We start from the raw sequence: 88875 nt of genomic DNA on the forward strand, positions 1-88875 counted from the left end.
CTCCTCATGGCCCTTGCCGGTGGGGCAGATAACCGAGACCAGCGCGCCTGCGGCAGCCAGCGTGCGCGCCTCCATCCAGACGCGGCGGTCGAAGGGCACGGGCAGGTTTTCCACCACGATCAGAACCTTCAGCCCTTTCAGCGGCTGGCTCTGGCGCAGCTCGTCGAACGAGATCGGCTGAACGGCGGACACAGGGCTAGTCATATTCATAGGTTCTTATCACCTCTGCATCGCCAAGGTTCAGCTCGTTCACGATCCGGTTCGATCCGACCACCAAATTCCATGGCCCGGCCTCGGCCGTGGCGCGATCCACCAACAGGCGGCCCACATTGGGCAGGTGGGTAAAGGCATAACCCAGGTTCTGCCCCCGCAGATCGGCAGGCTTGATGGCCGGATCATAGACCGACAGCTGATACCCAGCCTGCAGCAGCCGCCGGGCAATATCGACATTGGGGCTTTCGCGCAGATCATCGGTTCCGGCCTTGAAGGCCAGCCCCGCCATCAGCACCCGACCGCCTTCGGGCAGCCGCGCCATGATGTCCTGCGCCTGATAGGTTTTATGCGCCTGATTGGTCTGCAACAGGCTGTCAATCAGATGGGTATGGGCCCCCACCTCACCCGCAATATGCTGCAATGCACGCACATCCTTGGGCAGGCACGAGCCCCCGAACGCGCCGCCCGGACGGGTGTAATAAGCCGAGATGTTCAGCTTGGTGTCCGAGACGAAAATCTCGTGCATGGTTTTGGCCGACACGCCCATGCTGTGGCAGATACGGCCGATCTCATTGGCGAAGGCCACCTTGGTGGCATGCCAGGTGTTGTCGACGAATTTGGTGATCTCGGCCTCTTCAAAAGCGGTGTAGAACACCGGCGCGTCCAGACCCTCGTGCATTTCGTCCATTACCGCCGAGCGATTGCCATCGGCTGTACCAACAACGATCTTGGGCGGGTTGAAGAAATCATCCACCGCCGACGCCTCGCGCAGAAATTCGGGGTTATAGACGATCTCGACCGCCTGCGCCGTTCGCTCGCCCAGATAGCTTTGGAAGATCGGCTCGATCAGCTGCCGCACGGTGCCCGGCCGGAAGGTTGACCGATACGCCACCGTCAGAGGCCGCGCCCGATCCGGCGATACGGTTTCGGCAATCTGACGCGTCACCTCGGCCACAAAGCTCATGTTATGCGAGCCATCGGTGGAACTGGGCGTGCCCACACAGACAATGGCCAGATCGACATCCCCGAGATCCGGCATCTCGACCACGGCCCGGATCAGATTTTTCCCAAGCGCCTCGGTCAGCAACCCGGCCACTTTCGGTTCCTTGATCGGGGGCTGGCCTGCGTTGATTTCGGACACCTTGTCGGCATTCACATCAATGCCGATCACCTCGTGCCCTTCACGGGTCAGACAGCACGCTGCCGTGAACCCCACATACCCCAAACCAAAAATCGCAATCTTCATACTGTCATACCGTCTTGAAAACAGGCGCCGGGTCCAGAAAACACCGGGCTCTTCTACTTGTTACCCTTGCGCAGTCAGAATCCAATCTGAGACACTGAGGCGAAACTTCATTTTGCTATGTAATATTCTGTGCCGACTCGCCGCGACGGTACTGATTGAAACATGGTGTACCTCTCTGAAACTGGAAAAACATGCGATTTCAACACAAAAATATACTTACAGGTTTGACTAGCAGCCAGCCGACCAAATTCCTAGAACAGCAAGTGCGGGTTTTTTGAAGTGACACCGAGGGTAGTCAGATTAGAAACATTGGTGCGTTGATAAGGTTTTTGTTCCGAGTATGGAAAGGCAATGTTTTTGAAGCCTCCAGTTAAAACAGGCGTGAATATCGCCCCAGGCACACCCGATCACAGCGCGACCCTTACCAGGGGGGCCGCAACATTATTTGCATCGGGCGTTTTCAGCCAGTTTCTAGGCGTTTTGACATTGGTTGTGACAGCCCGTCTTCTGACGCCAACGGATTTCGGGATCATTGCCTATTTCATAATCGCGGCCGCGTTTCTGGAAATCGTCCAGCGGGCCGTTTCCATGATTCTGATCCGCCAGCCCGAAATCACTGACGATCACCTGAACACCGTGTTCACGATGCAGGTGCTGTTGGGCATCTTTTCGGCACTCCTGATCTGGGCCAGCGCCCCTCTGATGACATTCTTCGGGCTTGCGGAACTGACATCGCTGATCCCCGCGCTTTGCTTCATTGCCATCGCAAGTTCCATCAAAAGCACACGCTTCCCACTTTTGGAAAGAGATCTCCGGTTCGGTTTCATCGCAGGCGAAGAAACGACCAGCCGAATTGCATACACATTGATGGCCATCAGCCTCACATGGATTTGGCGTGATTATTGGGCCATCGTGGTCGCCAGCGTCATCACTCAGGTCATCAGGGTCATCTGGAGCTTTTCCGTTGCCCCGATGCGACCCAGGTTAACGCTCCGATGCTGGCATGACTGCATTGATGTGTCATCATGGTCACTGGGGGCCCAGATCACCCAGTTTCTGATCAACAACATGCCCCAGATTGTCATCGGCAGCATGCTGGGTCTGGCCGATGCAGGGATTTTCAGGGTCGGCTATCGCCTTGTGATCCTGTTCACCAGCCAGATCATCGGCCCGTTGGAACGAGTGGTTTACCCAAGCCTTGCCAATGCCTCCCGGACCCAGGGCTCCAGCCGGGAAGCCTTCGAACGGGCCAACGCCATCCTTCTGGGGATCATCGTTCCAGCCAGCGTCGGCATGGCCCTGGTTGCCAATCACCTGATCATTGTCGTGGCCGGTTATCAGTGGCTGGCCGCCGCACAGGTCATCTGGGTGCTTGCCCCTTTGAAGGCGATCGAGACACTGCAGGCCAATGTCCGGTCTGCAAGCTATGTCGAAGGTTCTACAAAGCGCCTGTTTCTCCGCAACACGATCCTGCTGATCGCCACAACTGCACTGATGGTGCTGGGATCAAACTATGGCTTTATCGGTGCGATCCTCGGAGCCGGAGCCGGCAGCCTGTTTGCGATCGGTCTGGCGCTGATCATGGCCAAGGATTTCGGAACTGGCGGATTTCTGGCGCCGATCCTGATAGCCTGGCGTACATTTGCGTCAACCTTTGCCATGTTGCTTGCCGTTCTATTTGTCAGCAGCGCCTATGGCAGTGGCGACGCAGTGGGATGGGCTTACGAGACAGCGAAAGACCTGCCGCTGCTGCGTATCCGGTTCTCGGTCAAAGTTCTGGTCGGCGTTTTTGTCTATGTCGGCACGCATCTGCTGCTCTGGCGCCTTGCCGGGAAGCCGAAAGGGTTCGAGAGCCTAGCGCTGGAGCTTGCCGCAAAACTCAAACGCAAGCTGTCCAGGGCGGCGTGATGGCCCCGGTTACGCTGGCCTCACTCTGCATAAACCGCCCGCCTGATCAGGCCACAAGTTCACTTTTGAGCCGCACTATTATGTGATCAATATGCGCAGCCGAAAGGTACTGGTGCACCGGCAAAGATACGGCATTGTCTTTCAGGGCCATCGCCTCGGCCTGCCCTGACCAGTCGAGATTGCGGTTGAAGCCCGCCCACCAGGCGGTGGCACCAATCCCGCTTTTTTGCAGCGCCCGTACGACCCGGTCACGCCCCGCGACCATGATCGGCATATTCAGCGGACAGGCATCGACCGGAAGCTCCGGAACAAGCATGCGTATCTCGGGCAACTCGTTGAAAACATCCCGGTACCGCTGCCAGTTCGACCGCCGGATCGCAATAGTTTCTGCTACGGAATAGGCCCGCAATGGACGGGATGTGAAGACGCTCATCTGTGCGCCGCGCAGCGCCGGGTCGAAATAATAGTGCCCCGGAATGTCTTCCGGTTGATCCCCGTCACTGTGGGGCGGCGGTTCTTGTCGGCCGCGTGTCTTCTGAAGCATGGCCTGCATACGAGACGGCCCCAATACGGTTGCCAAACCAGCGCGCAAAAGTGTTTTGACCACGGCCTTGCCCGGAGCAGGCCGCGGAAACAGATGCTTGGCGCTCAGATCCGGCGCATTGATGACCATGGCCCCACCACCCAGAACAGGCACAAACTTGTAGAAGCAGAAAACCGATACGTCTCCGGTGCGGCCTTCTGCCGGTGAAGCACCGCTGAGAAGGCTCAATGCACAATCTTCGATCATCCGCAGCCCATGCTGATCACACAAGGCCCGCAGATCCGCCAGGCCTGGCTGCAGCACACCAAAATAGTGGATCACATATATCGCCTTCGTCCGCCCGGTAATAAGCGCCGCAATCCGTGCAGGATCGGCGCGCAGGTTTTCCGAAACCGGATACAACCGAACCGAAAGACCTGCATCAATCAGCGGATCGACCTCGGAACCGCAATTATAGGCAGGGGCCAGAACTTCATCCCCGGGCTGCAACCCCAAAAGATCACAAGATGCCCGGATCGCCACGCGGGTATTGTAACTCCAGAACACCGACCGATCCTGAAACAGAGCCTTGTACCCGCCAGCCGAATCCCGGCGGAACAGGTCGGACAACCGCATGACAGGATCACCGCAATACAGCGCATTCCCACGGTCAGTCATTCGATGTCAAACCCAGAGAGCAAAATTTGCCCGCACCCGATCTTGATACAGTTTCGTCTTTCAAGGATTCACACCGTCAAAATATTACCTTAATATACTGATCTAAATAATTTGACTTTTATAGCTACTTTTCGACAACAACGGTCCCCGTACGGTCACGTTTAAAGTGTTCACAGAATGTGGCAGTGGTTAAAGATTTGGAATGTAAGTGGTTAACGAGAGCAAAGCATCATGGTTTCATCGCCGTCCGGCACGAGTACCGAATACGCTGTATCTATCATTATCGTGAACTGGAACACCCGGGAGATTCTTCGGGATTGCCTGGCGTCCATTGCGCATGAGACCCGGCTGCCGCACGAAATCATTGTTGTCGACAACGCCTCCAGCGACGGCTCACCTGAAATGGTGGCCAAGGAATTTCCCCAGGTCCGGTTGATCGCAAATACCGAAAATCTGGGCTTTGCCGCCGCCAACAATCAGGGGCTCGAGATTGCCGCAGGCGCCAAGCTGCTGCTGCTCAATCCCGATACGATCATCCTGGATCGCGCGATCGATGTCATGAGCAACTGGCTCGACGCGCACCCGGATGTCGGATGCGTCGGCTGCCAGATCTTTGAGGACCCTGAAACCATCCAGCTAACCTGCTTTGCCGATCCCGGACCCCTTAGCCTGGCGGTGATCGAATTTGGGCTGAAGCGGCTGTTTACCTGGCCCGAATATGGGGGCTGGGACCGGACAACACAGCGCGACGTGGATGTCGTCTCGGGGATGTTCATGCTGGTACCACGCCCGGTCTTCGAAAAAGTGGGCCTGCTGGATGATGCGTTCTTTATTTATTCGGAAGAAGCTGACTGGTGCCGGCGTATCCGCAATATTGGCAAACGCTGTGTCTTCGCTCCCGAGGCGCGGATTTTGCATCTTGACGGCGGCTCGAAAAGCACCGCGCAGATCAAGTCGCGCATGTATGTGCAAAAGCAGAAAAGCAAGACGATCTACGCCAGAAAGCATTATGGCCGCAGTGGTGAGCTGATAACGCGCACAATCTTCCTCAGCAGCGCAATGTTGCGCGGGATTGCCTTTGGCCTGATCGGGCTTTTGCGGGCCACACCTGATCGCAAGGCCCGGCTGCGCCTGTCCGGAGCGGCAATCCGATATCATCTCTTCGGTCAGGAACCAACGGCATGAGAGATGCCATTTCCAGCAATGCGGATGTTGATCTTGAGTGCATCGAAGCGCCTGCACACAAGCTGAGCACACAAGCCAGCTGGGACAGTTTTGTCTCGGCATCCGGTGCCGAGATATATTTCCTGTCTGACTGGCAATCTGCCTGGTGGGATCATTATGGCAAAACGTTTACCGCCAGCCGGCATCCCGTCAGCTGTATTCTGCGGGACGGTTCAGAGATCGTTGGCGTGCTGCCTTTTTGCGTTGAAACCCTGTGGGCCGGTCCCGTTCCGGTGCGCGTCGCCCGGCTGGCGGGCGTGGATCCTAATTTTGCGGTCATGGAACTGCCCATTGCCGCCGGTTACGAAAACACAGCTCTCAGGGCTGTCATCGAACACCTGACCGGCAATTTGAAATGCAGCGTCGTAAGCCTGTCGCCCTTTTCAGAACGTGCGGGGCAATTGGAAAACCTGCGGGCCCTGAAAGGGTATGGCATATCCATTTTGCGTGATATCAGCACCCGCGGACATACGCTTATGACCCTACCTGATAGCTTTGATGCGTTTATGGCCTCGCTTTCGAAAAGCCGTCGCCGCGAGGTCCGGCGGGACATCAAACGCCTGACACCGGCGGATGAGACCTTGCGCACTGTCAGTTCCACGCCCGAAACCGTCGATACAATGATGGATCGGTTCATCGCATTGCATACGCGACAATGGGAAGCCGCCGGGAAGGGAGGGCATTTTTCTGACTGGCCGGTTGCAGCAGCGTTCTATCGCGCCCTGATGCAGCGCCTGAGCCCGAAAGGCCATGCGGCAATCGATGAACAGTGGCTGGATGAAACGCTGCTGTCCAGCCAGTTGCGTTACACCCTGAACGGCAAGGTGCTTTGGTGGCTCAATGCACGGGAAGTCGATCCTGAATTTGCAAAGACTGGACTGGGCCGCGTCGGTCTGGTCACGCGTGTTGAAGAGCTGATCAATCAGGGTGCGCACCTGATTGAGGCTGGTGCCGGAGAATATGAATATAAACTGAGCTACGGTGGAGATCTGGTGCCGCTTTATAATATCGTTCTGGCACCTGACCGTGCTTCCGCGCGATTACGAGCCCGCGCTCTGCTTTTATGGGCGGATGCACTGCATTTCTTTTACTACCGTGTCTGGTTCCTGAAAGTCCGCCCACGACTGGGAATCCGGCCAAACAGCCTCTGGAGCAGTTGGATACGGATGCAATTATGAACACGACCTTCTCGTTTCAGACAGTCACTGCGGAAGAATGGCCCCGGATCAGTGCCGGTTTTCATGATCTGACATACGAACAGACCCTGACTTATGCGCAGGCAGCGGCACAACGGATCGGTGCAACGGCTGAGTTCATCACCCTGTCGGATCAAGCAGATCAATTGACCGCTGCCGCCTGCCTACGCGTAAAACGCGTGCCTGGCCTGAGGCGCGGCATCGCCTGGATCGCTGCTGGCCCCATGATGTATCACCGCGAACTGCCAGAAATCGACCAGAACCGGCTGGATGCCACATTTGCGTCATTGCGTGCATATGCTCAGGAAACTGGCCATATCCTTCGGTTGCGGTTTCCTGCCTTGCCCTTTTACGACGTACAAACAGTGGATCAATCTGCTGCCGCAGTGGGTTTTCATCCCACCGATCGCTCTCCATCTTATCGGACAGTCATCATCGATTGCGATCAGGACGAAGAAACGTTGCTTAAGGCGCAGCACGGCAAATGGCGCAATCATCTGCGCAAAGCGTTGAAAAGCGATCTGTCACTGGAAAGCGCCCCAATCTCCGAGGCCTCGGGCAGATTTCACAAACTCTACCGTCAGGTGCAGGCAGCCAAAGGGTTTGAGAAACCCAATATCCCCCCGGAATTCTACTACTCGCTTCAGAGCGGTGATTTTTCTCATGAAGCTCTGTTTGCCCAAAAAGATGGTGCCGACATAGCTGGCATGATAATCGGCCGGGCAGGGAATTTCGCGGTCTATCTGTTTGGCGCGACGACAGATGTGGGGCGCCGCTGCAATGCCGGCCATTACCTGATGTGGGAATCCATTTTGAGGCATCGGGGGCGGGGCATAAAATGGTATGATTTGGACGGTATCGACCCTGACATCAACCCAACCGTCACAGAGTTCAAACAACGGACCGGCGGAACGGACTTGCTGGCTGCCGGACCTTACGAATATCGGCCTGCCGGGTTGGGTTCCGCCTTGATAGGCACCGCCGAAACGCTTCATTCCCGTTTGAAAAAAGCACGCCAATGACCACTGGAACGAGCATAATTTTCCACGGCATCGGCACACAGGAGCGTGCCCTGGAGCTGGACGAGGCCCCTTACTGGCTATCCGTCAGTCAATTTGAATATGCGCTTGACCGGATCGCCCAGGCCCCCGATCCAGGCCATTTCACGATCACCTTCGACGATGGCAATCTGTCGGATTACAGCATTGCCCTGCCCGCCCTTGCGGCCCGTAACCTCCGGGCGCGTTTTTTCGTACTCACCGATCGGATCGGACAGGCGGGTTCGCTGGATGTTGAGCATCTTCATACCCTGCGTGACGCTGGCATGACGATTGGCAGTCACGGCCTTGCTCACACGGCGTGGCCCACCCTGGAGGATGCGGCACTTGTTGAAGAGCTGAGCGCCTCACGCGCAGAGCTTGAAAAAATCTGCGGACACCCGGTGACAGAGGCGGGCATCCCCTTCGGGCGCTATGATGTAAGGGTCCTCCGGGCCTTGCGCGATGCGGGGTACACCGCTGCTTGGTCAAGCGATGGTGGCAAATGGCATACAAACAGTTTTCTGCGACCGCGAACCTCGTTGCGTGGTGACATGTCCATACACGAGATAGATGCCACTTTATCCGGTCAAATGTCCCCCCTGAGCCGTTTGCGGCGGGCTCTTGGAATGTCTCGGCGGCGCTGGATGAAGACTGGCTGAACCGGATCTGGCGCTTCGTCTTACTGTTAGCTCACCCGGGGCAATCTGCGGAAACCGCGTATAGCGCATTTTCCTGCCGTCGACTAGTGACTGTACCCTGTCGCCGTCCTGACTTTCCTGATCATCCGTATCAAGAAACCAGATCCCCGCTCCCAAAAGAAACATGAAAAAACAGAAGGTGGAGTCCCACAGATGCACCGTGATGGCGGAAATGCACAAACCCAACAGCGCAATCAGATACCCAAGACGGGCGTCTGCGAGGGCTCCGCTCAGATTCCTGTTGCCGACTTGTAAAAAGATAACCAACACCGCGCCCAGAAGCAGGAACAAGCCGGGAAATCCGTGCCGCAATGCTATCACCAGCCAGAAATTGTCCACCGTGGTCAACATGGCCATCCAGTGGGGTCGCGTATAGTCATTCAACCCGATTCCAAACAGTGGGTTCTGCAGAACATCGTCGGAGGCGAAAGTGAAAATATTGATCCGCGTAAATGCGGTGCCCGGAGTCAAAGTGAAGTGTGTTGCGAAGATCTGAAACATAGTCCGATTGGAACTGACTTCGCCGACGAAGTACAAAAAGGAGAAGATATAGAGAAGAATTTTCCACCTATTCTTCAGGAACCAAAATATCCTGTTCCACGCCATCAGCATCATCTGAAGAATGACATTCATGAAAGCACCCGACGACAGGGAACAGAAGACGGTGCCCCCAACGATGGAAACGAGACCAACCCTTTTGTTAAAGGGTTTATTCCATCCCAACACATACCAGGTAAGTGCAAAAGCCGGTGCACAGAACACTCCGAACAAAATCGGGTGCGGCATCGTTGTCTGAGCGCGCAGCAATCCCAGTCTCGGCGGAAAATACCACTTTTGATAAACACTCATCACCTTCCCAAACAGATTGAGGAGCGGCATCTTACCCGTGACAGCTTCATAAGCGGCGAACGGTAAAAGAACCATAATCAGGATGAAGAGGCATTTCACAAAGAACCGGAACGCATCCAGATTTCGAATATAGGTTCGGGCGATGAAATAGGGGGTCAGGGTTTCAATCATGAACATCCCAATGAACTGCCACAATTCCTGAATGCCGTGATTGACGGCCAAAGTCAGGCTGGCCCAGAAAGCAAAGCCTATTACTAAGAAATCGACCGCCCTTATTTTACCTGCTTTGCCGCTCAGCCATCCAAAAACTGCGGGGAACATATAGAGGAGGAGGATCACGCGATAGCCATTGAGTTTCAGTCCGCCGAGGAAGAAATAAAATGGCATCGCAAAAGATATGACGAGCAGCATCAGGACAAGCGGTTTTGCCATCTGCTCTCTCGTTTTGGCTGATGACACAGCGATCATTCGAATTTCCTGCCCTTAACTCAAGTAACTCTTCAAAAACCAAAAAACCTGGTGACTTTCATGACCACGCCCTTGCCATTAAACACGCCAGCGGAAATCATCCATGTCAGTTTTCATCGAGTGGGATAGTTCTTTGCCAGCGTCGATCCGGCATTCAGGCGATCCATGAGGCTGCCGGGACGCACGCCAAACTCATTGTACCCCCTTTTCCGCCCCAACGCATGGTAGATGAACTGCTGATCATAATACCCTTCCTGAGACGGGTTTTGATCCTGAATCATGGCATTGTTAAGAAGCACCCAATCTCGCTGGTTTTCATACCCCACGATATTTGCCGCTGCGTTCTGTTCGATGACAACGGATGTGGAGTCCGGTGAGATATTGATCACCGGCACAGAATGGCCACCGGGCACATTGATCAGAGAGTTTTTTCTAACCGAAATGTTGTCGGAACCGTAGATAGAAATGCCGTGGACATGGCCGTTATAAATCATGTTGTTTTCAATCAGCACGTTCCGATGCCGCACCTCGGGGTCTCCGATGTCCTTTCCGTCTCCGCCCGCCCAAATCGTCTGTGCAAAGTCGCCCGCACCCACATCGAAAACATTGTCCCGGATCGTGATATTGGCGCTCCCGCTGTTATTGGCCCGTTGAATCTGGATCATGTCGCGGTGATCGCCGACACCGTCGGCCCCGCCGAAGTTATGGATGTGGTTATTCTGAACCAGAATGTCATCGACATTGTCGAACACCAGCCCGTCCGAGCGAATTGAATGCACGTCACTGCCGGTAATCTTTATGCCGTCCGTATTAATGGCGATGACTGCCTTCCACCAAGTAAGGAACTCGGAGTTTGAAATATCGACATTGGCTGCGCGGAATACCAGCAGGCCCGTTCCATATCCGGCTCCATCTTCTGGTGTTCCAGTGCGACTGGCGACATCTCCGCTGAACACTGAGTTGGAGATGGTGATATTCCGGCTATTGCGGACAACAAAGTTAGCGAGGTGATACGGATCTGTGCTTTTGAATGTATAGTCGAACCTGATGCCATCCAGATGGACATTCTCGGCCCCGTCAAGAATGGCGACACTGAAACATGCGAGGTTGGCAGGATCAGCCGATCTGATCACCACCGGCGACGGGTAAGCCTTGCCCAGTTTCAGAGTACCATAGTTTCCGGGTGCAAGCAGATAGACCTCACCGCCACGGGCATTCTGTAAAGCACTTGCCAGCGCGGCTGCGTCGGAAATGGCCTGACCTTGGGCCTGGGCCGTGAATCTGGGTTTGAATTGCTGCCTGTCGCAAGGGCTCTTTGCATGCAAGGCAGGGCTAACGAACAGCAGGATCGTACCTGCCAGCGCAAGAATACGTGATCTGGACATGACGTACCTTTCTGATCTGCGACCGCTCGAAAGCTTAGTCGACCCCCCGCATACTGTCTATTGTGGTGCCCCTCGGATCGCATGACATTTCCGAGCCACCCATCGGTGCTTTTCCGGGGTGGTCCCAATTAAATCTGCAAGTTGTCGTAGCGGCACCGGGCAATTCATTGCCGACACCTACCAGAGATACGCAAGGACGCGCCGGAATAGTGGCAATTATGTGTTCATTGTTGATTAAAGGGAATCAATTACTCAAACAGGCGTCAACCGCCAAGGGAAGTGGAACAATTCCCGGTATTGAGTATCGAGTTCACTCGGAAATGAGCGCACGGGGGCAGGATTGTCCCGATACAGGCAACAGTTTCCAAACATAGCCACATTTCGGCCACTCTGCCGCCTTCGGGCGGCTGTTCCATCCGTCCTGGGTGTGCGGGATCTCGTGCGCTGCCACTCACAGCGCCTATGAAACAGAAGGTGAAATATGTCGACGACAATTACGGTAACCTCTGCGGCAGAGCTGAACCAGGCCTTGTCACAGGCGACAGGTGGGGAAACAATATTGCTTGCGGCAGGCGACTACGGCAAGCTCAGCCTGAACGGTACGCAATTTTCTTCAAATGTAACAATCAAATCCGCTGATCCAAATGCGATCGCAAGCTTCTCTGAAGCGCATCTCAATGGAGCATCGAATGTAACATTCGACACGATCAAATTCGATTACACGTACAGTGCTGGGGACTATCACTTCCAGAACAAATTCAGCGTCACTAACAGCTCGAATATCACATTTCAGAACTCAAACTTTGACGGTGATTTTGCCAGCGGAACCGGAACATCTGCGGATGGCACTGGATATGGTACAGGCCTGATGATCTCCGGATCCAGCAATGTCAATGTCGTCAACACAGAGTTCTCAAAATGGTGGAAGGGCGCCATCTCTCTTAACTCTGACGGGGTGAATTTTTCGGGCAATGACATTCATTCGATCCGTTCGGATGGGCTGGTGTTCGACAATGTCGACAACATCCTAGTCGAGAATAACTACATTCACGATTTTGGTGGCGCGGCAGGCGCGGGCGATCACCGTGACATGATCCAGATCCAGCGCGCAAACGGTAGCGGTAGTGACAACATCACCATCCGCAATAACGTTTTTGATATGGGGCAAGGAGACTACACCCAGACCATCTGGTTTGGCGGCGACGGCAAGGATCTCAGCGACCCGAATGTCATTCATCACAACGTCCTAATCGAAGGAAACCTTATTTACAACGGTCACCTGCACGGCATTTCGGTTTACGGCGTCGACGGAATTACCATCACCAAGAACTCGGTTCTGCACGTAGATGAGAAAACACAAACGGGCGGCATCGAGATCCCACTCATCTTTGTCTCGAACGGCTCCAGTAATGTCACGATCACCCAAAACATCACATCGCAGATTCTGGGGCATAATAGCCAGTCGGATTGGACTGTAACTGATAATGTCTTGATCAAGCCCACGGAATACGACCAGCACTTTACCTATCAGGCCACGGCGCAGACGGATGGGTACAATCAATATATCGTCATACCGGGAAGCCAGGCAGATTTGTTGGGTGCAGGTTCTGACCTCGCAAACAGCATTTCTGGCACTTACTTCGATTGGCTGAATGGTAACGGATATTCCGGGACCAACACCGGAGCGAGCCAACCCAATATCGGGTTAACCCCACCACCTGATACCGGAGGCGATCAAACCGATACCGGGACGAACCAGCCCGAGGCAGGAGGCGACCTAACCGATACCGGAGAAACTCAAACCGAGACAGAGACGAGTATCCCTGCCGCCGAGCAGCCTCAAACCGGGGCTGAAACCGAAGTCGGAGACCCCATTAACATTGTCGAACCTCAAGGAGAGTTGGTTGTCGACATAAGCAATCAGGACAACCCGGGTGACACCGCACAATCGCCTGCTTCAGAGACCGAGGATACAAGCACTGATCGGTTTGTGTGGAAAAACTCGGGTTTCGGCCCAAAAATGTTCAAAAAGGGAAATCAGGCTGCAAAAATCGATGACGATGACGGCGGGTCCGACAGCAGTTTCATTCAGATGTTTTTGAACCGTGCTGATACCTCACATGAGACTGGAACGGCTTCCGATTCTGAGGGCAGCGGTTTTATTGCCGACAGCACCGACTCTCTGACAACCGGGGGTGATGTGGAATTCTTCGACTCTTGGGCTTCGAATCTATACGCGGATTTGTTTGCCTAATGGCGACAGCCGCCCCCGACTAGAATAACTGTTAATCAAAGCATGGGCGGACCTCTAATTTGAGGCCCGCCCATGCCTTTTTCAGGCCAGCACACTGCAGGACATGCAAAAAGGGTTTGGATAGCACTTGGGAGTTTTTCGCCCCGTATTGTGGCACGCCTTTCAAGACAGGGAGACCCGCAACCAGAATGCAGCAGCTTGGCATTTTATTGTGAAAGAGTATTTATCTCGACACATGATCCTGCATCGGCATCATATATGACAGACAGACGGGCCATGACCTTGCTTACGAGTGAACTTTATTCAATTACAGGACCACGAAATGAAACCTGAGAAAATGCCGGTGACCGCAGCAAGCTATCAAGCTTACCTGAACAGCCCGTACAAAAGCAGCAAGCATTCGACTTACTTCGATGTGTATGACAAGCTTTTCTCTCCCTACATCGGCAAGCCAATTACCTTCGTCGAAATCGGGGTTCTCAGTGGCGGCTCTTTGTTCATGTGGCGCGAGTTCTTCGGGCCGCAGGCCCGCATCATTGGTGTTGAACTGAACCCCGGCGCAAAACGCTGGGAGCAGGAAGGTTTTGAAATTTTCATTGGCAGCCAGAGCGACCCGGCCTTTCTGGAGAAACTTGCAAAGGAGGTTGGTGAAATCGACATCGTCTTGGACGATGGTGGTCATACCTATGAACAACAGATCATAACAACCGAGTGTCTGCTGCCGCATATCCGCGATGGAGGCATGCTGGTCGTGGAAGACACGCATACATCCTACATGGAGGGCTTTGGCCCCAAGCGCCGTTCCTTCGTAAAATACGCCATGAGCATGGTAGATCGTGTAAACCGGCGCTTTTCCAAACTCCTCACAGATGCTGCGGAAAAGCGGGTTTGGTGCATCCGTTTCTATGAATCCTTTGTTGTATTCGATGTGAACCTCAAGGCGACCTCTGTCGTGTCCGTACCAACCGACAACGGCGGGGAAGACCTGAACGCAAAAGACTTCCGCCACGCGGACAATCAGGCCTATGAAAACTTCCTGAAAGCGTCCAAAAGCCTGTCGGCCCTCAAGGTCATCCCCGGTACACGATCCTTGGCCAAGCTGGCCCGACATGCGATATCGCTGCCATCGAACCTGAAGCATGCCCGGAAACTGAAAGAATTTTTCTGAATTTTGACCGCCTTTCCGGCTGAGCGCGTCGCTGATTTGGGATCAGCAACGCTCCAGATCCGTCAAGTCGGGGCGCCGAAGATGCTGCGTTTTGCCACCGGCAAAATAACCCGCTGCAATAGTCAGGAGAACGCCCGCTTCATCCCTTTGGTGATGGGCTTTTCCACCAGTGAAAAAACCAGGCATCCCGCGGCGACGCTGCTGGCCAGACACAAGATGGACAGAACGTCACCATTCACAGGTCTAAGGACAATCGAAGACACTTTATAAAAAGCGGGAATGGTGAGTATCTGGACAAGGTAGATGCTGTAGGATGCATCCCCGAGATAAACAAAAAAACGATTTGAAATCTGCGTCGCAAACAGCAGCCCAAAAACGATAAAGAACGACGGTACACCCCAGATAATGACACGGTTTGTTGGGTCGACCTCAAGTTCACTCGACAGAGAGGCGCATAAAAGAAGCATCCCGAAAACAAATATCAAGACCCCTGTCTTTTCCCTGATTTCAAACCCTTTGTTGTAAAAATACGCGACAGCCATCCCAAACAAGAACTCAAGCGATATAAAATCACCGGACGCCAAGGATACCCCGGCTAGAACCAGGCTGACAACCAGGAAAACATGGATCCACGACCTCAAGAAGAGAGACAGTCCAAAAACAAAATAAAAGAGCATTTCCCATTCCAGGGTCCACCCAACATACACAATCGGCGGCTCACCGAGCACCAGAAGCGAAGAAAATAGGAGCGATGACAATATGATGGTTCCTGAAAGCTCCATGGACCTGAAGATTCCGGGAACAGCGTAATAAACCGCCACAACAAAAAGTGTGATCAGCCAATAAATTGGCACGATCCTTAGAATTCTCGATTTCAAGAACGCGCCTGTGTGCCGCTTTTTCTGCATTTGAGTGTGCAGCATGACAAAGCCGGATATCACGAAAAAAATATCGACCCCATTTGCACCCCACCCGGCCAGGAAGGATAAATAATCGGTGCTTTGTCCATATGTTGATGCCGTCTTGATGACATGGAGGAAAACCACATTTATGGCAGCAAAGGCTCGTAAGGCTTGAATATTATTGATCATCTGTTTCGAGTTTATTATCCGGATAAAATTCTGATCGAACTGGCACGTCACGGATTGAAATGCTGTGACTGCCTCGTCCCTCAGCATTCACTGATTCAAGAGTTATCTGTCCTCCAAGCGACAAATCGATGGTGGCGCATCCTGTCGCCAATGAACGGCCCCATTTCGGCGGTGGACCCCCTGTCCGATGGGCAAGAACCCCGCTGAAAGAATGCCGCGTTCCGACGACAAATTACTGTCACTGCAGTCAATATAAATACGCGTGGTCCCCTCTTCTGCCAGCGTGCGGCACACGTGCTTCAGAATTTCCACATAGTACCCCCGCCCCCGCATATCAGGAACGGTAAAGCAGTGAGAGACCAGAGCACAGTGCTCGGTCATCGGGAAGAAATATACGTTCACGTTTTGCCCGGAGCGGGTTTGCGCAATGGTTGCCGGAACCCCGTCGGAAAACCCGATCCAGACAGACATGCCTTCGTCTAGGTTTCCTTGGACATCCCAGTGGATCTTGTCCTGATTGCGTTTCAGAAAGTCTCTGCTTTGGTCATCAAAATCGGACCAGCTGCGAAAACACTGTACGGTCAATGTGTTTGACATGCCGTCGATCTTCCGGGCTTTGTCGCCACTCATGGCGAAGAGCAGCCTATGCTGTCCGACCACACGGTCCCTAAAAAGCATCCACATTGTCTTGAATCCACCAACAATCCCCACCCGGCGAAAGGATCGCAAGACAAGATTGAGTCGGTGGAAAGATGCCATCAAACGCCCCTGCCTGGTTTTTTCACCTGGACAGCAACAGCACTGGGCTTTCGTTCAATTTCAAGAAGTACGGGCCGCATCCTCTGCAATCTTCCAGAGTAACCAGCGACTAAGAACATACGTTCCACTAACTGCGAACAGGTTGATAAAAGTTCGTTTTCCGGCACTCTGGCAGCTAGGTGCACGGGCGCTCCAAGAGCGTGGGTTCTTTTGAAACTTGGGGTCTTCGAAGCAACTTCTGGACCCTGCATGGAAATACCAAAATTTCCGCGCTTTATCCGCAGGCAAAGTGCTTCCACCCAATCTCGTATTTTGAACGCCACGCATCACCTTTTCATTCTAGCACGAACCTTCCTCAATCAGTGTGGGATGTATAGTACTCTGTATCATCAGTTTGATGAATAGTCGGTCATTTTTTGTATCTCTTCGGAGGCGCGTGTCTAGCAGATCTCATGGCGGCCGCTGGAAATGTCACTATCATCGATGCACGCTGTAAGGTACTTAGTCACGATGAGGAGACACTGGGAATTGAAAATTTGCACGCCCATGCGAAACTTTTTTGAGCCCGGGCAAAAATCATGATCACCTGTGTCCTAACGCACGGGAAAAGGTACGCGTTATGACGCTGTTAAACATGGGCACACCCGCATTTCCGTCTCGAGGAAAGAGACCGGACCAAGGTGCTCCAACTTTGAGTGTCGTTGTTCCTATGTTCAATGAACAAGATGTTCTGCCGGTTTTGTTCAAGCGTTTAGAACAGTCCCTCGACCATCTTGGAGAAAGTTATGAGATCATCTGCGTGAACGACGGCAGCACAGATGCAACTGCCAGACTTCTGGCCGCCGCGCATGAACGCGACGACCGTATCAAGGTGCTGAACTTTTCTCGCAATTTCGGCAAGGAAATAGCCTTGACGGCAGGGTTGGATGCAGCAGCAGGTGAAGCTGTTGTTCCGATTGACGCGGATTTACAGGATCCGCCGGAACTGATCGAAAAATTTCTTGAAAAGTGGCGTGAAGGGTTCGATGTCGTCTATGCTATCCGGCGTCACCGCGACAGCGATACCGCGATGAAACGCTGGTCGGCACTGAAATTCTACCAGGTCATCAACCGGCTTTCAGGCGTACCGATACCCGCCAATACCGGAGATTTTCGCCTTATGGACAGGCGGGTGGTTCAGGCTGTAGGGCAGCTGCGCGAGCACAACCGCTTTATGAAGGGCCTTTTTGCCTGGGTCGGGTTTCGGCACACTGAAGTGGCATATGACCGCCCCGAACGTGCCGCGGGACAAACCAAGTTCAACTACTGGCGCCTTTGGAACTTTGCGCTGGATGGTATTACCGGTTTCAGCACGGTACCGCTCAGGATTGCAGGCTATGTCGGAATGCTGACTGCGTTGGCTGCGATCATCTACGGTACTTTCCTGATCTCGCGCACCCTTATTTACGGGGTGGATGTGCCTGGCTATGCCTCATTGATGGTTGCTGTGCTGCTGATCGGTGGCCTGCAGCTTGTCGTGCTGGGTGTGATCGGGGAGTATCTGGGACGGCTTTATGCAGAGGCTCAGAAACGCCCGCTTTATATTGTCGAAAGTAGCCTGGGATTAGGGGATCAGACTCACTTCCCCACCGATAGGCGACCCGATTAATCTGCAAACCGCATAGGTTCATCAAGCGCGGTCATATCCCCCAAGCCGGACCACCAGAAAGTTACCTCGGGATGGTCAATTCCCGGCATCGGGTTCGAAAAGCTCGGCGCTGGCTCGCAATCTTTTGATTTTGAGGGCCCGTTTATAATTATTCAGGACCTCACGTCGCACATCGGCAACGTTGGATTGCCCAACATCGGGCCATGTAATCAGCCAGACTCGAGCATCGGGGTTACGGCGCAGGGCCTCTCCATAATCCTGAACAATGAATTGCCCATCATTGATATAATAGAACAGTGGCGTATCAACCCAATCGCGGTCCCGCAGGAAAACAAGATCACTGCCCGTCATTTCTAGTCGCATGGCCTTCGCAATACCCTGATAGTCGTTAGGAGAGCCCGGCTTACCAGCAGCGTAGGGAATACTGGCTGCAAACACCAACACACACAGGCTGATCAACGCCAGCCTGAAACGGTGATCCTTGAACAGCCAGACTGCACCCGCCGCGCACAGGATCAGCAGATAAGGCACGAAAAGAAGAAAAGCCCTGGGGGCAAGGATAGAAACTTTGTAGGATATTGCGAACAAGATCAGCGGAGAGCCAACCGCGATCAGCAACAAAAGCAGTGTCCGTTCCTGAGGAAAATACAGTGTGTTCGAGGGCAATCTGGGCACAATAACTCCCCATATATTGCCCAGAACGGGGATGAGCAGCGCCAGAAAGGGTAAAACAGACATCGCCATCAGCGCTTCGGTTCTGCGATGGGCGATTGAACCCAGCCAAAGCATAAAACAGGCCGAACAGACCGCCGCCGACACCAAAACCCATATCGAGATTTTTTGCTGTGGCCCCATCACTGGCGCTTCGCGTTTTGGAGCTTTCAGGCTTGCCACTAAGAGCAACAAGCCGAATCCCAGAACCACCCATGACCAGACCGGTTCGGTCTGCAACGGCGGAGCTGCAAAATCATCTTTTGCAAACAGAAACCCAAAAGAAAAATATTCGAACAGAAAGTCAGGCGAAGGATCAGGAGCCGCACCTTTACGCGCACGATACACCGCATGGGTCAAAGCCGGGGCAGACAAGATAAAGGCAAACGCCTGCACTTGTAGCAACCGGGGGGCCTGCCTCAGACCGATCCGATGTCGGAGTCGCGAACCGTCCGCTCTTGGTAGAGGCAGGACCAGAGCTACCCAGAACACTTGGATCATGATCAGGGGCCAGAATAGCTCAACCGTCAGAACTCCCGCAATAACCGAGATTACATAAGAAATCTCGAGGCCCGGGCGCGGCTTGCGCGTTCTGACAAGACACAGCAAAAGCCACGTTGCCAGCAATGACAGGAAGGCTCCGGCGACGTACATGCGGGCCGTCTGGCTCCAGAACACATGAAAACCATGAAGTGCCAACAGTAATGCAGCCAGACATCCCACAGTCGACCCGAAGATGTTGCGGGCAATCAGAAAAATCAGTGGGATCGAACCTAAGGCAAACAATACGCCGGGAAACCGCAAGGCAAAATGTGACGTTCCAAAAACCTTAGTCCAGCCTAGCATGGATACATACCAGCCCATTGGATGCGGTTCATCATGGAAATGCCACCAGATAGTTTCGGCAAGGTTATGGCGCGGTGGCGGCTCGGAAATACCGGAAACCAAATCTATACCGGGGACATAGATTTCCGGATGGGACATACTGCGTAGCTCAATCCCCCAAAGTCGCAGTATCAGCGTCAGCAAAACTGCAACCAGCAACCCGAGAAAGACAGCACCTGTCCGATACTCTCGCATGCCGGGAAAAACCGAACCTTTTTCTGACATCTTCATAAACAATCCAACTTCTGGCGCGCTACGATGCCACAGAACCAATCAACTTGAGCTAAATTCCCCCTCCAGACCGCTCTGCCGAGGTATATTTGCGCCAACATGAAACATAATTGCATATACTTGGAAATTGTTTCGTTAAACTGCGAGCATCTACAGAATTAGTTCCTGCTAACCCAAAAATTGATATGAGTGAAAAGAAATGAGAACTTTGTCGTATTATCGACATAAGTAGAGTGGGTTCTGCAAAACTCCGCAAAGCGTTCGGGGCATAGTTGGATGGTCAGGTTTTCTTTTGGCGTTTTGACGGGGGTGGCGGGTGTCATATTGGGACTGCTTTTACCAGCCAGCCTTTTTACCCAAGTGCTGCGCGGCACAGATACCGTAACTGATCCAGCCTTTGCTCAGGGGATTTGGCTATTCAAGGCCGGGCTCATCATCATAGGAATATATCTTCTGTTATTGCGGTTTCTGCCGATTGGTCGCCCACTGTCCCCACAACGCTGTGAGATTTCCCCCGCCAGTTCAACTCAGACACTGATCTTTGGCCTTCTGTTGGTGTGCGCTACCGCTTTGCGGCTTTATCGGCTTGATACTGGCATCTGGTATGATGAAATTCTGACATCCGTAAATTACATGCCCCTCACAATCGGGCAGATCGTCAGCACCTATCACGATGCAAACAACCATGTCCTGTTTTCGGTGCTGGCCCGCCTGTCCTTGTCGGTCTTCGGTGACGGTGTCTGGGTCTTGAGATTGCCTGCGGTCGGTTTTGGCATTGCTGGCATTGCCGCTATTTACTTTTTTGCCCGCCGTGTCGGCCCGACTCGCGAGGCTCTGTTTGCGGCAGCACTGCTGGCGTTTTCCTATCACCACATCTGGTTCAGCCAGAATGCGCGTGGTTACACCGCATTGCTGTTCTTTGCCCTGCTTTCCAGCACTTGGTTTCTGGACGCCATGCGTCAGGGATGCCCCCGCAAATGGGGGCTGTATTGCCTTGCCGTGGTACTGGGAGCATATGCGCACCCAACCATGGGGCTGATGGCGCTTGCGCATTTTGCAATCTGGGGCACCGCCTGGTTCCAGCAAAACGAGCAATATAAGCGCTATCGCTGGAACGGGTTGTTTTGTGGTTTCATCCCGGTGGGTCTGTTTACGTTTCTGGTCTATGCTCTGGTCTTGCCCAGTATGGTCGGCGGGGCGCTATTGAATTCTGGACTGAAGGGCGAAGACAACGAGTGGACCAACCCTTTTTGGGCGTTGGCGGAACTGTTCAGCAGTCTGCAGATCGGGTTGGCCAGTGCTGGTGTTGTGATAGCCGCCGGCCTTGTCTTTACGATTGGTGCCATCAGCTTTGCCCGAACGCGACCGGCCGTTGTGGCGTTGTTTCTGATCCCGGTTGGAGTCGGGTTCATGGTGATGACCAGCATCGGGTATACTCTGTTTCCACGGTTTTTCTTTTTTGCCTTTGGGTTTGCAATCCTCATTGTGATCCGCGGGGCCTTTGTGACCGGCCAGTTGGCGGCGCACGCGGCGCAATTACCCACCCCGGCCATGAAATGGCTGCCAGCACTGTTGTGCTCGGTTATCTTGGCCGTATCTCTCTTGTCCCTCCGGCACGTGTATCTGCCAAAACAGGACTTCGGTAGCGCCATCGATCTGATTGAAGGCGACCGGCAGCCCCAGGACACGGTTCTTGCTGTCGGGATCGCAGGATTTCCGTTCAATGCATACTATGACAAGGGATGGGATGTCATCGAAACGACCGATGATCTGGATCGCCTGGCCTCGCAGTCAGGCAGAACCTGGTTGGTCTATACGATGCCGGTGCACGCCCGGACCACATATCCGAGAATACTGGAGAGGGTCAAAAAGGAATACGCTACCGTTGCGCGGTTCCGGGGTTCGCTGGGCGGGGGAGACGTGGTGGTCAACCTAGCAGATCCGACTAAGGCCCATGCCACAGAAAAGAGTGCAAGTACTGTAAAGGATAACGATTGAGATGTGCGGAATATGCGGAATCCTGCAGGTCGACCCGGCGGCTGATCACCCCGAAAAAGAATTGATCACGGCAATGGCAGCAACGTTGGCCCATCGTGGACCCAATGATGATGGCGTCTGGCTGGACGAGGACGTTGCGCTGGGTTTTCGGCGTCTTTCGGTGATTGACCTATCTTATGCCGGTCATCAGCCAATGACAAACGAGGACGGCACTGTGGTGATTGTCTTCAATGGTGAAATCTACAACTTTCAGGAACTGAAAGAGAAATACCGCCTTGAAGAGCGCAGCCATGTCTTCAAGTCTCGCACGGATACCGAGGTTCTGATCCATCTTTACGAGGAAATTGGACTCGACATGATTCCGGAACTCAATGGGATGTTTGCATTTGCGATCTGGGATACGCGCAGTAAATCATTGCACCTGGCACGCGACCGCTATGGGATTAAACCCTTCTTCTACCAGAAAGATAATCACCATTTTCGCTTTGGCTCTGAGATCAAGGCGATCATCGCCGATGACCGGGTTGTGCGGAAACCATCGATGCAGGCCCTACATGATTTCCTAACCTTCAACTACATTCCAGGAACCCAGACAGCCTTTGACGGTATTTCCGAAATACCGCCGGGGCATCACATGACTGTCACCTGCGACGGCGCAGTAACGACGCAGCGGTATTGGGATCTGAACTTCCACGTTGATCCCGGCATAACCGAAGAAGTGGCGATTCAAAGGTCTTATGACCTGATGGATAAAGCTTTGCAGCGGCGCCTGGTTGCAGATGTGCCGATTGGCGTGTTCCTGTCAGGGGGGCTGGATTCCAGTACACTGGTCGCACTCATGCACAAACATGTGGATGAACCGATCCACACCTATTCCGTCGGGTTCGAAGATCAGAGTTTCAATGAGCTGCCCTATGCCCGAATTGTGGCCGAAAAGTTTAACACCAAACACCGAGAGGTGACGGTCACGGCCGATATGGTGCGGGACATGTTGCCAAGGTACCTGAGCTTCATCGACGAACCATATGGGGACGGGTCTGCAATACCGACGTATTTCATCAGCGAACTGGCCAAGGATGAAGTGGTTGTCGTTCTATCGGGTGAAGGCGGCGACGAGGTCTTCGCCGGCTATGATACACACGCAGCCTACAACATGTACAAACAAGCCCGGAAGGTGCCCGGTTTCATTCGGAACGGCGTGATGAAGCCTCTGGTGAACTGTCTGCCCGTGTCGGACAAGAAACTCAGCTTTGAATTCAAGGCCAAGCGTTTTTTAGGCGGGTTGGATCTGCCGCCGGAAGAAGCACACCTGTGGTGGCGGATTGTCTTGGGAGAAGCTGAAAAACTAGACCTTTACGCAGATGGTTTGGCGGGCACCGAATCTTTGCAGCCTTCGGTGCGACATTTCCAGGCGGCTTACGAACACTGTGGTGCGGAAGAGATCCTGTCACGATTGATGTATATCGATTCAACCATTTTCCTGCCCGACGACCTGATGATCAAAAATGATCGGATGACCATGGCGCATTCTCTTGAGGCCCGGGTGCCCTTTACCGATCCGGAACTGACCGGTTTTATGGCTACAGTCCCTTCACATCTGAAAATGAAGAACCGGCGCAAGAAGCATCTTATGCGGCTGGCAATGGAGAACGATCTACCCGACAGCATTCTCAACAAAAAGAAAGTTGGGCTTGAAATGCCCTATTCCCGCTGGCTCAAGACCGAGCTCAAGGATCTAATGATGCGCTATCTCGGACCCGAGAATATTCGGCGCACAGGCTTGTTTCGGGTTCAGGCATTGCAGACGCTGATCGATGACCATCTAACCGGAAAACGGGATAATGGCCGCCCGCTCTGGGGTCTCTTGAACTACATGATGTGGTACGAGCTTTACATCGACACCTAGCCCGGTTTGCGAAACACCCAGAGCGTCGAAACCACATAGCTGACGACAAAAGACACTCCGATCGCAATCAGCAGGATGAACCAGAAAGGTAAAGCCGTCACATATCCCAGAACCGCCACTACAGTGAGGCGGGCCAGCAAAGATGACAAAACCGCAATCAGATACTTACCATATCCCCGGAGCGAGATTGTGCCTTCGTCGGTGTGCTCGTAGCTGAAGATATTATGCCCGCAGTAATTGACAAATGAGCCCAGCACAAAGCCGCATATCGAGGCAAAAATATAGGGGGCCGCAAAACCCAACACGAGCAGCAGCGCCAACAGATAATCCGCAGCCGTACCCAGAACACTGATGCTGAGGAACCTGAAGAACAAGCCTTTATCTTTGAGCTCTGAAATCATGGTTTTGAATCTTCAAAATGGTCATTGGCTGGACATAACAGGTCAAAATGGTTTCCATTTAAATAAACTATCAAGAGCAAAGTTAATCCGATGGAAATCTGAGAGCGGTGTATTGCTCAAATCTCCCTCGTTGAGTTCTTAGGGCGTATGACAGGATAAGGTGGTTGTGTTACAAAATAAAATCTTAACTCACTATCTGGCTTTAAACAGAGCCTAGGCGGGACCTTTGTGCTTACAAACGAAACACTCATCCCCTCAGAGCCGGTATGTCTCATAAATCCAAGCGACCCATGCTTTGAAAGCGTTCGATACCAGTCCGACAACCATAGACGCTTCTTGTACGATATATTGGTGCGATAAACCGACCTCGACCTGTATCGTCCTGTTTGCAAACCGGATAATCCGCTCCACATCGTCACGGAGGTGCAAGCAACTAGGGCGCGCGGGCAGTTTTGAACCTTTGTACCGAGGCACTAAAATGCTAACGTTCATGACGATTGCAGGGCTATTGCCCCGCTGCCGTGTATTCATATGAGTTGAAGGTTGGGATGATCATCACCATGCGTATTTTAGTTCTTTTATCCGGGTTCTTTATCATGCCCACGGTCGCAATGGCTTATATCGGACCTGGTGCCGGGTTAGGCGCAATCGGCACACTTATCGCACTTATTGGCGCTGTGCTGCTCGCGATTGTCGGATTCGTATGGTACCCGATCAAGCGCATGATACGACGGCGGAAACCTGTAGACGGGGCATCCGACAATGACCCGAAATCAAACACGTGATCATAGCTGTCGGATTGACCGCCGTAGCTGCCTTTGTGCTAGCCCTAACCGTGTTGCGCCTCATACCGACAGCAATGTCAGCAATTGGTATTGCTTCTGGTGCCGCTGCGGCTATGCGCGACCCTAACCTGAACGAAGAAGCACGCGAAACAGCGGTGCAACGCGCATCGCTGCGCCTATTCGGTTGTTTCGGACAAATACTCTGGCGCTTTCTGACAATCCTCGCCATCAGCGCGGCCCCAATCCTGACGGCGAATGCCTTAGGGCTTGCCGAGACTGAAGCCGTCACCGCCTGGCTTTTGCGATGGGATGTGATCATCATCCTGTCTGTTTCTCTGATCGTGCTTTGGTATTTGAAGGGGCGAGTGTGGGCTTCGAGGTAAGATACAGCCGGTCCGAACGGATATTTCACCGGTTGGCTTTTACGAGCCCGTCGGTCCAAATGGTCGCAGCTGATATCGAAGACAGCACGCTGATCCGGCATTTTGAGGGCGCCAATGATCGCAACCCTGTGCTTATTACATCGCTGGCCCGTGCCGGAACAACACTGGTACTGGAGCTTCTGTCCCAACATCCGGACCTGGCCTCTCACACCTATCGCGACATGCCGTTTATTCTGGCGCCGATTTTCTGGGACCGGTTCTTTGGGCGCTTCCGTCGGGACGGAGAAACCCGCGAACGCGCTCATGGCGATGGGGTGCAAATTGGGTTCGACAGCCCCGAAAGCTTTGAAGAAGTGTTCTGGAAGGCACATTGGCCCGATCATTATCGACGTGCACAGCGTATTCCGCTTTGGCAACCACATCATCACGATACGGAAGCGACAGCATTTTTTCGCAAACACATGCAAAAGATTGTGTCCCTCAGACGCCCCGGGAACAGCGCCACGGCACGCTATATCTCAAAGAATAACGCCAACATCGCACGTATCGACCTTTTGACAGAGATGATGCCCGATGCTCATATTCTGGTTGTCTTGCGTCATCCGCTGGAACACGTGGCCTCGCTTTTGCGTCAACATCGAAATTTCGCCGTGCAACAGGCCGCAGATTCGTTTGTCACGCGGTATATGGCGGATATCGGCCATTTCGAGTTTGGAGAACTGCACCGCCCATTCGGATTTTCCGGGCTGTCAGAGCACACAACACCAGACACACACGATTATTGGCTGGCCTATTGGATCGCCGCATTTCGACATGTCGAAGAACGGTGCGAACACGTTCAGATACTACCCTATGAGGCGCTTTGTTCTGATCCCGAACCGGTCCTGCGACAACTGTGTCTGACGCTGGATCTGGATCCGGATGGATTATCCGGAACGACCGAGATGATCCGCCCACTGACACGCAAAACCGATCCCGGGCAGTTTTCACCGGCACTGGTCGCGGAGGCCGAGGCGATCTATGCCTCGCTTGCCACGCGCTCCGGCTACCCGCAGGCGTGTAGTGATCAGGAACAGACCCAGACGGACCGGTTGACATAATCTAGCGGATAGCGCCGTGCCTCTTCTACGAGCGCAGCCGAGCGGGTTCCGGCCACAAACACCATAGACCAGACAAGCTCTCCATCTGGGGTGATTTCGAAAACACGGCCAGACATGCTTTCGGTCACAAGGATATTCCCATTAGGCAAAGTCTGGTGCGTGCCCATTATGAAGCTGAAAAACAACTGATCCTCTGTCTTCGGATAAATCGTCTCGGTCAGACCGGTTGCAGGATCAAACCGAAGAATACGTGCCCCGGCGAAATCGCGCCCAGGCACCATGGCACCACCGCCATTATCAAAAACCGTGATGGTCCCGTCAGGCGCGATGTCCGGATCATGCTGCTGCACCCATGGACCGTGCTGCATCCAGATAATCTTGCCACTGGCTTTGTTAAGCACAGCCAGCGCGTTGAGATTACGCATGGACAGTAGTAAGTCGCCGGCTTCCGAGCCAGGAATTCGCACACTCAGTGCAGGGGTGACAACTTCGATATCATTGAGGTGTACGGGATCTAGATCTTCCGGATTAAGCCCGTAGATGATGTCAAACTCCTGGTGCTCGGCCAACCAGTCGATTGCCGGTTCAAGGATCGGGATATCTTCGATAACGCGGCCCTCCGGATCAATCCGCAGGGCTGAATCGGCATAATAATTGTCGGAATTCAGGATCGCCTCGACTGAGGCACCCGGAAGCATGTATTCCGAAGTCAGTGTTGAAGGATCGCGCTTACTTGGAATCCAGTAGCTTCCATCCGGGTTTTCTGTGATCGAGTGGTGGGTCATCTGGTCAACGGTCCAAATAACATCACCACAAGGGCCAAGACGGACAGTGCCACGCTCTGCGAAGTTGACAAGGACAGAGCCGTCTTTCTCCAGAGAAATCCCTTGCGTGTGATATCCTCCCGATCCATGGGGGATTGCGCTGGCAGGCACGATATGGGTCGGATCAGGCCAGATGGTGTGAAAATCAAGCGGCCACTCACGCAGAAGCGTACCATCCGCGTCGTAAACCCGCGCCTGTATGCCTTCGTCGAACATGCCCTGAACGATCGTAAGCCCGGCCCAACTGCGTTCAGTGTCATGCTTTACCAGGCCAACACCTTCATACCGGCGCGGCATCCACCGGGGGTCACGATACCACGGACCCCGGATCAGTTCTTCTGCCGTATCCTTAACCTCGCGGATTAAAGCTGTCGGTGGCAGGTTCAGAACTGCGACCGAAACGCCCGTCAGAAAAGCGAGTATCGCACCGCTTGCCAGAAAAATGACAAGCCCAAATGCATTCCTGCTCTCCATTACGACATACTCCCGTTAATTGACTGTATCGAATATTTCCCTCAGAGGGCGTGCATCCTCAATGTCATGTTCGATCATCCATGCCGTTTCGGACGCTGACAACTTATGCTCGATCCGCAAAGTCGAGAGCGGCAGGTCAGCCGTCTCGGCAAACCGATAGCAAAGGCCGTTCATCTCGGTAGCTTTAGCTTGCCAGTAAAACTGACTCGATCTTATCCATCGCCCGGCTTCATCCAGTTGGGCTGCAACTATCTGACCAGTACCGGGATCAATGTCGGCGCAGGTCTGGCCGATCAGAACGGCCATCCTATCCGAATAACAAATCGCACCGCGCGCATCCTCCCTCAGTGGAAAACAGATGGATTGAGCTGGCAAAGGTTTCAAATCTTCGAAACAGACAAACAATGTATCCTCGACCAAAAAAACCGATCCCTCTGCCGGAAATCCCATGCATGCCCGCGGTGGGGTCAACACCGACCCGGCGTAGTCAGTCGCACCATAGCGAACCTGAAAAATGGAGTTCATATCCACACCACGATGAAACGTACTTTGGGTTTGAAAATCGCCGAATTTCAAAGACGGGGACCAGGGCTCACCGACGGATCGGATCGGTGTAGATCTGACATCGAATTCATCCAGTGTCCGGGCCCGTTCTACGATAGCGTCCGCCAATTCAATGTCCCGCTCCGCCGTTTGGTTAAACAGGGGCCAGATATGTGATGAGGCAACAGCCTGACTTACGCCAAAAACCAAACACAAACCCATCACTCCAGCCTGCACCAGACGTGATACAGGCATCCCATCTATCGCTTGCGCGATAACCGTGGCCGAAGCCAAAACAGTGCCCGCGAAGATGAACCCGACAAACCCGATGCTACGCCCGATCAAATAAGGTTCCGGATAGAGAAACCAGATCAGAACCGGCAAGATGAAGAGCGCACCTAGCCCTCCGACTAACACGCGCAATCCCCCTATCCAACCACCAGCAGCAAGCCTGCTGGCGGCAAACACGGATATCGCCGCCGCACCCATAACCAAGATGCAGGCGGCAACTATGCTCAACAAAAACAGGTGCCTATAAAAAGACGGCACCCCAAGGAGTCCACCGCTATGTATCAACCTCTCAATCCAGTAGAGGGCCGACAGCTTATCGGCAAGTACAGCAGTATCCACACCACCCGAGAAACGGAAATCTGCCTTGAGATCCAGAGCGTAAATCGTGGCGTCACGTTGCAGCTGATACAGGATCAAAGCGGCACCTGAGACGACCAGTACCCTCAACAAAAAAAACAGGCATTTCCGGTGATCAAACCGATCAACCCGGATCAGAACCAGGGCCGGGATAAGAAACCCCAACAAAACATAGCTTTGATAAAAACCAATGGATATGGCCAGCAGTTCGGCGGCTACGGCCATTCGCAGAAACAGTCCAGACCACGACCGTCCACCCGGGGGCTCAACCAATACCATGGCCCCAACGGATGCGAGAAGACCAAGACAAAACCACGGTGCCAGCGTTTGATAGTGCAAAAGCTCGGTCAGATAGATATGCGAAGACCCGGCCAGAAAAACTGCAAGGATAGAAGCTACGACCATGGCTGACCCCGTCATCGCAACAGCCTCACGTGCAATCAGAACGGCAGCCCCAAATAAAGCCGCAAAAATAATGAAAATCAGGGTGGCAATCGACGCACCCTGTTCAAAAAGAACCTCGTGAGCCCAATGCGTCGCCCAGCGACCGTGAACTTCAGCGAACACACGCTCAAGACCAGCTGCAAACCGCCATTCATCCGGATTGAAGCCAGATCTTGCGATGCCGATCCCGGCAGTAGACAGAAAAAAAAGGGCTGCAATGATCGCTGACACAAACAGAAGCCGTGCCGGTATCCTGACTTTGGTCATAAAGAAGTCCAATTAGGAACCACACAAACCAATGTCACCCTACAACACCTTTCTTCGAACTCCGACTTTGTTATTAGTGAATCTCCTGTCTTTTGTCATCCGACGCTCTGAAGACGAGCAATAAGGGAAGAAACTGTTTCCGAAACGCACACCATTGCACTGAAATTATTTTTTTATCCAATATCTGAGGTCAAAAACCTTAATCGTCGCGCGGACCGGAAAGAGTTATTGTAACGATGATCAAAGTACAAAAATCGGATACGGAAGAACGGATGGAACAGGCCATCGTCAGCTTGTCAATCGTAGTGCCCTGCTTCAACGAAGAAGCGGTTTTGCCGGAACTCATTCGCCGGGTCAGCGCCGTCGCCGAAACATGCGTTGGATCATCCTGGGAACTCATCCTGGTCGATGACGGGTCCACCGACTGCACACGGGACATGATTACAGAGCTTGCAGAAACCAGGCTCAATATCCGTGCAATTATCCTGTCTCGAAACCACGGGCATCAGAAAGCGCTTTCAGCCGGGCTGACGTATGTACGCGGTGCAAATATTCTGGTGTTGGATGCGGACCTACAAGATCCCCCCGAGCTTTTGCCCGAGATGCTGAAGCTGATGCAGAACGGAGCTGATGTCGTTTATGGGCAACGTCGGCAGCGGGCAGGTGAAACGGTAGCCAAGCGGATAACCGCAGCTGCGTTTTATCGCCTTCTGGATCAACTGACCGATGTCAACATTCCGCTCGATACCGGTGATTTCCGCCTAATGTCCCGCACTGTAGTCGATTACCTGAATACTATGCCGGAAGAAGATCGTTTTATTCGCGGCATGGTCAGCTGGCTAGGGTTTCGGCAAGTAGCGTTGTCGTATGACCGGGCAGAACGCTTTGCCGGGGAAACCAAGTACCCGTTTAAAAAGATGCTACGCTTGGCTGTTGATGCCATCACCGGGTTTTCCATTGTTCCACTACGCCTGGCGACATGGCTGGCACTTTTGACCACCGTACTAGGGCTCGCATTGATCGTCTGGGTTCTATTCCAATGGTTTACCGGGGATGTCGTCTCAGGCTGGTCCTCGGTGATGGTGGTGGTGCTGATGGTGAGCTCGGTTCAGCTTCTGACGATTGGTATTCTTGGCGAGTATATTGGCAGGCTCTATCTGCAAAGCAAACGACGCCCTCACTTTGTGGTGGAACGTGTCGTTTCAGGTCTGGACGAGCACTCGTGAAACCCTTTGATCTAAGAAGTATCCTGTCCTTCGGGGTTGTTGGTTTCCTCGCGACGGTCACTCATGCTCTCGTTGCGATTGCATTGATTGAAACCTGCGACCTGCATCCATTCTCAGCCAACGCATTTGGCTTTGGAGCTGGGTTTATAGTGTCATATTTCGGTCATCACCGATTCAGCTTTCAATCCAAGGCTGGTCACAGGCAGGCTATGCCACGGTTCCTGGCGGTTGCGAGCTTTGGCCTGTTTCTCAACCAGGTGATCGTCTACTTCATGGTCAATCTAGCTGGGCTGGACTATTTTCTTGTGCTTAGCGTGATTATCGTATCCGTTCCGGTGATTACTTATCTGACATCCCGCCGGTGGGCTTTTGCCAAGTAGCTTCAAGGATGTGAAGGTGTTGTCTAATCGCGCGCGGCGCGCTGTCCAAAGGCCACACAAGAGGCCAACCTTCCACAATGCAGAAGCAGCCAACCCTGCCCACACCCGCCGCGCAAGCGACGAGAAAATAAGCACTCGGGGCAGAACGAAAACGGGGCAGGTCCGGTTCCAAAGACAATTTGACAAAATACGGATTTCGAAAATCACCGGGGTTTCGTCTTGGAGAGTATGACAGGATAAGGTGGCTGTGTTACAAATCACAAGTACAACTAAATATTGATTTCGAGTTGAGCGAGAGCAAACCCTCTGACACCACCGTTTTTTTGTACGTTTGCCCGTTGATGCGCTGGAGTGTTTGGAAGCGGCGATGCAATCGCTCAATGCAAAACTGCAATCAGATCATTTAGCAGCGTCGGGACCTAAAGGCAATGATCATTGCAACGCGTCGGAATCAGGAGCCGGAGGTGGCCATTCGTCATCAACTGGCTCACGGTGCCAGATCCGTTTTGATTAGGATCACCAGTCGTCACGATCAGCGCGAAAAACGATCACAGGGTCTGTCGGCACACACGGGACTGCGACAAAACTAAGCTGAAAGCGTAACTGATAGACTTGTTGAAAATGAATAAATTGACCCAATAACGCAGTTTCTCATCCAATCCAAAGTTGTTTCGAAAAACTGGAGCCAAAGCGCTCTGTCGCGAGCTTTTGGCGATTACAATCTCCCCTTCCCGTCTTAATTACGCGCATAATTGTAGCTTTTCGCTCACTACTTTTGATACATCGTAAATTCCTCTTCACACCCGATAAGTATCCCTTATCATGATTGATTGATTTCGCCGGAAAATGCGCACAGAATGTGCCTCATCTTGCGCCTTATCTTCCCACCGCCGCTCCCGCCCTCTCCGCTGAAGATCAGGAGGCGCTCACCGATCTTTATGTGCGCGGCACGCCAGCCAATACGCTGCGCGCGTATGAGCGCGACCTGCTCTACATCACCGCGTGGAAGGCTGCGCGCTTTGGCACGACTCTGGACTGGCCCGAAAGCGAAGCCACCGCACTGGCCTTTATCCTCGATCATGCGCGCGACCTGACGGGCGCGCCTGTGGACGATCGCGCCCGCCAGACGGTCGAGATGTTGATCGCGCAGGGGTTGCGCAAGTCGCTGGCCTGCCCGGCCCCCTCAACGCTGGACCGGCGCATCGCCTCCTGGCTGGCCTTTCACCGGATGAAGAACCTCACCAGCCCGTTTGATACCCCGCAGGTCAAGCAGGCCCGCGCCAAGGCGCGCCGCGCCGCCGCCCGGCCCCCGGCCCCGAAATCCGCCCATCCCATCACCCGGGACGTGCTGGAGCAGCTGCTGGCCACCTGCCGCGGCAGCCGCCGGGATTGCCGCGACCGGGCGCTCCTGATGCTGGGTTGGGCCTCGGGCGGGCGGCGAAGGTCCGAGATCACCGGGTTGATGCGGGAAGATGTGTCCTTGAAAGAGTTCGAGACCAAGGGCCTAGTGTGGATCTCACTGCTGGAAACCAAGACCACCCAAAAGGGGGAAACACCGCGGCTGGTGCTCAAGACCCGCGCGGCACAGGCGCTGGTGCATTGGATCGAGGTGGGCCAGATCGGGGATGGGCCGCTCTTCCGCCCCATCTCCAAGGTGGATCGGGTGCTCAAGCGCCGGCTCAGCCCGGATGCGATCTACCAGATTGTTCGGCACCGGTTGAAACTGGCGGGACTGCCCGAAGGCTTCGCCTCGCCTCACGGGCTGCGCTCGGGGTTTCTGACGCAAGCCGCGCTGGACGGTGCCCCGATCCAGGCCGCCATGCGCCTGTCCCTGCACCGCTCCATGGCACAGGCGCAGAAATACTACGATGACGTCGATATCGCCGAAAACCCGGCCGCAGACCTGTTGGGGTGAAAGAAAGAGCGGTTTCGCGCGCGAAACATCAGGTACTGCGTGCGTGTAGCCAGGTTTTCAGTTCCATAAGAAATTCTTCAGACATCCCTTGGCCGGACAGGGTGACTTGTGAACCGTTTCGACTCTGTTTCAAGTGAATGTCACCGAATGTCTCTTTCGAGGCCGTCTCGGGAGCGGGCGATTTTGCATCCCTTGATGACAGGCTGTTTGCCGCGCGGGTCAGAGCCGATATCTCAGTTTCCGATGTCTCGGGCGCGACCCCTTGCAAGGCTTTGGCGATCAAAGCAGCCGCTTTCGACTCCTCCTTCAAAACCTTCGCAATCGACAATCCCAACCGCTCAGGGATGGCCGAGGCAAACCGTAGATGATCGTCCAGCGCGTGATAGATCGCGATGAAGGACCCGATCTTGGATCGTTTGGCCCGGCTGGCTGAGGCAAACAGCCCGCGCAGGGCGGCGGCTTCGTCCGGGTAAACCCCCTGCTCTGCCGCGCGTGCCACGATCCGGGCGCGCTCATAATAGCTCAGCCCGACGCGGATCTCATTTTCCTCGACCATGGCCACGTAAGCGTCAGATGCACTCTGTGGTTGCCTGAGAAAGGCACGCACGGTTTCAAAGCGGGCCTCGCCCATGTCCTGCGCCAAGGCCCGCAGCGCTGTCATCCGACGCCAGCCAGAGATCAGCCCATAACGCCCTTCCGGCAGCTCCACGACCTCAATCGGGGTTTGCTGACCGCGCGCTTTCAGGCTTTCCTTCAACGCCTCCATATCCGCGTCATCAGCCGCCAGCCGGTCGCGCACCAGATAGGTTTCCTCGATTGAATCCAGCGGCAGGTCCTGCACCAACCGCCCCTCGGCACGGGCCGCACGCAATTCTCCGGACAGCTCCTCCAGTGCCGCCTGAGCCGCCGTGGCTCCGGCCACCTGTGCAACCGGAGGCGCAGCGCGGGGCGTATCCGCAGGGAACATGGGGTTCAACCCGGGGGCAGGGCGGGTGTCTTCCAGATAATCCGGCCGGGCAGGGGTCAACCGTTTGCGTTTTGCCATCACTTTCTCCTTTTCCAGCGCGGATCAGACCCTGTTTCGGGCGCCACTGATGTGTTTCGCGCGCGAAACATGATCACCTTAGCGCCAATTCCGGTGTTCCCGCCGCTTCGGCCTGCTGGGCCAGTTCCTCACCTCGCCAGACGCCAATCAGCAGCTTCTTGAACGAGGCATAGGTGGCATCGAAGGTTTCCCGCCCGCGCACATAGGTCTCGCGGTTGAAGTCACGGTAATCGGCCTCGTAGATACCGTTGACCTGTTCCCCGGCCTGCCCGATCAGCGCCGTGTAGCCCTGCCAATGCGGTGACAGGGTGCGGCCCAGATAGGCTTGCATCAGCCCGGCCAGCTCGGCCTGCTGGCTGCCGTCATAGCGGGTGATGATTGTGCGCACTGCGTCCCACTGAAAGGCCATCTCGGGGCGTCCCAACGCGCGGGCCGCCATGTTCTCACCATCTTCGATGGACTGAAACGTGGAATGCAGCATGTCAAAGAAGCGCCCGGTGGAGTCGAACTCCAGGAATGACGCCCCCATGGGCACCAGAAGGATATCCGAGGCGGCCAGCCCATTGATCGTCAGATAGCCAAGGGCAGGGGGGGTATCGATGAAGATGATGTCATACTCGTCCAGCACCCCATCTTCGTCCAGCGTGTCGGTCAGCGCATCCCACAGCTTCCAGCTGCGGCCCTGCATCCGCCAGACCGGGATCTGGAACTCGGCCCAATACAGGTTCAGCTGCGCGCCAATCAGGTCGATATTCGGCCAATGCGTGGTCTGGATCAGATCGCTGCTGCGGACCTTCAGCGCTTCGGACAGGGTGTCGTCGATCGGATGCGGTGCCTCACCCCGATCAAGCCGCCCCTGATTGTCACGGCGCAGATGGGTGGCGTAGTGGCGGGCGAGTAAGGGGAACACCGTCTGCCATTCATCGGTTACCTTACCGCCAAAGATCGACGTCATCGAACCCTGACTGTCCAGATCAATGACCAGCACCTTGTAACCATCCAGGGCGGCAGACATGGCGAGATGCGCGCAGGTTGAGGTCTTGCCAACACCGCCCTTGAAATTGGCGACCGAAACGATCTTGGCAGGTAGCCCATTGGGCCGGTAAGGGCGGTACTCCTTGGCTTTGGACCCCTCCGAGGCAAAATGTGCCCGCAGCCGCAGAACCTCATCCAGCGTAAACCACTTGGCCCCACCCTCGGTTTCGGATTGCCCCTGCGGCAAGTCCGGGTTGCCCTTCAGCACGCGCCGAAAATGGGCGGGTGCGACAGGGATCAGATATTTGGTGATTTCCCAGGTTGAAAACAGGCGCAGCTTCTTCTGACCGTTTTCCTCCAGCCCCCGGTTTGCCAGATCACTGCGCCCCCGTGCACAGGCATCCGCGATTTGTGAAAACTCACCCGTGCCGGTTGGATTTCCAAGTTCAGCATAAGCCAGATCCGGATCAATATTGAAATAAGGGGGAAGCCCCTCGGAGGTTGCTGCTCGCATTGAAAGCCTGCCCATGTGCTATGTTTTGATCAATATACCACAAAAGGAAGCATGTGGAAGCATTATGAGCACAAAACCGGATTTTCTAAGTAAAATTAAGGGGTAGAAAGCCTTCGGGACGCTGCTTTTGAGCGTATAGCAAAAAAATGTTCAGTTAGAATCCTGTTATTTAATTAGTTACAGGTGAACTTGAGTTCTATTAAGTATAAGAAAAAAAAGAGGTTTTTGTATTTTTTGTGGATCATACTGAATCTGATCCCACGATATGGTGACTCTGATCCCACGTTGGAGTGACTCTGATCCCACGTTTCGGCGGCTTTACGCTTCCTGTGGATAACTCTACGGTAGGCGTCAATAAAACCACGAACAAAGATTCGGGCAGGACATATGGGCAGGGCAGTATGAGCGGGTCAGGGGCGTTGTTGCCCGACCGGCACCCAACGGGTGATTTTTTTGTATGCGATATCTTCGATGCGCTGCCCAAGACAGATATGGGCTCGATGGAGCATCCGATGTTTTCGCTCTCGACCCGGCCGGATCGCCGGATCCTCAATTACGAGCATAACGGGGTCGAGATCACGGTGACGCCCTCGGTGCGGGGACTGGCGACGATCCACGACAAGGACATCCTGATCTTTTGCATCAGCCAGCTGATGGCAGCGATCAATGCGGGCCGGACGGTCAGCCGGGTGTTGCATCTGAAGGCGCATGATCTGCTGGTGGCCACCAATCGCGAAACCAGCGGCGATGGCTACAAGCGTCTGCGCGAAGCGTTTGAGCGGCTGGCAGGCACCCGGATCACCACCAACATTGTCACCGGCGAGAAGGAAACCACCACCGGGTTCGGCCTGATCGAAAGCTGGGAAATCGTCCGCCACACCCGGGCGGGCCGGATGGTCAGCGTCAGTGTGAAACTGTCGGACTGGCTGTTTCGCGCGGTTCTGGCGAAATCCGTGCTGACCCTCAGCCGCGACTACTTCCGCCTGCGCAAACCGCTCGAGCGGCGCATCTATGAGCTGGCGCGCAAACATTGCGGGCGTCAACCCGAGTGGCGGATCTCGGTCGAGGTGCTGTTGAAGAAGTCCGGCTCGGCCTCGCCCCGGCGGGTGTTCCGCAAAATGATCCGCGACATGATCGCAGCCGATCACCTGCCCGATTATGAGATGATCGAAGAGCCCGGCGACCTGATCCGCTTTTCGCGCCGTGGCCAGGTGGTCGAGGGACCGGACAAACCGATCCTGCCGTCACAGGCGCTGGAGGAAGCCAGGGCAATGGCACCGGGCCGCGATGTCTATGCGCTGGAGGCGGATTGGCTGGCCTATTGGGCTGCATCGGGTCGCCCGCAAATCAGAAACCCGCAACGGGCGTTTTTGGGCTATGTGGCCAAGAGGGTCGCCGGGCGGGATTAGCGCTTAGCTGGAATAGGCGGGGTTTTGTTTCTGCACGCGTGTCTTCACGGCTTTGACAGCACCGATGACGATGAGAGCGGCGATGATGAACAGCCAGCCGAAGAGGACATAGCTGCCCAGGGCCATAAGGATGGACGCACCGGAGAACAAAGCAATCCCGGCGGCGCACAGGCCGACAAGAATGGCTATTCCGATAACTCCGATCATGTTCTCCAAGTCCTCCGGCTATGGTCTTGGTCCGGCCAGCCCTCAAGTGGTTGCAGTTCAGCCATTGGGCAGATGCCCATAATGATTTCGCGGTGAAATCATGGCAAAACTTTGAACTACAGAGGGTTAAAATTTGGTTATTTTTACCGGGAGGAGCTTTGCTCCACTACTCGTGCCACACCGCTTTATAATTTATTGAGACATGGGAATGTCTGAGAGGATAGTTTCTCAAAACTTTTGCGACAGCAATATGGAACGCCCGCACCCCCTGAAAATGTGCAAAGGTTCGCCTATGGCACCGCTCTGTCAATCCGCGGTTGCTTGGATGGAATGCCAGATGAGCGTGCGTTTCGGTCACCGAATGTCAGGGGGCTGAGGGGGTCACATCTTGACCAGACGCCCATCCGTCACCCTGATTGCCATTTTATCGAAAACATTGCGCGTATCAAAAACCAGCGCCGCTTCGCGCGCGACCAGACCGTAATCCGGGGCGCTGTGATCGGTGATCACGGCCGCCGCCGCATAGCGTTTCAGGTTGTCCGCCGTCAGCGGCTGGGAGGTTCGGCCCGCAAGCTGCGGGTATTCGCCACCTTCGGGCAGGCGCGGGAAATAGGGGTCGTGATAGTCCACTTCGGCCCCCAGCTTCTCCAGCTCGTCCAGCAGCACCAGCGCCGGGCTGCGGCGGGTGTCTTCGACATCGCGCTTATAGGCGATGCCCATCAGCAGGATGCGCTGTCCGGTCAGGGGTTGCCCGGTCTCGGCGATGGCCGAGCCGTTACGCGCCGCCAGTTCGGCCGCCATCCGTGCCGCCAGCATGGATGGCACGGCGTCGTTGCTGGAGCGGGCCAGATTGATGATCGGCGTATCAGATCCTGCATCCGCGGCACGCCAGGCCAGATAGGCCGGAGACACCGGGATGCAGGCCCCACCAATTCCGGGACCGGGATAGAAGGGCATGAAGCCAAACGGCTTGGTCGCCGCGGCCTCAATCACTTCCCAAACATCCACGTCCATTGCTTCAAGCGCGGTCTTCAACTCGTTGACCAGCGCAATATTGACGGTGCGAAAGCTGTTTTCGACCAGCTTCACCGCTTCGGCTGTGGCGGCCGAGCTGACCGGAACGGCGCTGGTGACGATGGCGCGGTAGAAATCCTCGACCAGTTGCCGCGACAGCGGATCGTCGGCACCCACCACCTTCGGGATGCTGTGCGTGTCGAACTTGTCATTGCCGGGGTCTTCGCGCTCGGGCGAAAACGCCAGGAAGAAATCACTACCCGCGCGCAGACCGCCCGCCTCAAGGATCGGCTGAACCAGTGTGGTAGTGGCGCCGGGCCAGACGCTGCTTTCCAGCACCACCATCTGACCAGGGCGCAGATGCTGCGCGATGGTCTGCGCTGCGGCGGCGACAAAGCGCATGTCCGGGTCTTGTGCATCGGTCAGCGGTGTCGGCACGCAGATCAGGATGATATCGGCCTCGGCCAGTGCCGCGGCGTCCTGCGTTGCGCGGAACCTGCCGCTGTCTACCGCTTGTGCGATCCGGTCTGACGCCAGATACGATATGACCTGATCGCCCTGATTGATCCGTGCCACCCGGTCAGGGTTGAGATCAACGCCGGTGGTATCGAACCCCTCATCATAGGCAGTCAGCGCCAGCGGCAGCCCGACATATCCCAGCCCAACCACAGCAACCCGCGCATCGCGCGCCGCGATAAGCTGCTTGAGGGACTGTTGGTGCGAGGTTTCGTAGTTCATAATCTATCCTGATCGTACAAAGTCACACTGAATTAAAATTAGCTTAGCAGATTGGAAACCTTCTCTCTTCATCGGATAGGACAGATCGGGAACGAAGCCAACCAATTTGTCGTTCCCGGCAAAGACCCGGAATGGGTGTTTCCAAAAACAAGGCAGTCTTGAATCAGCGCACCGATTGTTTCCGCATGTGCTCGATCCATTCGTCGAAGGAAACACGGGGTGCATAGCCGATCTGATCCTGTGCATGTCGGGTTGAAACCTCTGGCTGACCGGCAAAAAGCCTGCGCCCTGCCATGTCAGGCATCACGGGCCAGGGTTTCGCCAGCCGGGCCTGAACGGATCGTGCCCAGTCCGCGGCGGCCTCGACCCGGCGGCGCCCGACAAGGCGGCGCAGATGCGCGCTGAGTTGCCCCGCCAGAGAGGGGCCTGCGGGCGCATTGCCATTGGGCGGCGGGGGCGGGTTTGCAGCCGGATCAATCCGAACCTCTCCGCATCCGGCAAGGCGGGCATAGCCTTCGAAAAACGTCTTCCATCCCAGCGTGTCCGGGCCGCTGATCAGGTATCGCTCGACCCCGGTCTGGGGCGATGAGGCCGCGCGCAGGGCGGCCTGTACCACGTCATCGACATGCACGGCCGGACACTGCCCAGGTGGGTCGGGCAGGATGATGCCACCCCTGCGCATCATGGCCAGTGGCGCATTGGTCCAGAGCGCGCTGCCGGGTCCGTAGACGATGGTTGGCTGCAAGATGGCGGCGTCGCATTTCCCCTGTAGCAGTCTCTGTTCCATCACGATTTTGGCGCCGCGATAGCTTTGCGCATCTTCCGGTGTGATCGGGTTATGTTCGGCGATTGGCCCGTTGGGCCAGCTGTCATAGACCACAGCAGAGCTCAGATGCACGATGCGTTTGCAGGACCCGTCTTCGGCGGCTGTAATGAGCGCGTCAAAAGCCGCAAGGTTTTCCGCGCCGGAGGCCCTAAAATCATAGGCCAGATGAAACAGAACCGCCCCGCCACCCAACGCCTGCGTCAGGGTTGGGCCGGGGAGCAGCGGGCAAACCAGTGTCTTTACTCCGGCCTGTTCCAGTGCGGCAGCCCCATGGCGCGTGCGCAGCAATGCGGTCACGTTACATCCCAGCTTCAGCAGGGCATCAATCAGGCGCTGGCCGATAAAGCCGGTTGCGCCGGTCACGATCACGCGCTGGCCTGCAAGGCCGTAGCCGGGGCGGGGGTCCATGTGGTTTTCGATCATCTTCGCAGGTTCAACATTCCTGATGCGTTGTGCAACAATTCAGCCCGTTTTCCGAAACTGTGCAGGTCCGGCCTGTCAGCGCACCATAGCGCTATCTACCATTTGGTGGCCACAGATCCCTATGCTAAGCCTGTGGCATTAGAGTGGATTCTGTTGGTACGAGGGTTTTTCATGCAAATATTGATCACAGGCGGGGCCGGTTTTATCGGATCACATCTGGCCGAGCGTCTGATTGGCAATGGGCATGAGGTGACGGTGCTGGATGACTTGTCCACCGGATCGCTGCAAAACCTGTCTTCTGTTCAGGATCATTCCGCCTTTCACTTTGTCGAAGGCAGCGTATTGGATACCGGTCTGGTCGAAGAACTGGTCGGGGCTGCAGACGCGGTGTTTCATCTGGCTGCCGCTGTCGGGGTGAAGCTGATCATGGACCAGCCCAGCCAGTCGATTGCAACCAATGTCGACGGTACGCAGAATGTGTTGCGGGCTGCCCTGCGCCACAAACCTCTGGTCTTCATCGCCTCCAGTTCCGAGGTTTACGGGAAGGCGTCGAAATTCCCGTTCAACGAGGATGACGATCTGACGATCGGTGCGACCAGCGTTCTGCGCTGGTCCTATGCCTGCGCCAAGACATTGGATGAGTTCATGGCGCTGTCCTATGCGCGCGAGGTTGATCTGCCGGTGGTCGTGCTGCGATTTTTCAACACGACCGGCCCGCGCCAGACCGGGCGTTATGGCATGGTTGTTCCGAACTTCATCGAAGCGGCTCTGGCGGGTCAGCCAATTCAGGTTCATGGCACCGGCGAGCAATCGCGCTGTTTCAGCCATGTGGCCGATGTGATCGAGGCGCTTATGCGTCTGCTCGATGTCCCCGAAGCCCGGGGTCAGGTTTTTAACATTGGAGGTGAGCAGGAAGTGACGATCCGGGGGCTGGCCGAAAAGGTAATTGCCGCCACGGGATCCGCGTCCGAAATTCGCCTGGTGCCCTATGAAGAGGTCTATCCGGAAGGGTTCGAAGATATGGCCCGCCGCCTGCCGGATGTCTCGAAGCTGCGGCGGTTTACCGGTTTCAGCCCGGCACGGACGCTGGATGATATCATCGCCGACATCATGGCCGAGAAACGCGCCAAAGTCTACGCATGAAGAGCCGATCACGATGACACCGGGACAAAGAGTTGAAAAGTTGGTGCGCGACACCGCGACTGTGTTGCTGCCGGAACGGCTGCGCAAATGGATCCGCAAACAGCAAAGGTTGCACAAGCTGCAATCGACCCCCGTGGGGGCGGTGGATTTTGGCGGGTTGCGGCGGCTGTCGCCAATCAGTGCCGTTTTCGGGCAGGATCGCGACCTGCTCACCATTGAACGCTATTACATGGAAGAGTTTCTGCAAAACCACAGCGACGACATTCGTGGCCGGGTCCTGGAATTCGGTGATCCGGCCTATACGAAGAAATTTGGCGGTGACCGGGTCATGCAGGCGGATGTGCTGAGCTATGTAGAAGGTAACCCTCAGGCGACCATCGTGGCAGATATCACCGACGCGCCGCATATTCCTGACAACAGCTTTGACTGCATCATCATCACGCAGACCTTGCAGATGATTTTTGAGGTCGACAAGGCGATTGCCACGCTGGAGCGTATTCTGAAACCGGGCGGCGTGGTGCTGTGTACATCGCATGGTATGACCCGGGTGGCGCGCCGTGAAGGTGTGGATGACTGGGGTGAATACTGGCATTTCACCAGCCAATCCAAGCGCCGCCTGTTCCGGGCGGTCTTCCCGGTAGAGAATGTCGAGGTGTCGACCGTTGGTAACGTCTTTACCTGCATCTGCAACCTGCACGGCCTTGGGGCCGGGGAAATCGCCCCTGAAGAACTGTCCACCCATGATCCCAACTATGAAATGCTGGTTCTGGTCCGGGCAGTAAAGGCGAAGTGAGCGATCTTGTCATAGGGTCCGGGCCCGCCGGGGTTTCCGTCGCCCGGGCCTTGCTGGCGCGAGGGCGAAACGTCACGATGCTGGATGCCGGGGTGGAACCAGGGCCCGGGGTCACGGATCGGGTGCAGCAGATGTCCCGAACACGCGCCGAAGACTGGAGCGCCGAAGCACGCGCAGCCTGGATGGAGCCTCAGTTTCAGGCCCCGGAGGGGGAGGTGTGGCGCTATGGATCCGGTTATGCACTGGCCTCACCGGCCCGCACACTGGCTGACGGGGCGGATTGGTTTGCCTTGCGTGCTTCGCGGGCGGCGGGCGGGCTGTCCAATGTCTGGGGAGCTGCAGTCTTGCCATATCGGCAGGCGGATATCGATGATTGGCCCATAACTGCCGACGACCTTGCCCCACATTACAAAGCGGTTACGGAAGTAATGCCTGTGTCCGGGCAGAAGGACAGGTTGCAGCATCTCTTTCCCGCCTGTGACATGACAGGCCGAACACCCATTCCACCAACCGCGCAAGCCGAGATGCTGCTGGCCCGTTCTGAGCGTCAGGCGAAGGTATTGCAGGGGGTGGGGATGCATGTTGGACTGGCGCGTCAGGCAGTTGGCCCGGGATGCCAGACCTGTGGACTGTGCCTGCACGGATGCCCGTGGTCACTGATCTGGTCCGCGGGACAGACCCGCACGGCGTTGCAGACAGAGCCAGGGTTTACCTACCGTGCGGATCACGTGGTGCGGCAGATACGCGAGGAAGGCGACGAGGTTGTCGTTACCCTGGCAGATGGTAGCAACGTCCGTGGAAGCCGGGTGTTTCTGGCTGCCGGAGTGCTTGAGAGCGCCCGGATTCTGCTGACCTCACCCGGATTTCAGAGCAAGGAACTGACCCTGAAGGACAGCCAGCAGGCCTTTCTGCCCATGCTGCATCGCTGGCGTGCGCCCCGACGACCCGATGTTTTGCCTTATCAGACGCTGCCGCAGCTTTTTGCGGAACTGGACGACCCGGTCGTATCGCAGCGGCTGGTTCATGCTCAGATCTATACCTGGAACGAGTACTACGCCCGCGATCTGAAACAGAACTATGGCCGTCGGATACCCGGCAGTGGGCCGCTGCTTGAGGCCATGGCCCGTCGTCTGATCGTGGCCCAGGTTTTCCTACATTCCGATCATTCGCATAAGGTCGCTTTGCGCCTGGCAAAGGATGGCCGGTTGCAACCCGAACTGAAAAAAAACCCGCACACCGAGGTGACGATGCGCGCAGCGCTTGCGCGTTATGGCCGGGCTTTGCGGTTGCTTGGCCTGATCAGCCTTTCTTTTGCGGCACGGTTCGGGGCGCCAGGAGCCAGTTTCCATGTCGGGGGTGATCTGCCGATGTCAGATAGTCCAGGTCTTGGGGAAAGCGATGTTCTGGGGCGACCGCATGGCGCGACGCGTACTCATGTGGTTGATGCCTCTGTCCTGCCAACCATCCCGGCAACAACAATTACCTTCAGTGTGATGGCAAACGCCCATCGGATCGGAACGCTTGCGCCCTGAGACCGATATTCAGTTAAGGGGCAGCACCTTGCTCAACCCACTCCGCACGCTGCGCATCATTTTGCGGGCCGCCAAATAGGACCCGCCGCGCCCGGCAAGATGTGCCTTCCAGCGGGCGATGTTGTTGAAATAGAACATCTCGAGCCGGGGCAGGTCGTGCATATCATCCTCCGCTTTGGCCACGCCCAGCCTTGTGCCGACCGAGGTGTCGTAATGCTGCGCGATCTGTCTGAGAACGCCAGAGTTCGACGCGCCATAAGGTGGTGCGAAATGCCGGGTGGGCTGGCCAAGCCGGGCTGCAATGTCCTGACCGGATCCACTGACTTCCTCTTCCAGCATGAGCGCATCCAGCGTGGTGAGATCGGGATGAGTGACACTATGCGCGCCAAAACAGACTCCTTCAGCTGCCAGCGCCTCGACCCTGTCCCAGCTCATCAGCGGGCGGGCAGGGATATTGCCTCCGGCCCAACTGTCGCTGCCGCCCATCAGGCCCGAGGGCAAATAGACGATCGGGCAGAAGCCGTGATCGCGCAGGATCGGCCAAGCGGTATCGGCGAAATCCTGGAACCCGTCATCGAAGCTGATGATGACCACACGGGGGGCAGGCGGGTTGGCCAGCGCGTCCGGCGTCACCACCGGCAGGCCGGACGCCGCCAGCGCCTGCATCTGTGCCGCAAAGACGTCGGGCGCAATCGAGGTCGGCCCCGGCGCATCCGAGATCGAATGATACATCAGGATATCGGCCTGCCAGGCGGGCATGGGTCAGTCTTCCACCACATGGGTGGCAAAGACCTCGCGATATTTGTTCCATTTCGCGCGGTCGACATGGCCCTTGTCGTCGATGCAATCCGCCGCACCGTAAGCCATGGCAAAGGCGTGATGGGTATTATCGTGGGCAAACAGGCCCTGCCGTCCGAATACGAGCAATCCGTCCAGATCTGAGAGCCACTGATCCACCGTATCGAACCGCTCTTCATAGCCCATATCGTAAACCGGATAGGCGTGGCTCAGCCGCCGGGTTTCACAGCGGCGCACCGGAACCGTGACTGGCAGACCCAGCTGCCCCAGCCATTTGGTGAATTCCTGCCCCAGCTCCTCGTCGGACATGGACCACCATTTCTCATCCGGGTCGCAAGGCAGTTCGGCGCACAGCACGGTGACGCCCTTTGGCGTGCCGCTGGCGTTATAGTTCTTTGGCTCTGACATCCGGCTGATCGGGATCGACAGTTCCGGGAAGTAATGTGCATCGAACTCGGTGAACTGGTCTGTCTCCAGCACCAGGTACAGCAGGATCATGCCGCGGAATCGGATCGCACGGGCGGCTTCGACCACCTCGGGCGGGGGCGCGCCGATCAGGCGGGTCAGCCCGGTCAGCGGGATGGTCGACAGGATCAGATCGCCGGTCAGGCGCCGTTCGTCCTCGTCCTCGCGGATCGTCAGGCCGGTGATGCGGGTGCCGTCCCGCTCAATGGCAGTGATTTCGGTGTTGAACAGGAAAGTTGCCCCGTTGCTTTCCGCGCTGTCCCGCATCGCGTCCGAGATTTGCCCGAACCCCTTGCGCGGATAAAAGAACCGCCCGGCGGTTTCACTGCGCAGCCCCGGCAGCAGGCGCAGCATCTTCATCAGGATCTTGCCGACCGATCCGCTGCCGACCCGGCGCTCGGCCAGTTTCACGGCCAGCTTGTCCGGGTCCAGCCCCCACAGTTTGCGTACGTAGGGGAAATAGAAATTGTCCGAAATCGTCGGCCCCAGCCCGTCATAAAGCACGGTCGAGAATGTCTCGGGCCCGGTGCTTTTCTTGCGGAACGGCTTCAGCACCATGTCTCCGATCAGTGACAGGGCAAAAGGCTTGGGCAGGCGCATCAGCGCGTCAGTCAGTTTCAGCGGGAAGTGGATCCATTTCCCACCCAGCCGGATGCGCCCGTGGCGCGGGCGCAGCAGCAGATCGTCCCCCAGCAGGGCTTTCACATCGGCCAGAACCTCGGGCTCTGCCGCCGGGTGAAACCGGTGCGAGCCATAATCGCAGATCACGCCCTCAATCGGGAAGGAAGCTGAATTGCCGCCCGCGATAGCGGCGCGTTCGATTACCGTTACGCGGGCCTGCCCGGTTAACGCATGGGCCGCGGCCAGCCCGGCCGGTCCGGCACCCAGTATGATGATATGGGGCTTGTCGTCGCCGTTGGGTCGGGAAACATCCGTCACGTGTGCATTCCTTTACTGCTTCGGAAAGTTTGTGCCATGCCCAATCAGGGTCTGAGATGCAGCCGTGAGATCATGTCGGCGATCAACCCCAGGGACCAGATCATGATCGCGGCAAGGAATGCAAACACCGTGGTTCCGCTGAGGTTCAGATAGGTGAGGTCGATAAGGAACTTCACTGTCCCTAGGGCAAAAAACACCAACCCCAGAGGAATGAACACCCGAAGCGGGTTGAACAATGTGCTGATGCGCAGGATCAGGATGATGAAGTTAATGAAGTCAACCGGACGGATTTTCGATTTTCCCACCCGTTTGCCGTATTCGATGGGCGTATAGATCATCCGCTTGCCATTCGAGGTCATGCACAGCGTGATCGTGGTGGTGAACGAAAAGTTCTGCGGCAAAAGCGGCAGGAACGGGATCAGCTCGGATTTGCGGAACACACGCAGGCCCGAGTTCAGATCGTTGATCTTGCGCTCAGCCAGGAACGACGCAAAGGCGAACAGGAATTTCTTGGCCGGCCTGCGCAGCAGCGGCACGTTTTTCATCGCCGCCCCCCGGTCCCCCACCACCATGTCCTGATCGCGGCACATGGCCAGCATGGTTGGCAGATAGCGCGCAGGGTATGTGCTGTCGGCATCCAGAATGGCCACATATTCATGCTGCGCCATCCGCACCCCGCGCTTGAGGCTGGCCCCATAGCCGGAATTGACGTCGTTGAAGGTAACGGTGGCACCGCTGGCCTCGGCTTCGGCGCGGGTATTGTCCTGGCTTGCGTCATCCACCACGATAATTTCGTAAGGGATATTCAGCGGCTCAAGATGGGCGCGTACGTCCTCGACAGTATGGCGGACGGCGTTTTCCTCGTTATAGGCGGGGATGACCACGCTCAGGCTCATGCCGGCGGTTTCCGATGCGATCAGCTCTTCAGATGTGGTGCTGTTCGTCACCATCGGCTCTGCGACTTTGTTCATGAAAATGAAAACCTTTTATTCACTTAATAGTCCCAGCCCCAGCCCCCGCTGCAAGATTTGCGTGGCGCATGGAACGTAACGGGCATAATTCCCTGTATTGCGTATAGTATTCGAACACGTACAGACTGAACATAGACAATAAATTTGACCAAATTCGACCGTTAAGGCGTCAAGTTTGTAATTACGTATACTGCACGCAGCAGGTGCAAGTGTTTGAGGCATGTGTCGCCTGGAACATGGCGGGGTGCGGGCAGCAGGAAGGAAACGGATGTCAGGGCGGCAGAGTTTCAGCAGCGGAGTTGCCTGGATGTCGGCTGGTATCTGGGTCGAACAGGCGTTCAACTTCATCATTTTTGCCATTCTTGCCCGTATTTTAGGGGTCGAAGCCTTTGGCCTGCTGGCGATGGTTGCGGCCTTTGTGCTGTTTTCCGAATTTCTGGTCCGCGAAACGATTTCCGACATTCTGCTGACCCGTGATGCGCTGTCACCAGAGCGGTTGAATTCGGTTTTCTGGTTGCTGGCGCTGCTCGGGGGGGGGTTGACAATTGCGCTTTATCTGGGGGCAGGGCTGGTCTCGAAATTCTACAATGAGCCGATTGCGGGCGAATTGTTGATAGGATTGTCCCCAACAGTGCTGATGATTTCGCTGACGGCAGTGCCTGTGGCGATCCTGCGCCGGGAAATGAAGTTCCGTGTTCTGGCCATCCGCGCAGCACTTGGCGCGGCGGTCGGAGGGGTTGTGGGAATTGGCATGGCGCTGACCGGGTACGGGGTCTGGAGCCTGGTCGGTCAGCGGCTGGCGATGACAGCGACCAATATCGTGATGGCCTGGGGCGCGGTATCCTGGCGTCCGGCTTTTCACGCGTCGCGGGATCACATGCGCAGGATTTTGCATTTCAGCCACCGGATTCTGGGCCTGCGCGCGGCGGAACTGGCGGCGGTGCAATCCCCCGCGGTGATCATCGGCGCGATGCTGGGGCCGGTTCCGGCGGGGTATTACGCAATCGCCTGGCGCGTGATCGAGACCGCCTCGTTCCTGATTATCACACCGCTGCGCACCGTGGCGCAGCCTGCCTTTGGTGCGGCGGCGCGCGATGGTGGTCAGGTGACGGATTTGCTGATCGACGTCATGCGCCTGACCGGGTTTCTGGCCTTTCCGGCCTTTGCCGGGTTGGCGGTTCTGTCGGAACCGGCGCTGGTGCTGCTGTTCGGTCAGAAATGGGCTCCGGCGGCTCCGGTCCTGAGCCTGATGTCAGTGTTCGGCATGTATCTTTGTGCCGAAAAGGTGCAGCAGACCTTTTGTCTGGCGGCCGGTCAGGTCGGGCGTCTCGCGATCCTGTCCTGGGTCGAGGTGGCGCTGGCGGCGGCAGCGATTGTAGTGCTGGCCCCTTATGGCTTATCGGTTGTCACAGCTGGTTTCGTGGCGGTCTTTCTGCTGATCTGGCCGCTCAAATTCGCCAATCTGGGCCATATTGCAAAGCTGCCCGGCCCGGCTTTGATGCTGCAGCATCTCGCACCGTTTCTGCTATCTGCAGGAATGGCTCTCGCAGTGTTTGGAATTGTGCGGCAACTGGACGGGATGTTCCCGGCGCTGCTTCTACTTGTTGGCACAGTGGTGGGCATCCTGACTTATGGCTTTCTGGCTTTTCTGTTCCAGCATGACAGATTGCGCTTGCTGGCTTCGATGTTGAGACCGCAAGGAGGGCATCTGCCCGCAGCCGATGCCCAAGGGGCTGAGAGATAGATGAAATCGTTACGCATTCTGATGTTCACCACGTTTTACCCGCCATACTCCTTCGGCGGCGATGCTATTGGTATTCAGCGCATGGCCCGGGCGCTGGTGGCGCGGGGGCATGACGTGACGGTGGTGCATGACGAAGACAGCTATCTGATCCTTGGCGGAAAACCACAGCCCGAAGGTGCCCCTGATGGTGTCCGGCGGATCGGGTTGCGCAGCCGCAATGGTATGATGTCGAACCTGCTGACCCAGCAGCTTGGCCGCCCGATTGTCCATGCCGCCCGCATCCGCGAGATACTGGCCGAGCGGAAACCGGATATCATCTGGCACAACAACACCTCGCTGATCGGTGGGCCCGGCCTGTTGCCGATGGGCGAGGGGTTGAAGATCTATGAGGCGCATGAGCACTGGCTGGTCTGCCCCACCCACGTCCTGTGGCGGCACGGGCGCGAGTTGTGCGATGACCGCCAGTGCCTGCGCTGCGTGCTGAACTACAAACGCCCACCGCAGCTGTGGCGCTATACCGGTGTGCTGGACCGGGCATTGGATCACATGGACCTGATCATCGCCAAAAGCGAATTCAGCCGGGCCAAACATCGCGAGTTCGGCCTGCGGCAGGAGATGCAGGTGCTGCCCTATTTCCTGCCCGATCTGGACCAGGACGCTTTGCCGGAACCCGCCGCGCATGACCGTCCCTATTTCCTGTTTGTCGGACGGCTGGAAAAAATCAAAGGGTTGCAGGATGTGTTCCCGGCCTTTGATCGTTACCCGGATGCCGATCTGCTGATCCTCGGTGATGGCGATTACGCGGATGAGTTGAAGGCACAAGCCGCAGGCAATGACCGGATCAAATTCCTGGGCCGCAAGGCACCTGACGAGTTGAACGCCTATTACCGCGGCGCGCTGGGGCTGATCGTACCGTCGGTCTGTTATGAGACCTTCGGCATCATCCTGATTGAAAGCTTCCGGCTGGGCACGCCGGTGATCGCCCGGCGACTGGGTCCGTTCCCCGAGATCGTGGAGCAGGCAGGGGGCGGGGAACTGTTCGAAACCGAAGATGACCTGATCGCAGCCATGCGCCGTTTTCAGGACGGAGGTGTCGCGCGGGATCAGATGGCGGCAGCGGCGCGGCAGGGGTTTGAGGCGCTCTGGCGCGAAGATCAGGTATTGGGCCGGTTTGGCGCGGCTTTTGCGCAGGCCGCGCATCGTGCAGGGCGGGCCGATCTGACCCTTGCCTTGGAAGCTGGTGCTTTTGAGAACGGCGCGGCGGACTGACCGGGGGTTATCCCCGCCCGGCCAGTTGCCGATACAGCTTTTCAAACCCGCTATGCACATGGGCTGGCGAAAACCTGTCTTCTGCACCGCGCGCCGTGGCATTGGTGCTTAGCCGGTCATATTCGGCGCGGTCGGTGCAAAGATCGCGCAGCGCCTGAGACAGGGCATCAAGATCATCGACCGCACACAGGCGCCCGACATCGCCATCCACCAATTCACGCACACCGCCGCAATCGGTGGCGATCACCGGCAGCCCGGCGCGGAACGCCTCGACAATTGAAATCGGCAGGGCCTCCCACCGTGAGGTCAGCATATAAAGATCAGAGGCCGCGAGATAGGTGGCGACATCCGAGATCACCCCAGGGAAGCGGATGATGTCGGATACTCCGGCCTCATCGGCCCAGGCTTCGACTTGACCGCGCAGCACACCCTCGCCCCCGACAACGATCCGCAGGCCGGGCAGATCCTGCCGCACACGCCGGGTCACTTCGACCATTGCATCAAGGCCCTTTTGATGATCCAGCCGGGATAGCGAAAGAACCAGATGTGTCCCGCCTTCACCTAGCAAGTCCTGTCGCAGGGCTTTTGCTGTGGCAGAGTCGGCTGGTGGGTTGGGTTGGACGCCCAAAAGCATCACCCGCGCCTTGTCGGGATCGACGTGGCGTTCCAGCAGAGATTGCATAACCGTTTCGCTGGGGCAGATCGTCAGGTCCGCCTGTTTCCGACAGGCACGCGCCACGCTGTCAATCCGCCCCGGAGAAGACCCGTGATAGGTCATCACAATGGGGATCCCCATCCCCAGGCTGGCTAGACGGGCTGTCAGAAGCGGGGCAGTTTCATGTGCATGGATGATATCGACCTTATGTGCTTTGAGCGCGTGCCGCAGGGTCCGGGCTGAAAGAGCCAGCCAATAAAGCCGGGTTGCAAGACTAAGCTGACCGTTTGCAGCATGATCGCTGACACGGTCGAACCGTAAGGGCAAAAACAGGCTGCCATCATTGTGTGCGCTGGTTTTGCCCGGTGCTCCGGCCTTTATTACCCTGTGTCCGCGTGCCATCAGTGAGGCACTGAGGTCATTGATGTGGCGTTGAATGCCGCCACCAAAGGAGAAGAATGAACAGGTTTGCAGAATGCACATTCTGCGGGGATGCGTCTCCTTGTTGATCAAAAGTGGTGGAGCTTCGCTTACCACAGAGGTTGCCCTAGTCGGAATGTAACGGTTTTTGTGTCTGCATCCGTTTTTTGTAGGTGGGCAATAATGGTGTTTTCCGTGTTTGAGGGTAGTAGTTGGAAAGGTGCTATGACAGTCTCGCCCATCTGCGTGATCTCAAGTGATTGCACCTCTTTCCCATTGATTTCAATGGAGACGGTGTTGACATCGGGATCACTTATCCGCAGTTCGACATCAAGGAGTATGTCACGTCTGAGTGGTGCATGCATAAACATCCAGACCACCGAGGGTGGGGCATCGACAGCAAACGCACTGGTTTTGGCATGAGAACCAGGGCCGAAGCGGGTAACAGCGACCGCCAAAACACCCAGTACGAGTAGTAAATACACCCACCGGGTCCATCCCATACCACACCAGATACGTCTGAGCGGCCCATATTGCGTAGCTTCAGGGGCAAGTCGACCTGCAAAAATCAAAGCACCGGTGACAGCAAGGCCAGTCGCGATCAGCCCGAGTATGACCCACAGCGCCATCGAAAACGCCTCACCCCAGGTGCCAAAATGCAGCATGTCCATAAGAGGTTTCCAGTAGGCGAGCCCGCTAATCTCATCTGGGGTGTAAGCGCCCAGAACCTCGAGCGTCACCGGATCAATAGATACATTACTCGGTCCAAAAAAGCCCGAATGCCCTGCGGCATGTCCGGTGAACCCGAACGACCCAGTTGGTTTATCAGGCAGGAACATGATGAAGGGCTCGAACCCGGGTAAGGCGTCACGGGCGCGGGCTTCGGCCTGGTTGATAAGGTCGGCGTCGAAATTTGTCGGCAGGATGGTTTCACGCGGCACTGGTGGCTTGGGCTGTGGTCGGGTGCTTTCAAACCCCAGACTGCCCAGCAGAAAATAGAAACTGGTCACAGCGGTCAAAATCAGCAGGGGTGCTGACCAGAGAGCGGTCAGCCGGTGTGTGCTGCCCGCCCATGCGCGCAACCCGCCCGCACGGCTGGGCCAGCGGAAAAACCCTTTCCAGAAACGCCGATAGGTGATGAGGCCGCTGATGATCTGAAACAGCAGGATCACAGATGTGGCACTGACCAGCATGAAAACAATCCGCTTCTCGGTCAGGAAGGTATCATGCAAGCCTCGCAGGATATCTCGAAATCCATTGGGTCGCGTTTCTCCGACGACGGCACCGGTTACGGGGTCTGTCCAGAAACTGACATTTTCTCCCCAGCCCGTGCGACCAAATGTGCGATCCGCAAACCAAGGCGTTGGACGCTTGATCATCAAGAAGATGCCACTCTCGGGATGGGCCGCTTTGATGCCATCATAGATCATGCCAAAGCTGGCCGTGCGCTCTTCCTTGTCGATCGTGTTCCAGATGCCCGGACGACCGATTGATTCAAGTTCGAACCCGGCGACCAGCAGTGTGCCGGTCAGAAACATGAATGCGAAGAAAAGCGACAGATGCAGCCCCAGCCAGGTGTGGAGTTTGAAAAGTGAATTGCGGATTTTGCGGTTCATCTGAATGTTTATCTGTCTACAATATCTGGGAACACTAAGCCGAGTAACCGTGCTGGAAACAATGGCAAGATACTCTTGCCGCAGAAGAGGGGCGAATTGGGCTTTTGATGTTGCGATGAGCACACGTTATTTCATGGTATTCCCGCAGGTTAGATGTTGTGCGAATCCCGAACTTCGCGGGATGATATAATTATACCCGGGTATTGTTGGGGTAAGCGGTGCTGTTTGATGTTAAATAGAGCTATGAAAACAATTTCCATTGTCTCGCCATGCTTCAATGAAGAAGACAACGTGGCGAATTGTTATGAAACCGTAAAGTCGATTTTCGACAAGGAACTGCCGGGCTACAGGCGCGAGCATATTTTCATCGACAATGCCTCCACGGACCGGACCGTGGATATCCTGCGCGAGATCGCCGCAAAGGATTCGGACGTGAAAGTGGTGGTCAATGCCCGCAATTTCGGGGTGTTCCGGTCAACCTTCAACGGGTTGCGCTATGCCACTGGTGACGGGGTTGTTGTCATGCTGCCTGTTGACCTGCAGGACCCGCCTGAGCTGATCCCGGAGTTCGTCGAGTTGTGGGAAAGCGGCTATGACGTGGTGGCCGGTGCCCGCAGTACCCGAGAGGAAGGGTTCGTGATGCGCAACGCACGCGGCCTTTTCTATCGGATCGTCAATGGTCTGTCGGACGTCTGGCTGGAACCATCGGTCGGAGAGTTTCAACTGATTGACCGCAAAGTGCTTGAGGCAGTGCTGGCCCACAATGACCACTACCCTTATATCCGTGGCATCATTGCCAGCTGCGGCTTCCGCCGGATCATCAAACCTTATGTCTGGCAGGCGCGGAAAAGCGGCTTGACCAAGCACAGCTTGATGGCGCTGACCGATCAGGCGCTGAATGCTATTTTTTCTTTCACGCGTGCCCCGATGCGGTTCTGCACGATCAGCGGACTGGTGATTGCGGCCGGCTGTATTCTGTTTTCGCTCATTTCCGCGGTTCTGTTTTTCTTTAATCCCGATCAGGCACCACGCGGGACGACAACCATCATCGTATCCCTGTTTTTCCTGTCAGGTATCCAGATGCTGTTTATTGGAATGTTGGGGGAATACATCACCTCGATCCACAATCAGGTACGCGGCGGCCCCATCGTGACCGAGCAGGAGCGCATCAATATTGAAGGTCCTGCGCGGGACCCGGCACTGACTAGAGACGAGCATCTGGCATGATTGCCGGTTTGAGCCGCGGCAAATGGTGCGGCCTTGCGCTTGTGATGGCGCTCTGCGCCAGCCCGGCCTGGGCTGTTGACGCACCGATTACCAATGCAACTCTGCCCGAGCTGCGCATATGGTTTGGGTGCATGGTGGTGGCCTCGGTGTTTTTTCTGGGCTTCTTCTGGCTGCGTGGTCAGGTTCTGTTTGGCATTCTGAGCGCAATAGCTCTCTTGGGTGGCGCAGCCCGGCTGTGGCTGACGCAACCGCTTTGGTTTCCACGCCTTGAGATTTCTGCGGACCCGCCTGAGAACCTGATCATGCTGGCGATACTGGCGATGCAGGCGGCGGTGATCGGCGTTGTTCTCATACGGCCCTCAGGGCGCGCAGCCATCGGCGGTCTTTTTGCCAAAGCGGGGATATTTCGCCTGTTTCTGCTGATGGTTCTGGTTGCGGTTTTCAGCCTGTCGGCAACTCCTTATATCGCCTATGGCTATCATGTGGCCTATGGCTTGCAGATCGGTGTTGGCGGTGTGTTGTCACTGGTTCAACTGGCCACGATACTGGCCATGTTTGTTGTGGTTGGGCCAGACCACATGCCGCGAATCCCGGTGGCTGGTTTGGCGGTGTTTGCGACTTTGGTCAGCGCCATACTGGCTTGGACGGCGTTCGATCAGGTGCCCCATGTCGAGGATGAGCTGGCCTATCTTTTTCAGGCACGGACCTTTGCGGCTGGCACGCTCTGGGCTCCGGCCCCGCCCGAAGCGGCACACCCCGCACTGGAATATTATCTTCTCGAAATACATGAGGGCAAATGGATCAGTGTTCCGGCACAGGGCTGGGCCATCGTTTTGAGCCTTGGGGTGCTGGTCGGGGCGCCATGGGTGATCAATCCGATCCTGACCGGGATATCGGTTTGGCTGGCTCATGACATTGTCCGCCGGGCTGTCAGCCGGGAACGCGCGGATATGGTCGCGTTGCTTATGGCAACCTCACCCTGGGTGCTGGCTGTCGGGGCCACGCTGATGAACCACGCGCTTATGCTGGTGACGATCTTACTGGCCTGGTGGTGTTTGATCCGGGCCGGAGAGGGGTCTGCCCGCCGGGCGGTATTCCTGGCATTTGCCGCCGGGTTGGCCTTGGGATGGGGATTTGTCACCCGACCGTTGGACGGGTTGATCGTGGGTGGTCTGACAGGCCTGTGGGTGCTTCGCCGACTGCCTGCCGGGATCGGGCAAGTGCTTGCCTGTGGTGTCGGGGGCATCCTGTCCGGGTCTGTCGTTTTTCTGGTCAATCAAGCGATCACGGGCGATCCGTTGTTGACCGCACAAGCCGACTATCTTAGCCGCCTGTGGCCGGATGCGCGAAATGCGTTTGGGTTTGGCGAGAATGTAGGGCCGCCCGCCCAAAGCTGGGGGGCGCTGGATATCTGGATCGGACACAGCCCCGTCGAGGCTGTGTTGAACCTGATCAACGCGATTGCCTCGCTTAACCTCGAACTTCTGGGCTGGACATTCGGATCGCTGGTTCCGTTCTGGATCGTCTTTATCTGGCACAAAAATCTGACCGGGTTTGACCGTGCGATGCTGGTGATCTTTGCGGCCCTCGTGGCTGTTCTGTTCTTCTATTGGTTTACAGGCACCTTCTACCTCGGACCGCGCTATTGGCACACGGCATTGCTGCCTATCCTGGTTTTGTCCGCGGCCGGGATCGAGGCGATCAATGACCGGTTGCCCGAGCAGTATCGCGGCCGCCTGCATTGTGTTGTTCTGCTGCTCTGCGCCATTTCGGTTGTCAGTTTCACATCCTGGCGTGGTGTTTCGAAATATGACGGATATGGCGGGTATAGCGGTGACATCAGGCGACAGGTTGAAGCCGCTGATCTGGGCAATGCGTTGATTTTTGTCTCGGCAAAAGGAGACATCGGGTCTGCGCTTTATCTCAACGATCCGTTTCTGCCACAGAACAAACCAATCTTCCTCAATGATCTGGGGCCGGATCAGAACGCGGCTATTATCGCTGCCTTCCCCGGACGCGAGGTTGTTTACCTGCGCGACGCAGACTGACACGCCCCGGGTCAGTCGGGTTTTCCCGAGCGCAATTACTCAGCAGCGTGCTGGTTTTCGGCGGCCACAAAGTTGCGTCTGAAATCATTGGCAAACATCGTGCGCGTGAACCGGCCCAACCCCGAGGCATGCTCGCCAAAGGTGTCGATCCGGGACAGCAGGGTCGTTTTCACACGAGGATCGACCTGCGTCTGGAACTCACGCGGGGTGTCAAACTGATAATCACGCAAGGAGCCTTCATACCCCGAATTTCGCCAGGCCTCGACATCGAATGACGAACTCCAGACCGGTTCATGCTCCAGACTCTGTGAAAAGGGAGCATGCAGCATCACGGCGCTGTAATAGTTGATGATCGTATCAAGCATCGCATGCGCTTCGTTATCACCTTCATCCAGCAGGTCCGAGATGGCCCGCTTCAGGAAAACAAGCGCTTCGTCCAGTACAATGAACCGGCCAATCATCGAGTATTTGCTGAGCAGATTGCCCCCCAGTTCACCGCTGATCAGGTCATCGTAATTGTCCTGCGCCCAAGCCACGCAATCGGCGCGGGTTTCAAACAGCTCAGCCTGGTTCTCTTCCAGATAACCAGCCAATGCATTGCGGAACGGCTCCGGTGCCTGATCCAGAATCTTTTGCATATGTTTGATGATTTGGAACGGTCGGATGTCCAGAGAACGCGCCAGCCGGAAGGCTTCTTCGAAATTGTTTTCATAATAGAAGATCGTCAGAAGCAGATGGAAAACACGGGTGTCCAGATAATCCTGGAACGAAAAATTCTCGGACTGGACCACCATTTCCTCGGTCTCGACCACGGTTGGGCCGTTATATTTGCCCAGGCATCGGGCAACGACCCGGTGCAGGGTTTTGAAACCAAATTCTTTGCGGCTGTCAGGATTGGCCAGTGGCGCGCCATGCAGGAGCATCAGCTGGTGTGCCGCCACCCGGCTGACACCGGTTTCGATCAGCTTGTCGACCGCATCCATAAAGGATTCCTTGGTCTCACCCGGCATGCACAGGATCAGCTCGCCATAGGATTGCATGCCCTTTGAATGAAGCTCCTGCTGCACCTCGGTATAGGTATCCAGGCTGATGTTGTCGCGTTTGATGTTCTTCAGAACTACCGGATTCAGGGACTGAACCGATGAGGTCATTGGCAACCGGCCCTTGGCCTTACGCATCACCTTGATGATCCGGTCGCCGCGGTTTTTTCCGGTGGTTGTCCGGATGTATTTGGGCCAGTCGTATTTATCCATCAGATGGCCCAGATAGTCGGCCACTTCTTCGTCCTGCACATACATGCCGAAATTATCGTCAGCAAAACACAAGGGGCTGGCATGGTTGATGCGGGCCACGATGTAATCCAGATCGGCCTTGGTACGCTCGAACGAATGGCGGAAAACTTTCGAGTTCGATTTGACCGCCGAGTTGCAGAATGCGCAGGTGAACGGACAACCGCGGGCCAGCTGCATCAGTGCAAACAGGCCGGTATCAAAGAACTTGTCCATCAGCCCGGCAAGATAGGGTGACGGGATTTCGTCCAGATCGCGGATGCGGGGCGGCTCGCTCCCGCGCAGGATCTCTCCGGTTTTCGGATGCACGTAAAGCGCGCCATCGACGGCCTCTTCCCACATGCCTTCGCGGCGGGCGCCGACATCGATGAACCGTTGCAGCGTGCTGAGGAATGCACGCTCGCCCTCATAGGTGGGGCCGCGCACATGCATGTCGATCTGTGGCATGGTCCGGATCCAGCTGTCCTGTTCTTCTTCGGTCAACGGAAAATTAGGGCCGCCCATGAGGGTCAGAACATTGGGATTGATCGCTTTCACGTAGTCGGCAAAGGACAAGGCCAGGTGGTGGTTCCAGGAATAGCTTGAGAAACCAATGATGTCGGGTACCGCCGCATCAATGGCTGCCTTCAATTCCTGAGGGTCGCGGAAGATTGCAACCTCCAACGGTGTCGGGCTTTTGGCATAGGTTTTGGCAAAAGTAGCAAGATTGCCGACACCCAGCGGATAGGTGTCCGACGTAGCGGTAACGAGGTTATGGCCGAGATCGGCAAGGTAAAGACGCATTAGTTAACTATCCTCGCGGTACAGTTCTTATGTCAAATTTTAGGCTCCACGGTCGGTTTGGACTTCGATGGCCAATGTGCCGGAATGTTATTTTTAATCATCTTCAAACACTCTGCTGCCAGGGGAAGTGACCCGTCAACACCCTGGAGATCATGATGAAGGCCAGGATGGCGGTAGGCAAAACAAGTAACCCCTGCGCGATGATCGGTTGCAGACCAGCGGACAGCAAACCCTCAAGCGAAAGGGCGTTGAACGCGTAGACGAACAGATAGGACAGCACGTAATAGGGCAAACGCCCAAAACCCTTGGTGTCGAAGACAAGCCGGGCGTGGGTCATGAAGTTCCACAAAACTCCACCAGAAAACGAAATCGCCAGTGCGGCTTGCGGTGGCAGGCCTGACAGGCTGAGGCCGGTAAACAGCGCATAGCCAAACGCCGTATTCAGTACCCCGACCAAAGCGAAGCGCATGAATGATTTCTTTCGGGGGATAAGCAGCTTTTTCATACGCGGGCCCCTTCTGTACAAAGAATGTCCGCCACCCCTGAGACGATATCATGTTGCGGGGTAAATCCGGCTTCCTTCCGCAGCCGGGTTACATCCGCTGCCAGCCGGTCGGGATCATTTGCCGCGCGGGAGATAGCCCCCAGCCGGATCAGGTCAGGGTGATGCATCTGGTTTGCGACCTCTTCAATCAACTGCCGGACCGGGACGGCGGTGCCGCTTGCTATATTGATCGCGCCGGTGACATTGGTTTCCAGCAAAAGCGCCAGCGCGCGCGCCAGATCATCGACATGCAGGAAATCCCGTTCCTGTCGTCCATCGGTGCAATCTACGGGCTCGCCTATCTTCAGATTTGAAATCAGATCGCCAAACAACCGGCCCGGCGGTTCATCCGGTCCGTAGACAAAGAAGATGCGGGCCCAGGCCAGAGACAGGCCAAGCGCATCCTGGCCTGCGCACAGCGCCAGACCGGTCGCAGCCTTTGCGGCCCCGTACAGGGTCCGGGGCCGCAAAGGTGTTGCTTCGGTCAGCTCCGGCACCGACCAGTCATATTCGGCACAGCTTCCGGCGCAGACCACACGCCGCCCGCCGATGCGCGCAAACTCCCGCACCAAGTGCAGCGTGGCGGCCATCCAGTCCAGATTGGCCGGGGAAGCCCAGCGGTCGCGTGGTCCGTCATGCCAGGCCAGATGAACCAGATGGCTGGCGCGAGCTGTTTCAAGAGCTGCTGTGGTGGCGCTGGGGTCCAGCAGGTCACAGGGGATGTCGCTTGCCGGGTTGCGGCCCAGCGTCACCACCTCATGGCCCGCCTGTGTCAGAGCCGGAACCGTCGCGCGTCCGATCAATCCGGTTGCGCCGGTCAGCAGAACCCGTGCCATCAGCTGATCCTGACTTCCGGCACGGCGGTCACGAACCGTACCTTCAGGTCGGACAGTTGCCCGATGACCTCATCCCGGATGTTCCAGGGCAGGATCAGCACGTAATCCGGCGGCGCCTCGCGCAGGGCTTCGACTCCATGCACGGGGATATGGCTGCCAGGCAGCAGCGTGTTCTGCTTGGCCGGGTTGCGGTCGACGCAGTAAGAGATCAGATCGGGGCCGATCCCGGCATAGTTCAGCAGCGTATTGCCCTTGGCAGCGGCACCGTAGGCGGCAACCGTGTCGCCCCGCGCCTTTGTTTCACGCAGGAAGGCAAGCAACCCATCGCGCAGCGCTTCGACCTGAGTGGTGAAATTCATGTAGCCTTCAGGCCGGTCGAACTGTGCCGCAGTCTCATCCGCGCGGACCTTGGCCAAGCCCGGCCCTTCGGGGTGGCTGGCCCCTTCAAGGCAGGCATAAACCCGCAGCGATCCGCCGTGGGTCGGCAGCTCTTCGACGTCGAAGACGCGCAAACCCGCCTTGGCAAAGATTGTCTCGACCGCCAGCAGCGACAGATAGGAATAATGTTCGTGATAGATCGTGTCGAACTGCACGCTTTTGATCAGGTTCAGAAGGTGCGGGAATTCAACTGTATAGACCGCGTCCCCCGTCAGCAGGGTGGCGATGCCAGCAACGAAATCGTTGATGTCAGGCACATGCGCCAGCACATTGGCCGAGGCGATCAGGGCCGGGGGTTTCTCGACCGCAGCAACCTTTCGGGCCAGCGCCTCACCGAAATAATCGACCAGCGTGCGCACACCCCTTTCCTGTGCCGCCGCCGCCACATTGCCTGAAGGTTCGATCCCCAGAACCGGGATGCCTTTTTCAACGAAATACTGCAGCAGATATCCGTCATTCGAGGCGATCTCGATCACCAGATCATCCGGCCCGAGATCGAACCGGTCGACCATTTTTTCCACGTAATCCCGGCAATGGGCCAGCCAGCTGTCCGAGAAGCTGGAGAAATAGGCGTAATCGGTCGAAAAAATCTCTTCCGCCGGTACGACATCATCCACCTGAACCAACCAGCATTCGGTGCAGACGCGGGCGTGCAACGGATAGACCGGGTCCGGTTTGTCCGCTTTCGCGGGGTCGACATAGGAATTGGCCAGAGGGGACAGTCCGAGATCGACAAGCGTCATCTCAAGATCCGCGCCGCAATGGCGGCAGGTGGGATGGGTCGTGCCGGTCATACCTGTCTCATGCTCAGTGTTTCGAATTCGGCAATCTGGGCGTGGCACAGCTCGGTTGCCGGAGTGCCGCGGGCCCAGCCCGCATACCAGTTTGCCGTCAGCCTGACGGTGTCGTCAAAACTCAGGACCGGGCGCCAGCCAAGAAGTGCACGCGCCTGCGATACATCCAGCCGAAGCATCTTGGCCTCATGCGGCGCATCCGCCGGGGTGTCGATATCGATCCGGCCCTGCCCAAGCGCCTTGATGACCGCCTGGGCCACATCCAGAACCGGGCGTTCATCGTCACGTTCGGGGCCAAAATTCCATCCCGCTGCGAAGGCACCGTCCTGTTCGAGCTTCTGGGCCAGCATCATGTACCCCCTGAGAGGTTCCAGAACATGTTGCCAGGGGCGGATTGCGTCGGGATAGCGTAATACGACGCGTCCTTCATCGCTCAGACAGCCGCGCACGATATCGGGAACCAAACGGTCTTCGGCCCAGTCGCCACCGCCAATGACATTGCCCGCGCGTGCGCTGGCAATCCGGGCCGGATGTGGATCGGCGGCATCCGGTGAATAATAGCTGCGCCGCATTGCTGCGACCGCTATTTCGGTCGCACCCTTCGATGCGGAATACGGATCATGCCCGCCCATCGGGTCGGTTTCGCGATAGCCCCAGACCTGTTCGACATTCTCGTAGGCCTTGTCAGAGGTTGCCACCACCACCGCGCGCAGGCTCGGGGCTGCACGCAGTGCGTCCAAAAGCTGAACTGTGCCCAGAACATTGGTGGCGAAGGTCTCAACCGGAGTGCGATAGGAGCGCCGGACCAGGGATTGCGCCGCCAGATGAAAGACGAATTCAGGGTCGGTGTCCGCGATGATCCGGTCCAGGGCCGCACGATCATTCAGGTCGCCGGTGACCGACCTTATTTTGCGCTGATCCAGCAATGCCCAGAGATTGGGTTTCGTTTCGGGGGCAAGGGCGTATCCGGCGACTTCTGCACCAGCCTCGGCCAGCCAGGCAGCCAGCCAGGCGCCTTTGAATCCGGTATGCCCGGTTACAAGCACCCTGCGTCCGGAAAACGCGCTCGCACTCATTCCCAGATTTTCCACGGCGCATTGCCTGTGGCCCAGTGTTCTTCCAGTTCCTGGCGTTCGCGAATAGTGTCCATGGGCTGCCAGAAGCTTTTATGTTCAAAGGCCATCAGCTCGCCATCGCGCGTCAGGTTCATCAGGGGGCTGCGTTCCCAGGCGGTATCGTCGCCATCAATGTAATCGCCCACTTTGGGGGACAGCACGAAAAACCCGCCATTGATCAGCCCACCATCCCCGACGGGTTTTTCAGAGAAATTCAGGACCTGATTGCTCTGCAGCTCGAGCTGGCCGAAGCGGCGGGGCGGAGGAACTGCCGTGACGGTTGCGAGCTTGCCATGCGCCCGGTGAAAATCGATCCCGGCCCGAATGTCGATATCACCAACACCGTCGCCATAGGTCAGGCAGAACGCCTCTTCATCCTTGAGCAGATGCATGACCCGGCGAAGTCGCCCACCAGTCTGGCTGTTGTCTCCGGTGTCGATCAATGTCACGCGCCACGGTTCTGACTTGCTGTTTGCAATTTCAAGACCGCCATTGGCCAGGTCGATCGTAACGTCCGAGTTGTGCAGAAAGAAATTCGCGAAGAATTCCTTGATGACATAACCTTTGTACCCCAGGCAGACGATGAAATCCGTGACGCCATGGGCCGCGTAGATTTTCATGATATGCCAGATGATCGGCTTACCACCAATCTCGACCATGGGTTTTGGTATCTTGACGGTTTCTTCGCTGAGCCGCGTGCCTAAGCCGCCGGCCAGAATAACGCACTTCATAAAATTGCTCCCTCGTTAACAACGAGACTGGCTACCAATACACTCGTCTTAACCCGGATCTGGGCATCCGGGTTATTGCAAACATTCGCACGCATTAGGACGACAGCGCCGCCACCCTGTCAAGATTCACAAAGCCACGAGTCGTGTGGCGCTGAATTTCCTGTTGCCTTGGCGCTCAACCATACACAATGGGGAGAAAGAGACGATATTGTTGACGCGCCCTTTCGGGCCGTCGATATAGTGAAGGACATCACAGACGCAGCCTGAAAAATGCGTTCAAGATTCAGGTAGAGCGCCGAGCAAGAGGTGTGTGGATTCAATGTATGTTTCGCTTCCGGACGGGGAGTCTTGGTTGGCTGTGCCAGTCAACAATCATCGTTATGTTTCAGGGTATTGTGGAAAACGCGTACTGTTTCGGGCGGTGTGAAGGACCGTCGGCCTCGCACAGCCGGGACCGACTTTCGGCACAGGCAAATCGGTTTGGGTCTGACATCGATTTGCAAAGAAGGACGCAAGTGCGGTTCGTCAAACTGGATGGTTGATTTTCTGCGCGGAAGGGGTGGAGCTCAAAGCGCAGGAGCCCCGTTTCGGGAGCTGACAGGATTTTGTTGTGAATCCCAGATAACCTCTTGTAGCCTTAGGTCAGTGTTTTGGTATGGGTGTTAGTCATTTGAAAAAAGATATTGTTCCCGTTGTCATCATCGGTGGTGGCCCTGCAGGGCTAACAGCTGCCTATGAACTTCAAAAACTGAGCGACGCGCATGTTCCCCGGGTGTTTGAATCCTCGGACATGGTTGGTGGCATCTCGCGAACTGAAACGCATAAGGGCTACCGCTTTGACATAGGCGGACACCGGTTCTTCACCAAAGTTGGCGAAGTCGAGGATATGTGGCACGAAGTGATGGGGGACGATTTCATCACCGTGCAGCGCATGAGCCGCATCTTCTACCGCAACAAGTTCTATGATTATCCGCTGCGGATCTTCAACGCCCTTGGCAACATAGGCCCTTACGAGACCTACAAGATCATCGGCAGCTTCATCAAATGGAAGATTCGGCCCAAACCGCAGGAAGACACCTTTGAAGAATGGGTGATCAATCGCTTTGGCGGACGGCTTTACATGCATTTCTTCCACAGCTACACCAAGAAGGTCTGGGGTATTCCACCGTCGGAAATCCGGGCCGACTGGGCCGCGCAGCGGATCAAGAACCTGTCCCTGCCCAAGGCGGTCTGGAATGCGATTTCGGGTGCCAATGATACGGCCAGCCTGATCGAGGAATTCCAGTACCCCCGTCTGGGTCCTGGCATGATGTGGGAAAAGACCCGCGATCTGATCCAGGAAAAGGGCGGTTCGGTCGAAACCCGTTCCGAAGTGGTCCAGGTGAACCGTGATGGCAATCGCGTCACTTCGATCGATGTGCGCCACTGGACTGAAGATGGCGAAAAACACACCGAACGGGTGGAGGGCGAAGAATTTGTCAATTCGATGGCCGTTCGTGATCTGATCCATGCTTTTGATCCGCCGCCGCCGCCCGAGGTCGTCGAGGCGGCAGACCGTCTGCGATATCGTGATTTCCTGATCGTGACCCTGATCCTGGATCACGCCGATCCGTTCCCGGACAACTGGATTTACATCCACAGCCCACAGGTGAAGGTTGGTCGCATCCAGAATTTCCGAGCCTGGTCTGCAGAAATGCTGCCCGATCAGAATACAGCCTCGATCGGGATGGAATATTTCTGCCAGAAAGGTGACGGGTTGTGGTCGTCAAGTGATGAAGACCTCAGGCATCTTGCGAGTGAAGAGCTTGAAAAGCTTGGTCTGGCCAAGGCCAGAGATGTCATTGATCACGCGGTTATCCGGCAGCCCAAGGCCTATCCCGTCTATGACAGCGAATACAAAGAGGCACTGGACACGGTCAGCGACTGGCTGAAGACGCTGGAAAATTTCCAGACCGTGGGGCGCAATGGTTTGCATCGCTACAACAATCAGGATCATTCGATGCTGTCGGCGATGTATGCCGCCCGCAATATCATGGGCGAGAACTATGACGTCTGGGACGTCAATGTTGAGCGCTCTTATCACGAAGAGTTTGAAGCCAAGCCCAAGCAAAAGAACCAGACTTCTTCAGAGAATCTTAGTAACAGGGCGGCGCTTTGAGACGGGACGACACCATCTCGGGCAGAGCGAGTAATCTGGTGTAGGGATTCGGTGCGTTGTGCAAGGTCGTGCGACGTACCGTTCAAGGTGCGCTTCCAAGCGTGTAATATGGAACTGAAAACAGATCAGCTTGTTCCGACATATTTCCGGAACCAGCTCTGACACCGAGTATTGAGGCGCTTCTTTTGTTTTCGATAGCCCGCCAATGCTGTCTAATCTGCTGTATTGATGTCGCATCACACGTGTAATGCACCTATTCGGTAAAAAACTGACAGCACAATATGACTTGCATGTTACCAATACATTGGTGGTCGAATGGAACGATATTCGGCATTGGGTAATGTTCACCTGCTACATTTTGACGAGTTCATATAAGATGTGATGGTATTGCGCCTTTCTTTGTTTTTGATTGCACTAGCCGGTATTTTGCTGGTCGGACAGGATATTGCGGCAACATTGTCTGCAAAAGCCGCTTTGGCGGACGGAGCATCCCCTTATTTCGTGGCAGATGACGCGCTATTTCTTTACATCTGGGTTCCCCTAGTTGCCTTGTCGGCTTCGGCGTTTTTTCTGGCCCCCGGTCTGATTTTGGCATGGGGAATTCGCACGTCCGGGGATCGGTTTGAACATTGGCTACTTAAAGGGTTTACACTTTCACTGTTTGGTGTCCCCGCCATCGCGGCGCTGGTTCAGGTTGTCAGCAGTGTTCAGATGACCGAAACCGCTTTCATAGTGCTGATCCTGCTGCTTTGCCTGATGGGTCTTTACCTGTTTCCGAGCGGTTCTGAACCCAAGATATTTCAGGGCAGAGGCTGTGATATAGCAGGCATGGTCCTGCTGCCTCTGGCTGTACTGTTGCTGATGTCTCCTAAATTCTATTGGGAGGTGCTGAACGATGACGGCGCACACAGCTTTCTGAACGCAATGCTGTTTATAACTAGAGGTCTGCCATTCTGGCCTCCGGAATCCGGTGCAATCGGAGGGTATCCAACCCCTAAAATGATGACGGAAACATTCCTGCAGGCCGGGTTTATGCGGATATTCGGACCGTATGAAATCTCTATTCGCCTTGCCTATCTACCGGGTGTTTCGATCTTGTTCGGGGTTATGCTCGCTTTTGTGCGCCCCAGCGAAACGCGTGGCGATGTGCGGGCAGTGCTTGGGCTGGGTATGGCTCTCCTTTTGTTTTCTTTTGTGATGGCATTCAACCCATCCTACAATCCGTATTTCGCTGACATCGCACTGCCCATGGCGCGTGAACCGATGATCCTGCTGGGGGTGCTGGGTTATATCCTGTTCTTCAACGAGCGCAGGTTCGGTTGGATGGCGGTTGTATCCACTTTGACCTTGCTGACTGCGCCGAACGGTCTTCTTCTGATCGGATTTTTTCTGATATCCTATTTTCTTCTAACCCGCCCTTTCCCGTTCCGACAGGTGATCATTGGGGGGGGGATTGCTCTGGCCATCTTGGTTTTGGCATCGCTGTTTGAAATGCTGTTGGGGGTGGTGGGAGTAATAAGCCTATCCACAGAGTTCAATACCAGCAGCATCCTGAAGCGCCTGCGCTTCATTACGATATTTGATACCGGGCGCATTCTGTTCTGGTTGTTACCCAGTGGAATTTTGCCCGGCTTAGCTTTACTGGCTTGGCGCTGGCAGGACAAGTTGTCCAGAGTGCTGACGCTGTCTGTCATTGCGTATGTTTTGTTCTTTTATGTACAGGCTTACCGCATTCTGCCACATCATTTCGCGCCTGCAATGATCATACCGCTGATCATATTCTGGCGCCTGCGTCCGGTTCAGGCGGCTCCTACGCCAGCTCTTACCTGTGCACTGACCGGGCTGGCGATCAGTCTCTGGATCAGTTGGCCTGAAACGCTGCGACCGTTCACTTTGACCCGGGATCTGGCCGATCGTATCGCGTTCGAAGTCGATGCTGGGCCATTCCCCGATCCAAAAGAAATCGGCGCAGTTCAGGCACTGATCGACGAGGCCTTTCCACCAATCTGGACACAGGCCGAGTTGGAAGAACGATACATGGCCGGTGCGCTGTCGGTTTACGTGTATGCTAGGATGTCACCGCGGAAAGATGCCGCGGCGGACTACTTCATTCGAGCAACAGATGCACCGTTGCATGCAGGTGAAAGCATAATTGGCAATGCAGTTGACAGTTGGGTGCTGGTGACGCGGGACAGTGCGGTCTACGAAAGCGATCTGCACAACACTGGGCAGCCGATCAGTATCGCACCAGTTTATCATGTGCCATTTGATATCATTTTCGGACGCGGTGCGCGTGAGATACCGCACCCGGTGTGGGACATCGCAAGGGTTGCCGGACTAAAATAGCCGGTAGCTGTGGAACTATGTATTTGCCCGGAAGAACGATAACGGGCAGTTAAATGGAGAACTCTATGAAGCAAAATCTTGCAAAACTGGTTGAATCATACCCGGTCCTCCAGAAGCCTGCCTATTTCGCCTATATCGGCGTGGTCAGCGCCCGGAATGTCAGCCGCCGGTTCGCCATGAACAATCTCGGCTACCTGCCCAAACGTGTGTCTGACAGGGGCCAGGACATGTGGGTGATCAACGAAGTCTATAATGGCAAGCGCAATGGTTTTTTTGTCGAGCTTGGTGCCGCCGATGGATTCTCAGACTCAAACACGTTCGCTCTGGAAAAGCATTATGGCTGGACCGGTTTGCTGATCGAACCCAACCCGGTCAATTACCATCGGATTACAAACTGGCATCACCGCACGGCCACCCCGGTTCCGCTGGCGGTTGATCCCGAGCCGGGAAAGCTGGAGTTCATGATTGACGGCCAGCGCAGCAGCCTGCTGGTGGATGAGGCCGACAATATGACCGAGCGACGCGCTTCGAAACTGGCCCGGTTCCGGGAAAAGGGCAAGGTTGTTACGGTTGAGGCCGTACCTCTGGATGAGGTGTTCGATCGTTATAACGCGCCCAAGGATATCGATTACTTCAGCCTGGATGTCGAAGGGTCGGAAACGCGGATTCTGCGCAATTTCCCATTCGACAAATACCGTTTCCTGGCCATGACAATCGAACGCCCGACGCCGGAGCTCAACGAGTTGCTGTTCGCCAATGGCTATCATTTCGTGCGCAATTCGCTTTACGACACGTTCTATGTACATGAGAGCAACCCGCGCTTCGATCAGGTTGAGAAATTACCGTTCGAACAACTCCCCGCGAAGCAGTTCTGAACCTGCCTCTGGCACGCCCCATGTCGCGCGAACAGTCAGTTCCGCGTGACATGGAGTTTCTGTTTCTGCCCCAGCACGTGATATTCGAACAGGCACCAGACATAGATGGTGGCCGAGTAGACATAATAGACCTGGTGATAGAGCAGGCATTTGAATGCGAACCACGGTCCGCCATGCCCGGACATGGCGCGCACCAGATCGAAATTGGCGACAAAGGCGGCTGCAAGCAGCAATAAGGGCAGGGGCCATGCCCCCGGCCAGAATGGCAGGACCAGAAGCGACAGCAGCAACAGCCCCGCAATTGCAGCCCGCGCCCGCTCGGCCATTGAGGTGTTCAGGTCATCCGTCAGCCCCTCACGCGAGATCATCAGCCGGGCCCAGGGCAGGGCGCGGCAGAAAATATCCGTGCTCAGGCTGTTGCGGATGGTCCAGACTTTCAGGTGTTTACCCTGCAGCTGTGGCTCGACAAGGATACGGCGACCGGTCCCCGCGATCCGGTAACCCAGTTCGATATCCTCGATCGAGGGGACCTCATAGGTTTTCACATCAAAGCCACCGACCTCAAGAAACACGTCGCGCCGGATGGCACCACATCCGGCCCAGAAGGTGCGCGCCTCGCGGCGGGCGCGCTGATGGTGATAGCGGTGCAGAAGGTTCTTGTAACGCGAAAACCACGATTGCCCATCCGGCGCGTCGTCATAGGATCCGAACACGGCGCCGACATTATCCTCGGACATGGCACGGCGGATATGCTCCGGGCCATCGGGCCAGGCGATGACGTCGGAATCGACGAACCACAGGATGTCACCGGTGGCGTGTTCGGCGGCCAGGTTGCGCGCAGCCCCCGGTCCGCCATTGACTGGCGTGGTCAGAACCGTGGCCCCCATTTCGCGGGCAAGGGCCGCAGTCCCGTCCGGGGACTGGTCATCGACGACCAGAACCTGCTGCACCTGGCCGGTGTTCAGCATTTCAATCAGGGGTGTCAGGACACGGGGCAGCAGACGCTCGGCCTTGTAGGCGGGCATGACGACGCTGATGGAAAGGGTTTGATCTGAAGTCACGAGGTTTCTCCGGCCGCGCCTTGCGACACTGACGAACGCTGAACAAGAAAAAGAAAGGCAGCCGTAAAGGGCAGTAGCCACATCACGCGCGCACCATATCGGTCTGCGGGTTGCGAGACCCCGCCACAGACCAGCGCATTCACTGCAATCCCGATCAGAATGAACAGGGCGAATAGTTTTACATCCCGCGATACGCTACCCGACCTTACCAGAATAATTACAATAAAGATGAACGATGCAGCATAGATGATACCGTGCAGAAGATCGACGGCTTCGATCCAGGATCTGTCTTGGGCTAGGTTCCCTTTCTGAATCAGATCGTACTGAGCCTCATCGAGGCGGGCCAGGCCGCGCGCGTTGGTTAATTCCACATCCGTCGGAATTGTCATGGCGATGCTATAGCGCATAATCTGGTGATAGCCGTTCTTGGCCAATGCGAAAGACGTCGCAATAGGTTTGGATAGGAAGACCGCCTTGGCAAAGTCCCGCTGCGCCAACGCTACTTGTTTCTGATCTTCTAGCGACATCAACTGGAACGACCCCAGCCGGGAAGAGCGTTCGAAAATGATATGGGATGGGGTTAGCCTGTAGGGATCATCCGACCATGTAAGTGCTTCGTGTAGCGCGCAGGTTGGTATATCTGCATCCGGACAGACATCATCCAGATAGTCCATCCCGGGCCCGTCAACGATAAGCCGAGCAGTGATATGCGGGGTATAGACAACTTCCTTGTTCATCTGGGCTTCAACGGTGATCTGGAAGGCCTTGCGCTCGGCCGCCGCAAGCGTCAGGAGCATCACCATCAGGACCGTCGCGCGCCAGCGCCCCGGCATCCTGCGACCCAGGGCCGCCAGAGCGACAAAGGGGATCATCAGCCCTGTGATCGCCAGGTGCGATGGATGCAGCACAATGCAGAACAGAGCCAGCCCCGAGATCAGAAAAAGCTCCCAAAGGCGCATTGTCTGCCCAAAGGCGGTGAGTGCCGCAATCGCGATCAGAAGAATTGGTGCGAATATGTCCGGCATCATATAGGCGATGTAAAACGGCAAAGAGGTGCTGGCCGCCGCCAGAAGCGGGATTGCGGTCATCAGCATTGTGTTCTGCGCACCGTCCAGAGAACGGCCAGCCGTCCGCGCCAGCATCCAGACCGCAAAAAGCGTGGCTGCCAGATGGATGACCGGAACAGCGAAAAGGGCGTCGGCGCGAAAAAACGCCGCTATGATGAGGCCATAGATCAGCGAGCGGGAGCCGGTCGCAGTCCCGTCGTCATCTGCGGTGTAAGTGCCGCCCGTCGTGCTGGTTTCGTTCACCGGCGGCAGAAGACTGTTGAGGGCCACGCTGCCCTGCCGGATATAACTGCCTGTGTCGAAATAATAGAGCGGACCGCCGTTGATCAGAAACACGGACAGACAGGCAAGAACCGCCAGCGTGGCCAGCAGGGCCGACCGGGTATGAAAGGCCAGTTTGTCCGAAGGTGCCGATACGCTCATGTCATTTCCGCAGCATTTGATCCGGTCGCGCGGGATGCAGCCACGCCTGAACTGGGCCCGATGTCCGGGCGCGGGTCATTGAAATTTGAAACAGACGTGTTCATCAGCGTTCCTGGCGCCTCCGTCCAGCGGGCTTTGGGGCCGAATTCCACTGTGGCCGCCGTCCGAAATCGTGCTAAGCAATCATTTGATAGCAAGAAAACCTTCAAAACAAATATACTTCTGAATACTCATCACATCCTTGAAACCGGCCCGGCCCAGTAGATCCAGATTGCCCTGGGTGGAAAACGGCTCCAGCACGCTTTTCAGGCTGCGCGCCTTTTCGACGATTTCCTCGCTTGAGAAGCCGTTGCCGATTTTGAATTCGTTGTAGAGCTGAGTCACAAGATCCTGGAACCGCGCATCCGGCCCCCGGACCTTTTCGAACATGACAAACGCCCCGCCCCAGTTCAGGGTGTTGTAGATCTTGGTGAACAGTTCCTGCCGGTACCGGGGCGGGATGAACTGCATGGTATAATAGCTGACGATCATGTCCGCCTTTTCCATCTCCATATGACGGGCATCGTCATGAAGAATGGAAATGTTCGGGACATCCGCGCAATGCGCTTCGGCGACCTTCACCATTTCAGGTTCGACATCGATGCCGATCCAGCGTGCGTCAGGCTTTCCCGCATTATGTTCTGCCAGCTTGCGGATCAACTCTCCGGTCGATGTGCCGATTTCATAGCAGAGACTGTCATTGCGGACGAAGAAATCGGAAACCTGACAGATCAGGCCGTGACCCATTTCATAAAGAGGAACAGACAATTTGATGTGGTCTACAAACGTATCGGGAACACTGCCCCCAAAGGTCCAGTTCGCATTCTCAGCGGCTATGTTCTGGCCAACGCCCATGCGCAATGTCTCCTCGCAAATAGACAGGCACTCGAAACAAACGGCCAAACTGCAACTTCCGATTGATAATGCGTGCCTGAACTTGGTACAATAACAAGCCAAAGCTACACGAAACTTTCTGACCATCGAAGGAGAAATATGGCTGGGCTCAGCTTTCTTCTATTTTTCCGTTCAGATGCGGTTCGCAGATATTCTAAATTGAACAATTCGGCAAAATAGTTCAGATTGTTTCGCAAATTTGCGACGGATAGTTGCCCGCCATGTGAGTAAGGCAGTTTCGATTTCACCTAAAGACGGATTGGTTTGGTGCGGATTTGCATCAAGGAACCCCGCAGACTATGTCTGGAGCGGGACGGAGACCTCAGAAATTTTGGAAGTCCACCGCGCTCTCCCAGACGCAGATTCGTCTTATTTAAACGATTCCGGTTCTCAATGCGGAAACAAAAATAGCTACATTCGACCATTGTGCTGCGCAAAGCACCTCAATGCCCAGAAAAAGACACATTCTTTCGAAAAATCCTTCGCAATCAAATAGAAATGAATTATGAATGACTTCAGTAGGTGCCCTGCCGGGATTTCGAGCGGGTTGTGTGTATAAAAATCAAAGGTGGGACTTTGCATGTTTAGAAGTTTGAAAATGATGGCGGCGGGGATTGTTGCTGCTGTGATGATGGCTGGATCGGCCAGCGCGCTGACCTCGGTGACGGCAGGCAGCAGCTATGACATTAAATCGGATACGGCCTTTATCGGATCTGTCTCCACACTCGGTGGGCCTGGTTCGTACTCGGTCAACTTCACATCTCCGGTTGATCCGCTAATAGCGACGGCAAATGCATCGGTCACCATTCGGGTACTGGGTGCGTTCACAGGTCTGACCATGAGTTGGGTTGACGCGGCAAACCCCGGCAACGTTTTGGCAAGCACAGCGGTTCTGGGCGGCATCCAGACCACGCTCAGCACATTGTTTAGCAGCGTGAGCCCGAACTCCCTGAGCCAGAACCTGGTGTTCAGCTGGGCTAATGCGCAAGCGACGACGAATGGTGGTCCGATCAGCTTTGACTTTGACGTAGCTGCGGTTCCGCTGCCCGCAGGTGGCCTGCTGCTTTTGACTGCGCTTGGCGGTTTGGCCCTGACGCGCCGCCGCAAAGTAGCTGCCTGAACGGGCGCGCAAACCCGACAGATTAAGACAAGGGGCTGTGTTTTACGGCCCCTTTTCGTTTGGCAAGCTCAGATGTCGCCACTCGCTGCCTGGCGCAGCATCCAGATCATCCTCTGACATCTAAGCCGGAACAACGTGGCAATCGCCCGCCAGGTTTCTCCTGTCGAGGCCAATTTGCCGCTGGAGATGACTTTTGGTGCATGCACGATCGCACTGGCAGGCATGGCCAATCCACGGATTGCCCATCGCAGCCGCGCGCCGGGGTTGGTGCCATGCAGCAGATACGCCTCTTGTGTCGTACGCTGCCACTTGGTTTTGAGCGCGGCCCAGTCCTGACGGGACGGATGGCTGACGCGAAAGTCGTCCCGGTATTTCAGGCTGTAACCGCGCGCGACCGCGCGCATGGTCCATTCCCGATCTTCCGATACACCGTTGACGAATCCGCCGATCGCATCGAACACATCCCTCCGGGTCAACAGGTTTCCTGCGCCGGAAAACCCCTGAACCTCGATATACCTGCGGAAGTTGAATGCAAAAACAGCCTCGAACGCTTCTGCGCCGCTGCGCGGGGGTGGCGTTTCGTCAAAGACATCTACCCGGCCACCAATCAGATCGGCCTGATCCGCGATCTGGCGCCCGATGGTCAACCAGTCCGGCGCGGGCACACAATCAGCATCGATGAAAAACAGTCGGGGCGCTTTGGTTTCGGCAACCCCGCGGTTGCGGGCATGGGCCGCGCCCTTTTGGGGTTCCACAACAAAATGCACCTCGGGAAAGGTCTGGCGTATCGTGTCCAGCGATACCGGAGAGTTGTTGTCAACGACGACGATTTCCGTCGCCGTCAAATCATTCTCTCTGAGAGCCTGAAGGCACCGTTCCAGCCGGGGCAAATCGTTATAATGGGGAATAATTACCGCATCAGTCGGTACAGCGTCAGTAGGAGCCGTACTCATTGCCAAAAGTCCCGCTGATGTACCGACATTTATTCAACACAATCCCCATGACGCTGGTCAGTTCTGCCAGTTGCCGCTCAGCCACGTCGATATGATCAATGCTGGTCTCTTCGGCTGCTGCCAGAAGCAGGGCGCAATCAACATTCCTAAGAAATCCGTGGCTGTCATCGCTCATCATCAGGGGGGGGGTGTCGAACAGAATGATGTCGGGTTTGTATTCTGCTTCGAGTTGTTCGAGAAATTCGATTGTCCGGCGGCTTTGCAAGACTTCCGCCGGGTTGCGGGTGGACGTGTAATTAAGTCCGAAGATGACGTTCTTGCCATAACGCTTCGCATGTTCGTGAAACGGTACGGCCCCCTGAATGACGTCAGCCATGCTGTAGCTGCCGGTTTGCTTCAGAATCTCAGCCAGCCCCCTGCGCCGCATATCGAAATCGATCACGATCGTGCGCAAATCTTCCTGCCGCCCCAGGCTGAAGGCCAGATTGGCAGCTGTCGTGCTTTTGCCGCATCCACTATAAGGGGAAGTCAGCGCTACCCGATGCCAGTTATTGGAAAGGGTCTGCTGCAGCATCTTGGTGCGCAACATGTCATAGGGCGTGGCGTCCGCACCCCCATGGAATGACATCAAACGGTTGCGAGAGACAAAGCGTTGCTCGATCTGTATCTCTGGCACAGCCAGCCAAATATCTTGGTCACCGCTTTCTTGCGGTGCCGGGGACTTCTGTATGTCTGCGGGAGGCACAGGCTGAAGCTGCTGTCGGCTGTTGCGTTCTTCACGCGCTTTCTGAATAGCTTGCTGAAGACGGTCCATTACAAATCCACCAAATCAATCGAAACAATACTCACCAGAATGTCTCCAGTTTATCCATGACCCTCTCTGCGATAAGATCGAGGGGCAGATAATAGGTGTGCACCGTCCAGACCGCAGCGGGAACCCCGACTAGAATGGCTAATATGATTCCACCCCATACGGTTCGCTGCAGGATAACTTCACCCCTTGAAGGGGCATAGGGAATGGTGGCAATCGGCCAGACCTCAAGCTTGCTGATCAGGTCTTCCGGCCGACGTACAGATCGGTTCAGGATTTCCAGCAGAACCACAAGCCCCAGCCCCAGTGCGATGCCAAAGGCTGCTCCGCCTCCGGCAATCATCAGCCGGTTCGGCTTGGCCGGTTCGGTTGGCGTGGATGGGTGTTCAATGACGGAAATACGCTGCCCCTGGGACGTGACTTCGATCCGTTCTCCGGTCGAAGCATCGGCCAACCGACTGACAGCGACATTATACTGGGTTTGAATATTGTCGTGTTCGCGCTGCAATTCTGCAAGTGTGATGGCATTGGCCGGGGTCTGGTCAATCGTCAGGGTCAGTGCGTCAAGCCGGTCCTGAAGCACGCGGCGTTGGTCTTCGAGTGCCGCAATCTGCGAATCGACCTGTGCCAGTTGCAGGTCAAGGGACGAATTGCCCGTCTGTACGTCAGGTTGCGTCGGGGCTGTTGCTTGTTCGGCAGCCACAACCTGCTCAAGCTTTTCGATTCTTGCGCGGAGCAGTTTGATCTGCGGGCTGCTACCGGAATAGATCACAAGCTGGTTGTCGAGCTGATTTTGTAACTGACTTAGTTGTTGTTGTGCCGGGGTCTGATTTTGCGGCGAAACACCGACAACCTGACCCGTAGAACTGAAGATGCTTATGAGGTTTTCCCGTTGCGCCTGGAGGGAAAATATCTGCTGGTCGGTCTGTTCAAGATTGGTTTGTAGCGCCCCTTGTTGAGCCAGCCTGAACTGTAGGCTGTCAGGTAGCGCATCAGAATTGTCATTCTTGAATTCAAGAATGCGAGCGCTGCGCTTGCTCAACTCATTACTCAGGCGGTCGACTTCCAGTTGGAAGAAGGCCAGCGTGTCAGTGGCACGATCCTTACGATACGAGACGTCCAACTTCTGGATTTCCGTCAGATACGCATTCAATACGCCAGAGGCAATCGGGCCGGTCCGAGCCTCGAAACTGATTGTCATTAGGTTGGCCTGATTGAGGCCACTGGAAATCCAGATCGAAGTGTTCTTACGCATGGCTTTGACAATCTGATCAGGGCTTGCCTCATCCTGGTCAGCTAGAACCTGAAACTCCCGGGCGATTTCCAGAAGGATCGGGCGGGTCAGCAGGCGCTGCTCGATGATCTGAAGCTGTTCCGCCGCAGGTGTCGTGACGGTACTTGCCGCCAAATTTCCCGGAATCTGCGGCGATTCAACGATCAGGCGCATCGTTGATACATATGTAGCGGGTAGTGCTCTGGCGACAATGAATGACGCAACAGACACAACTAAGGCGACGACCAGAAAATACGGAAACCGCCGCAGGAAAATGGAGAAATAGTAGCGTGCAGGACCCATCTTAGACCGTCAGCTCCTTCTCAAGTGAGTTTCCGCCAAAGAACACGCCATCATCGATCACCTGATTGATGATGGTTTCGTCGACCTTATCCGCTTCATTTGTCCAGGCATAAAGCAGGGCAAAGTCGCAGAACTGATTGACCAAGCGCGGCACACCGCGGGTCTGCTGAAAAATCACCTTGCAGGCGTCTTCTGTAAACTCACCACCGGACCCGCCGGCCGTTTTCATTCTGTGCCTGATATAGGCTTCGACGGATGACTCATCCATCCGTTCCAGGTGAAAACTTGCGGCCACGCGCTGCGTCAGCTGGCGCATCTTGGGGTCCAGAACCATGTCGCGCAATTCAGGTTGACCAACCAGAACAAGCTGGATCAGTTCGTCCGTGTTCGAGTTGATATTGGTCAGCATACGGATTTCTTCCAGACCTTCGACTGTCAGGTTCTGCGCTTCGTCAAAGATCAGGACCACCCGCCGCCCTTCGGCATATTCCGCAACCAGAAAATCCTGCAGATCCCGGAACAGCTGAACATAGGGGGCGTCGTTGTTAATTGGCAGGCCCAACGCATGCAGAACCCATTGCAGCAGCTCTCCGCGGCCACCTTGCGCATTCGAGATCAGCCCAACGGTGATCGACTCTTCCATTTCACTCAGAAGATGCTGCACCAGGGTTGTTTTCCCAGCCCCGATCTCGCCTGTCAGCACTGTAATGGGTGCACAGCTCATAATACCGAATTGCAAGACAGAATAACCGCGCTTGTGCAGCGGTGACCAGTACATGAATCCGGGGTCCGGAAGCAGTGTGAAGGGCCGCCGATCGAGCCCGAAATAGTCTAGATAAAACCCGTCACTGGACGCCATTGCACCTCGGTTGCCTTCCGCCTTGTCAAACCTCGTACCGGCCCCCTGGAGATTATCCAAACTTAAACTCTGAACCACCAGAAATCCCTTACATAAAGAACACGTCACATAAACAAAAAGTACTTGGGTACTACTTTGCCACAAAATCAAGATAGCAGGCACCACTAAACTGCACACGCGATGAATTGACCTGCCGCCCCCTTCAATCAGAAATATTTCTCGCAATTGTTTCCATCTACGCCTTTGAAAAAAGCCCGTCGATGACGCTTCGGCAATCCGACAGGAATACGAGTCAAAAAGGCCTCTAGGAGGTCAAAATCAGCTCCAAAAGTATAAAATTTTACCTATTGCACCCAAAGGGGAAACGGAAACCCTTGAGCTTTCAACAGACCAGTTGAGCAAAGTTTCGCGATACCGCTAGAAAACTCTCGTGCTAAGTCGTTCTGAGGTGTCCTTGCCAGTATTATTGTTTTGCAAGCCAAGCCGAATTTGTTAACACTTGATTACGGGAAAGTGGCCTCGCGAGTGAGCAAGCGCAGGGTCGAAGTGGTATAAAAATATAAGATTTTAAGTATATGTAGTTGAGGTCGAGCGTGTTCTGTTCCTGAGTTTGGTAAGTGGTTCGTGAGTATTTGTGTGTGTTGGGGGTTTAAATAGTGACAAGTCATTCAAAAGAAGTGGCCAACGCTGGCGCGGGCTACTCTAGCATCTCTGTTATGCCGACCTCAGTTCAGTATCCGGGGTTTTACAGAGGTGTGGGAAAACGCATCTTTGATATCGCGTTTACACTGCTTGCAGCGCCGTTCGTCGTTCCGATGGTTGTGCTTCTGGCCGTATTTCTGGCCAGTCAGGGCGTAACACCGTTTTACCGGCAGGAGCGGGTCGGAAAAGACGGCAAGGTTTTCAAGCTGCTCAAACTGCGCACCATGGTACATGACGCTGAGGCCGTGCTGAAAGAACATCTGGCAGCCGATCCCGAAGCCCGGGAAGAGTGGAACCGCAACCAGAAGCTTCGCAACGATCCACGCATCATTAAATTCGGCACATTCCTGCGCAAATCCTCAATGGATGAATTGCCGCAATTCTGGAACGTTTTTGTGGGTGAAATGTCTCTGGTCGGACCTCGCCCGATGATGGTGAACCAGCAGGATCTTTATCCCGGCAAATTCTACAACGCGATGCGCCCTGGCATTTCCGGGTTTTGGCAGGTGTCCAAGCGCAACCAGTCTTCATTTGCCGAACGCGCTCATCACGACACAAATTACTGGAAAAGCATGTCGTTCGGCACAGATGTGTCAATCCTGATCCGGACTATCTCCGTCGTCCTGCGCGGCACCGGGTGTTAAACCCGGAACGCGTGGCCGGGTAAAACTGTCGGCTGCGTGCGATTTCGTAACTTTTGCGGGAGTGCAGCATTGAGCAGAGCCGGGACCTCTATCAACAAATTACTGGCTAGCGCCTTCTTGGTCGCAGCCCTGTTATTGAGCGCGTGCGACTCGGCCGAAGAGCGCGCGGAGGCGCATTTCCAGGCCGGTCTGGCTCATCTGGAAGCTGGTGACGTCGAGCGCGCATTGGTCGAATTCAGGAATGTCTTCAAACTCAACGGTCAACATAAGGAAGCCCGCCTGACGTTTGCCCGGCTAGAGCGCGAGCGCGGCAACATCCCTGTTGCATATGGTCAGTATCTGCGGTTGGTGGAACAATATCCAGACAACCTTGAAGGTCATCGCAACCTTGCTGAGATGGCTCTGGAAGTAGGTAACTGGGAAGATGTCAGGCGCCATGGCGCATTGGCGAGCGCTCTGGCGCCGGATGATGCCGAAATCAAATCTATCAACAATATGTTGGCTTACACCGACGCAGTTCGGGATGGCGATTTCGCAAGTGTGGACTTTCTCGTACATACGTCCCGCGAAATGATCGAGAGCAATCCGGAACTGATGACCGCGCGCCAGGTCGTAATTGACCACCTGGTCCGCGATGAGGACTGGCCCGGCGTTCTGCAGGAAACAGAGGCGGCAATAGCCATCGATCCAATGGAAGCAAGTCTTTATGGAATCCGGCTCCGCGCCCTTCAGGAACTGGATATGCCGGCAGAGATCGAGGCTTTGCTCAGGCAGATGGCTGTGACATTCCCTGACGATGAAGGCGTCGAGCAGTTGCTTGTACAGCATTATATCGACCAGGGGAATCTGGATGCGGCAGAACAGATGCTGCGGGCTGAGGTGTATCCTCAAGCCGAAGATCACATGCCAGCGCAGCGGCTGATTGCCTTTCTGAATGACAACCGCGATTCTACAGTGGCAATTTCCGAACTGGATACGATCATCGCCGAGGGTGGTCCCAACACGTTCCATTTTAAGACGGTGCGTGCAGCGCTGAAATTCAGATCAGGTGATGAACAAGTCGCAATCTCCGAGATGCAAGCACTGCTTGAGGGGGCGGAAAGAAACATACAGACCCGGGCCAGTGAGGTGGAGTTTGCCCTCATGCTGTTCCAGTCTGGACGACCCGATGAAGCCCGGGCTTTAGTCGAAAAAGTCCTGTCCGAAGATGCAGCCCAGGTTGGTGCGCTCAAGTTCAAAGCGTCCTGGTTGATTGATGAGGACAAGACTGGCGATGCGATTGTGCTTTTACGCGAAGCGCTTGGTCAGGCACCCCGCGACCCACAGTTGATGACTCTGATGGCTCAGGCGCATGAGCGTAATGGAGACAGGGAACTGATGGGCGAAATGCTGGCGCTCGCGACGGAAATGTCCGCCAATGCACCGGACGAAACGCTAGGCTATGCCCGGTTTCTGATGGCAGAAGGTGATCTGGAAATCACCGAACGTGTTTTGACCCATGCCTTGCGCCAAACCCCGGAACACCCCGAACTTCTGTTCCTGCTGGGTGACGTGCTTCTGAACATGCAGGACTGGGATCGGCTGGGCACCGTCCTTCTTGCCATTGGGGATCTGGACAGCCCGGAAACACGACGTGTCGCCAACGAGCTCAGGGCCCATATGCTGGCAGCACAGCAGCGCACAGAGGAGCTGACCTCTTTCCTGAACGAGTTGGCGGATGATCCCGAGTTTGGCCTGCCCGCCGATATCGCGCTTATTCGCCTGATGCTTACAAAAGGGCAGACGGCAGAGGCATTCGCCCATCTTGACCAATTGCTTTCTGAGGACCCGAATTCTTTGCCAATTCGCCTGATCAAAGCACATGCTCTGATCGGTGAAAACAAACGCCGCGAGGCCGAGCAGCTTTACCGCGCCATTCTCGAGGATTATCCGAACACAACACGGGCGTGGACTGCCTTGCACGAGTTAGCAACGGAACGGAATGCCCCGGATCAGGCCAGCGAAGTTTTAGCCAAGGCATTGGCTAATCTGCCTGAAAGCCCGGACCTGCTCATGCTGCAGGCGGCGGAATACGAACGCACTGGGGACCTGGATCAGGCAATCGAAACATATGAAAAGCTTTATCCGATCACCAATCGGTCCCTGGTTGTGGCCAACAATCTCGCAAGCCTGCTGACGACGCACCGCAACGATGACAACAGTCTGCGGCGTGCACAGGTTTTGGCGCAACGTTTGCGCGGCACACAAGAACCCGTGTTTCAGGAAACATACGGTTGGGTGGCCTACCGGATGGGAAATTATGAAGAGGCGGTCACCTATCTCGAACCTGCGGCGGCGGCATTCCCTGAACATCCCCTGGTTCTGTACCATCTTGGGAAAACATACGTGGCCTTAGAGCGGAGCGAAGATGCTCTGCGTTTGTTTCATAAAGCCAGGACTTTCAGTGGCGCTTCAACGGAAGTTGCATCATTGGTGGACGCTGAGATTGAACAGCTGAATGCTGCACCGGACACCAGCCATTAGGAGGGGGCGGATGACGCCGCTGCATTTCTGCCGCATCTTGTATGTATCAGACTCCCTGCAGATTGTTTTGTATCCTGTAGAACGGCATAAAGAAAAAAAGTGAGAGATTTGAATATGCGTACAGTTATCGGATCATTGATCGCTCTTGCCCTTACCATGATCGCGGGCACCGGAGCATGGGCGCAATCCTATCAAATTCAGCCGGGCGATGCGTTGCAGGTTGAAGTTCTCGAAGATCCCACCCTGAATCGGACCATTCTGGTTCTGCCGGACGGATCCATCAACTTTCCGCTTGCCGGCTCGGTCCGGGCTGCTGGCCAATCTACCAGCGGATTGAGCTCGTCTCTCTCATCGGCGCTGGCCTCGAACTTCAATGCGCCGCCAACGGTCTTTATTTCGGTGGCGGCGCTGGCTCCGCCGCCGCTTCTGGGCGGGCAGGCCGCATCCGGGCCAACCATCGATGTTTTCATAATGGGTGAGGTCAATGTACCCGGAAAGCATCTGGCGACCGAAGGTACAACCATTCTTCAGGTTTTGGCTCAGGCCGGCGGTCTGACCAATTTCGCGGCTCGCAAGCGCATCGAATTGCGCAGAGCTGATAGTAAAACAGGCGTGATGAACAAATACACTTACAACTACAACGGCTCGGGCGGTGGCATCCAAGGCAATACAGTGCTTAAACCCGGAGACGTTGTTGTCGTACCAGCACGCCGCTTGTTCGAATAGGGGCTGATACAGGTGGGGAAATCCAGGAGCAGGCTGTCCACCATTCTGGGGGGCGGGATCGCTGTCATAAGTTCGTTTACACCGGCCGTCGGGCAGCAGGCTTCGACACAGCAAACGACTACGCAACAAACGCAATCCTCGACACAGCAAACATCCGTGCAACAGACAACAGTCGCATCGACGATTGTGCAGCAAACACCCAGCCAGCAATTGATCGCACAACGGGCCCAGAGAAACCCGGCCCGAAGGGTCGGTCTTCCGACCGGTCAGCAGGTTGGGACCGGTACCGGCCTGAGTGTGACCCTGGATTATCTTTCATCGCTCAGGCACGATAGCAATCTTCGCCTGACCGACCCTTCGCTTGGATCCACGACCTGGTGGGAAAATACGTTGGCTCTGGGTATTCTGAAGCAGACCTCGGATTCGAGACTATCGTTCGATCTTTCCGGGCTGTACCGGATCGCCAATGAGCCGATTATTGGAACGGAATCCAGTTTTTCAGACCCGTCTGCCCGACTGTCGTATCAGCGGGCACGCCTTAACAGTCAGCTTGACCTGCTATTGGATTACCGCGAACAGGATCTGGCCTTTAACCGTTCACTGACCGACACCAATCTGGATGGCAGGATTGATGCCGCCGATGTAACCGGAACCATTGGGGATCAGGTCAACACCCTGGGCAACCTGAATTGGCAAACCGGCCTGAATGACCCAATCGGGTTCCAATTCATCTACAGCTATCGCGAACGCACCTATACAAACACAATCGATCCGAACCTGTTTGACAATAAATCAAGCGATTACTCGGCGATCACGACATTGCGGGTGTCACCGGTTTTTCAGGCAAACTTGCGTCTCGGCTACACCGACTTCTCTGCAGAAGACAACGTGCGGACCGATCAGCAAACGACGGTTGTGACAGTAGGGGGGACCTATAACGTATCTCCCGTTACCACCATCAGTGCGAATATCGGCTACAGTCAGGTGGATGAAACGCTGCGTACGACCAATACCAACACCGTGACCGAGGATTTCGTCTGGGATTTCGCCTGGAACAAAACCTTGCCTGACGGCTCGGCGGATTTCCAGATTGACCAGACATTCGGGGTTAATGGGTCGCGGATAAACGCAACCGCCGGTCGTAGCTTCCAGCGCGCAAATGGAGTGTTGAGTTTCAATGTGGGCCTGTCCAGAGGGCCATTCGACGAGGTCACGCCGATCGGGCAACTCGACTACAGCTACCAGCTGGCCAGTTCTCGGATCGGGGCGACGTTACAACGCCGGGTCGGCACCAGTACGCAGAGCATAGAAACACGCGAAACACTGGCGTTTCTAACATATGACTATTTCATCAACCCGGTATCGGGGCTGTCTTTCAGCATCGATTACATTGATCAGGAAGATGAGGGAACCGGCCAGCCCAATCCACGCCAGCGTGGTACGTTCAGTGCATCCTATACACGGGCTATCACAAAAGACTGGGCTGTAAACGTGGGGTACCAATATGAAATGGATGACCAGAACGGCTTTACGGCAACGTCGAATTCGGTCTTTATGACTTTGGGCCGGCGCTTTTCTCTCAAACCCTGACTTTCGTTTGCGTGACTCACGATATCAACAATCAAGATATTTTGAGATCAATGTTTCGAATAATGATCGAAAATGTCTGAGCTTTGGCCGTCACAATTTCAGGGCCTCTCATATTATGCATGATGGTTTGTGATGCATCGTCTCGATTCGAACGACAGCCGCAGCAAAATGCTTGAGACGGCCCGAACCGCCCTGCCTGCCATCAACGCTGCGGGGCTGTTCTGGTTTGCCCTGTTGCTGCTGGGGTCACTTCCCGTTTTCTGGATCGGCATTGTCTCGCTGGGCGCGGCGTGGAGCACGCCGGAATACAGTCACGGACCGCTGATCCCTATCATCTCGCTGTACCTGTTCCTGCGTGAACTACGCGACATGCCGCCGCCCAATCCCATCGTGCGCGACCGTTGGCCTGGCGTGGCCGTGATTGCCGGGGCCCTGGCCATCGCCATTCTGGGAAATCTGGCCCGAATTCCGGATATCGTCACCTATGCGATGATCATCTGGACCGGTGGCGTCATGGTGACCGTCTTCGGCTGGCAACGCGGGAAATACCACCAATTGCCCGTAATCCATCTGATCTTCATGCTGCCCCTGCCCCAGTTCGTCTACTGGAAGCTCACGATCTTCCTGCAATGGATATCGTCCGAGCTGGGCGTCTGGTTCGTGCAGCTCGCCGGTGTTTCGGTCTTTATCGAAGGCAATGTCATCGATCTGGGGGTCTACAAGCTGCAGGTGGCCGAGGCCTGTTCCGGGCTACGCTACCTGTTCCCGATCCTCAGCTTTTCATACCTCTTTGCCCTGCTCTACCGCGGTCCGATCTGGCACAAGGTGGTTCTGCTGGTCTCGGCCGCGCCGCTGACCGTTCTGATGAATTCCATCCGCATCGGCGTGATCGGTATTCTGGTCAATCAGCATGGCATCGAACAGGCCGAAGGGTTCATGCATTTCTTCGAAGGCTGGATCATCTTCCTGCTCTGCGTCGCCATTCTGTTTCTTATGGCACTCGGCTTGCAGCGTCTGGCCCCCGATCCGAAACCGTTCACCGAGGCAATCGATCTGGATACCGAAGGGCTGGGTACCGTCGCATTGCGTATCTTTGCCATCCGTGCCTCAGTCGCGCTGGCTCTCGCGGCGCTTTTGACGCTTGCGGTCTCGGCCGCGTGGACACTGCGCCCCGCCTCCGAGGTGACGCCCATCGAGCGGGACCCCTTTGTCCTCTATCCGCGACAATTGGGCGACTGGTCCGGCTCGACCACCAGCCTTGATCCCAATGTTGAACGAACTTTGGGCGCCAGCGATTACCTCCATGCCACTTATATCGACAGCGGATCGGGTGATTTCGTGAACATGTTCGTGGCCTTCTACGACAAGCAAACCGAAGGCGACGGCATCCATTCACCCGAGGTTTGCCTGCCCGTAGGTGGCTGGGAAATCTTCAGCCTTGAGCCATATGAGATCAATCCGGGCGACACCCCCTACGGCAGCTTTACCGTCAACCGCGCTGTCATCCAGAAAGAGCTGTCAAAACAGCTGGTCTACTACTGGTTCGAACAGCGCGGCAAACGCATGGTCAACGATTTCCGCGCCAAGATGAGCGTAATTCAGGACGGATTCACCATGGGCCGGACCGACGGCGCATTGGTTCGATTTGTCACCCCCATCCTGCCCGGCGAAACCGAGGCGGACGCGGATGCGCGACTCCAGCGGTTCATGGAACCCAGCCTGAACCGCCTGCCGCGGTTTGTGCCGTTTTAACATCGCATAGGCCTCTACGCCTTCGCTGCCAAGTTATTGCGGCCCTAATTTCGGATAACGGCGATACCCAAAACAGATTGCGCAATGATATGTTGCTGATACCTGAAGTATCAGGTTTTTGGCTTTTAGTGGATGGGCAGAAATGATCACAACACTTCAACGCCGTCCATTGTGCCCAGTTCTGGCGCTGACCCTGCTTGCCAGCCTCGTTCCTCTGTGCGTGACACCGGTTCTGCCGTTGACGGACTTCTACGCCCACGTCGCCCGTTATTATATTCTGGCAAAGTTGCCGAACTCAGCCATGCTGCAACAGAATTATGAAGCTGCCTGGCAACTTCTGCCCAATCTTGGTCTAGATGTTCTGGGCACAGGCGTCATGAAAGTGCTGCCCCCGCTTTTGGGCGCTAAATTGATCGCCGGTCTGATCATTGCGGCACCTTTCGCAGGCATTTTGTACCTTGCACGCGTTCTGCACGGCCACCTTTCGGTGCTAACCGTACTTCTTGCTGGCCTGGTGGCGTATAACCATATTCTGATTTGGGGGTTCTCGAATTTTCTGCTGGGATTAGGGGTTCTACTGTGCGCAACCGGCTATTGGATTGCGACACAGGACCGGCCTGTCCGGCAACTGGCCGTTACAATATGCGTAGGTGTGCTCTTATTTTTCATTCATGGGTTGGTCTTTGCGCTGTGGGGACTGTTGTTGGGCATGGTTGAGTTATCGCTTGCTCTCATATCTGGCAATCCAGGCATACGCGCACTTCTCTACAAAGCCGCAAGGCTTGCGTTGGTCGCTGTCATACCAACCCTTCTGTTTGTTCAAACGAAAACCATAGGTGCAGGGAGTTTTCTGCCGATAGAAAGCCTTTTCACCCATGCCGAGCAGGGAACACTTTGGGCCCGACTGAGCACCGAAACCTATCTGAGAGTCGACGGCTTCCTCCGTGTGGCCGAAACAACATGGCAGTCAGTCGATTGGGGATTTGGCAGTGTGTTGTGGGGTGTGCTGATCGGCGGTCTCGTGACCGGGGTTTGGAGAATCGACAGACGCATGAAGCTTGCAGTGGCCCTGTGCGTGCTGCTGATCCCGATCACGCCGCCAGCCATGTTCGGTGTCGGGCATTTGGGTGAACGTATCCCACTTCTGCTTTTGGCGCTTCTGGCTGCAAGCCTGTCTTTGGCTCCCGATGCGAAATCGTTGTTTCGCAAAATAAGTATTGCGATGATCGTCGGGTTGTTTCTGGTACGAAACCTGATGCTGAGCATCGGATGGTATCAGGATGGCAGAGTTTACGCCTCTTATCTTGATGCACTGAACCGCCATGACACGCGCGGCCTGGGCGCAGGAGCTTATTTCGAAGACACCAGAGAGCCACGTTTTTTTCGGACTAACTGCGGCCCCCTTTCCTTTCTCATGATCTTTAACGGCACTGCGATCCCCACATTCGCCGATCCCACCCAGCACCCACTGCACATAATCGGGCCGCTGGCCCATGTGCAAAACGCGGCTCAGGACGTTGCCTCGGACGCAAGTCATACAGTGCCGTCTGCAATAGCCACATTGTCAAACGCCAAAGCTGACACAATTGTCGTTTGCTCGACGGAATCGTTTCCGCCCCAGATCCAAGGATTCAATATTCTTGCGACAACCGCACCATGGATATTGTATCAAAGATCAGCTTCCAAATAATTGTGTATCCCATGATAGTGCCAGTGACCCAGAGAACCGCAGATGAGTGAGCATAATGTGAATGTGATCTCGGGGAAGCCTGCGCTGTTTATCGCAGATCGATCAGACGGGCGGGATAACAATTTCAATCTGATCCGGATCATCGCGGCCAGCCTTGTGCTGGTGGCACATGCCTATCCTCTGAGTTTGGGCGCCGAGTTCGGGCAACCGTTTGAATCCACACTGCATGGGCTGTCGCTTGGTCTGATGTGCGTATGGGCTTTCTTTGCAATTTCGGGGTTTTTCATTACGCGCAGTTTCGACCGTAACCCGTCTGCAGAATCATTCCTGATCGCCAGAGCCCTGAGGTTGTTCCCAGCGCTTGCCGTGGTAACCGTGATCACCATTCTGGTTGCCGGGCTTCTGTTAACACAAGCGCCCCCTTCTAATTTTTGGGGCGAAACCGGCAGCTACTTCATACGCAATATGCTGTTGTTCAAACTGCAATACACATTGCCGGGCGTGTTCGAATCCAACCCCTATGGTGCTGCGATCAATGGCTCGCTCTGGTCTCTTTCATACGAGGTCACCTGCTATGTAGGCGTCCTCTTATGTGGCTTGCTTGGATTTCTAGGAAACAAAAAGATTTTTGTGGGTCTAACGCTGTTGTTCCTGTGTTTCTATACAGTCATCGTCGTATTCATTGACGTGAATCCAAGGGTCGAGGTCCTCATAAGGCTTGGTCTGCCTTTTCTGTCGGGAATGGTTTTTTACATCTGGCGCCGGCACGTACCATTGTCCTGGTCGCTGCTGGCCCTGTCCGCCGCGTTGTCCTTTATGGCCTGGTTCACACCACTGTTTCTGCCTATCTTTGCCATCAGCCTGTCTTATGCCGTGATTTTTGCCGGCTATGCCAAAATCCCGCTTCTTTTGCGCTACAACAAGCTGGGCGACTATTCCTACGGGGTCTACATCTACGCGTTCCCAATCCAGCAACTGGTGGCGCAGTCTGGCGTCACGACGCCAGTCGTCAACATGGCGATGTCTTTCCCCCTCACCCTGTTATGCGCGGTCCTGTCATGGCACTTCATTGAGGCTCCGGCCATGAAGCTTCGGTTTCCGAGGAAAGCGCATGGGCAGGCAGGAACAAAACAAGTAGCGAAGTAGCGCTCTGGCCGATTACCCCTTCCAGATCCGCTTATACGCCGCGATCAGCGCGGGGACCTGATGGGGCCAGGCCATTTCCGCCTCGACCCGGGCGCGGCCATAGCGGCCCATGGCGGCGCGGCGGCCGTCATCTGCCAGCAGCTCGGTGATCTTGTCGGCCATATCCACCGGATCGTTGGCGCGCGCGTAAAGCGAGGCCTCCTGCGCCGAGAACCGCCCTTCGGTCACGTCGAACTGAACGATGGGTTTCTCGAACGCCATGTATTCAAGGATCTTGTTCATGGTGGATTTGTCATTCATCTCGTTCACCCGGTCCGGGTTCACGCAGACATCGGCGGTCGACAGGATCTCAAACAGATCATGATCCGGCGCGCGACCGGTGAAGGTGACATAGTCCGACAGGCCCATATCAGCAGATTGTTCGCGCAGCTTGTCCAGGCTGGGCCCCCCGCCCACAAGGCAGAACTGGATATCGTCGCGCCCCTGAACCTGCACCAGATGCGCCACGGATTCCAGCAGCAGGTCGATCCCTTCCTGATCACCCATGACGCCGACATAGCCCACCATGTATGTCCGCCCGTTGCGCCACGCGGGGTTCGGCGGCAGGTGCTGCAACCGGCTCAGATCGGGGCCCGAGCGAACCACAAAGACATCCTCGGGCGCCATGCCGCCGCGTTCAATGGCGATCTTGCGATAGCTTTCATTGGTGGCAATCGACACCCGGGCCGAGGCGAAGGTCAGCCGCTCGAACGTCTTCATCAGCTTCCAGAAGAAGCCGCGCTTGTCGAACTTGGCCTCGTAAAGCTCGGGATTGATGTCGTGGTGATCGAACAGATAACGCACGCCAAACAGCTTGAAGGGCAGTGCCACCAGAAAGATCAGATCGGGTGGGTTGCAGCCATGGATGACGTGAAACCCTCGGGTGAACTTGATCTTCAGTGACAGCCAGCTTTCCCAGAACAGCGCCGCGCCATATTCCAGCAGATACCCCAGCGCTCCACTGGCATCCAACGGCAGCGGGTGGCGGTAGACCTTGATGCCTTCATCTTCCCAGACACGCTCCTCATGGCCCTTGCCGGTGGGGCAGATAACCGAGACCAGCGCGCCTGCGGCAGCCAGCGTGCGCGCCTCCATCCAGACGCGGCGGTCG

69 protein-coding genes and 1 pseudogene are annotated in these 88875 nt (G+C 55.7%); 35 read left to right on the plus strand and 35 right to left on the minus strand.

All coding sequences use genetic code 11. The features are described 5' to 3' along the window. Both ACR0J7_RS15430 and ACR0J7_RS15435 read right to left on the minus strand, forming a co-directional pair. A pseudogene (locus ACR0J7_RS15430) lies at positions 1–210 on the minus strand (hypothetical protein); the annotation flags it as partial. Beyond that, complete coding sequence (locus tag ACR0J7_RS15435) at positions 197–1459, minus strand: nucleotide sugar dehydrogenase (protein ID WP_480914839.1); 1263 nt, start codon at positions 1457–1459, stop codon at positions 197–199. The gene ACR0J7_RS15435 and the pseudogene ACR0J7_RS15430, both read right to left, overlap by 14 nt. A 351-nt stretch (positions 1460–1810) precedes the next feature. Between ACR0J7_RS15435 and ACR0J7_RS15440 the strand changes: the two genes are divergently transcribed. Further along, the gene (locus ACR0J7_RS15440) at positions 1811–3367 is read left to right on the plus strand and encodes an oligosaccharide flippase family protein (protein WP_480914840.1); all 1557 of its coding nucleotides are present in this window, start codon (positions 1811–1813) and stop codon (positions 3365–3367) included. Positions 3368–3413: 46 nt separating this feature from the next. Here the strand turns inward: ACR0J7_RS15440 and ACR0J7_RS15445 are convergent, their stop codons facing one another. Next, positions 3414–4568, minus strand: coding sequence for a DegT/DnrJ/EryC1/StrS family aminotransferase (locus ACR0J7_RS15445; RefSeq protein WP_480871304.1), 1155 nt, complete (start codon positions 4566–4568; stop codon positions 3414–3416). 231 nt (positions 4569–4799) lie between these two features. On the opposite strand from ACR0J7_RS15445, the gene ACR0J7_RS15450 reads away from it, so the two are divergent. From ACR0J7_RS15450 to ACR0J7_RS15465, 4 genes are read left to right on the plus strand one after another with little or no spacing between them, the layout of a single operon-like run. Then, positions 4800–5753, plus strand: coding sequence for a glycosyltransferase family 2 protein (locus ACR0J7_RS15450; RefSeq protein WP_480871303.1), 954 nt, complete (start codon positions 4800–4802; stop codon positions 5751–5753). After that, positions 5750–6970, plus strand: a complete 1221-nt coding sequence (locus tag ACR0J7_RS15455; RefSeq protein ID WP_480900715.1) for a GNAT family N-acetyltransferase — start codon at positions 5750–5752, stop codon at positions 6968–6970. The genes ACR0J7_RS15450 and ACR0J7_RS15455 overlap by 4 nt, the downstream gene beginning before the upstream one ends. Beyond that, entirely contained in the window at positions 6967–8010 is a 1044-nt protein-coding gene (locus ACR0J7_RS15460) for a lipid II:glycine glycyltransferase FemX (protein WP_480900716.1), read from the plus strand. Before ACR0J7_RS15455 ends, ACR0J7_RS15460 begins: the two co-directional genes overlap by 4 nt. Then, entirely contained in the window at positions 8007–8687 is a 681-nt protein-coding gene (locus ACR0J7_RS15465) for a polysaccharide deacetylase family protein (protein WP_480871300.1), read from the plus strand. The genes ACR0J7_RS15460 and ACR0J7_RS15465 overlap by 4 nt, the downstream gene beginning before the upstream one ends. On the opposite strand, the gene ACR0J7_RS15470 is transcribed toward ACR0J7_RS15465, so the two are convergent. Continuing rightward, positions 8607–10043 carry an O-antigen ligase family protein gene (locus ACR0J7_RS15470; RefSeq protein ID WP_480871299.1) on the minus strand — a complete coding sequence of 479 codons (1437 nt, stop codon included), beginning with the start codon at positions 10041–10043 and terminating at the stop codon, positions 8607–8609. The genes ACR0J7_RS15465 and ACR0J7_RS15470 overlap by 81 nt on opposite strands. Before the next feature lie 113 nt (positions 10044–10156). Then, positions 10157–11428: a right-handed parallel beta-helix repeat-containing protein gene (locus ACR0J7_RS15475; RefSeq protein ID WP_480871298.1), complete on the minus strand. Its 1272-nt coding sequence runs from the start codon at positions 11426–11428 to the stop codon at positions 10157–10159. A 529-nt stretch (positions 11429–11957) separates the two neighbouring features. Here ACR0J7_RS15475 and ACR0J7_RS15480 point away from each other — a divergent pair. Continuing rightward, positions 11958–13682: a right-handed parallel beta-helix repeat-containing protein gene (locus ACR0J7_RS15480; RefSeq protein WP_480900719.1), complete on the plus strand. Its 1725-nt coding sequence runs from the start codon at positions 11958–11960 to the stop codon at positions 13680–13682. 322 nt (positions 13683–14004) lie between these two features. Further along, positions 14005–14850: a class I SAM-dependent methyltransferase gene (locus ACR0J7_RS15485; RefSeq protein ID WP_480871357.1), complete on the plus strand. Its 846-nt coding sequence runs from the start codon at positions 14005–14007 to the stop codon at positions 14848–14850. A 122-nt stretch (positions 14851–14972) separates the two neighbouring features. On the opposite strand, the gene ACR0J7_RS15490 is transcribed toward ACR0J7_RS15485, so the two are convergent. Beyond that, positions 14973–16028, minus strand: a complete 1056-nt coding sequence (locus tag ACR0J7_RS15490; RefSeq protein WP_480914842.1) for an acyltransferase family protein — start codon at positions 16026–16028, stop codon at positions 14973–14975. Between the two features lie 15 nt (positions 16029–16043). Next, entirely contained in the window at positions 16044–16571 is a 528-nt protein-coding gene (locus ACR0J7_RS15495; RefSeq protein ID WP_480900724.1) for a GNAT family N-acetyltransferase, read from the minus strand. A gap of 763 nt (positions 16572–17334) precedes the next feature. Between ACR0J7_RS15495 and ACR0J7_RS15500 the strand changes: the two genes are divergently transcribed. Next, positions 17335–18348 carry a glycosyltransferase family 2 protein gene (locus tag ACR0J7_RS15500; RefSeq protein ID WP_480900734.1) on the plus strand — a complete coding sequence of 338 codons (1014 nt, stop codon included), beginning with the start codon at positions 17335–17337 and terminating at the stop codon, positions 18346–18348. Positions 18349–18423: 75 nt separating this feature from the next. Here ACR0J7_RS15500 and ACR0J7_RS15505 read toward each other — a convergent pair whose 3' ends face one another. Further along, the gene (locus tag ACR0J7_RS15505; protein ID WP_480914844.1) at positions 18424–20139 is read right to left on the minus strand and encodes a glycosyltransferase family 39 protein; all 1716 of its coding nucleotides are present in this window, start codon (positions 20137–20139) and stop codon (positions 18424–18426) included. Between the two features lie 312 nt (positions 20140–20451). Here ACR0J7_RS15505 and ACR0J7_RS15510 point away from each other — a divergent pair, with 312 nt between their 5' ends. Together ACR0J7_RS15510 and asnB are read left to right on the plus strand one after the other, a co-directional pair. Beyond that, positions 20452–22173 (plus strand): glycosyltransferase family 39 protein, encoded by a 1722-nt coding sequence (locus ACR0J7_RS15510; protein ID WP_480871352.1) that lies wholly within the window; start codon positions 20452–20454, stop codon positions 22171–22173. Position 22174: 1 nt separating this feature from the next. Then, positions 22175–24079 carry an asparagine synthase (glutamine-hydrolyzing) gene (asnB, locus tag ACR0J7_RS15515; RefSeq protein WP_480871351.1) on the plus strand — a complete coding sequence of 635 codons (1905 nt, stop codon included), beginning with the start codon at positions 22175–22177 and terminating at the stop codon, positions 24077–24079. Here the strand turns inward: asnB and ACR0J7_RS15520 are convergent. Continuing rightward, positions 24076–24480, minus strand: a complete 405-nt coding sequence (locus tag ACR0J7_RS15520; RefSeq protein ID WP_480871350.1) for a GtrA family protein — start codon at positions 24478–24480, stop codon at positions 24076–24078. The two genes, asnB and ACR0J7_RS15520, sit on opposite strands and share 4 nt — an antisense overlap. Positions 24481–25040: 560 nt before the next feature. On the opposite strand from ACR0J7_RS15520, the gene ACR0J7_RS15525 reads away from it, so the two are divergent. From ACR0J7_RS15525 to ACR0J7_RS15535, 3 genes are all read left to right on the plus strand, one after another. Then, positions 25041–25265 (plus strand): hypothetical protein, encoded by a 225-nt coding sequence (locus ACR0J7_RS15525; protein WP_480871349.1) that lies wholly within the window; start codon positions 25041–25043, stop codon positions 25263–25265. Between the two features lie 74 nt (positions 25266–25339). Further along, complete coding sequence (locus ACR0J7_RS15530; protein ID WP_480900727.1) at positions 25340–25648, plus strand: hypothetical protein; 309 nt, start codon at positions 25340–25342, stop codon at positions 25646–25648. Positions 25649–25707: 59 nt separating this feature from the next. Then, entirely contained in the window at positions 25708–26748 is a 1041-nt protein-coding gene (locus tag ACR0J7_RS15535; protein ID WP_480871347.1) for a sulfotransferase family protein, read from the plus strand. On the opposite strand, the gene ACR0J7_RS15540 is transcribed toward ACR0J7_RS15535, so the two are convergent. Both ACR0J7_RS15540 and ACR0J7_RS15545 read right to left on the minus strand, forming a co-directional pair. Continuing rightward, positions 26715–28046: an arylsulfotransferase family protein gene (locus ACR0J7_RS15540; protein WP_480871346.1), complete on the minus strand. Its 1332-nt coding sequence runs from the start codon at positions 28044–28046 to the stop codon at positions 26715–26717. The genes ACR0J7_RS15535 and ACR0J7_RS15540 overlap by 34 nt on opposite strands. Positions 28047–28061: 15 nt before the next feature. Beyond that, positions 28062–29948 (minus strand): hypothetical protein, encoded by a 1887-nt coding sequence (locus ACR0J7_RS15545; protein WP_480914846.1) that lies wholly within the window; start codon positions 29946–29948, stop codon positions 28062–28064. A gap of 236 nt (positions 29949–30184) precedes the next feature. On the opposite strand from ACR0J7_RS15545, the gene ACR0J7_RS15550 reads away from it, so the two are divergent. The 3 genes from ACR0J7_RS15550 to ACR0J7_RS15560 all read left to right on the plus strand — a co-directional run bounded on the left by ACR0J7_RS15550 (position 30185) and on the right by ACR0J7_RS15560 (position 33469). Then, entirely contained in the window at positions 30185–31174 is a 990-nt protein-coding gene (locus ACR0J7_RS15550) for a glycosyltransferase family 2 protein (protein ID WP_480871344.1), read from the plus strand. After that, positions 31171–31554, plus strand: a complete 384-nt coding sequence (locus ACR0J7_RS15555) for a GtrA family protein (RefSeq protein WP_480871343.1) — start codon at positions 31171–31173, stop codon at positions 31552–31554. Before ACR0J7_RS15550 ends, ACR0J7_RS15555 begins: the two co-directional genes overlap by 4 nt. 826 nt (positions 31555–32380) lie before the next feature. Continuing rightward, positions 32381–33469 (plus strand): tyrosine-type recombinase/integrase, encoded by a 1089-nt coding sequence (locus tag ACR0J7_RS15560; RefSeq protein WP_480900673.1) that lies wholly within the window; start codon positions 32381–32383, stop codon positions 33467–33469. Between the two features lie 28 nt (positions 33470–33497). On the opposite strand, the gene ACR0J7_RS15565 is transcribed toward ACR0J7_RS15560, so the two are convergent. After that, entirely contained in the window at positions 33498–34514 is a 1017-nt protein-coding gene (locus ACR0J7_RS15565; protein WP_209599308.1) for a ParB/RepB/Spo0J family partition protein, read from the minus strand. A gap of 73 nt (positions 34515–34587) precedes the next feature. Continuing rightward, positions 34588–36018 carry an AAA family ATPase gene (locus ACR0J7_RS15570; protein WP_480914848.1) on the minus strand — a complete coding sequence of 477 codons (1431 nt, stop codon included), beginning with the start codon at positions 36016–36018 and terminating at the stop codon, positions 34588–34590. A gap of 386 nt (positions 36019–36404) precedes the next feature. On the opposite strand from ACR0J7_RS15570, the gene ACR0J7_RS15575 reads away from it, so the two are divergent. Continuing rightward, complete coding sequence (locus tag ACR0J7_RS15575) at positions 36405–37412, plus strand: replication initiator protein A (RefSeq protein WP_209507478.1); 1008 nt, start codon at positions 36405–36407, stop codon at positions 37410–37412. A gap of 3 nt (positions 37413–37415) precedes the next feature. Here the strand turns inward: ACR0J7_RS15575 and ACR0J7_RS15580 are convergent, their stop codons facing one another. From ACR0J7_RS15580 to ACR0J7_RS15590, 3 genes are all read right to left on the minus strand, one after another. Further along, positions 37416–37619 carry a hypothetical protein gene (locus ACR0J7_RS15580; RefSeq protein ID WP_209599306.1) on the minus strand — a complete coding sequence of 68 codons (204 nt, stop codon included), beginning with the start codon at positions 37617–37619 and terminating at the stop codon, positions 37416–37418. Between the two features lie 381 nt (positions 37620–38000). Beyond that, complete coding sequence (locus tag ACR0J7_RS15585; protein WP_480914850.1) at positions 38001–39371, minus strand: nucleotide sugar dehydrogenase; 1371 nt, start codon at positions 39369–39371, stop codon at positions 38001–38003. Positions 39372–39534: 163 nt separating this feature from the next. Next, a complete protein-coding gene (locus ACR0J7_RS15590; protein ID WP_480900681.1) occupies positions 39535–40620 on the minus strand; it encodes an NAD-dependent epimerase/dehydratase family protein in 1086 nt (361 codons plus the stop codon). A 171-nt stretch (positions 40621–40791) separates the two neighbouring features. Here ACR0J7_RS15590 and ACR0J7_RS15595 point away from each other — a divergent pair, with 171 nt between their 5' ends. Genes ACR0J7_RS15595 through ACR0J7_RS15605 form a run of 3 tightly spaced genes read left to right on the plus strand, consistent with a single transcriptional unit; the run spans position 40792 to position 44088 of the window. Beyond that, positions 40792–41763: an NAD-dependent epimerase/dehydratase family protein gene (locus ACR0J7_RS15595; protein ID WP_480871336.1), complete on the plus strand. Its 972-nt coding sequence runs from the start codon at positions 40792–40794 to the stop codon at positions 41761–41763. Positions 41764–41806: 43 nt separating this feature from the next. Continuing rightward, complete coding sequence (locus ACR0J7_RS15600) at positions 41807–42556, plus strand: methyltransferase domain-containing protein (RefSeq protein ID WP_480900683.1); 750 nt, start codon at positions 41807–41809, stop codon at positions 42554–42556. Continuing rightward, a complete protein-coding gene (locus ACR0J7_RS15605; RefSeq protein ID WP_480871334.1) occupies positions 42553–44088 on the plus strand; it encodes a hypothetical protein in 1536 nt (511 codons plus the stop codon). The genes ACR0J7_RS15600 and ACR0J7_RS15605 overlap by 4 nt, the downstream gene beginning before the upstream one ends. Before the next feature lie 9 nt (positions 44089–44097). On the opposite strand, the gene ACR0J7_RS15610 is transcribed toward ACR0J7_RS15605, so the two are convergent. From ACR0J7_RS15610 to ACR0J7_RS15620, 3 genes are read right to left on the minus strand one after another with little or no spacing between them, the layout of a single operon-like run. Continuing rightward, the gene (locus ACR0J7_RS15610; protein WP_480900685.1) at positions 44098–44847 is read right to left on the minus strand and encodes a polysaccharide deacetylase family protein; all 750 of its coding nucleotides are present in this window, start codon (positions 44845–44847) and stop codon (positions 44098–44100) included. Positions 44848–44850: 3 nt separating this feature from the next. Continuing rightward, positions 44851–46290, minus strand: a complete 1440-nt coding sequence (locus tag ACR0J7_RS15615) for a protoporphyrinogen/coproporphyrinogen oxidase (RefSeq protein WP_480871332.1) — start codon at positions 46288–46290, stop codon at positions 44851–44853. A gap of 44 nt (positions 46291–46334) precedes the next feature. Then, positions 46335–47261 (minus strand): glycosyltransferase family 2 protein, encoded by a 927-nt coding sequence (locus ACR0J7_RS15620; protein ID WP_480914853.1) that lies wholly within the window; start codon positions 47259–47261, stop codon positions 46335–46337. A gap of 307 nt (positions 47262–47568) precedes the next feature. Between ACR0J7_RS15620 and ACR0J7_RS15625 the strand changes: the two genes are divergently transcribed. Both ACR0J7_RS15625 and ACR0J7_RS15630 read left to right on the plus strand, forming a co-directional pair. Next, on the plus strand, positions 47569–49005 hold the full coding sequence (locus ACR0J7_RS15625; RefSeq protein WP_480871329.1) for a lipopolysaccharide biosynthesis protein: 1437 nt from the start codon (positions 47569–47571) through the stop codon (positions 49003–49005). Next, on the plus strand, positions 49006–50274 hold the full coding sequence (locus ACR0J7_RS15630) for a glycosyltransferase (protein WP_480871328.1): 1269 nt from the start codon (positions 49006–49008) through the stop codon (positions 50272–50274). It begins immediately after the preceding gene. Between the two features lie 7 nt (positions 50275–50281). Here the strand turns inward: ACR0J7_RS15630 and ACR0J7_RS15635 are convergent, their stop codons facing one another. Next, a complete protein-coding gene (locus ACR0J7_RS15635; RefSeq protein WP_480871327.1) occupies positions 50282–51412 on the minus strand; it encodes a glycosyltransferase family 4 protein in 1131 nt (376 codons plus the stop codon). Between the two features lie 47 nt (positions 51413–51459). Continuing rightward, positions 51460–52965, minus strand: a complete 1506-nt coding sequence (locus tag ACR0J7_RS15640; RefSeq protein WP_480871326.1) for a PepSY-associated TM helix domain-containing protein — start codon at positions 52963–52965, stop codon at positions 51460–51462. A gap of 243 nt (positions 52966–53208) precedes the next feature. Here ACR0J7_RS15640 and ACR0J7_RS15645 point away from each other — a divergent pair, with 243 nt between their 5' ends. Both ACR0J7_RS15645 and ACR0J7_RS15650 read left to right on the plus strand, forming a co-directional pair. Beyond that, positions 53209–54192, plus strand: coding sequence for a glycosyltransferase family 2 protein (locus ACR0J7_RS15645; protein WP_480871325.1), 984 nt, complete (start codon positions 53209–53211; stop codon positions 54190–54192). Beyond that, positions 54189–56240: a glycosyltransferase family 39 protein gene (locus tag ACR0J7_RS15650; RefSeq protein WP_480900692.1), complete on the plus strand. Its 2052-nt coding sequence runs from the start codon at positions 54189–54191 to the stop codon at positions 56238–56240. The genes ACR0J7_RS15645 and ACR0J7_RS15650 overlap by 4 nt, the downstream gene beginning before the upstream one ends. Positions 56241–56275: 35 nt before the next feature. Here the strand turns inward: ACR0J7_RS15650 and ACR0J7_RS15655 are convergent, their stop codons facing one another. The 6 genes from ACR0J7_RS15655 to rfbF all read right to left on the minus strand — a co-directional run bounded on the left by ACR0J7_RS15655 (position 56276) and on the right by rfbF (position 62770). Then, on the minus strand, positions 56276–58312 hold the full coding sequence (locus ACR0J7_RS15655; RefSeq protein ID WP_480871323.1) for a B12-binding domain-containing radical SAM protein: 2037 nt from the start codon (positions 58310–58312) through the stop codon (positions 56276–56278). A 103-nt stretch (positions 58313–58415) separates the two neighbouring features. After that, entirely contained in the window at positions 58416–58817 is a 402-nt protein-coding gene (locus ACR0J7_RS15660) for a GtrA family protein (protein ID WP_394389142.1), read from the minus strand. Then, positions 58814–59692: an NAD-dependent epimerase/dehydratase family protein gene (locus tag ACR0J7_RS15665; RefSeq protein ID WP_480871322.1), complete on the minus strand. Its 879-nt coding sequence runs from the start codon at positions 59690–59692 to the stop codon at positions 58814–58816. The genes ACR0J7_RS15660 and ACR0J7_RS15665 overlap by 4 nt, the downstream gene beginning before the upstream one ends. Further along, positions 59692–60924 (minus strand): methyltransferase domain-containing protein, encoded by a 1233-nt coding sequence (locus ACR0J7_RS15670; protein ID WP_480871321.1) that lies wholly within the window; start codon positions 60922–60924, stop codon positions 59692–59694. Before ACR0J7_RS15670 ends, ACR0J7_RS15665 begins: the two co-directional genes overlap by 1 nt. Beyond that, a complete protein-coding gene (rfbG, locus tag ACR0J7_RS15675; protein ID WP_480871320.1) occupies positions 60921–62000 on the minus strand; it encodes a CDP-glucose 4,6-dehydratase in 1080 nt (359 codons plus the stop codon). The genes ACR0J7_RS15670 and rfbG overlap by 4 nt, the downstream gene beginning before the upstream one ends. Further along, positions 61997–62770, minus strand: coding sequence for a glucose-1-phosphate cytidylyltransferase (rfbF, locus tag ACR0J7_RS15680; protein ID WP_480871319.1), 774 nt, complete (start codon positions 62768–62770; stop codon positions 61997–61999). Before rfbF ends, rfbG begins: the two co-directional genes overlap by 4 nt. Positions 62771–63440: 670 nt before the next feature. Here rfbF and ACR0J7_RS15685 point away from each other — a divergent pair. The 3 genes from ACR0J7_RS15685 to ACR0J7_RS15695 all read left to right on the plus strand — a co-directional run bounded on the left by ACR0J7_RS15685 (position 63441) and on the right by ACR0J7_RS15695 (position 68149). Continuing rightward, on the plus strand, positions 63441–64928 hold the full coding sequence (locus ACR0J7_RS15685; protein WP_480900695.1) for an NAD(P)/FAD-dependent oxidoreductase: 1488 nt from the start codon (positions 63441–63443) through the stop codon (positions 64926–64928). A 381-nt stretch (positions 64929–65309) separates the two neighbouring features. Then, positions 65310–67274, plus strand: coding sequence for a hypothetical protein (locus tag ACR0J7_RS15690; protein ID WP_480871317.1), 1965 nt, complete (start codon positions 65310–65312; stop codon positions 67272–67274). 65 nt (positions 67275–67339) lie between these two features. After that, positions 67340–68149 (plus strand): FkbM family methyltransferase, encoded by an 810-nt coding sequence (locus ACR0J7_RS15695; RefSeq protein ID WP_209507445.1) that lies wholly within the window; start codon positions 67340–67342, stop codon positions 68147–68149. A gap of 35 nt (positions 68150–68184) precedes the next feature. Here ACR0J7_RS15695 and ACR0J7_RS15700 read toward each other — a convergent pair whose 3' ends face one another. From ACR0J7_RS15700 to ACR0J7_RS15710, 3 genes are all read right to left on the minus strand, one after another. Then, the gene (locus tag ACR0J7_RS15700; RefSeq protein ID WP_480871316.1) at positions 68185–69210 is read right to left on the minus strand and encodes a glycosyltransferase family 2 protein; all 1026 of its coding nucleotides are present in this window, start codon (positions 69208–69210) and stop codon (positions 68185–68187) included. After that, on the minus strand, positions 69207–70700 hold the full coding sequence (locus tag ACR0J7_RS15705) for a hypothetical protein (RefSeq protein WP_480871315.1): 1494 nt from the start codon (positions 70698–70700) through the stop codon (positions 69207–69209). The genes ACR0J7_RS15700 and ACR0J7_RS15705 overlap by 4 nt, the downstream gene beginning before the upstream one ends. A 183-nt stretch (positions 70701–70883) precedes the next feature. Beyond that, positions 70884–71594, minus strand: coding sequence for a methyltransferase domain-containing protein (locus ACR0J7_RS15710; RefSeq protein ID WP_170347013.1), 711 nt, complete (start codon positions 71592–71594; stop codon positions 70884–70886). A 619-nt stretch (positions 71595–72213) separates the two neighbouring features. Here ACR0J7_RS15710 and ACR0J7_RS15715 point away from each other — a divergent pair. After that, positions 72214–72753, plus strand: coding sequence for a VPLPA-CTERM sorting domain-containing protein (locus ACR0J7_RS15715; protein ID WP_480914856.1), 540 nt, complete (start codon positions 72214–72216; stop codon positions 72751–72753). 68 nt (positions 72754–72821) lie between these two features. On the opposite strand, the gene ACR0J7_RS15720 is transcribed toward ACR0J7_RS15715, so the two are convergent. The 4 genes from ACR0J7_RS15720 to ACR0J7_RS15735 are packed head-to-tail and all read right to left on the minus strand — an operon-like array spanning position 72822 to position 76817. Continuing rightward, positions 72822–73706, minus strand: coding sequence for a glycosyltransferase family 2 protein (locus tag ACR0J7_RS15720; RefSeq protein WP_480911614.1), 885 nt, complete (start codon positions 73704–73706; stop codon positions 72822–72824). Further along, positions 73687–74520 (minus strand): CpsD/CapB family tyrosine-protein kinase, encoded by an 834-nt coding sequence (locus ACR0J7_RS15725; RefSeq protein ID WP_480484436.1) that lies wholly within the window; start codon positions 74518–74520, stop codon positions 73687–73689. The genes ACR0J7_RS15720 and ACR0J7_RS15725 overlap by 20 nt, the downstream gene beginning before the upstream one ends. Before the next feature lie 31 nt (positions 74521–74551). After that, positions 74552–76093: a GumC family protein gene (locus tag ACR0J7_RS15730; protein ID WP_480871314.1), complete on the minus strand. Its 1542-nt coding sequence runs from the start codon at positions 76091–76093 to the stop codon at positions 74552–74554. A 1-nt stretch (position 76094) separates the two neighbouring features. After that, positions 76095–76817: an ExeA family protein gene (locus ACR0J7_RS15735; protein WP_480900702.1), complete on the minus strand. Its 723-nt coding sequence runs from the start codon at positions 76815–76817 to the stop codon at positions 76095–76097. An 890-nt stretch (positions 76818–77707) separates the two neighbouring features. On the opposite strand from ACR0J7_RS15735, the gene ACR0J7_RS15740 reads away from it, so the two are divergent. From ACR0J7_RS15740 to ACR0J7_RS15770, 7 genes are all read left to right on the plus strand, one after another. After that, positions 77708–78298, plus strand: a complete 591-nt coding sequence (locus ACR0J7_RS15740; RefSeq protein WP_480900703.1) for a sugar transferase — start codon at positions 77708–77710, stop codon at positions 78296–78298. A 135-nt stretch (positions 78299–78433) separates the two neighbouring features. Further along, positions 78434–80821 (plus strand): tetratricopeptide repeat protein, encoded by a 2388-nt coding sequence (locus tag ACR0J7_RS15745; RefSeq protein WP_480900705.1) that lies wholly within the window; start codon positions 78434–78436, stop codon positions 80819–80821. A gap of 114 nt (positions 80822–80935) precedes the next feature. Continuing rightward, complete coding sequence (locus ACR0J7_RS15750) at positions 80936–81547, plus strand: polysaccharide biosynthesis/export family protein (protein WP_480871311.1); 612 nt, start codon at positions 80936–80938, stop codon at positions 81545–81547. Positions 81548–81703: 156 nt separating this feature from the next. Further along, complete coding sequence (locus ACR0J7_RS15755; protein ID WP_480871310.1) at positions 81704–83137, plus strand: hypothetical protein; 1434 nt, start codon at positions 81704–81706, stop codon at positions 83135–83137. A 132-nt stretch (positions 83138–83269) separates the two neighbouring features. Continuing rightward, positions 83270–84889, plus strand: coding sequence for a VPLPA-CTERM-specific exosortase XrtD (xrtD, locus tag ACR0J7_RS15760; RefSeq protein ID WP_480900708.1), 1620 nt, complete (start codon positions 83270–83272; stop codon positions 84887–84889). A gap of 142 nt (positions 84890–85031) precedes the next feature. Further along, on the plus strand, positions 85032–86579 hold the full coding sequence (locus ACR0J7_RS15765; RefSeq protein WP_480871308.1) for a hypothetical protein: 1548 nt from the start codon (positions 85032–85034) through the stop codon (positions 86577–86579). A 42-nt stretch (positions 86580–86621) separates the two neighbouring features. Next, positions 86622–87725 (plus strand): acyltransferase family protein, encoded by a 1104-nt coding sequence (locus ACR0J7_RS15770; protein ID WP_480871307.1) that lies wholly within the window; start codon positions 86622–86624, stop codon positions 87723–87725. A gap of 12 nt (positions 87726–87737) precedes the next feature. On the opposite strand, the gene ACR0J7_RS15775 is transcribed toward ACR0J7_RS15770, so the two are convergent. Next, positions 87738–88875, minus strand: a 1138-nt coding sequence (locus tag ACR0J7_RS15775) for a glycosyltransferase family 4 protein (protein WP_480914859.1), incomplete at its 5' end; no start/stop codon positions are given.

It is taken from the genome of Ruegeria sp. O4 (assembly GCF_056535125.1).

Excerpts from the sequence above, each read along its gene's own strand:
- asnB (WP_480871351.1), top strand. The coding sequence starts at position 22,175 with ATGTGCGGAATATGCGGAATCCTGCAGGTCGACCCGGCGGCTGATCAC.
- ACR0J7_RS15725 (WP_480484436.1), bottom strand. The coding sequence starts at position 74,520 with ATGGACCGTCTTCAGCAAGCTATTCAGAAAGCGCGTGAAGAACGCAAC.
- ACR0J7_RS15610 (WP_480900685.1), bottom strand. The coding sequence starts at position 44,847 with ATGCCCGCCTGGCAGGCCGATATCCTGATGTATCATTCGATCTCGGAT.
- ACR0J7_RS15460 (WP_480900716.1), top strand. The coding sequence starts at position 6,967 with ATGAACACGACCTTCTCGTTTCAGACAGTCACTGCGGAAGAATGGCCC.
- ACR0J7_RS15445 (WP_480871304.1), bottom strand. The coding sequence starts at position 4,568 with ATGACTGACCGTGGGAATGCGCTGTATTGCGGTGATCCTGTCATGCGG.
- ACR0J7_RS15695 (WP_209507445.1), top strand. The coding sequence starts at position 67,340 with ATGAAGCAAAATCTTGCAAAACTGGTTGAATCATACCCGGTCCTCCAG.
- ACR0J7_RS15485 (WP_480871357.1), top strand. The coding sequence starts at position 14,005 with ATGAAACCTGAGAAAATGCCGGTGACCGCAGCAAGCTATCAAGCTTAC.
- ACR0J7_RS15660 (WP_394389142.1), bottom strand. The coding sequence starts at position 58,817 with ATGAAAAAGCTGCTTATCCCCCGAAAGAAATCATTCATGCGCTTCGCT.
- ACR0J7_RS15765 (WP_480871308.1), top strand. The coding sequence starts at position 85,032 with ATGATCACAACACTTCAACGCCGTCCATTGTGCCCAGTTCTGGCGCTG.
- ACR0J7_RS15705 (WP_480871315.1), bottom strand. The coding sequence starts at position 70,700 with ATGAGCGTATCGGCACCTTCGGACAAACTGGCCTTTCATACCCGGTCG.
- ACR0J7_RS15730 (WP_480871314.1), bottom strand. The coding sequence starts at position 76,093 with ATGGGTCCTGCACGCTACTATTTCTCCATTTTCCTGCGGCGGTTTCCG.
- ACR0J7_RS15520 (WP_480871350.1), bottom strand. The coding sequence starts at position 24,480 with ATGATTTCAGAGCTCAAAGATAAAGGCTTGTTCTTCAGGTTCCTCAGC.
- ACR0J7_RS15495 (WP_480900724.1), bottom strand. The coding sequence starts at position 16,571 with ATGAGTGGCGACAAAGCCCGGAAGATCGACGGCATGTCAAACACATTG.
- ACR0J7_RS15670 (WP_480871321.1), bottom strand. The coding sequence starts at position 60,924 with ATGACCGGCACGACCCATCCCACCTGCCGCCATTGCGGCGCGGATCTT.
- ACR0J7_RS15770 (WP_480871307.1), top strand. The coding sequence starts at position 86,622 with ATGAGTGAGCATAATGTGAATGTGATCTCGGGGAAGCCTGCGCTGTTT.
- ACR0J7_RS15440 (WP_480914840.1), top strand. The coding sequence starts at position 1,811 with ATGTTTTTGAAGCCTCCAGTTAAAACAGGCGTGAATATCGCCCCAGGC.
- ACR0J7_RS15570 (WP_480914848.1), bottom strand. The coding sequence starts at position 36,018 with ATGGGCAGGCTTTCAATGCGAGCAGCAACCTCCGAGGGGCTTCCCCCT.
- ACR0J7_RS15720 (WP_480911614.1), bottom strand. The coding sequence starts at position 73,706 with ATGAGTACGGCTCCTACTGACGCTGTACCGACTGATGCGGTAATTATT.
- ACR0J7_RS15665 (WP_480871322.1), bottom strand. The coding sequence starts at position 59,692 with ATGGCACGGGTTCTGCTGACCGGCGCAACCGGATTGATCGGACGCGCG.
- ACR0J7_RS15650 (WP_480900692.1), top strand. The coding sequence starts at position 54,189 with ATGATTGCCGGTTTGAGCCGCGGCAAATGGTGCGGCCTTGCGCTTGTG.
- ACR0J7_RS15735 (WP_480900702.1), bottom strand. The coding sequence starts at position 76,817 with ATGAGCTGTGCACCCATTACAGTGCTGACAGGCGAGATCGGGGCTGGG.
- ACR0J7_RS15545 (WP_480914846.1), bottom strand. The coding sequence starts at position 29,948 with ATGACCAAAGTCAGGATACCGGCACGGCTTCTGTTTGTGTCAGCGATC.
- xrtD (WP_480900708.1), top strand. The coding sequence starts at position 83,270 with ATGCATCGTCTCGATTCGAACGACAGCCGCAGCAAAATGCTTGAGACG.
- ACR0J7_RS15565 (WP_209599308.1), bottom strand. The coding sequence starts at position 34,514 with ATGGCAAAACGCAAACGGTTGACCCCTGCCCGGCCGGATTATCTGGAA.
- ACR0J7_RS15710 (WP_170347013.1), bottom strand. The coding sequence starts at position 71,594 with ATGGGCGTTGGCCAGAACATAGCCGCTGAGAATGCGAACTGGACCTTT.
- ACR0J7_RS15435 (WP_480914839.1), bottom strand. The coding sequence starts at position 1,459 with ATGAAGATTGCGATTTTTGGTTTGGGGTATGTGGGGTTCACGGCAGCG.
- ACR0J7_RS15620 (WP_480914853.1), bottom strand. The coding sequence starts at position 47,261 with ATGAACAAAGTCGCAGAGCCGATGGTGACGAACAGCACCACATCTGAA.
- ACR0J7_RS15655 (WP_480871323.1), bottom strand. The coding sequence starts at position 58,312 with ATGCGTCTTTACCTTGCCGATCTCGGCCATAACCTCGTTACCGCTACG.
- ACR0J7_RS15715 (WP_480914856.1), top strand. The coding sequence starts at position 72,214 with ATGTTTAGAAGTTTGAAAATGATGGCGGCGGGGATTGTTGCTGCTGTG.
- ACR0J7_RS15645 (WP_480871325.1), top strand. The coding sequence starts at position 53,209 with ATGAAAACAATTTCCATTGTCTCGCCATGCTTCAATGAAGAAGACAAC.
- rfbG (WP_480871320.1), bottom strand. The coding sequence starts at position 62,000 with ATGAGTGCGAGCGCGTTTTCCGGACGCAGGGTGCTTGTAACCGGGCAT.
- ACR0J7_RS15475 (WP_480871298.1), bottom strand. The coding sequence starts at position 11,428 with ATGTCCAGATCACGTATTCTTGCGCTGGCAGGTACGATCCTGCTGTTC.
- ACR0J7_RS15510 (WP_480871352.1), top strand. The coding sequence starts at position 20,452 with ATGGTCAGGTTTTCTTTTGGCGTTTTGACGGGGGTGGCGGGTGTCATA.
- ACR0J7_RS15540 (WP_480871346.1), bottom strand. The coding sequence starts at position 28,046 with ATGGAGAGCAGGAATGCATTTGGGCTTGTCATTTTTCTGGCAAGCGGT.
- ACR0J7_RS15750 (WP_480871311.1), top strand. The coding sequence starts at position 80,936 with ATGCGTACAGTTATCGGATCATTGATCGCTCTTGCCCTTACCATGATC.
- ACR0J7_RS15595 (WP_480871336.1), top strand. The coding sequence starts at position 40,792 with ATGCAAATATTGATCACAGGCGGGGCCGGTTTTATCGGATCACATCTG.
- ACR0J7_RS15535 (WP_480871347.1), top strand. The coding sequence starts at position 25,708 with ATGGTCGCAGCTGATATCGAAGACAGCACGCTGATCCGGCATTTTGAG.
- ACR0J7_RS15550 (WP_480871344.1), top strand. The coding sequence starts at position 30,185 with ATGATCAAAGTACAAAAATCGGATACGGAAGAACGGATGGAACAGGCC.
- ACR0J7_RS15575 (WP_209507478.1), top strand. The coding sequence starts at position 36,405 with ATGAGCGGGTCAGGGGCGTTGTTGCCCGACCGGCACCCAACGGGTGAT.
- ACR0J7_RS15490 (WP_480914842.1), bottom strand. The coding sequence starts at position 16,028 with ATGCTGAGGGACGAGGCAGTCACAGCATTTCAATCCGTGACGTGCCAG.
- ACR0J7_RS15525 (WP_480871349.1), top strand. The coding sequence starts at position 25,041 with ATGCGTATTTTAGTTCTTTTATCCGGGTTCTTTATCATGCCCACGGTC.
- ACR0J7_RS15590 (WP_480900681.1), bottom strand. The coding sequence starts at position 40,620 with ATGATCGAAAACCACATGGACCCCCGCCCCGGCTACGGCCTTGCAGGC.
- ACR0J7_RS15640 (WP_480871326.1), bottom strand. The coding sequence starts at position 52,965 with ATGAACCGCAAAATCCGCAATTCACTTTTCAAACTCCACACCTGGCTG.
- ACR0J7_RS15500 (WP_480900734.1), top strand. The coding sequence starts at position 17,335 with ATGGGCACACCCGCATTTCCGTCTCGAGGAAAGAGACCGGACCAAGGT.
- ACR0J7_RS15450 (WP_480871303.1), top strand. The coding sequence starts at position 4,800 with ATGGTTTCATCGCCGTCCGGCACGAGTACCGAATACGCTGTATCTATC.
- ACR0J7_RS15470 (WP_480871299.1), bottom strand. The coding sequence starts at position 10,043 with ATGATCGCTGTGTCATCAGCCAAAACGAGAGAGCAGATGGCAAAACCG.
- ACR0J7_RS15585 (WP_480914850.1), bottom strand. The coding sequence starts at position 39,371 with ATGAACTACGAAACCTCGCACCAACAGTCCCTCAAGCAGCTTATCGCG.
- ACR0J7_RS15635 (WP_480871327.1), bottom strand. The coding sequence starts at position 51,412 with ATGTGCATTCTGCAAACCTGTTCATTCTTCTCCTTTGGTGGCGGCATT.
- ACR0J7_RS15465 (WP_480871300.1), top strand. The coding sequence starts at position 8,007 with ATGACCACTGGAACGAGCATAATTTTCCACGGCATCGGCACACAGGAG.
- rfbF (WP_480871319.1), bottom strand. The coding sequence starts at position 62,770 with ATGAAGTGCGTTATTCTGGCCGGCGGCTTAGGCACGCGGCTCAGCGAA.
- ACR0J7_RS15690 (WP_480871317.1), top strand. The coding sequence starts at position 65,310 with ATGGTATTGCGCCTTTCTTTGTTTTTGATTGCACTAGCCGGTATTTTG.
- ACR0J7_RS15630 (WP_480871328.1), top strand. The coding sequence starts at position 49,006 with ATGAAATCGTTACGCATTCTGATGTTCACCACGTTTTACCCGCCATAC.
- ACR0J7_RS15530 (WP_480900727.1), top strand. The coding sequence starts at position 25,340 with ATGTCAGCAATTGGTATTGCTTCTGGTGCCGCTGCGGCTATGCGCGAC.
- ACR0J7_RS15625 (WP_480871329.1), top strand. The coding sequence starts at position 47,569 with ATGTCGGCTGGTATCTGGGTCGAACAGGCGTTCAACTTCATCATTTTT.
- ACR0J7_RS15580 (WP_209599306.1), bottom strand. The coding sequence starts at position 37,619 with ATGATCGGAGTTATCGGAATAGCCATTCTTGTCGGCCTGTGCGCCGCC.
- ACR0J7_RS15505 (WP_480914844.1), bottom strand. The coding sequence starts at position 20,139 with ATGCGAGAGTATCGGACAGGTGCTGTCTTTCTCGGGTTGCTGGTTGCA.
- ACR0J7_RS15455 (WP_480900715.1), top strand. The coding sequence starts at position 5,750 with ATGAGAGATGCCATTTCCAGCAATGCGGATGTTGATCTTGAGTGCATC.